Source organism: Sphingomonas faeni, assembly GCF_030817315.1.
GTDB lineage: Bacteria > Pseudomonadota > Alphaproteobacteria > Sphingomonadales > Sphingomonadaceae > Sphingomonas > Sphingomonas faeni_C.
In genome coordinates this window covers 1-115,343 of record NZ_JAUSZF010000004.1, presented here as the reverse complement: position 1 = coordinate 115,343, position 115,343 = coordinate 1, and the positions used below count along the sequence as shown (strand labels likewise).

The 115,343-nt window shown below is 62.3% G+C and carries 92 protein-coding genes, 13 pseudogenes and 1 other annotated feature (1 of these 106 running past the window's edge); of the genes and pseudogenes, 66 read left to right on the top strand and 39 right to left on the bottom strand.

The annotated features are described in order from the left end of the window. From QFZ54_RS18610 to QFZ54_RS18565, 11 genes and pseudogenes are all read left to right on the top strand, one after another. On the top strand, positions 1 to 90 hold the 3' end of the coding sequence (locus QFZ54_RS18610) for a glycosyltransferase family 4 protein (RefSeq protein ID WP_307089965.1). 1,155 nt of this gene lie to the left of the window's left edge; the window shows 90 of its 1,245 coding nt (coding positions 1,156-1,245); its start codon lies beyond the left edge, outside the window; its stop codon occupies positions 88 to 90. A gap of 5 nt (positions 91 to 95) precedes the next feature. Next, positions 96 to 1,106, top strand: a complete 1,011-nt coding sequence (locus QFZ54_RS18605) for a lysylphosphatidylglycerol synthase domain-containing protein (RefSeq protein WP_307089963.1) — start codon at positions 96 to 98, stop codon at positions 1,104 to 1,106. Between the two features lie 54 nt (positions 1,107 to 1,160). Continuing rightward, positions 1,161 to 1,916 carry a hypothetical protein gene (locus QFZ54_RS18600; RefSeq protein WP_307089961.1) on the top strand — a complete coding sequence of 252 codons (756 nt, stop codon included), beginning with the start codon at positions 1,161 to 1,163 and terminating at the stop codon, positions 1,914 to 1,916. A gap of 98 nt (positions 1,917 to 2,014) precedes the next feature. Next, positions 2,015 to 2,719: a hypothetical protein gene (locus tag QFZ54_RS18595; RefSeq protein ID WP_307089960.1), complete on the top strand. Its 705-nt coding sequence runs from the start codon at positions 2,015 to 2,017 to the stop codon at positions 2,717 to 2,719. A gap of 112 nt (positions 2,720 to 2,831) precedes the next feature. Beyond that, positions 2,832 to 3,646: pseudogene (locus tag QFZ54_RS18590) on the top strand (IS5 family transposase). Between the two features lie 287 nt (positions 3,647 to 3,933). Continuing rightward, a pseudogene (locus QFZ54_RS20565) lies at positions 3,934 to 4,041 on the top strand (integrase catalytic subunit); the annotation flags it as partial. A 96-nt stretch (positions 4,042 to 4,137) separates the two neighbouring features. After that, positions 4,138 to 5,229: an endonuclease/exonuclease/phosphatase family protein gene (locus QFZ54_RS18585; RefSeq protein WP_307089959.1), complete on the top strand. Its 1,092-nt coding sequence runs from the start codon at positions 4,138 to 4,140 to the stop codon at positions 5,227 to 5,229. 75 nt (positions 5,230 to 5,304) lie between these two features. After that, positions 5,305 to 5,829 (top strand): sigma-70 family RNA polymerase sigma factor, encoded by a 525-nt coding sequence (locus QFZ54_RS18580; protein WP_307089958.1) that lies wholly within the window; start codon positions 5,305 to 5,307, stop codon positions 5,827 to 5,829. Positions 5,830 to 5,837: 8 nt separating this feature from the next. Beyond that, on the top strand, positions 5,838 to 6,590 hold the full coding sequence (locus tag QFZ54_RS18575; protein ID WP_307089956.1) for an anti-sigma factor family protein: 753 nt from the start codon (positions 5,838 to 5,840) through the stop codon (positions 6,588 to 6,590). After that, on the top strand, positions 6,590 to 8,242 hold the full coding sequence (locus QFZ54_RS18570; RefSeq protein ID WP_307089954.1) for an FAD-dependent oxidoreductase: 1,653 nt from the start codon (positions 6,590 to 6,592) through the stop codon (positions 8,240 to 8,242). The genes QFZ54_RS18575 and QFZ54_RS18570 overlap by 1 nt, the downstream gene beginning before the upstream one ends. 7 nt (positions 8,243 to 8,249) lie before the next feature. After that, the gene (locus QFZ54_RS18565) at positions 8,250 to 8,987 is read left to right on the top strand and encodes a phosphocholine cytidylyltransferase family protein (RefSeq protein ID WP_307090503.1); all 738 of its coding nucleotides are present in this window, start codon (positions 8,250 to 8,252) and stop codon (positions 8,985 to 8,987) included. Here the strand turns inward: QFZ54_RS18565 and QFZ54_RS18560 are convergent, their stop codons facing one another. Both QFZ54_RS18560 and QFZ54_RS18555 read right to left on the bottom strand, forming a co-directional pair. After that, complete coding sequence (locus QFZ54_RS18560) at positions 8,988 to 9,422, bottom strand: HIT family protein (RefSeq protein ID WP_307089952.1); 435 nt, start codon at positions 9,420 to 9,422, stop codon at positions 8,988 to 8,990. After that, entirely contained in the window at positions 9,419 to 10,735 is a 1,317-nt protein-coding gene (locus QFZ54_RS18555) for a lipopolysaccharide biosynthesis protein (RefSeq protein WP_307089950.1), read from the bottom strand. Before QFZ54_RS18555 ends, QFZ54_RS18560 begins: the two co-directional genes overlap by 4 nt. A 114-nt stretch (positions 10,736 to 10,849) precedes the next feature. Between QFZ54_RS18555 and QFZ54_RS18550 the strand changes: the two genes are divergently transcribed. Then, positions 10,850 to 12,015 (top strand): IS3 family transposase gene (locus QFZ54_RS18550; protein WP_373458637.1). Its coding sequence is split into 2 segments (ribosomal slippage): positions 10,850 to 11,102 and positions 11,102 to 12,015, totalling 1,167 coding nucleotides; the frame shifts between segments, so codons are not numbered across the junction. A 629-nt stretch (positions 12,016 to 12,644) separates the two neighbouring features. Here QFZ54_RS18550 and QFZ54_RS18545 read toward each other — a convergent pair. Together QFZ54_RS18545 and QFZ54_RS18540 are read right to left on the bottom strand one after the other, a co-directional pair. Beyond that, complete coding sequence (locus QFZ54_RS18545) at positions 12,645 to 13,130, bottom strand: hypothetical protein (RefSeq protein ID WP_307089948.1); 486 nt, start codon at positions 13,128 to 13,130, stop codon at positions 12,645 to 12,647. 570 nt (positions 13,131 to 13,700) lie between these two features. Then, a complete protein-coding gene (locus tag QFZ54_RS18540) occupies positions 13,701 to 14,729 on the bottom strand; it encodes an IS110 family transposase (protein ID WP_307089946.1) in 1,029 nt (342 codons plus the stop codon). Positions 14,730 to 14,797: 68 nt separating this feature from the next. On the opposite strand from QFZ54_RS18540, the gene QFZ54_RS18535 reads away from it, so the two are divergent. The 4 genes from QFZ54_RS18535 to QFZ54_RS18520 all read left to right on the top strand — a co-directional run bounded on the left by QFZ54_RS18535 (position 14,798) and on the right by QFZ54_RS18520 (position 18,344). After that, a complete protein-coding gene (locus tag QFZ54_RS18535; RefSeq protein WP_307089944.1) occupies positions 14,798 to 15,487 on the top strand; it encodes an SOS response-associated peptidase family protein in 690 nt (229 codons plus the stop codon). Positions 15,488 to 15,651: 164 nt separating this feature from the next. Then, the gene (locus tag QFZ54_RS18530) at positions 15,652 to 16,824 is read left to right on the top strand and encodes a Fic family protein (protein ID WP_307089942.1); all 1,173 of its coding nucleotides are present in this window, start codon (positions 15,652 to 15,654) and stop codon (positions 16,822 to 16,824) included. Then, positions 16,821 to 17,468, top strand: a complete 648-nt coding sequence (locus tag QFZ54_RS18525) for a hypothetical protein (protein ID WP_307089939.1) — start codon at positions 16,821 to 16,823, stop codon at positions 17,466 to 17,468. Before QFZ54_RS18530 ends, QFZ54_RS18525 begins: the two co-directional genes overlap by 4 nt. A 33-nt stretch (positions 17,469 to 17,501) precedes the next feature. Further along, positions 17,502 to 18,344, top strand: a complete 843-nt coding sequence (locus tag QFZ54_RS18520; protein ID WP_373458636.1) for an IS5 family transposase — start codon at positions 17,502 to 17,504, stop codon at positions 18,342 to 18,344. Here the strand turns inward: QFZ54_RS18520 and QFZ54_RS18515 are convergent. Beyond that, positions 18,305 to 19,433: pseudogene (locus QFZ54_RS18515) on the bottom strand (IS3 family transposase). The gene QFZ54_RS18520 and the pseudogene QFZ54_RS18515 sit on opposite strands and share 40 nt — an antisense overlap. 85 nt (positions 19,434 to 19,518) lie before the next feature. On the opposite strand from QFZ54_RS18515, the gene QFZ54_RS18510 reads away from it, so the two are divergent. Continuing rightward, complete coding sequence (locus tag QFZ54_RS18510) at positions 19,519 to 20,412, top strand: hypothetical protein (protein WP_307089938.1); 894 nt, start codon at positions 19,519 to 19,521, stop codon at positions 20,410 to 20,412. 515 nt (positions 20,413 to 20,927) lie between these two features. On the opposite strand, the gene QFZ54_RS18505 is transcribed toward QFZ54_RS18510, so the two are convergent. Beyond that, positions 20,928 to 22,064 (bottom strand): endo-1,4-beta-xylanase, encoded by a 1,137-nt coding sequence (locus tag QFZ54_RS18505; protein WP_307089937.1) that lies wholly within the window; start codon positions 22,062 to 22,064, stop codon positions 20,928 to 20,930. Between the two features lie 25 nt (positions 22,065 to 22,089). Then, positions 22,090 to 23,997 carry a sialate O-acetylesterase gene (locus tag QFZ54_RS18500; protein WP_307089935.1) on the bottom strand — a complete coding sequence of 636 codons (1,908 nt, stop codon included), beginning with the start codon at positions 23,995 to 23,997 and terminating at the stop codon, positions 22,090 to 22,092. 542 nt (positions 23,998 to 24,539) lie between these two features. Between QFZ54_RS18500 and QFZ54_RS18495 the strand changes: the two genes are divergently transcribed. Beyond that, positions 24,540 to 27,467 (top strand): TonB-dependent receptor domain-containing protein, encoded by a 2,928-nt coding sequence (locus QFZ54_RS18495; protein ID WP_307089933.1) that lies wholly within the window; start codon positions 24,540 to 24,542, stop codon positions 27,465 to 27,467. A gap of 142 nt (positions 27,468 to 27,609) precedes the next feature. Next, positions 27,610 to 28,541: pseudogene (locus QFZ54_RS18490) on the top strand (IS5 family transposase). Positions 28,542 to 28,624: 83 nt separating this feature from the next. Here QFZ54_RS18490 and QFZ54_RS18485 read toward each other — a convergent pair. Beyond that, the gene (locus QFZ54_RS18485; protein ID WP_307089931.1) at positions 28,625 to 30,187 is read right to left on the bottom strand and encodes a DUF5060 domain-containing protein; all 1,563 of its coding nucleotides are present in this window, start codon (positions 30,185 to 30,187) and stop codon (positions 28,625 to 28,627) included. A 125-nt stretch (positions 30,188 to 30,312) separates the two neighbouring features. Between QFZ54_RS18485 and QFZ54_RS18480 the strand changes: the two genes are divergently transcribed. Next, on the top strand, positions 30,313 to 31,632 hold the full coding sequence (locus QFZ54_RS18480; RefSeq protein ID WP_307089929.1) for an MFS transporter: 1,320 nt from the start codon (positions 30,313 to 30,315) through the stop codon (positions 31,630 to 31,632). Here QFZ54_RS18480 and QFZ54_RS18475 read toward each other — a convergent pair. The 3 genes from QFZ54_RS18475 to QFZ54_RS18465 are packed head-to-tail and all read right to left on the bottom strand — an operon-like array spanning position 31,629 to position 34,926. Continuing rightward, positions 31,629 to 33,110 (bottom strand): FGGY-family carbohydrate kinase, encoded by a 1,482-nt coding sequence (locus QFZ54_RS18475; RefSeq protein ID WP_307089927.1) that lies wholly within the window; start codon positions 33,108 to 33,110, stop codon positions 31,629 to 31,631. The two genes, QFZ54_RS18480 and QFZ54_RS18475, sit on opposite strands and share 4 nt — an antisense overlap. Next, the gene (locus QFZ54_RS18470; RefSeq protein ID WP_307089925.1) at positions 33,107 to 34,066 is read right to left on the bottom strand and encodes a transketolase family protein; all 960 of its coding nucleotides are present in this window, start codon (positions 34,064 to 34,066) and stop codon (positions 33,107 to 33,109) included. Before QFZ54_RS18470 ends, QFZ54_RS18475 begins: the two co-directional genes overlap by 4 nt. Continuing rightward, positions 34,063 to 34,926 carry a transketolase gene (locus tag QFZ54_RS18465; protein ID WP_307089924.1) on the bottom strand — a complete coding sequence of 288 codons (864 nt, stop codon included), beginning with the start codon at positions 34,924 to 34,926 and terminating at the stop codon, positions 34,063 to 34,065. Before QFZ54_RS18465 ends, QFZ54_RS18470 begins: the two co-directional genes overlap by 4 nt. 82 nt (positions 34,927 to 35,008) lie before the next feature. Between QFZ54_RS18465 and QFZ54_RS18460 the strand changes: the two genes are divergently transcribed. The 11 genes from QFZ54_RS18460 (at position 35,009) to QFZ54_RS18410 (ending at position 48,329) form a co-directional block, all read left to right on the top strand. Continuing rightward, entirely contained in the window at positions 35,009 to 35,989 is a 981-nt protein-coding gene (locus QFZ54_RS18460; RefSeq protein ID WP_307089923.1) for a sugar phosphate isomerase/epimerase family protein, read from the top strand. Positions 35,990 to 36,005: 16 nt separating this feature from the next. Next, on the top strand, positions 36,006 to 37,178 hold the full coding sequence (gene lldD, locus QFZ54_RS18455) for an FMN-dependent L-lactate dehydrogenase LldD (protein ID WP_307089920.1): 1,173 nt from the start codon (positions 36,006 to 36,008) through the stop codon (positions 37,176 to 37,178). Next, positions 37,175 to 40,324 carry an alpha-L-rhamnosidase gene (locus tag QFZ54_RS18450; protein WP_307089918.1) on the top strand — a complete coding sequence of 1,050 codons (3,150 nt, stop codon included), beginning with the start codon at positions 37,175 to 37,177 and terminating at the stop codon, positions 40,322 to 40,324. The genes lldD (QFZ54_RS18455) and QFZ54_RS18450 overlap by 4 nt, the downstream gene beginning before the upstream one ends. Before the next feature lie 62 nt (positions 40,325 to 40,386). Continuing rightward, positions 40,387 to 41,568, top strand: a complete 1,182-nt coding sequence (locus tag QFZ54_RS18445; protein ID WP_307089915.1) for an aldose 1-epimerase family protein — start codon at positions 40,387 to 40,389, stop codon at positions 41,566 to 41,568. Further along, complete coding sequence (locus QFZ54_RS18440; RefSeq protein WP_307089912.1) at positions 41,565 to 42,311, top strand: SDR family NAD(P)-dependent oxidoreductase; 747 nt, start codon at positions 41,565 to 41,567, stop codon at positions 42,309 to 42,311. Before QFZ54_RS18445 ends, QFZ54_RS18440 begins: the two co-directional genes overlap by 4 nt. A 10-nt stretch (positions 42,312 to 42,321) precedes the next feature. Then, the gene (locus QFZ54_RS18435) at positions 42,322 to 43,512 is read left to right on the top strand and encodes a CaiB/BaiF CoA transferase family protein (RefSeq protein WP_307089911.1); all 1,191 of its coding nucleotides are present in this window, start codon (positions 42,322 to 42,324) and stop codon (positions 43,510 to 43,512) included. Next, entirely contained in the window at positions 43,509 to 44,636 is a 1,128-nt protein-coding gene (locus tag QFZ54_RS18430) for an extracellular solute-binding protein (RefSeq protein WP_307089909.1), read from the top strand. Before QFZ54_RS18435 ends, QFZ54_RS18430 begins: the two co-directional genes overlap by 4 nt. Further along, positions 44,633 to 45,403 (top strand): enoyl-CoA hydratase/isomerase family protein, encoded by a 771-nt coding sequence (locus tag QFZ54_RS18425; protein WP_307089907.1) that lies wholly within the window; start codon positions 44,633 to 44,635, stop codon positions 45,401 to 45,403. Before QFZ54_RS18430 ends, QFZ54_RS18425 begins: the two co-directional genes overlap by 4 nt. 2 nt (positions 45,404 to 45,405) lie before the next feature. Next, the gene (locus tag QFZ54_RS18420; protein ID WP_307089905.1) at positions 45,406 to 46,572 is read left to right on the top strand and encodes a fumarylacetoacetate hydrolase family protein; all 1,167 of its coding nucleotides are present in this window, start codon (positions 45,406 to 45,408) and stop codon (positions 46,570 to 46,572) included. Between the two features lies 1 nt (position 46,573). Further along, positions 46,574 to 47,539: a 2-hydroxyacid dehydrogenase gene (locus QFZ54_RS18415; protein WP_307089903.1), complete on the top strand. Its 966-nt coding sequence runs from the start codon at positions 46,574 to 46,576 to the stop codon at positions 47,537 to 47,539. Further along, complete coding sequence (locus QFZ54_RS18410; RefSeq protein ID WP_307089901.1) at positions 47,523 to 48,329, top strand: kinase; 807 nt, start codon at positions 47,523 to 47,525, stop codon at positions 48,327 to 48,329. The genes QFZ54_RS18415 and QFZ54_RS18410 overlap by 17 nt, the downstream gene beginning before the upstream one ends. A 78-nt stretch (positions 48,330 to 48,407) precedes the next feature. Here QFZ54_RS18410 and QFZ54_RS18405 read toward each other — a convergent pair whose 3' ends face one another. Then, entirely contained in the window at positions 48,408 to 50,372 is a 1,965-nt protein-coding gene (locus QFZ54_RS18405; protein ID WP_307089900.1) for a right-handed parallel beta-helix repeat-containing protein, read from the bottom strand. A 159-nt stretch (positions 50,373 to 50,531) separates the two neighbouring features. Between QFZ54_RS18405 and QFZ54_RS18400 the strand changes: the two genes are divergently transcribed. Then, positions 50,532 to 52,148, top strand: a complete 1,617-nt coding sequence (locus QFZ54_RS18400) for a rhamnogalacturonidase (RefSeq protein WP_307089898.1) — start codon at positions 50,532 to 50,534, stop codon at positions 52,146 to 52,148. Between the two features lie 76 nt (positions 52,149 to 52,224). Here QFZ54_RS18400 and QFZ54_RS18395 read toward each other — a convergent pair whose 3' ends face one another. Beyond that, positions 52,225 to 54,987, bottom strand: coding sequence for a TonB-dependent receptor (locus QFZ54_RS18395; RefSeq protein ID WP_307089896.1), 2,763 nt, complete (start codon positions 54,985 to 54,987; stop codon positions 52,225 to 52,227). A gap of 78 nt (positions 54,988 to 55,065) precedes the next feature. After that, positions 55,066 to 57,477, bottom strand: a complete 2,412-nt coding sequence (locus QFZ54_RS18390) for an MFS transporter (protein WP_307089894.1) — start codon at positions 57,475 to 57,477, stop codon at positions 55,066 to 55,068. A gap of 149 nt (positions 57,478 to 57,626) precedes the next feature. Between QFZ54_RS18390 and QFZ54_RS18385 the strand changes: the two genes are divergently transcribed. From QFZ54_RS18385 to QFZ54_RS18365, 5 genes are read left to right on the top strand one after another with little or no spacing between them, the layout of a single operon-like run. Next, positions 57,627 to 58,364, top strand: coding sequence for a FadR/GntR family transcriptional regulator (locus QFZ54_RS18385; RefSeq protein WP_307089892.1), 738 nt, complete (start codon positions 57,627 to 57,629; stop codon positions 58,362 to 58,364). Positions 58,365 to 58,380: 16 nt separating this feature from the next. Further along, positions 58,381 to 59,208 (top strand): amidohydrolase family protein, encoded by an 828-nt coding sequence (locus tag QFZ54_RS18380; protein WP_307089891.1) that lies wholly within the window; start codon positions 58,381 to 58,383, stop codon positions 59,206 to 59,208. A 31-nt stretch (positions 59,209 to 59,239) separates the two neighbouring features. Beyond that, positions 59,240 to 60,268, top strand: a complete 1,029-nt coding sequence (locus QFZ54_RS18375) for an aldo/keto reductase (protein WP_307089889.1) — start codon at positions 59,240 to 59,242, stop codon at positions 60,266 to 60,268. A gap of 13 nt (positions 60,269 to 60,281) precedes the next feature. Next, the gene (locus QFZ54_RS18370) at positions 60,282 to 61,010 is read left to right on the top strand and encodes an SDR family oxidoreductase (protein ID WP_307089886.1); all 729 of its coding nucleotides are present in this window, start codon (positions 60,282 to 60,284) and stop codon (positions 61,008 to 61,010) included. Further along, positions 61,007 to 61,363 (top strand): L-rhamnose mutarotase, encoded by a 357-nt coding sequence (locus QFZ54_RS18365; RefSeq protein WP_307089884.1) that lies wholly within the window; start codon positions 61,007 to 61,009, stop codon positions 61,361 to 61,363. Before QFZ54_RS18370 ends, QFZ54_RS18365 begins: the two co-directional genes overlap by 4 nt. Positions 61,364 to 61,399: 36 nt before the next feature. Here the strand turns inward: QFZ54_RS18365 and QFZ54_RS18360 are convergent, their stop codons facing one another. Then, a complete protein-coding gene (locus QFZ54_RS18360) occupies positions 61,400 to 64,087 on the bottom strand; it encodes a glycoside hydrolase family 2 TIM barrel-domain containing protein (RefSeq protein WP_307089882.1) in 2,688 nt (895 codons plus the stop codon). Further along, positions 64,084 to 65,445 (bottom strand): glycoside hydrolase family 28 protein, encoded by a 1,362-nt coding sequence (locus QFZ54_RS18355; protein ID WP_307089880.1) that lies wholly within the window; start codon positions 65,443 to 65,445, stop codon positions 64,084 to 64,086. Before QFZ54_RS18355 ends, QFZ54_RS18360 begins: the two co-directional genes overlap by 4 nt. A 295-nt stretch (positions 65,446 to 65,740) precedes the next feature. Here QFZ54_RS18355 and QFZ54_RS18350 point away from each other — a divergent pair, with 295 nt between their 5' ends. The 6 genes and pseudogenes from QFZ54_RS18350 (at position 65,741) to QFZ54_RS18330 (ending at position 68,620) form a co-directional block, all read left to right on the top strand. Then, entirely contained in the window at positions 65,741 to 66,598 is an 858-nt protein-coding gene (locus QFZ54_RS18350) for a fumarylacetoacetate hydrolase family protein (protein ID WP_307089877.1), read from the top strand. A gap of 364 nt (positions 66,599 to 66,962) precedes the next feature. Next, positions 66,963 to 67,022: pseudogene (locus QFZ54_RS20560) on the top strand (hypothetical protein); the annotation flags it as partial. Beyond that, positions 67,022 to 67,630, top strand: a complete 609-nt coding sequence (locus QFZ54_RS18345; RefSeq protein ID WP_373458635.1) for an IS5 family transposase — start codon at positions 67,022 to 67,024, stop codon at positions 67,628 to 67,630. The pseudogene QFZ54_RS20560 and the gene QFZ54_RS18345, both read left to right, overlap by 1 nt. Before the next feature lie 112 nt (positions 67,631 to 67,742). Further along, positions 67,743 to 67,916 (top strand): annotated as a pseudogene (gene rpsU, locus QFZ54_RS18340) (30S ribosomal protein S21); the annotation flags it as partial. A 27-nt stretch (positions 67,917 to 67,943) separates the two neighbouring features. Next, a pseudogene (locus QFZ54_RS18335) lies at positions 67,944 to 68,066 on the top strand (DUF5818 domain-containing protein); the annotation flags it as partial. A gap of 104 nt (positions 68,067 to 68,170) precedes the next feature. Further along, a complete protein-coding gene (locus QFZ54_RS18330) occupies positions 68,171 to 68,620 on the top strand; it encodes a hypothetical protein (protein ID WP_307089875.1) in 450 nt (149 codons plus the stop codon). A gap of 19 nt (positions 68,621 to 68,639) precedes the next feature. Here QFZ54_RS18330 and QFZ54_RS18325 read toward each other — a convergent pair whose 3' ends face one another. From QFZ54_RS18325 to QFZ54_RS18315, 3 genes are all read right to left on the bottom strand, one after another. Further along, positions 68,640 to 69,245, bottom strand: a complete 606-nt coding sequence (locus tag QFZ54_RS18325) for a recombinase family protein (RefSeq protein ID WP_444965526.1) — start codon at positions 69,243 to 69,245, stop codon at positions 68,640 to 68,642. A 614-nt stretch (positions 69,246 to 69,859) separates the two neighbouring features. After that, complete coding sequence (locus tag QFZ54_RS18320; protein WP_307089873.1) at positions 69,860 to 70,900, bottom strand: LacI family DNA-binding transcriptional regulator; 1,041 nt, start codon at positions 70,898 to 70,900, stop codon at positions 69,860 to 69,862. A gap of 155 nt (positions 70,901 to 71,055) precedes the next feature. After that, positions 71,056 to 74,283 (bottom strand): TonB-dependent receptor domain-containing protein, encoded by a 3,228-nt coding sequence (locus QFZ54_RS18315; protein ID WP_307089870.1) that lies wholly within the window; start codon positions 74,281 to 74,283, stop codon positions 71,056 to 71,058. A 169-nt stretch (positions 74,284 to 74,452) separates the two neighbouring features. Here QFZ54_RS18315 and QFZ54_RS18310 point away from each other — a divergent pair, with 169 nt between their 5' ends. Continuing rightward, a complete protein-coding gene (locus QFZ54_RS18310) occupies positions 74,453 to 75,763 on the top strand; it encodes a glycoside hydrolase family 28 protein (RefSeq protein ID WP_307089868.1) in 1,311 nt (436 codons plus the stop codon). Here QFZ54_RS18310 and QFZ54_RS18305 read toward each other — a convergent pair. The 7 genes from QFZ54_RS18305 to QFZ54_RS18275 all read right to left on the bottom strand — a co-directional run bounded on the left by QFZ54_RS18305 (position 75,760) and on the right by QFZ54_RS18275 (position 86,613). Next, on the bottom strand, positions 75,760 to 76,899 hold the full coding sequence (locus tag QFZ54_RS18305) for an endo-1,4-beta-xylanase (RefSeq protein ID WP_307089865.1): 1,140 nt from the start codon (positions 76,897 to 76,899) through the stop codon (positions 75,760 to 75,762). The two genes, QFZ54_RS18310 and QFZ54_RS18305, sit on opposite strands and share 4 nt — an antisense overlap. Continuing rightward, positions 76,896 to 78,356: a glucuronate isomerase gene (gene uxaC / locus QFZ54_RS18300; RefSeq protein ID WP_307089863.1), complete on the bottom strand. Its 1,461-nt coding sequence runs from the start codon at positions 78,354 to 78,356 to the stop codon at positions 76,896 to 76,898. The genes QFZ54_RS18305 and uxaC overlap by 4 nt, the downstream gene beginning before the upstream one ends. A gap of 374 nt (positions 78,357 to 78,730) precedes the next feature. Beyond that, a complete protein-coding gene (locus tag QFZ54_RS18295) occupies positions 78,731 to 79,999 on the bottom strand; it encodes an MFS transporter (RefSeq protein WP_307089862.1) in 1,269 nt (422 codons plus the stop codon). 14 nt (positions 80,000 to 80,013) lie between these two features. Continuing rightward, positions 80,014 to 81,468: a mannitol dehydrogenase family protein gene (locus QFZ54_RS18290; protein ID WP_307089860.1), complete on the bottom strand. Its 1,455-nt coding sequence runs from the start codon at positions 81,466 to 81,468 to the stop codon at positions 80,014 to 80,016. Then, entirely contained in the window at positions 81,465 to 82,886 is a 1,422-nt protein-coding gene (locus QFZ54_RS18285) for a UxaA family hydrolase (RefSeq protein ID WP_373458652.1), read from the bottom strand. Before QFZ54_RS18285 ends, QFZ54_RS18290 begins: the two co-directional genes overlap by 4 nt. Positions 82,887 to 83,440: 554 nt before the next feature. Next, positions 83,441 to 85,006 (bottom strand): MGH1-like glycoside hydrolase domain-containing protein, encoded by a 1,566-nt coding sequence (locus QFZ54_RS18280; RefSeq protein WP_307089856.1) that lies wholly within the window; start codon positions 85,004 to 85,006, stop codon positions 83,441 to 83,443. Beyond that, positions 85,006 to 86,613 carry a glycoside hydrolase family 43 protein gene (locus tag QFZ54_RS18275; RefSeq protein WP_307089854.1) on the bottom strand — a complete coding sequence of 536 codons (1,608 nt, stop codon included), beginning with the start codon at positions 86,611 to 86,613 and terminating at the stop codon, positions 85,006 to 85,008. Before QFZ54_RS18275 ends, QFZ54_RS18280 begins: the two co-directional genes overlap by 1 nt. Positions 86,614 to 86,942: 329 nt before the next feature. Here QFZ54_RS18275 and QFZ54_RS18270 point away from each other — a divergent pair, with 329 nt between their 5' ends. From QFZ54_RS18270 to QFZ54_RS18260, 3 genes are read left to right on the top strand one after another with little or no spacing between them, the layout of a single operon-like run. Further along, a complete protein-coding gene (locus tag QFZ54_RS18270; RefSeq protein ID WP_307089852.1) occupies positions 86,943 to 87,194 on the top strand; it encodes a hypothetical protein in 252 nt (83 codons plus the stop codon). 16 nt (positions 87,195 to 87,210) lie between these two features. Next, positions 87,211 to 88,791 (top strand): rhamnogalacturonidase, encoded by a 1,581-nt coding sequence (locus QFZ54_RS18265; protein ID WP_307089850.1) that lies wholly within the window; start codon positions 87,211 to 87,213, stop codon positions 88,789 to 88,791. Between the two features lie 47 nt (positions 88,792 to 88,838). Continuing rightward, positions 88,839 to 89,333 carry an endo-1,4-beta-xylanase gene (locus tag QFZ54_RS18260; RefSeq protein WP_307089847.1) on the top strand — a complete coding sequence of 165 codons (495 nt, stop codon included), beginning with the start codon at positions 88,839 to 88,841 and terminating at the stop codon, positions 89,331 to 89,333. A gap of 92 nt (positions 89,334 to 89,425) precedes the next feature. On the opposite strand, the gene lldD (QFZ54_RS18255) is transcribed toward QFZ54_RS18260, so the two are convergent. From lldD (QFZ54_RS18255) to QFZ54_RS18245, 3 genes are read right to left on the bottom strand one after another with little or no spacing between them, the layout of a single operon-like run. Continuing rightward, positions 89,426 to 90,595: an FMN-dependent L-lactate dehydrogenase LldD gene (lldD, locus tag QFZ54_RS18255; protein ID WP_307089846.1), complete on the bottom strand. Its 1,170-nt coding sequence runs from the start codon at positions 90,593 to 90,595 to the stop codon at positions 89,426 to 89,428. Next, entirely contained in the window at positions 90,592 to 91,353 is a 762-nt protein-coding gene (locus QFZ54_RS18250) for an SDR family NAD(P)-dependent oxidoreductase (protein ID WP_307089844.1), read from the bottom strand. The genes lldD (QFZ54_RS18255) and QFZ54_RS18250 overlap by 4 nt, the downstream gene beginning before the upstream one ends. A 14-nt stretch (positions 91,354 to 91,367) precedes the next feature. Next, positions 91,368 to 92,093 (bottom strand): IclR family transcriptional regulator, encoded by a 726-nt coding sequence (locus QFZ54_RS18245; protein ID WP_373458634.1) that lies wholly within the window; start codon positions 92,091 to 92,093, stop codon positions 91,368 to 91,370. A gap of 159 nt (positions 92,094 to 92,252) precedes the next feature. On the opposite strand from QFZ54_RS18245, the pseudogene rhmD reads away from it, so the two are divergent. The 6 genes and pseudogenes from rhmD (at position 92,253) to rhaT (ending at position 97,474) form a co-directional block, all read left to right on the top strand. Next, a pseudogene (gene rhmD / locus QFZ54_RS18240) lies at positions 92,253 to 93,438 on the top strand (L-rhamnonate dehydratase). 9 nt (positions 93,439 to 93,447) lie between these two features. Continuing rightward, positions 93,448 to 94,311 (top strand): fumarylacetoacetate hydrolase family protein, encoded by an 864-nt coding sequence (locus QFZ54_RS18235; RefSeq protein WP_307089838.1) that lies wholly within the window; start codon positions 93,448 to 93,450, stop codon positions 94,309 to 94,311. Next, complete coding sequence (locus QFZ54_RS18230) at positions 94,308 to 95,057, top strand: SDR family NAD(P)-dependent oxidoreductase (RefSeq protein WP_307089836.1); 750 nt, start codon at positions 94,308 to 94,310, stop codon at positions 95,055 to 95,057. The genes QFZ54_RS18235 and QFZ54_RS18230 overlap by 4 nt, the downstream gene beginning before the upstream one ends. A 63-nt stretch (positions 95,058 to 95,120) precedes the next feature. Then, a complete protein-coding gene (locus QFZ54_RS18225) occupies positions 95,121 to 96,029 on the top strand; it encodes an amidohydrolase family protein (protein WP_307089834.1) in 909 nt (302 codons plus the stop codon). A 4-nt stretch (positions 96,030 to 96,033) separates the two neighbouring features. Further along, positions 96,034 to 96,348 (top strand): L-rhamnose mutarotase, encoded by a 315-nt coding sequence (locus tag QFZ54_RS18220; RefSeq protein WP_307089832.1) that lies wholly within the window; start codon positions 96,034 to 96,036, stop codon positions 96,346 to 96,348. Between the two features lie 37 nt (positions 96,349 to 96,385). Beyond that, positions 96,386 to 97,474: an L-rhamnose/proton symporter RhaT gene (gene rhaT, locus QFZ54_RS18215; RefSeq protein WP_307089830.1), complete on the top strand. Its 1,089-nt coding sequence runs from the start codon at positions 96,386 to 96,388 to the stop codon at positions 97,472 to 97,474. 307 nt (positions 97,475 to 97,781) lie between these two features. On the opposite strand, the gene QFZ54_RS18210 is transcribed toward rhaT, so the two are convergent. Further along, entirely contained in the window at positions 97,782 to 98,507 is a 726-nt protein-coding gene (locus QFZ54_RS18210; RefSeq protein ID WP_444965523.1) for a recombinase family protein, read from the bottom strand. 231 nt (positions 98,508 to 98,738) lie between these two features. Here QFZ54_RS18210 and QFZ54_RS20555 point away from each other — a divergent pair, with 231 nt between their 5' ends. From QFZ54_RS20555 to QFZ54_RS18185, 5 genes and pseudogenes are all read left to right on the top strand, one after another. Beyond that, positions 98,739 to 99,041, top strand: a complete 303-nt coding sequence (locus QFZ54_RS20555) for a PAS domain-containing protein (protein ID WP_373458633.1) — start codon at positions 98,739 to 98,741, stop codon at positions 99,039 to 99,041. Between the two features lie 120 nt (positions 99,042 to 99,161). Then, positions 99,162 to 99,317, top strand: a pseudogene (locus QFZ54_RS18205) (IS3 family transposase); the annotation flags it as partial. A gap of 103 nt (positions 99,318 to 99,420) precedes the next feature. Next, positions 99,421 to 99,777: a hypothetical protein gene (locus tag QFZ54_RS18200; RefSeq protein WP_307089828.1), complete on the top strand. Its 357-nt coding sequence runs from the start codon at positions 99,421 to 99,423 to the stop codon at positions 99,775 to 99,777. Between the two features lie 403 nt (positions 99,778 to 100,180). Beyond that, complete coding sequence (locus QFZ54_RS18190) at positions 100,181 to 100,660, top strand: DUF2243 domain-containing protein (protein ID WP_307089827.1); 480 nt, start codon at positions 100,181 to 100,183, stop codon at positions 100,658 to 100,660. 48 nt (positions 100,661 to 100,708) lie between these two features. Beyond that, positions 100,709 to 101,446, top strand: a complete 738-nt coding sequence (locus tag QFZ54_RS18185) for a cytochrome c oxidase assembly protein (protein ID WP_307089824.1) — start codon at positions 100,709 to 100,711, stop codon at positions 101,444 to 101,446. A gap of 210 nt (positions 101,447 to 101,656) precedes the next feature. On the opposite strand, the gene QFZ54_RS18180 is transcribed toward QFZ54_RS18185, so the two are convergent. Further along, positions 101,657 to 102,790 carry a family 1 glycosylhydrolase gene (locus QFZ54_RS18180; protein WP_307090499.1) on the bottom strand — a complete coding sequence of 378 codons (1,134 nt, stop codon included), beginning with the start codon at positions 102,788 to 102,790 and terminating at the stop codon, positions 101,657 to 101,659. Positions 102,791 to 102,850: 60 nt separating this feature from the next. Between QFZ54_RS18180 and QFZ54_RS18175 the strand changes: the two genes are divergently transcribed. Next, positions 102,851 to 103,555, top strand: a complete 705-nt coding sequence (locus tag QFZ54_RS18175; protein WP_307089822.1) for an integrase core domain-containing protein — start codon at positions 102,851 to 102,853, stop codon at positions 103,553 to 103,555. On the opposite strand, the gene QFZ54_RS18170 is transcribed toward QFZ54_RS18175, so the two are convergent. Together QFZ54_RS18170 and QFZ54_RS18165 are read right to left on the bottom strand one after the other, a co-directional pair. Continuing rightward, complete coding sequence (locus tag QFZ54_RS18170) at positions 103,552 to 104,022, bottom strand: GAF domain-containing protein (protein WP_307089820.1); 471 nt, start codon at positions 104,020 to 104,022, stop codon at positions 103,552 to 103,554. The genes QFZ54_RS18175 and QFZ54_RS18170 overlap by 4 nt on opposite strands. 108 nt (positions 104,023 to 104,130) lie before the next feature. Next, on the bottom strand, positions 104,131 to 104,310 hold the full coding sequence (locus QFZ54_RS18165; protein WP_307089818.1) for a hypothetical protein: 180 nt from the start codon (positions 104,308 to 104,310) through the stop codon (positions 104,131 to 104,133). Between the two features lie 160 nt (positions 104,311 to 104,470). On the opposite strand from QFZ54_RS18165, the gene QFZ54_RS18160 reads away from it, so the two are divergent. The 4 genes from QFZ54_RS18160 (at position 104,471) to QFZ54_RS18145 (ending at position 107,240) form a co-directional block, all read left to right on the top strand. After that, positions 104,471 to 105,699 (top strand): IS3 family transposase gene (locus QFZ54_RS18160; protein WP_307089697.1). Its coding sequence is split into 2 segments (ribosomal slippage): positions 104,471 to 104,759 and positions 104,759 to 105,699, totalling 1,230 coding nucleotides; the frame shifts between segments, so codons are not numbered across the junction. Next, positions 104,752 to 104,868 (top strand) — a sequence feature (AL1L pseudoknot). (Overlaps the previous gene by 117 nt.) 170 nt (positions 105,700 to 105,869) lie before the next feature. After that, a complete protein-coding gene (locus tag QFZ54_RS18155) occupies positions 105,870 to 106,274 on the top strand; it encodes a hypothetical protein (protein WP_307089816.1) in 405 nt (134 codons plus the stop codon). Between the two features lie 173 nt (positions 106,275 to 106,447). Beyond that, positions 106,448 to 106,888, top strand: coding sequence for an HIRAN domain-containing protein (locus QFZ54_RS18150; protein WP_307089814.1), 441 nt, complete (start codon positions 106,448 to 106,450; stop codon positions 106,886 to 106,888). Positions 106,889 to 106,991: 103 nt separating this feature from the next. Beyond that, positions 106,992 to 107,240: a hypothetical protein gene (locus QFZ54_RS18145; protein WP_307089812.1), complete on the top strand. Its 249-nt coding sequence runs from the start codon at positions 106,992 to 106,994 to the stop codon at positions 107,238 to 107,240. Between the two features lie 46 nt (positions 107,241 to 107,286). On the opposite strand, the gene QFZ54_RS18140 is transcribed toward QFZ54_RS18145, so the two are convergent. From QFZ54_RS18140 to QFZ54_RS18120, 5 genes and pseudogenes are all read right to left on the bottom strand, one after another. Then, positions 107,287 to 107,454, bottom strand: coding sequence for a hypothetical protein (locus QFZ54_RS18140; protein WP_307089810.1), 168 nt, complete (start codon positions 107,452 to 107,454; stop codon positions 107,287 to 107,289). Positions 107,455 to 108,141: 687 nt separating this feature from the next. Then, positions 108,142 to 108,276, bottom strand: a pseudogene (locus QFZ54_RS18135) (IS3 family transposase); the annotation flags it as partial. Positions 108,277 to 108,348: 72 nt separating this feature from the next. Then, positions 108,349 to 108,498: pseudogene (locus QFZ54_RS18130) on the bottom strand (IS3 family transposase); the annotation flags it as partial. A 219-nt stretch (positions 108,499 to 108,717) separates the two neighbouring features. Further along, positions 108,718 to 110,649, bottom strand: a complete 1,932-nt coding sequence (locus QFZ54_RS18125) for a M61 family metallopeptidase (RefSeq protein WP_307089808.1) — start codon at positions 110,647 to 110,649, stop codon at positions 108,718 to 108,720. 584 nt (positions 110,650 to 111,233) lie between these two features. Further along, positions 111,234 to 111,506 (bottom strand): hypothetical protein, encoded by a 273-nt coding sequence (locus QFZ54_RS18120; RefSeq protein ID WP_307089806.1) that lies wholly within the window; start codon positions 111,504 to 111,506, stop codon positions 111,234 to 111,236. Between the two features lie 716 nt (positions 111,507 to 112,222). Here QFZ54_RS18120 and QFZ54_RS18115 point away from each other — a divergent pair. Together QFZ54_RS18115 and QFZ54_RS18110 are read left to right on the top strand one after the other, a co-directional pair. Beyond that, complete coding sequence (locus QFZ54_RS18115; protein WP_307089804.1) at positions 112,223 to 113,158, top strand: methyltransferase; 936 nt, start codon at positions 112,223 to 112,225, stop codon at positions 113,156 to 113,158. Between the two features lie 13 nt (positions 113,159 to 113,171). Further along, entirely contained in the window at positions 113,172 to 114,389 is a 1,218-nt protein-coding gene (locus tag QFZ54_RS18110; RefSeq protein ID WP_307089802.1) for a dicarboxylate/amino acid:cation symporter, read from the top strand. A gap of 315 nt (positions 114,390 to 114,704) precedes the next feature. Here QFZ54_RS18110 and QFZ54_RS18105 read toward each other — a convergent pair. Further along, positions 114,705 to 114,866 (bottom strand): annotated as a pseudogene (locus tag QFZ54_RS18105) (IS110 family transposase); the annotation flags it as partial. 125 nt (positions 114,867 to 114,991) lie between these two features. On the opposite strand from QFZ54_RS18105, the pseudogene QFZ54_RS18100 reads away from it, so the two are divergent. Next, positions 114,992 to 115,343 (top strand): annotated as a pseudogene (locus QFZ54_RS18100) (transposase); the annotation flags it as partial.

The window sequence follows — 115,343 nt, the reverse complement described above, 5'->3', positions numbered from 1 at the left end:
GTCACGGACGCGTATCACGCGCTCCTTAGCAATGACGATGCGCGGACCGGCGAGACCATCGGGTCGCTAAACCGATCGGTCTCGGGCTGATCGCCGTGATCAAACAGCGGCTCGGCTCGGCATGCTTAGGGCTGCGTCGCGCGAGATCCTTACCGTCGGTTCGCACCGGCGTTGCTGCGGTGGCGATGATCGCGATCGTCGGCATTGCCGTCTCGGCGCTGTCGCACCTGTTGGACGGCGTCGATTGGATCGACATCCGCGTGGCCTTGTCGCGGATCGGCTGGCCACGCCTGTTCGCCGCAGCCTCCGTGACCGCACTCAGCTACGGCGTACTGACGGGATATGATGTTATCGCGCTACGGATCGTCGGGAAGCACGTCGACTACCGACGCGCTGCGCTCGCATCGTTCACCAGCTATGTCTTCAGCCATAATTTCGGATTCGCGCTGCTGACCGGCGGAACCGCGCGATTGCGGATCTACCAGCCAGCAGGCCTGACGATCGGTGAAGTGGCGCATATCATGGTCCTGACCGGAGTGACCTTCTGGTCGGGCGTCCTGCTGTTGCTGGGGTTCGGACTGATCGCCCAGCCGGGGACGGTGACGGTCGCTGGCATGGCGCTGTCCTATCCGGTCCATGCTGCGATCGGCGCCTCGAGTTTTGCCATTCTTGCCGCGGTGCTCGTTGGCCTGAACCGTCGTGCCGGACGGAGGCTCGTCCTGTTCGGCCGCTCTATACCGCTGCCGAGTGTGTCGCAGGCGCTCGTCCAGATTATGCTAGCCAGCATCGATATCGTCCTGGCGGCCAGCGCGTTGTTCGTGCTGCTGCCGAGTGCGGGAGCGGCGATCTTTCCCGTGCTGCTGCTCGGGTATCTCGTCGCGATCGTCACCGGCCTCATCACCCACGCGCCTGGTGGTGTCGGCGTGTTCGAGGCGGTCATGCTCGTCAGCCTGCCCGAAGTCGACCGCGCGAGCCTGTTCGCTGCATTGCTAGCCTACCGCGTGATCTATTACCTGATCCCGCTGGCCATCGGCATGCTGCTGTTCGGCGTCCATGAACTGCGCGGTACCACCGACCTGCGCGCTGCACGTGTAAGGTCGGCGTAAGCCGGGCGCGCGATGAGGGGGCGTCCATCCGCTCGGTTTATCGGAATCCTCAGCATGTCCATTCGCTTTCTGTTCGACATATCGCTCGTCGTCTTCGGCGCAGCCGTCGCTACCGGTGCGAACGCGCAATCGGCGATCCCCACCTCGATTCCTGGTGCGACGTCTGCTACGATCCCTGCCATTCCGGAACCGATGATCTTCGACATGGTGCGCCCGCTCGGCGCGCGTCGCGGCGAACTCGAGGTTAACGCACTTGCACAGGTCAATCTCAGCGGTCCTGGCCGGCATGTCGAATGGGCGCCGGAAGTGGAATACGCCGTCGCCGACGGCTTCGCAGTCGAGATCGAACTGCCGTTCACAAACGGCCGCCTGACGGATTATAAGATCGGATTGCAAGGCACGTTCGGTACGTTCCGCGGGGGCCGAAGCATCCACGGCGTCCAGTATCTTGGCCTCCACAACCGCCGCGATGGCGGCTGGTCGAGTAGTCTGCTGTATCTGCTCGGAAATCGTTTCGGCGAGAGACTGAGCACGATGACGATGATTGGCGCGGGCGACGTGACGCTCAAGAGCACGAAGGGCACGGGGCTGATCGTCAACCACACGACGTTCTGGGACGTCGATCCGGAAACGGTGCTTGGCTTCGAAGTGAACCGCCAGACGGGGGCAAGCCAGTATTGGCTGCTCATGCCCCAGCTTCACCGCGCGATCGGGCAGAAGGTGTCAGCGCAGATCGGCGCGGGGGCCGAACGCGGGCATGTAGGCCCTTTCCGTCCCAGGGTCGGGCTCAGGATAATTCGGGAGTTCTAAGACGCCTCGCTGCTTCGGCCGGAATCATATCGCCGATGAGCGGTCATGCGGCCGATTACGACCAGATGTTAAACGCACCAATTCAAGGTCCTGATTAGATGATACGTTCTCGTTTTATATCGGCTATTGCGTTAATAGTAGCGGCACTTGCTGCGCCACCGGCCGGTGCGCAATTCTTTCTTAAATCACCGGACTTCCGTGGAGAAAAGGTGCAGGGTGACGAGCCCGGCATTGGTCAGGCATTGCCCGGAGCGACTGAGAGCGAGCGGCGGGCCGCGCTAATCTGGAATATGCGTGCGGCTCTCAACGTCGCTGCGCTACAGTGCCAGTTCGAGCCTACCTTGTTATCCGTGACCAACTACAACGCAGTGATCAACGATCATTCCGTAGAGTTGAAGATGGCGTTTGACACCGTAGAACGCTACTTCATGCGTGTCGCAAAGACGCCTAAAGCTGGACAAGCTGCTATCGACCAGTTTGGCACAAGAACATATGCTCAGTTCGCCACAGTCGCGGCACAATATGGGTTTTGCCAAACTGCCAGCGCGGTAGGCCGTGATGCCGTCTTTGTAGGACAAGGTCATCTTGTTGACATTGTGCTTCAGCGCACCCGTGAGTTACGGAACAGCCTGATCCCAATGGGCGAGCAACAGTTCCAACGCTATTTGGGGTGGGACCAAGCGTCTACCCCGCGGCTAGAACCTATATGCTGGGATAAAAAGGGTAGATGGGTGGCAAGAAAATGTGGAATGTTCGTCTGGCCGGCTATTTCCACCAACGCAATATCAGTCAAGCGCGATTAATCGAACTGAGTCGTACCAACTTGCCATTGCCAATTACCCACAATATGACGTTTGTCTGTACGTTCAGGGTCGACTAGGCCACGTGGACAAATGTTGACGCGCGTCTGATCGGTTGATTCAAGGCTGTCTTTTGGAGGCGGCGTTGGGCGAGCGGATTGGGGTTTCGGATGATGAGTGGGCTCTGATCGGGCCCCTGCTGCCGTCGGAGCGAGGACGTGGCTGCCGACCCGCGGGAGACAACCGGCCCTATTTCGAAGGCATGGTGTGGATGGCGCGGACAGGCGCGCAATGGCGGCATTTGCCGGATGAATATGGCAAGTGGAACAGTGTGTTCCGGCGGTATCGTCGCTGGGTCGTGACGGGCGTGTTCGAAGCCATGCTGGAGACCCTGGCCGCTGTCGTCGAGCGGGATGTCAGCGCCGACATGATCGACAGCACCGTAGTCCGGGCGCACCACTGCGCCGTCGGGCTAAAAAAAGGGATCAAGAATTCGAAGGGCTCGGCCGTTCGCGAGGCGGCTTCACAACCAAGCTGCACGCCCGCTGTGATGGTCAGGGGCGACCGCTATGTTTCGTCCTGACGCCGGGCCAGGCCCACGACGTGAAGGGCTTCGGGCCCTTGTTCGGGATGCTGGCTGACCGGATCGAGGCCCTGCTTGCCGATAAGGGCTATGACGCCGATGCCATCCGCCAGGAACTCGCCAAGGCGGATGTCAAGGCGGTCATTCCAACCAAAAGCAACCGCCGCATACCGATCCCGCATGATCGCGAGAAATACCGTTGGCGCAATCTCGTCGAGCGCTTGTTCAGCAAGCTTAAGAACTGGCGCCGTGTCGCAACGCGTTATGACAAAACAGCAGAGTCATATCTCGGCTTCGTCGCGCTCGCATCAGTTACGCTGTGGCTGCCCTTTGTCCACGTGGCCTAGTTAAACATGTTCAGCGGCGAATGGACCCTGATTGAACAGCCAGCAACCAAAGTGTCATTTGCGGTATACCTTGATCGACAGTCTGCGTGACCAGCATGGCCCCTTTGTCCCGCAGCGTTCTTGAGCTCGGCGGCACATTCTTAATCTGCCGAGGTGCAAAATGCCTTCACGCCGCGGCAGCTGCAACGGGCGCGGTACGCCAGGTGTTCGCGCCAATAATCATGCCCGGCTTATCCTTGAGCCCAAGACCTTCAAACACCGCCAAGTCGCTTAAACGCGCAGCGAAGGGCTACCCCCCACCGGCACCAGAAGCGGCGATACCGCCATAGTCGGCCTCCGGTTCCGCTTCGCTCCACCTCCGCCCGACAATGGCAGCAGAGACGACAATGCACTAACTATCTACCCAGACCACCCGGTGGGGGCTGCTCAGCTTGCCGTCGCCGCTGCTACTTTCCTTGCCTGATACGCCTTCATCGTTATGGCCCGGGGATATGCATCGTTCAGTAATTTCTATCATTGCCGTGATCGCGCTCGGAGGCTGCGTCTCGCTTCCCGCTCCTTTGCTATCGGAATGTAGCCAAGGCGGAGTGCCGCCAATAGAAGTCTCCAGCGACGGGCGAACCGCAAGCACAACGTTCGATGTGTTAAGCTACAACATCGAGGGATTGGCGTGGCCGGCGCGCGGCAAGCGAGGCGGGTCACTACGCGAGATTGCACTCAGACTTGCCGACCTGCGGCGTAGCGGCAAAGCTCCCGACGTCGTCATGGTCCAGGAAATGTTCAGCCGAACGGCTGTCCGCTCCATGACAAATATCGGGTACGCCAATGTCGTAACTGGGCCGGCGCGAACGCAACAAAAAAGACTTCCCGCCTTGCAGCCGATGCCACGCCCCTACAATTTGAGTAGGGGAGAAGTGGGCTTTCATGCTGTAAACTCCGGTCTGGCGATCTTCAGTCGCTTTCCAATAATCTATACGCTGTCAGAGCCTTATGGCGTTCATCGATGCGCGGGCTTCGATTGCCTCAGCAACAAGGGAATGTTGTTTGCGCGTATCGCAATACCAAATGTTCCAGTCGCGATTGATCTGATCAATACGCATCTTAATTCGCAAGACGCATCGCGAGTCTCGCCCACCCGGCATCTGCAAGCGCACGGGCTTCAAACTGTGGAACTGGATGCCTTCGTTAGGAGGAACGGCAGCCCTAAGGCAGCGATGGTTCTCGGGGGAGACTTCAATATGAAAGACTCTCCGGAGCGCTTCCGCCAGTTCGAAAACGTCTCCAATCAGATGACGATGGTCCACGAGTGGTGTTCGCGCCAACGGCTGTTCTGCGATGTCCAAATGTCGTGGGATGGCGATGCTCCCTGGATGGATACCCAGGATCTCCAGCTGTTTCGTTCACCCCCCGATACCATGCTTGTTCCGATCCGTGTTCAAGCGATGTTCGACGGCTCGAAGGGCAATCCCAAGCTGTCCGATCATGACGGCTTACTCGTGACCTACAGGCTCACGTGGAACGTAAACTCCTCGAAAATTCTAGCCTTGAATGAACCACAAGCGAACGTTTGCCTCGCGCGCTGATGCTGCGGTGGGGAAGAAATTCGAATTTTATACGGACCGGTAGGAATAATATCTGAACTGACACGTATGTGTCACATGAAGCCATCTGATCCCGACGTCCTTAAATTGCTTCCTACACTGCTGCGTTACGCACGTTCGCTGACCCACGACGAGGCCGCAGCAGAGGATCTCGTTCATGAGACGCTGCTTATCGCACTTGCAGAAAACGGCAGTTACCAAGCGGCGCATCCGCTACGCCAATGGCTGTTTGCGATCCTGCATAATCGCTTCATCAGCGACCTTCGTCGGCGAAAAACGCGCGAGCGTCATGCACAAGAAGTTGCTGATGCAACCGACCCCGTCGTGGCGCCAGGACAGGAGCTGTCTCTTGCACTTAAGCAGACGGAAGCCGGCGTGCGAGCGCTCCCCGAGGACCAAAGGGCAGCGCTTCATCTGGTCGTGGTCGAAGGCCTGAGCTACGCGGAAGCCGCCAGCGCGCTCGACATACCGATCGGAACACTGATGTCGCGAATTTCACTCGCTCGCGCCCGCTTGCGCAATCCGCAAAGTGCTGGCCTATCTCAGGGCACTGTCCCCTCGCTCCGCGTCGTAAAGCGGTAGTTGAGCCTATGTCCGAGATCACCGAGACCGAACTCCAGGCCTATGTCGACAATCAGCTCGATGCCGCCTGCAGGGTAGAAGTGTGTGACTATCTGCTCACCAATCCGGATGCGGCAGAACGTGTTTTGCTCGATCTTCGGCACCGCGACGCCATGCTTGCAGTCGCATCAGTTTGGCGTGGCGAACCTGCGGCACGGCTGAACGATGCAGCGGTTTCCCTCCACCGCGCTATGAGCGCGCCACGCCGGAGACGTTTGCTCAAACCGGCCGCGGCGTTGATAGCCATGCTATTGGTATTCGAAGTTGTTGGCCCTCCAATGCGGCAGTCCGGACGTGCCGAGGCTGCGGTGCCCGCTTTCGTCGAAGAAGCGATCGAGGCCAGGCAGACGTCGATACTAAGAGCTGAAATGGCATCGCAGATTGAAGCGCCGGCGTTCGATCCGAAGGACGTCCGGGCGGCGACAAGGATCAGCATACCCATGCTTCCACCGACCTGGAGCCTGCGCGACGTCCAGCTATTTCCTTCGGATTATGGTCCGAGCTTGCAGGTTGTCGCCGAAATCCCTGGGAATCGACGAATGGCGCTCTTTGCCGCACGCGCACGGGCCGCTGATATTGCAGTTTCTGGCCAAACAAAGGTTGGCGATCAAGATGCCATTTATTGGTCTCGCGATGGTAACATCTATGTCCTGACAGGCGACGTCAGCCCGATAGACCTCCGTACGTACGCGCAAGCACTTGCGAACAACCGGAACGCATGATGCGGACCGATATGAACGCAATTGCCGCCGGTGAGCGGACGACCGAAATTTGCGTCGTCGGCGCAGGCGCGGCCGGCATCATCATGGCGCGTCAGCTTCTCGACCGCGGCCACGAGGTGATGCTGTTGGAAAGTGGTGGGTCAGACTACGAAGCCGAAACCGCTGCGCTCAATGCTGGGACGAATGTCGGTCGTGACTATTATCCGTTGAGCGAGGCGCGGCTTAGGTTCTTTGGAGGTACGACAGCGATCTGGGGCGGGCGCTGCGCCGAACTCGATCCTATCGACCTGGAAAAGCGCAATTGGGTACCGGGGTCGGGGTGGCCGATCGATTGGGCGGATCTTCAGAGCTACTACCGGTCGGCCAGGCCCTTGTTCGGGCTTCCATCGGACACACCTACGATCGATGTTCTGGGAAAGGCAGGCGTCGACGTTCCACAGTTTGATCCAAACGTGCTTCAGACGCCGCTTTGGACGTTCGATGCGCGCTTCAATCGCTTCACGATGACATCGTGTGACGATCTTGTCCGACACCCCCGTTGCACGATCATAACGCATGCGACGGTAACAGAGATCGTCGCGCATCCCGATGGGAAACATGTCGAATTCGTTTTAGTTCGCGCACCTAGCGGCAAAACCCTCACGGTACGCCCGCGTCACCTGGTCCTGGCTGCCGGTGGCATCGAGAACGCGCGTCTCCTCCTCGCGTCGCGCTCAGCGATGCCGAGCGGTCTGGGCAACGGGCGCGATCTGGTCGGCCGGTATTTCATGGAGCACCCCCATGCGCGCGGCGGGAAAATACTGTCGAAAAACGCATGGTCGTTACTGAAGCTGTTCGGGCGACGGCACCGGATTAACGGTTGCGATATCGCTGCCCTTATCACTCCCTCCGCCCAGTTGCAGCGCGACAGGGAGATCCTGAACACGTCCCTGACGATCGTTGCCCGGCAACCGGCAGATGCCTCCCAGGCGCTTGGTATGCGCGTCTATGGCGGTTTGAAGCACGATATGGCGCCGACACGCCTTGGTCGCGCGGTATGGATGGGGACTAAAACTGTCGCGAGCTGGACGCAGCGCCATATTGACCCCTTGCGACCCTGGCTTCTTCATAAAGCCCGACGCGCTGAACTGACGCTTTTGGTCCGGGCGGAGCAGGCACCCAATCGCGATAGTCGGGTCACGCTGACACAAGAGACCGATGCGCTGGGTATGCCTAGGGTCGCGCTCGATTGGCAGTTGTCGGCGATCGACAAACGCAGCGTAGGCGTTCTGGTGGACACGCTTGGCGCAGAGCTTCGCCGGCTCGGGCTAGGTGATGTCCAGGCTTCGGATTGGCTCGGTGATCCCGGGCAGATGTGGCGAAGCGATCCACTCGTCTCCGCACATCCGATCGGTGGATATCATCATATCGGTACGACACGCATGGCGGACGATCCGCGGCAAGGTGTGACTGATGGCTATGGCCGCGTTCATGGCATCGACAACTTGCACATTGTCGGGTCTTCGACTTTTCCGACGTCGAGCTGGGCAAACCCCACGTTGACGATTGCCGCACTGGCGCTGCGCACCGCGGGGCAGATCTCCCGCCTCAGCCAAGCGGCCTCCCGATTCCCTGTTCCTCAAAAGGAGGCTGACCTTGCTCTCCAATCCTGACGTCCCGATGCGTGCAATCATTCTCAGCGCTGGTCGCGGTTCCCGACTGGGTGACATCACGCGCGATCGCCCGAAATGCCTGCTGGAGTTTGCCGGGCGCACGCTGCTCGATTGGCAGATCGATGCCTTGAACGCTGCAGGAATCGAAGACATTGTCGTGATTGTCGGCTTTGGTGCCAAGCGCGTCATTCGAGCGATCGAGGCACGTTCCTCGGTGCGCGTGATGTATAACCCGTTCTTTCAGGTTGCAGACAATCTTGCGTCGCTATGGCTGGCACGTGAAGAGATGGACCGCGACTTTCTGATCCTGAACGGTGACACGCTCGTCTCGCCCGACATCGTCGCAACCGCGATCCGTGAAGGCCGGGCACCGGTCAACGTCACGATCACGCACAAGACATCGTATGATGCGGACGACATGAAGGTCACGCTCGATGGCGACATCGTGACCGCCGTTGGCAAGCGTCTCGCCGTTGATCGCACGCATGCGGAATCCATTGGCTTGCTCACCTTCCGCGGCTGCGGCCCTACAATGTTCCGACAAGCCGTCGAGCTGGCGCTTGCCGATCCGTCGGGTGTCGAGAACTGGTACCTCAGCGTCGTGGATGCACTGGCACGTCAGATCGAGGTCGGCACCGTCGTTGTCGACGGCATGCCGTCAGCCGAGGTCGATTACCCGGCCGACCTTCCGATTGCGGAGGCGCTCGCCGCCAGTTGGCGTGCTGTCCTGGCGAAGAGCGCCTGACTATTGCTCCTCGAGCGCGGCTTTCATAACCATCACCAGTGTGGCGGCTTCAGCATCGGTCAACTGAGTAGCCTGACCGAGCAACGGTACGCCGGGCCAACCCTCATCGCTTAGGATCAGGTTCCCGAGGGTTCGTTCGCCGTCATACCTCGGGATGACGTGGAAATGGACGTGCGGATCGACCATCATCAGCATGAGGTAGTTTAGCTTGTCATAGCTGACGACACGGGCAAGCGCGGCCTCCAGCGATTTGGTGATGACCGTCAGTTCGACATGGGCGGCGGGCGGCAGATCGCCGAACGCCATCGCGTCACTCTTTGCCGCGAGGACGAGGCTGCCCAATGTCGGCTGTGCAAGACGGATAAGTGCGACCCAGTGCGACCATTCGTGGATCAGCGTACCCGGATATCCGAACCGTTCGATCGTCGCGTTCATGTCTTGCTCCTGATGTGAATGGCGCGCTGGGCAGCGATCGTAGACAGCACCGCGCCGGCCGCGCTCATGCCGAGAAAAGCCCATCCTGCGCCAGCGAGCCCGTCGATATGCAGCCGCCAGATTAGAATGGCGACGAAGAGCAGACTGGTAAATGCCGTGATCGCAAAGGGTGTGTCCGGCCGCCCCAGTGCATACATGATCGGATCGGCAGCGAAGGCTATGACGCGCAGAGACGTTGCTGCCGCGATAGCGATGAGAACCGGGGTAGCCGCTTTGAAATCAGGCCCAAAAATAACGGCGATTATTGATGGTCCGGCTATCCATGTGAGCAGGGTAAGGCCAGCGCCGACAAGGCCCGCCAGTCCACCGGCCCGGACCGCCGTATGCCGTAACTCACGCCAATTTCCGCCCGCGATCAAACGAGCCATGTCGGGGTAGATCGCTTGATTGACGAGGTCGACGGGCTTCAACAGCCCGGTTCCGATCTCGCGTGCAACCCGGAAAAGGCCAGCGGCACTTTCGCCAAGTATGCCTGCAACCATGACGATCGCCAATTGCCCTGGGATGAGTGCTAGCGACGAGTTGAGGTTGGAGAACAGCGAGAACCGCCACAGGCCCGGATTGTCGATTGAAAGGCCACGCATGCGCGTGTCGATCAACGCGAGCAGTCGAAGCCGATAGGCTTCACGCCACGCCAGGAATACAGCTACGAACGCGCCAACGATGCCGGCAACGACCCATGCTGCCACATACCATCCAAGGGACATCCCCAGCAGCCCAAGCACCCCGATCAGCGCCAATCGGACAAGCGGTGTAACCACGACGTGCCCGCTCAAAAGATCGAAACGGTTGAAGAGCCGGAGCATTCCTTTGGGTGTACCGATCGCGTTCGCCAGCGGCAGCGGTGCCATGGCTTGCGCGAACCTGGTTAGATCCGCCGTCCAGCCGAGCCAATGCCCCAGCAGTGGAGCGGTGAGAATAATCGCGATTGCCGCGACTAAAGCCGCGCCGATGTCGAGGACCGTTCCCGCCTTGAACAGCGCCTGAATCGCGCGATGATCGCCGTGTTCGAGATGTGGCACGCCGTAGCGAATAATAGCCTGGTTCGACTCGAAGGTAGCAAGACCGGTGAATACCATGGCTTGGGCGGTAACGACAGAGAAGACACCGAATTCGGCTTTCCCAAGACCACGGGCAGCCAGCGCGAAGCTCGCGAGCTGCATAACGCCAGCGGCAGTTTTTCCACCTAGCAGTTTGCCCGCATTGGCAAGCGCACGCTGCAGGATACCGTGCTTGCTCGCTTCGATCATCATGTGGGCGGGTATAAGCCGTAGGCGCAGTGTGCAAGTCCAGACTGCCCGTGACGTGACCCCCGTTTTTTCCTCCAGTTGGAGCTAGAGTCCGACCCCGGAAGAAGGGACGGACAGATGAAGCGGAAGCAGTTTTCGGAAGAGCAGATCATCGGCATCCTGAAAGAGGCCGAGGCTGGCGCGGTGGTGACGGATCTGTGCCGACGGCACGGGATGTCGAGCGCGACCTACTACGCCTGGAAGGCTAAGTTTGGCGGCCTGGAGGTGTCCGATGCGAAGCGGCTCCGGGCGCTTGAGGAGGAGAACGGTCGGCTCAAGCGGCTGTTGGCGGACACGATGCTCGACAACGCAGGTCTGAAGGACCTGCTGTCAAAAAAATGGTGACGCCCGCCGCGAAGCGGGAAGCGGTCGCGCATCTCCAGACGGCGCTGGGGATGAGCGAGCGGCGGGCGTGTGCTGTCGTCGGGGCGGATCGCAAAAGCATGCGGTATCGCTCGTGCCAATCAGATGATGGCGACCTGCGGTCGCGATTGCGCGAGCTGGCGCAGCAGCGCCGGCGGTTCGGCTATCGGCGGTTACACATCCTGCTGCGCCGGGACGGCATCACGATCAACCGCAAGAAGACCCAGCGGCTCTACCGCGAGGAAGGGCTGACGGTGCGTCGCCGGAAGGGACGAAAGCGCGCCGTTGGCGCGCGGGCACCCGCACCGGTGCTGGCGCTGCCCAACCAGCGCTGGAGCCTGGACTTCGTGCACGATCAGATGGCAACCGGTCGGCGGTTCCGCATCCTCAACATCGTCGACGACGTGACGCGCGAGTGTTTGCGAGCGGTGCTCGACACGTCGATCTCGGGCAAGCGGGTGGTGCGCGAACTTGCCGATCTGATCGCCGAGCGCGGCGCGCCCAAAATGATCGTCAGCGACAACGGAACCGAGCTCACCTCGAACGCGGTGCTCGCGTGGTCGGGAGATGTCGGCGTCGAGTGGCACTATATCGCGCCGGGCAAGCCGACGCAGAACGGGTTCGTCGAAAGCTTCAACGGTCGCATGCGCGACGAGCTGCTCAACGAGACGCTGTTCTTCACGGTCCGCCAGGCGCGGGCGATTCTCGCGCGCTGGGTCGACGACTACAACACCGAGCGGCCGCACTCCTCGCTTGGCTACGCCACACCGGCGGCCTTTGCCACCGAGCTCGAAAAGCAACGGGCGGGTTTAAACCCGCCCGTTGCTTCGCCCACGCTCCTGCGCGACAATAACGGCCGGTCTCTGGTTGCCGCTGGATGAAAGACGGGGGTCACGTCAGTGCCCGAATGGCTATACCGTTCGGCAGCTAGGCTTTGAACACGTTCAGCGCGCTGAGCCATTTCTTCCCATCGCTCTGCCGATCGAAGTGCCCTGGTGCGAACGTTAGGTAGCGTGGAAATCTCAGCCTCTGCACGCTCGGCGTCCGCACGCTCTCGGTACAATTTTGGATCGTCGCTCATACCAGTCGTTTATATCTTTCGGCATCGGCCCGCTAGCGATGCTCGCTGCGAAAACTGAAACTCGACCTAGGCCCATCCTACGGATCGGCGTCGATGCAAAACCGGTGGAGGCTGTTGAAAAACTCGTCCCGGCTTGGAGGCGGCGCTCAAGTCAGCAACATTCTTCCAATGTCCTCTCGGCTGCCACAACTCCTTGTGCGCAACCGGTGTCCTGCTAGCGATCATATCAGGCGTCAGGTGACCACATTGACTGCTTCCCGAGTTTTTCAACAGTCTCGGTGCTTTCTGCATCGCAGAGACGGAGAGGTGTTGTGCTCTCGCTTGGTGACGACTTGCCACGGCACGAAACGGACTGGCGACGCGCCGGACAAACACAGAAAGGGCCGACCGATCGCTCGGCCAGCCCCTCGGAAAGTCGTTAGAACTATATCAGTTCGGCGTCGTGCTGCCGCTGGTGGTCGAGCCAGTCGTTCCCGAGCCACCCACTGTGCCGCCAGTCATGGAGCCACCCGTTCCGGTGCCCATCGAACCCGTAGTCGACGTGCCGCCCATGCTGCCGCCCGTGCTATCGGTACCCATGCTGCCGGTGTCGCTCGAGCTGCTGCCGGCGCCCGACGTGCCGCGCGTACGGCTGGTCGACGACTTGCCGCGCGACGAACGGGTCGTGCTCTTGCCGGTCGTGCTGGAACCGCTTGCCGAAGTGCCCGATTGTCCCGTCGAACCAGATGTTCCCATCTGGTCGCCACCCATGCTGCCGCCCGTGGTGGAGCCGCCCATGCCGCCGCCGGCGGTGGAACCACCCATGCTGCCGCCAGATGTCGTGCCACCGGCACCACCGGACGTACCACCTGTCTGGGCCAGGGCAACACTTGGGATGATCAGCGAAATAGCGGCGATCGAAGTCAGAATGCGCATTTCTTTTCTCCTAACAATATACTGAGGATAGAAGTGCTTGAGTCTGGATTGGTTCCGATGGGGATAGCTAACGTACGTTAGCATGGCCCCAACATAACTGGCTTTCTGCCGGTCAGCTGTCCTCTAGGTTTTGATGCAAAGAATTGATTTTTGCATCAGCCGTGGATGGTGGCGATCCAACTCGGCCAATTCCGAAATGGCGTGCTATCGGGACAGCGAGCCGCGAGGCGAAGGCCTTTCAACAGCCCCAGGTGTTTTGCGTCCCCTGAGCGGTCCGTGCCGATCGTTAGCGGATAACTGGCTCCGTCGTCTAATCGCGGTGGGGTCAAGGATATTTCATCGGGCACATTTCCTACCTGTTAAAAGCATCATCTGATGACTGCTTCTGCCGGTACATGGTCGTCTACGCGGTCGCCATTTGGCGCCGCAGGATGGGTTTTCGTAAAAGCGGATCTTCCAATGTTCTATGCGCATTCAGGCAGTGTCGCCTTTCGCAACGGACATAGCGGAATGATCCGGCCTACGCCCCGGCAGGGGCATCCTCAGGCTGGCATTTCGGTCAAGCTGTTGTCAGCTGACGGCAGCGCCAGCGGTCCGGTCGAAAAGCTCTCCGGTATGCAGCATACGGTGCATGATGACGGCATGTTTGCGAGCGACCGCCACGGCTGCTCTCTTGAAGCCGAGACGTTCCCTCAATCCGACACCCCACTGTTTCAAAGTGCTTTCGCCCGTCGAACGCGTCAAGATCACGACAGCGGCCTCGTAAACCAGGCCGCGGAGGCGCGGATCTCCCCGACGGGATATGTGGCCGCCGTAATCGACTTCGCCGGACTGGTAGCGCCTGGTCGTCAAACCAAGCCAAGCGCCTACCGCACGAGATGATTTGAAATTGCCAGGTTCTTCCACGGCTGCAACGAACGAAGACGCCGTGACCGGACCGATGCCAGGAATGGACATGAGTAGAGCGCATCGTTGATCCAACCGCGAGGCGGCACGAAGTTGCCCATCAAGTTTAGCAGCCTGCATACGCAACCCTCGCCAGGCATCGAGCATCGGCAAGACGATCCGTTCAAGCTGGGCATTATCCGCCAGTAATCGACGGACATGGCCTTCAAAAGCACCGCCAGCGCTTTTCGGCACGACTAGGCCAAAGGTCTTCATCAGTCCTCGAATCTGGTTCGACATCTGAACGATCACTTTGAGAAGCTGATCTCGCGCCGCGACCAGCGTACGCATCAGCATGCTCTCGAACCCCTTTACCCGAACTTCTCGATAGAAGCCGACTTCTGCAATATGCGCCAGACCATCCGCGTCGTTAGCGTCTGTCTTATTCGCGGCCATATCCAGCGCAGCTTTCGCGTGCCGCGCATCAACGCAGATGGGAGGAACACCATCGGCCTTGAGCGCATGGTAGAACCACGTCGACAATTGACCGGTTTCGAATACGACCCGCTCGGCGTCCGGCGCGCGTGCGCGGATCAAATCAGCTAAAACCTTCGGATCTGACGCACATTTCCCACGCCAGATGCGTTTGCCGCCCCGTCGCACCGATACCGCTGTCTCTTTCAACGAAACGTCCAAACCGACATACGCGCTCATGGTCGTCCTCCGTCATAGGCAGGATCAGGGTTACTTCCCCAACCAGCGCTTCATCTTGGCGCCGAACTTTGCTGGCACCGATATCGCCCGTCAAAGTCGTAAAAGGGTTCAGTACGATCCGCGATTACCCCATGTTCTATGGCCAGGTCGTCGTTCAGGACGGGGCCGATCGGAAGATCGAGCGGATGGAATGGGGCGTGCCTACCCAGGTGCCGCGCAAGCTCGATCCGGCGGTCAAACTTACCAAGTACGTGACCAACGTGCGCAATCTCAGTTCCAGCTTCTGGCGGTCAATGCTGACGACGCCCGCACGCCGCTGCCTGGTCCCGGTGACGGCATTTTCCGAGTTCGGGATCGCGCCTGGCGAGGACGGAAAAAAGCCGCTGCACTGGTTCGACGTACCTAGTTGCCCGATCTTCGCCTTTGCCGGTATCCGGCGGCCGACGGAGCGCGGCAATGCGTACGGATTCCTCACAACAGAGCCGAACGCGATCGTGGCGCCGATCCACCCTAAAGCGATGCCTGTCGTTCTTCATGACGACGACTATGATCGGTGGCTATCGGCACCGTGGGACGACCTGAAGGACGTCGTGGCTCCCTACCCTTCTCAGCTGATGCGGGGTCGGACACTGCAGGTAGAAAGTCAGCACATCGTCATCCAGAGGCCGAGGTCGCGACCGCGGTACGACGATGGTCCGAAAGGTAAGGTTTGCTGCCGGTGTACCGCCCTTCCTACTCATCAATCCCAATTCCTTTGAGCTGACGATCACATCGGGTTGACTGGTTCTACAAATGAAGCGGCATACGAACCGGCAAACCAACCGGCATAATTGTAGGCGGTAAGAGCTCATTTGGTGAGGATATGGGCCCTATACAACCGGTCCGTGAACCGGCATAAATCGTCCACATGGATGTTGCATCAATGGAGCCGATGGTCCCTGAGGAAGCCGCAGGGGCGCTCGACGACGAGGTTCTCGCCTTAGTCGGTGAAGCTAAGCATCTGGCCGCGAGGATCCATCCAATCCTGCGAGAGTCTATCGGCGACCTCGTCCGGTCAATGAACTGCTATTATTCAAACCTAATCGAAGGCCATGACACGCATCCGCGCGATATCGATCGGGCGCTCACAAATGAATTTTCTGCCGAGCCTAAGCGGCGTGAGCTCCAGCAGGAAGCCGTCGCCCACATCCACGTTCAGCGGCTAATTGACGAAGGGCGCGATCCGGATGTCTGGCCCGCCTCAGCTGCCTATGCCGCCTGGTTGCACGAGGAGTTCTGCTCGCTGCTCCCCCCCGAGATGCTCTGGATAACGAATCCCAAGACCGGCGAAAAGCTGCCTATCGTTCCCGGAGAGTGGCGGACGCGCGACGTTGAAGTGGGGCGGCACCTCCCCCCCGAACATGACGATCTATCGCGGTTCATGATGCGGTTCGAGAAGGCATATGCCTCGCCCCCGCTCACCCGTCTGCGTCAGTTGATGACGGTCGGCGCTGTCCATCACCGCTTTTTGTGGATTCATCCGTTCCTCGACGGAAATGGCCGCGTCGCCCGGTTGATGTCGCATGCGCTGTTAAAGCGGCTGGATATCGGCACCAGTCTTTGGTCGGTCGCGCGGGGGCTGGCACGTGAGGAGCAGCAGTACAAAAGGCTGCTCCAGCAAGCCGATCGGCCTCGCGAAGGTGATCGCGACGGCCGCGGTAATCTCACGCAACGCGGACTGGTTGCCTTCTGCAAGTTCTTCCTCAGCCGATCAATCGATCAGATCCGTTTCATGAGTGGACTGCTCGAGCCGGACATGCTGCTCACCCGTATCGAGATCCATGTTGAGGAAGAAATCCGCATGAAGCGGCTGATGCGCGGAAGCTATGCTGTGTTGCGGGAAGCGGTACTTGCGGGTGAGGTCGAGCGCTCGAAAATACCGTCCCTCACCGGCTATGAGGAGCGCGGAGCGCGCAACGTTACCGCTGCGCTGGTCGAGCGCGGCATGCTGACCTCCTCGTCGCATCGCGCCCCGTTACGGCTCGCCTTTCCCGCCGACGTGGCGGAGCGTTGGTTTCCGAACCTTTACCCTGCCAACGCTGGGACGAGAACATGAGAGAAGTAATCGTTCAGCTCCTACGGCGCTTCACTCCGGCCGATCCGCCCTTCGGCGACTGGGCATTTCTAAGCAGCGCATACGGGGGCAAAGCCCAGCGCTGGCACGAGATGGAAAGCGGCTACCGTGTCCTGATCCTAGCCGAACCTGGGGCGGGCAAGACGTTCGAGGCGCGCGATCGTGCGCGTCGCATCCATGAGCGTGGCAAAAGAGCGTTCTTCATCCGCATCGAAAAGGTAAACGCGTATTTCGCAGATGCCTTTGAAGTCGGGACCGGGGCCGAATTCGATGCTTGGCTGACCTCGAACGAAGAAGCCTGGTTTTTCCTCGACTCGGTCGATGAAGCGCAGCTCGAGACCCCACGAGCGCTCGAGGATGCCGTGCGAATCTTCGCCGGCCGTATTCACGATGCACGCGAGCGTGCCCATATTTTCATCACCAGCCGCGAGGACGCTTGGCAGGCGCTTTCCGACCATAGCCTGATCGACCAATATCTACCGTACGGCGCGCCACCAGCGGATGATGAAGGGTCTGCTGCGTCAAACCTGGACGCAGCGAAACCAGGGTCGGTACTCAAGGTCTTCCGCCTTGCGGGTCTTAGAGCCCGACCGAAAATTGAGTTGAGCGATTTCAGTAGCTTGTGATTCACCGGGGGTTGCGAAGACCACGAGGATCACATGGGCTGGACTGAAACCGCTCGGCGCGAGCATGACAGAAGCGGGCTGCGCTATGCAAGCGACTGCACCGATGAGGAATGGGCTGTCATCCGGCCGCTATTGAGGCGAACCTCCAGGGTGGGACGCCCGCGCAAGCACAAGGCGCGGATCCTTTGGGACGCGATCCAGTATATCGCCACGACAGGGTGCCAATGGGCGCAACTGCCGAAGGACTTCCCGCCCTTCACGACGGTGCAGTATCATTTCTACCGGATGCGCGACAACGGCCTGCTCGATGTCATCAACGCGGTGCTGGTAGCATGGGTGCGAGTTTCGGAAGGTCGCACACCAGCGCCGAGCGCAGGCGTCATCGATAGCCAGTCGGTGAAGACCACCGAGGCGGGTGGGCCTCGCGGATACGACGCCGGCAAGAAGATAAAGGGGCGCAAGCGCCACGTCGTGACCGACACACTCGGCAACATGCTCGAAGGCGTGGTGCACGGCGCCGATGTTCAGGACCGCGACGGAGCGCCCGACCTGATCGAACGATCCTGCGACGCGTATCCCACGCTCATCAGACTGTATGCCGATGGCGGCTATGCCGGCCAGAAACTTGAAGCAGCGGTCGCACACATTGATCGGCTGACAATCGAAATCATCAGACGTTCCGACCTGACGGGCTTTGTCATTCTGCCCCGGCGCTGGGTCGTCGAACGCACCCTGGCGTGGCTCAGCCGATGCCGGCGTCTCGCCAAGGACTGGAGAGGTGGCCCCGGTTGTCTGAACAGGCTCGCGGTTTGGATAAGTGGATCGCCGCTGGTTGATCATGCCGCTGCGAGAAGCGGCTGGCCGAAGTATACCTGATCCGGTGTTCTGGCACCAAGGCTGAATGTGGCCGGACGCTGTTATAAAACGCAAAATATCGGCCGATGCCAGCGCGGGCTTCGGGAACCGAGGCGTAGGCGTTGAGGTACACCTCCTCGTATTTCACCGAGCGCCAGAGGCGCTCAACGAACACGTTGTCGCGCCAGCAACCCTTTCCATCCATGCTGATGGCGATCTCTTCGCGGTGCAGGACAGCGGTGAAGGCGGAACTCGTAAATTGTGAGCCTTGGTCGCTGTTGAAGATCGCGGGCTTGCCATAACGGGCGAGCGCTTCCTCCAGTGCCTCGATACAGAACGCGACGTCCATTGAGATTGACACCCGCCAGGCCAGCACCCGCCGGGTGAACCAATCGACGATGGCGACCAGATAGACGAAGCCGCGAGCCATTGGGATGTACGTGATGTCGGTCGCCCAAACCTGGTTCGGCCGGGTCACCGCCAGCTTGCGCAGTAGATAGGGATGAATCTTGTGCCCCGTCGCCGGTTTTGACGTGTTCGGACGGCGGTAGATCGCCTCGAGCCCCATCCGCTTCATCAGGGTCGCGACATGACGTCGCCCGATGGCCACGCCTTCCTGCCGGAGCAGATCGCGCAGCATCCGGCTGCCGGCGAACGGATAAAGCAGGTGAAGTTCGTCGATGCGCCGCATGATCAACAGGTCGGCCGGCGAGACCGAGCTCGGTAGATAGTAGATGCTGCCACGGCTGATATCGAGCTGCTGCGCCTGGCGGGCCAGCGGCAGCGCATGGTCTCGGTCGATCATCGCTTTGCGCTCGGCAACAGACCGGCTTTCCCGAGCGCACCGGCCAAAAAATCGTTCGCCAGCGTCAGCTCGCCAATCTTGGCGTGCAGCACGGTTATATCGACCGCGGGTTCGCTCGCTGCCGGCCCTGCGCCGAACACGTCTGCCGCCCCCTCCAGCAGCTGCGCCCGCCACTGGTTGATAAGGTTGGGATGTACGTCAAACTGCTGCGCCAGCTCGGCTAGCGTCTTCTCGCCCTTCACAGCAGCCAGTGCCACCTTCGCCTTGAATGCCGGGCTGTGATTCCGGCGGGGTCGCTTGCTCATCTTGCCTCCTCTTCGCGGCCAGCATGGCCGCTGTCAGATCGGCAATCCACTTATCCCCGCTGTTCAGATTCCTAGAACCACCTCTGTGTCCGACTTTCCCGCTAATTTGACAAGCGACGAGGCGCAGCATGCACTCCGGTATTTCCCCTGGGAGCTGAACGGTTTCCCAACCTGGCTCGAACCGCTGTTTCTCACTTTCCCGGAACTAGGACTCGCAGCCGTGAGAGCCGAATTAGTGTGGGAGCTCGAGAACAGCGTGGCCGATGAGCCGATGCATTATGTTCTGCACGACATTCTCTATCACGCCCCTTGGCTGCACGTCGATGTCGCGCCTGTGCTTCTCGACTGGTTGACCCATCACGAAATGTCCAACCCGGACAGTGTGCGGTACAGCACCAACATTCTGGCGAGCGGCGGAACCGCTCCCGAAACGCTCGCAGCGCTGGCGCAGGTGAAAGCCCAAGCTGGTGGAGCTGATCCGCAGCGTCCGCGATGGTTCGCTCTATGGGTCGACAGCGATCCGAGCCCGGCCATTCCAGCACTCGCGGCCGCGCTGGAGGCGCTTGATGCAGATGCGGCCTCGCCATTTGCGTCGCTATTCATCGTAAGTCTGCTCGGCGACCGGCACGGCGCGGGTAGCCGCGTGGATGCGTTTCGGACCGCGGCTCATCTCAAAGGGCTGTATGTGCTCATGCACCGGTATATCCGGGTCGGCGAGGACATCGATCGGAACAGCAAGGGCGTGTACTCTCCAACGCTTCGCGACAATGCCCAAGAAGCGCGCAACAGCCTTTTCAACATACTCGCCGACATTCCCGGGGCGGAAGCCTATGCCGCAATCAAGGCGCTCGAAGACGAGCATCCGGAATCGAGCTACCGGCGCTGGATGGGGATTCGGGCGCGCGAGCGGGCGATCACGGACGCCGACGAGCCGCTCTGGACGCCCGACCAGGTTCACCGCTTCGCGACGGATATCTAAAGGCCGGACGCCGCATGCCGCTTCAAATCTTCTATTCGCGACAAGAGAATATAGCGATCGCTACGGCGAGTACTATATAGGCCAGGCGCTCAGAATAACATCCGATACTCAATGCAGAAGCTAATGCCGAGGATGTCGACCTCGACGACAAAGGTGTCTCCGTGCTCGACTAGCACATGGCAGGTGTGCTGGATTCACGGATGACCTAGTCTAGGGGTTGTCTGCTCGTGACGCGCACTAGCTATGACGGATATCTTTTGTCTAAAAAATTGTCTATCGATGCCGTTTCCAAGCAGAAAAGGTGTTCTCAGTGCCCACGGTAAGTTAGTTTTTCCAGCCGCCGCTATACTAGCAACAGTTCGAGGATCTGGCGACCGGGCTACTGGGTGAGGTCTACAACATTCCGGATGCGCAGCAGTTCGGGCGGCCTGAACAGGCGCAGGACGGTGTCGATGCTTTCGGCCGCTCCAGGCATCGTACGGTCCGCCTACGGCAGATACTAAAACGGCTATTGACTACGCTGCGGTTTGCGCCCGCGGAACGGCGGCGGCCAAGGCCCCCGCGATTGCATCGCGCATTGGCTTCGGCGCGAACGCGTCGTCATAGGGCAACGGGCGTTTGGTTAGGCCGTCGGGACGCGGCCGCAGCGGCTGCAACCAACTGTACCGGTCGCTCAAGCCCCAGCACATGATCGTTTTGCACTGCGGGTAGGATAGCATCAGATCGAGATAGGCACGAGTATGTGCGGCCACCTCGCGATCGCGCGGACCGATCTCGCTGGGCAGCGGGTTGTCGTGAACGTCGAGTTCCGTGACAAGCAGATCGAGTCCCATGCCCGTCACCGTGTCGAGGAATTGGCGCCACGCCGTCTCGTCGAGCGCACCCAGTCCGGTCGGCGCTTCGCTGTATTTGCTGCCGAGATGGCTCTGGATACCGAGCGCCGTGACGGGCGTCCCGCGCTTCTTGAGCCTCTCCAGCAGCCGGAGGACTGCGTCGCGGTGGCGTGCGTCGTCCGACCGCCAGCTCATAAAGTCATTGTAGACGAGTTCCGCCTGCGAGGCCGCGCGCCGCGCGCTGCGGAACGCCATGTCGATCAGGTTCTCGGCACCGACCGGCTTCGACAGCACCGTCTCCCGAAGAAGGCCGGTATCAGGATCGATGCCCTCATTGACCACGTCGAAGCTGTCGATGCTGCTGGCATAGCGTCGCGCGACGGTATCGACATGCTCGTCGAGCAACCGCGCGGCTTCGGTAGCCGGCTTCGCACCGTAATCGTGCGTCCGCGTCCATTCGGGCATCCATCGTTCAAAATGCCACAGCAGCGTATGGCCGCGTATGCCGAGGCGTTCCTGCCGCGCCCACGCCACGATCGCGTCCGCAGCGCGGAAATCGAACCGGCGCGCGTCCGGTCGCAGCGCAACCCACTTCATCTCGGTCTCGGGAACGATCAGCCCGCATTGCGCGGCGTTCAGCCGGCGATAGGCCGGGTCCGCGAAGTTCGTATGGCCGATCGTACTCCCGAACCGGATCCCTTTCGCGCTCGCAAGCCGCGCCAACGAGTCGGAGCCGGTCGCGGCACCGAGGTTCTGGCCTAACGAGCAGGCAAGCGTGGCGGCACCCGCCGCGAGCAAATTGCGCCGGTTCATTGTCATGTCGTGATCTCCAATAGCTCTTCAGTCATTGCGACGCAGTCGCGGGACGGCGCGCCGGTGTCAGCGAAAGCTCGAACGGGCTTACCGGTCCGGCCGCGTCGCGCACGTCGCACGATGGGCTGTCACCCCAGCAATATCGGACGCGTGTCGCGCCGGGATAGAAGGGCAGGTCGACCGACCGCGCGCCAACACTGGCAGGCACGCGGCGGCACGATAGCTGGGTCGCGCCGCACAGCTCGAACGATGGCGGTGCGGTCGACGCCGATAGCCGACCAGTGACGTCGCCGAACTGGATGGTGACGCGTCCGTTCCGTTCGTGGGCGGTTACCGGTTGCGGGCCGGCGCGGGGCCCGTGCCGGCCATAGACGACCGACAAGGCGGAGCGCGCCAGCCGTTCGCCAACGGTTCGCTTGTCGGTCGGATGGATATCCGCAGGATCGCCGACATCGATCGTGACGGCCAGGCCTGACCGCGCGTCAGTCAGCACGTGTCGGCGCTGCGCCTCGCGCACAGCCGCCCAATCGCTGTCGACGGGTCGGTCGGCCTTGGGACCGAAATTCGCGAGTTGTACGATCAGTATCGGCAGCGTCGTGCCGAACGTCGCGCGCCGATCGTGATACAGCGCAGTCAGCCGGTCGCCATAGGCGAGACGATCGGCGGTGTTCGACTCCCCCTGGTACCACGCCATGGCCCGCAGGCCGTAGGCGCCAAGCGGTGCGATCATCCCGTTGTAGAGGGTTCCCTGACCCGAGGCGGGATGCCACGGCGCGCGGGGTGGCCGCGGTCGCGCGTGGTCGACCTTTCGGTAGAACCAGGGTCCGGACAACGGAATGCGCCGACCGTCGGCAAGCGTGAGCGCGCGCCGCTCTGCGGGCCCGTAAAACCCGCCGGTATCCCAAGTATCCAATATGTTGACCGTAATGACGTTCTCGCCCGCCTTCAGCGTTCCGGCCGGCACCGGATAGCGTCGCGGTTCGTCACCCGCTCCGGTGCCGACCGCACGCCCGTTCACCCAGCTCTGATCGATCTCGTCCACTCCCCCGACATCCAGGGTCGCCGCCTGCGCGGCCTCCTGCGGGGTGAGCGTAATGCGCGTCCGATACCAGACCATGCCGTTGAAATCGGCAAGAACCGGTGCAGGCCATTTCTCCCACAAGTCGAGCAGCGGCACGCGTGCCCAGCCGGTCGTTACGGTCTGCGTCCAGGGTTCGTCAGTTGGCGATATCTCGGCGTGCCACCATTGCCGCCACCGCTGCCCCCAGGTCAGGTTCGCGGCTGCAGGGTCGCGATTGTACGCCGCAAGAAGATCGATCATGTCGCGGTCGCCCCCCCCCTCGTCGAGCGCCGCGGGGCTGAGCCACGCCTGAAGCGTCGATCCGCCCCAAGAGGCGTCGATCAACCCGATCGGCACCCGAACGGTTCGCCGGAGAGCGCGTGCCGTGTACCAGCACACCGCGGAAAAATCGGCAACGGATGCCGGCGATGCCGGTCGCCAGTCCAGCGGTTGCGCGAGATGCCGCACCGGCAATGCCGAGGAAACCGCCGGCATCGTCGCGAGCCTCAGATCGGAATCGTCGGCGCTCGCGATCTCGTCCGCGCCACCACGACTCTTCGACAGCGGGAATTCCATGTTCGATTGGCCCGAACACAAAAATACGTCGCCGAGCGCTATATCCGCCAGCGACTGGCTGCCACCCGATCCACGGTGCGCGTCGAGCCTGTACGGGCCACCCGCACGCAACGCCGGCAGAACGACCGACCATCGGCCATCTGCGCCGGCACGGGCGGTGCGGTGGCGGCCCTGCAGCGTGATGTCGACCCTTTCTTGCGGCGCAACCTTGCCCCACAGCCGAATTGGCCGATCCCGCTGCAATACGGCATGGTCCGCGAAGACCGGGTCTAGGATCTGCGCAGCCAAAGCGGTTGGGCTCATTAAGCCCGTTAAGATGAACAGCTTTGCGTACTGCATACGAAACATCCTCTTCTGCCACGCGTCCGCATTGCCGAGGATCGCGTTCATCTCAGTACCGAATCTTGACTTCCGCCTAACGTCGGACAGGCAAGTCTCGCAATATGGGACCGATGGTCACCGCTTGACATATGGTACCGCTACCGTCAAACCACTTTCAGACGACATCGCCATTCATCGAAAATGTTGGCGCAGCGTCAGGAAATAACGCGACCGGGAAATCCGGCGCGCCGCCGTGGAAAGCACACGCTAGGATGGATCGATCGATGATCTCGTCCGCTGCGACATGAGGGGATGAAGGTATGAAGCGCAAAGTCAATAAGCACCGTGTACAGTTTCTATGCGGATCGGCGATTTTACTGGCAGCATCCCCTCTGGGCTTTGCGTCACTTCATGCACAAACCGCCCCGGCCCCCGGCGTGACAGGTGATCCGTCTGAAACTACTGTGCCGGTCTCGCCATCCATTGGCGCCGAAGGGCAGCAAGCAGAAGCTCCCGACATCGTCGTGACCGGCTCGCGCATCGCCCGCAACGGCTTCAACGCCTCGACGCCAGTCAATATCCTGGGCGAATCCGACCTGAAATTGTCCGGCACAGTCAATGTCGAGAACCTTCTGGAAGCATCGCCCCAGTTCGTCGCCTCCCAAGAGGGTGGGTCGACATCCAATACGCTGAACGGCACCGCCAGCGTCAACCTGCGCGGGTTCGGACCAAGCCGCAATCTCGTGCTCGTGAACGGCCGCCGCTTTGCTATTTACGGCCCTGATCAGGTCACCGATCTGAACACCATCCCCGCGGCGCTTATCGCGCGGACGGAGATCGTCACCGGCGGCTCGTCGGCAGTCTATGGATCGGATGCGATCACCGGCGTGGTCAACTTCATTATGCGGAACGATTTCAATGGCGTCGAAGGGCGCTCGCAGTTGAACATGGATCGCCCGACCGGAACACCGGTCTACAATTTTGATCTGACGGTCGGCAGCAATTTCGCCGACGGGCGCGGCAATGTCGTGGTCTCTGGCAACTACCAGAAGCGCAATTCGATCACGCGCGGGGAACGGGGCAGCTTCGCGTACGACTCGCTGCAGGATGGCTGCGTCGTGCCTGGGACCGGCAGCTCGCGCGGTGCCGGAACGCCGTTCTCCATCCCCGCTGGCCAGACGTGCCAGTCCGGCGGCGGCGAACTCGGCTTCGTGCGTGGCGGCAGCGGCGATATTCCCAATGGCCGCTTCTCCGGTATCCCATCGGCCGGCGGCAGCAATGCCGCGCTCAACGCGGCCTATGCCGCTGCCGGCCTAGGCGGGCTCGGGTCTCGCGGCTTCACATTCAATGATGCCGGAACAGCTGCGCGGCCGCAGATCACGCCGCAGGACGATTTCAATCTCGCGCCCGACAACTATCTGATCCAGCCGCTGGAACGACGGATGGTGAACAGCTTCAGCCATTTCGATTTCGCCAAGGCTCTGACCGGGTATATGGAGCTGCATTACTCCGACGTGCGCAGCAACGCGCAGCTCGCGCCCACAAACGTCGGTGCGCCGACCCTCTTCAACGTCAACAACCCTTATCTGACGCCGCAGCTTCAGGGCGTGTTGCAGCAACTGGATCTCGCCGAAACCGGCCCGCAGACCATCGTCAGCGGCACGACACGCCAGACCACCACACGCGGTGACGGACTGGCTGTGCTGACCGCAGGCCGTCGCTATCTCGAAGTCGGACCGCGGCAGAGCGATTCGAAGCGCAAGGTCTTCCGCGGCGCCTGGGGACTTCGCGGCGATATCGGCGACGTATCCCAAGGCTTCCTGACCGATCTCAAATACGATGCCTATTACAGCTACGCCAAGAGCGACGAGACAGTGGAACTGCGCAACGCCGTCTCGCGAAGCCGTCTGCAGGCTTCGCTTCTCTCGGCCGGCGGTGCGGCACCGGTCTGCAATATCTTCGGGCAGAACATTTCGGCGGCATGTTCGGACGCGATCTCGATCAGCGCGACCAACATCACCAAGACCACGCTGCAGGTCGCGGCCGGCAATATCACGGGCAAGCTGTTCTCGCTTCCCGCAGGGCCGCTCGGCTTCTCGTTCGGCGGCGAATGGCGCAAGACCAGTGCGACGTTCAACCCGGACTCCTTCCTGGCGTCGGGCGACGTCGCCGGCTTCAATCCGGGGTTGCCGACGAGCGGCAGCATCTCGGTCAAGGACGTGTTCGGCGAGATTCGCGTCCCGCTCATCCACAACACGCCGTTCGTCGAGGATCTGACCGCGAACGCGGCATTTCGTCGGTCCGACTACAATCTCGGTGGCATCGGCAGCGTCTGGACCTATCTTGGCGGACTCGACTGGCGGGTCAGTCGCGATCTCGCGTTTCGTGGACAGTATCAAAGGGCAATCCGCGCGCCGAACGTCGCCGAGGTGTTCGGTGGCCTCAACCGGGTTGTCGGCGCTGCGACCGATCCCTGCGGCGACCGTGGGCCGGCATCAGGGCGCACCGACGCGGTACGCGCGGTCTGCATCGCAAACGGCGTGCCAGCAGCAGCCGTCTTCACGGCAGGGGTCCAGCCCAATAACATCATTCCCGCCGATTTCGGCGGCAACCCTGATGTCGGTGCGGAAAAGTCGGATACGTTTACGGTCGGCGCGGTTATTACGCCGAGTTTCGCGCCGCGCCTGTTCATCAGCATCGACTATTTCAACATCACGCTCGATGGCGCGATCTCCGCGCTGGGTGGCGGTCTGCAGAACACGATGAACCTGTGTTTCAACGTCCTGCAGGATGCGAACAGCGAATACTGCCGCGCGATAAGCCGCGATCCCAATTCCGGGGCAATCAACGATCCGTATGTGGCGCAGATCCGCAACGCGAACACCGGATCGCTGAAGACTTCGGGTGTCGACTTCGCCGTGCAGTATCGGCTCAATCTGGGCTTCGGTCTGCCGCTGTTCGGCGAGACGAGCACGATTGATTTCGGGACGAACTACACCTGGCTAGCCGAGTTCACATCGACGCCGGTGGCGGCGTTCGACCAGATCAAGAATTACTGCGCCGGGTCGCACGGTGCGACCTGCGGCCAGCCGCTGCCCCGCTGGCGCGGCACGTCGCGGATCACCTGGAACATCGGCGATCTCAGCCTGAGCGCGCGTCATCGGTATATCGGTGCCGTCACCACGGACCGCTTCGTCGTACCCATCCGGTCGGGCGCGGCCACCGCGCCGACACTGTCGAGCATCGCCTATCCCGTGCTCGACGATCAGAATTACATCGATCTGTCGTTTTCGTTGAAGGCGGCCAAGTCGCTCGAACTGTACGGCGGCGCCAACAACATCTTCAACAACAACCCGCCGATCACGACACAGGGCCCGAACTCGAATACCTGGTCCGCAACCTATGACGTCATGGGGACCGAGTTCTTTATCGGCGCGACCGTCAAGTTTTGACGGTCGCGAATGCGATCTGTGACCGTCGTTAGACTCTATAAGGATTAAGCAGGGGCGTCATAATGGCTTCGATGGCCGGTTTCGGGACCATAAATTTTCCAATTTACTGTCGAACGTGGCTTTGTTGCAAAACCGACGCTTGATGCCCAAACCTGCCGCACCTCAATATCGCACGATGAACTGGCCGGAATATAATGCAGCGCTGAAGCGGCGCGGATCGCTGGAAATATGGTTTGATCCGCAGATGCACTGGCTGTCGAAGCCGTGTGGTCGTCCTAATCAGCCGATGCGATTTTCTGAGAGCGCGATTGAGCTCTGCCTGACGCTGAAATCGCTGTTCAATCTGCCTTTGCGGCAAGTGACAGGGTTGGTGGCGAGCCTGATCAAGCTTGCCGGGTGGACTGGCCGGTGCCGGATTATACGACACTGTGCCGACGGCAGAAGACGTTGATGGTCGAACTTGGCGGGCGGCCCAGTTCAGGCGGCCTGCGCCTTCTGGTCGACAGCACAGGGATCAAGATGACCGGTGAAGGCGAGTGGAAGACGCGCAAACATGGCGTTTCCTACCAGCGCCAGTGGCGCAAGGTACATCTGGGGATCGACGCGGCAGCGCTGGATATCCGGGCCATCGAAGTCACGACGAATGCCATCGGCGATGCGCCGACGTTGCCCAATCTACTGGCGCAGATCCCGCAGGACGAGCAGATACTCAGCGTCGGCGGAGATGGCGCTTACGATACCAGGGCGTGCCATGCTGCCATTGCCGAACGCGGTGCCGATGCGGTCATTCCGGTCCGTCGCAACGGCCAACCATGGACGAAGGGCGGCCCCGGCGTAGATGGTCGCAATGAAGCGCTACGCGCTACAAAGCGCCTTGGCCGCGCTATCTGGAAGAAGTGGAGCGGCTATCATCGTCGCAGTCTCGTCGAGACCAAAATGCACTGCTCTAAGCTCCTGAGCCAACGCGTTGTCGCCCGTACCTTCGATCGTCAGATCACCGAGCTCAAAATCCGTGCTGCAATCCTCAATCGCTTCTCCAAAATAGGAGCGCCGGTCACCGTCCGCATCGCATAATATCTTCAAGCAAAACCGCGCTCATGCTCTCGAGGCGTTATGCAACAAAGCCCCCTTCGACAGTTCAGGTCTGACAAAGCCCTTCAGACTGCAATCAAGCGAACCGCCATGTATGGTTTACCTGGTAGGTCGATGACCGGACGTTTTAGATCGATAATTTCATATTCGTCCCGTTGGTGCATGCGAAAGACGCCGTCGATCGGTGCGATCGTCATGTTCCATGTATCGATCACATCGATCCGGTAGTCCGGATGGGGTTCAGTCGCGCGCGTGGGTAGAACAACGTCCCATCGCGTCGGCGTAGTGCCGCCGAAATAGCGCAGATACCAAGTGAACTCGTGGCCGCCGAGATGATAGTCCCAGAACTGCTGGATCGGATCAATGCCGGGTTGCGGCGCGCTTTCTATTATCCGTTTCAGAAAGGCCAGCCGGGGTGGACTGGTCCCACGCAGACGCCCGCCCTGGCCCAACCATGATCGATCGGGATCGCCATTGTCGGTTATGACCTCGCCGTGTCCGACATACGCACCGCCAACGGTGCCCCACCAGAAGCGCTCGACGAGCTGTTCTCCGGTGAGCTTGGCCCATCGCTTGTCCGAATTACCCTCATATATGACTTCGTCGAAGATCACGGCCTTCTGTGCGAAGTTGCGATGCGGATGGACACGGCCGTCGTCCAGAACAGCGGCACCATGCTGAATGCTGGCATGGGTGATCCAGGGCTTGCGATTGTCGTAGTAGACGTGGAGCTGGTGGATCGAGCGTAGCCGGTCGTGCGGATCCGCCGCGATTAGAATCTGGAACAGCGCATCCCAATCGGCGACGGTCTTGCCCTCGACGATGTCATATTCGTTGGCCATCGCCCACCACACGTTACGGAACGCGCCGAACCGGGCGGCGACATAACGGACATACCGCGCATCGTCGGCAGGCCGCATGCCCGAATAGCCGCGTGTCTTGTCGTAAGGATGGAACAGGATGACGTCGGCCTCGATACCAAGCTCGCCCAAGCGCCGGATGCGATCCTCGAACCGGCGGAAATAGGCAGGATCGAAGCGGGTCGCGTCCCAATCTTTCGGGCCACCGCCGGTGCGGACGAACGGATCCGTCGCAACCGACGGCACGTTGGGGAAAACGCACATGCGGATCTTGTTGAAGGGCGCGGCCTTCAGTGTCGTTAGCGTCTCGGCGCAGCGTGATTCGGATTGCAGCGCCCAGGAATAGGCGGTGGTCCCGACCGGGCGATAGGGCGTCCCGTCGGCATGGACGAAGTGATAGCCGTCTCGCGTCATCCTGACGGGGCCATGATTGCCCGCGCGCGGCACGATGCTCTCAACGCTGCCCGTGCGCCCGTCGAGCGCAGCGACGTTGCTGGTCGTCCGCCACGTCCAGCGACCGAGTTCGCCAGGGCTAAACCGGATACGGTAGATGCCGTCGCCATCGTAGAAGCCAGGAATCTCCAAGCGCTTTCCGGACGATTCGAAGGTCGCGACGACCCGAACATCGTCGAACGGATTGCCGCTCGACGGACCGTCCAATGCGATCTCGTACAGGCCCCACCGCTCAACGCGGCGGGGCAGCGCAGCGACGGCAGTGGCGGCGGGCACGAGCGCGGCCGCTCCCGTTACCAACGTTGAACCCAGCATCGTGCGTCGTGAGAATTCCACCTGCCGTCTCCTATTTTCCGTGCGAACCGCACCCACAAACATGCTGGATCAGACATTCATAGTATCATATGACGTCATAAGAAAAGAATGTCGGAAGGGATGGCATGGCGGGCGATACGATTGAGGCGATCGACGCCTCTGGATCCGAGCGGAACGACTGGAAGAACACGATCCTGGCGGGGCTCGCCAACTATATCGATGCGGGGTCGATCGTCGCCGGGTCCGCTGCGTTGGCGTTGTGGATGGAGGCGTACAAACTCAGCCCCTCCTTCGTCGGTTTGATCGGCGCGCTTGGGCCTAACGCGATCTCGGCCGGCATCGGTGCGTTCGTCGGTGGCAGGCTGTGCGATCTGTTCGGCCGCAAGACGATCTACCAGTACGACATGCTGTTCTACGCGTTCGGCATGCTCTGGCTTATCTTCGCGATGAATGCGTGGACGATCCTAATCGGCTTTTTCCTGGTCGGCTTGGCGGTGGGCGCCGATATTCCGGCATCCTGGTCGCTAATCGCCGAGTCCGCGCCAAAGGGTGCGCGCGGCAAGCACAGCGGTGTGGCACAGGTGCTGTGGTATCTCGGCCCCGTCGTTGTCCTGTTCATGTTCCTCGCGCTGGAGCCACTCGGCCTGCTAGGTGCCCGGATCGTCTTCGCGCATCTGGCGATCCTCGCGGTCGCGCTCACCTTCCTGCGGTCGCGGATGGGAGAATCGCAACGCTGGCTAGATGCCAAGGCAGACGTCGCTCTGATCGACGGTTCCCCACCCCAGCCCGTCCGCCTGCGCGATCTCATGAAGGCGAAGTGGATCGGGCCGATGGCGTTCCTCATCGGCATGTACGGCATGTGGAACCTGTGGGCTGGCACCAACGGCTTCTTCTTCCCCTATATCCTGCGAACCGTCGGCAATCAGAGCCAGTCGATGTCGGTCGCGGTCCAGTCGCTTAGCTTCTTCATTGGCATGCTTTCGATCTGGCTGATCTTCATGCAACTCGCGGACAAGGTGAACCAACGACTGTTGTTCCTCGTTTCCGCGACCATTCAGGTGATCGGTATGGCGCTGCTTGCCATCTTTCCGCTTACTCTGCCGATGGCGCTGCTGCACGTCTTCCTGATGAGCGTCGGGCAGGGTTTTGGCGCACAGTCGTTCTTCCAGTTGTGGAGCGCGGAAATGTTTCCGACGCTGCTGCGCAGCACCGCGCAGGGGCTGATGTTCGGAGTAGTCCGGATCACGCTTGGCGTATTCAGCTTCTTCGTGCCGCTGCTCACCTCGACCGGGTTCCAGACGCTGGCCTGGATCCTCACCGGGTTCCTGTTCCTGAGCGGATTGATCGGTTTCCTCGGGGCGCCCCGCAACGAAGGCAAGTCGCTCGACGAATTGGAGGCGGAGATGGACGTGGCACCGATCGATCGGCATCCGGCAGGCGTCTAACGCACGGCGCGATCGATCGCCGCGATCCAGCCGGTTCGGATCGCGGCGCGCTCGGCATCGGCAATGATCGGCACGAACGCATCGTGCGGCATAAGGCGCATCCCGTCGGCGACATGGCCCAGCGCTTCGGCCGCCATGCGCGCGACACCAAGCGCGCTGGCCTCCGCAGCCTTCGGTCGGGCAACGTTTCGCCCCGTCAGGTCGGCTAGGATCTGTGCGAGCAGGCCATTCTTCGCGGCACCGCCGTCGATCGAGATCGAAGTGCAGCGAGATCCAAGATCGGCCTCCATCGCTTCGATCACATCGGCGATCTGAAGCGCGATCGCATCGAGCGTCGCCCGTGCGACATGCGCAGGGCGGGTCGAATGCGTCATTTCGCTGATCGTGCCGCGCGCGTGCGGGCACCAATGGGGGGCGCCGAGCCCGGCAAGCGCGGGTACGAACAGGACGCCATTGGCATTCGGCACCGATGCCGCGAGCGTCGTCAGCGCGGCTTCGTCGGCAAGGCCCAACAACGTGGTAGCGAAGGCTGCCGCTTGGCCTGATACGGAGATATTGCCTTCAAGCGCATGGCGCACCGTTCCGCCGCGACTCCAGGCGATGGTGCTCGACAGGCCGTGCGTCGAGCGTACGCGGACCGCAGTCGGCGTCATCAGCGAACTGCCCGTGCCGATCGTCGCCTTTATGCCGCTGCCCGGTGTTTCGATGCCGTGCGCGAACAGCGCGGCGTGGCTGTCGCCCATCATAGCGTGGATGGGCGTGTCAGGCGGCAATGCGGTCAGCTCCGGTGCGACGGTGCCGAAGCGGCTGTCAGACGCCATGACACGCGGCAGCATCGCGATAGGTACGCCAAAGATCGTCGCCAGGTCCTCGTCCCAGTCAAGCGTATCGAGGTTAAACAATTGCGTGCGCGAGGCATTGCCGTGATCGGTCGCGTGGACCGTGCCGCCGGTCAGGTTCCACAGCAGCCAGCTGTCGATCGTCCCGCACCGCACGTCGCCCCGCGCCGCCCGCTCGGGGCCGCCAGGGATCATCTTGAGCAGGTCGGCGATCTTGGCGGCGGGAAACAAAGGGTCGAGCCCCAGTCCGGTGCGCTCGACGATCATCGGCTCCAGCCCCTGCGCGCGCAGTTCGGTGCAGCGGCCGGCAGAACGCTGGCACTGCCACAGCACCGCCGGCGTCAGCGCACGCCCGGTCTGAGCATCCCATATCACCACCGTCTCGCGCTGGTTGGCGATGCCGATGCCCATTATGTGCAGGTCGGGTCCCGACGTCCGCTGGTCCGTGACGAGTTCCGCGATGAGCGCTGCCACCCCGGCCCATATGTCGGACGCCGATTGCTCGGCCCACCCGGCGCGGGGATAGGCGACTCGCATCGCCCGAGAGCGCGACGCCATCACCGTGCCGTCGGTCGCGACCAGCAGCGCCTTGGTATTCGTCGTCCCCTGATCGATCGTGAGGATGACGGGCATGGTCATCGCACGCGCCGCTGTTCCAGCACGTCGCGCGCCGCGGCCACGATCCCGTCGGCGGTGAGCCCGTATCGTTCCATCAGCCATTCGGCCGAGCCGGTCGGCAGGAAGCCTGGGAACCCGAGCATCCGCATCGGCACTGGTGCATTCCGCGCGCACCATTCGGCAACCGCACCGCCAAGGCCGCCATAAGCCAACCCCTCCTCCGCGGTCACGATCGCTCCGGTCGCGGCTGCCGCGGCAAGCGCCGCCGTATCGATCGGCGAGACGGTAGACATGTTCACGACCCGCGCCGCGATCCCCTCGTCTGCCAGCACCTCGGCAGCCGCCAGCGCGCGGTGGACCAGCGTACCGTTGGCGACGATCGTCACGTCCGTGCCGTCCCGCAGCGTTTCGGCACGACCGATCATGAACGCCGCATCGCCGCGGTCGAGCGCCGGAACGGGCATGCGGCTGATTCGAACGAAGACCGGCCCGTCATGCGCCGCTGCAGCCTTGATCGCCTCGCCCGTCTCCCACGGATCGGCCGGCACGATGACGGTCAACTTGTCGATCGCGCGCAACCATGCGACGTCCTCGATGCTGTGATGCGTCGCGCCGAGTTCGCCGTAGGCAACGCCGCTCGAAATCCCGCACAGCTTCACATTGGCTTGGCTGTAGCCGCAATCGACCTTGATCTGCTCCATCGCGCGTGCGGTGAGGAAGCAAGCGGCACCGCTGACGAACGGGACCTTGCCGCCGTTCGCCAGCCCGGCGCCGACGCTGACCATGTTCTGCTCGGCGATGCCGACGTTGACGAGCCGTGTCGGGAACCGGTCGCGGAATTTGCTTAGCTTCGACGAGCCGACCGAATCATTGACGACGGCGACGATCCGGTCGTCTGCCACGGCCAGCGCCTCCAGCGTCGCGACATATGCGTCGCGACAGTCGAACAGACCTTGCGGAGCGATAGTCGCGCTCATGATTCCATCTCCGCTTCGATCTCGCCGATCGCCTGTGCATATTGTGCCGCGCTGGGCACTCCGTGATGCCAGCCGGCCTGGTCCTGCATGAAGCTGACGCCGCGTCCCTTTACCGTGTTTGCAATGATGCACAGCGGCTTCTCGCGGGGCTCCGCCGCCGCGTCGAACGCGCGCAGGATGGCGCCGTGATCATGGCCGTCGATCCCGACTACATCCCAGCCGAACGCGCGCCATTTGTCCGCGAGCGGTTCCAGCGTGTTGGTGTCCTCGGTGCGTGCGCCCTGCTGCAAACCGTTGCGGTCCACCACGACGGTCAACCGCCCGAGCTTACGATGGCCAGCCAGCATCGCCGCCTCCCATATGCTTCCTTCCTGCAACTCGCCGTCACCGGTCAGCGCGAACACGCGGTAGTCGGCGCTGTCGATCTGGCCCGCGATCGCAATGCCTACCGCCACCGGGAAGCCGTGTCCCAGGGGACCGGTATTGGTCTCGACCCCGGGAAGATACACGCGGTTGGGATGACCGTTCAGCCGCGACTCCGGCGCTAGATAGGTGTCGAGCTCCTCTTCCGGAAAGAAACCGCGACCGGCCAGCGCGGAATACAGAGCGCCGGTGCAATGCCCCTTGCTCATCACGAAACGATCGCGGCCCGGCGCCCTCGGATGGGCCGGATCAATCCGCAGCACATCGAAGTACAGCGCTGCCAGCACGTCCGTCGCCGACAGGTCGCCACCGGGATGCCCCTGCCCCGCCTTGACAATCATCGCCAGCAGCCGCCGCCGCATCCAGTTGGCGCGGGCGGCAACGTCGCGGACACGCGTGTCGAAATCGCCATTGCTCATAAAAATAGATATGGTCATATGACGTCTTATAAATATCGATCGGTCCTCAGGCAACGGGGATCGTCGGACAGGACCGTAAAAACAGGACGAGGATCGAACGATGGGCAAGCAACGCTACGGTGCCGGCATCTGGCATTTCGCGACGTACGTGGATCGCTATGCGACCGACGGCTATGGCGAGGCGCGATCGCTGATCGAGATGATCGACCTTGCCGGTCAGGTCGACGATCTGTCGGTGGTCGACATCAACTATCCGTTCGTCGACCCCAGCCTGTCGATCGCCACCATAGACGCGGCGCTGGAGCGCAACGGCCTGTCGGTGATCGGCATCACGCCGGAAATCTACACGCGCCAGTTCGCCAAGGGCGCCTTCACCAATCCCGATCCCGGCATCCGCCGCCTCGCCAACGCGATGTGCAACGAAGCCGCCGGTATCGTCCGCCATTTCGGCGCCGACTATGTGAAGCTGTGGCCCGGACAGGATGGCTGGGACTATCCGTTCCAGGTCGATCACCGCGCATTGTGGCAGGCCAGCATCGACGGCGTCGCCGAACTCGCAGGCCAGAATCCCGACCTGAAGTTCGTCATCGAGTACAAGCCGCGCGAACCGCGCGTGCACATGAGCTACGACAGCGTCGCGCGCACGCTGCTCGGGATAGAAAAGATGGGCCTGCCCAATGTCGGCATCCTGCTCGATTTCGGCCATTCGCTCTATGGCGGGGAAACCCCGGCGGACGCGGCCCAGCTCGCGATCGATCACGACCGCCTGTTCGGCATGGACGTGAACGACAATCTGCGCAGTTGGGACGACGACCTGATCGCTGGATCGGTCCATCCGATCGAGCTGTTCGAATTCTTCTACACGTTGCGCAAGAACGGCTGGGAAGGCGTGTGGCAGCTCGATCAATTCCCGTTCCGCGAGGACAGCGTCGCTGCCGCCAACTCGGCGATCGGCTTCCTCAAGGCGATCGAGCGCGCGCTCGACAAGCTCGACTTCGCAGCGATGCAGGACGCGCAGGATCGCCAGGACGCTGTGACCGCGCTCAATCTCGCGCGCCAGGCTCTGTTCTCTTCCTACTGATGCAGGCCCCGAACGCATGATCATCTCGTCGACCGGCGATTTCCGCGAAGCCGCCCGCCGCCGCCTGCCGCGCTTCCTGTTCGATTATGCGGACGGCGGCGCCAATGCCGAGGAGACGCTGCGGAGGAACGTGAGCGACCTGTCCAGCGTCGCGCTGCGGCAGCGCGTCCTGCGCGACGTGGCGACGATCGACCTGAAGACCACGCTGTTCGGACGCGAGATCGCGCTGCCGGTGGCGCTCGGCCCGGTAGGGATCAGCGGCATGTACGCCCGCCGCGGCGAAGTACAAGCGGCACGCGCGGCGGCAGCCGCCGGCATTCCCACCTGCCTGTCGACGGTGTCGATCTGCTCGATCGAGGAGGTGGCGCGCGCGGCCGAGCCGTTCTGGTTCCAGCTCTACGTCATCCGGGATCGCGCGTTCATGCGCGACCTGATCACGCGCGCGAAGATCGCCGGCGCGGAGGCACTCGTCTTCACCGTCGACATGCCGGTGCCGGGCGCGCGCTACCGTGACGCACATTCGGGCATGTCAGGTCCGCGCGGGCCTCTCCGCCGCGCGGTGCAGGCGATGGGCAAGCCGGGCTGGGCATGGGACGTCGGCGTGCGCGGGCGTCCGCACATGCTGGGCAACCTCCTGCCGGTGCTGGGCGCGAACAGTGGCCTGAACGATTATATGGGCTGGCTTGGCGCAAATTTCGATCCGACCATCCAGTGGCGCGACCTGGACTGGATCCGCGCCGCCTGGGATGGCCCACTGATCATCAAGGGCATCCTCGATCCGGAGGATGCGCGCGAGGCGGCACGGATCGGCGCGGACGGCATCGTCGTGTCGAACCATGGCGGGCGACAGCTCGACGGCGTTCTTTCCACCACGCGCGCGCTGCCCGATATCGCCGAAGCGGTCGGCGACACGATGACGGTTCTCGCCGATGGCGGAATACGGAGCGGACTGGACGTCGTGCGGATGCTTGCGCTGGGGGCGCAGGGCGTGTTGCTGGGTCGGGCCTGGGTGTACGCGCTCGCCGCACAAGGCGAGGCAGGCGTGACCAAGCTGCTAGACCTGATCGCGCGCGAGATGACGGTCGCGATGACGTTGACCGGGGTCAACCGGATCGTGGCGATCGACCGCTCAATCCTGGCCGACGCCGGTCGTCGGTACGACGCCACGAACGGATCGGACTGGGTATGATGGACGCGGTATCGGACGTGCGGGTCGTCGACCTGCGCGCGGAACACACGACCGACCTGCTGGGCACGGACGTTCGTCATCCCCGGCTGTCGTGGCGGATCGAGGCACGCGCGCGCGGCGTCGTGCAGCACCGCTACCGCATTCGCTCTGCCCGCGCTCCCGGCGCGCTCGCTGCGGGGGACCTGGTATGGGACAGCGGCGACGTAGCGTCGGATACGACGTTCGACATCCGCTACGGCGGCCCGCCGCTCGTCTCGATGCAACGGATCTGGTGGTCGGTCGAGATCGTCACTGCGGGCGGGCAGCGTGCCTGTTCCGATCCAGCATGGTTCGAGGCGGGATTGCTGGACGCAGGCGACTGGCAGGGCGACTGGCTCGAAGCAGAGGATGCGTTCGCTGCCGCCGATCGCGCAACCGGTCTCGCCTGGATATGGAGCACCACGGCGCTCGATCCGCGGTCGCACGCATTCCGTCTCGATTTCGACATACCCGCCGATATCGTCCGATCGGACATTCTGGTTTCCGGCAAGGATCATCTCCGCGGCGTCTGGATCGACGGCGTCGCGACGACGCTCGCTGGCGCCAACGGCTATGATAGCCCGCTACCGTTCTGGGGATCGCTGAGCCTGGTCGAGACCACGCTGCGTCCGGGCCGCGCGACGATCTGCGTGCTGGTCGAGGCGGATACCGAGGGGTTCTTCCCCGTCGACGGTGGCGCCTTTGCCGCGCTTGTCCGGCTGTACCGCGCGAACGGCTCGGTCGAACGGATCGTCAGCGGTCCGCGCTGGCACGTCCTTCCCGATCCACCCGAAGACTGGCAGGCACCCGGTTTCGACGCGCGCGACTGGCCCTCAGCGGAGCCGAGCGGCGCGAACGTGCATAACGATCCGCGTCCGCCCGAACCGGTGATGATGCTCCAGACCGGCTTCATGGCACGCAACGAGGTCGCCTCGGCGCGGCTCTACGCGACGGCGCTCGGCGCCTACGCCGCGACGATCAACGGCGTGGCGGTATCCGATGCGATCCTGTCGCCGGAGATCAGCGTGGCGTCCGACCATGTCTTCTACCAGACCTGTGACGTGACTGCCCTGATCGCACCGGGTGACAACGTCATCGGCGCGCTGGTCGCGGACGGATGGTATGCCAGCCCGTTCGGATGGCGGATCGAGCGCTACGGCTTCGGCCCCGCCCCCCGCAGGTTCCTGGCGCAGTTGCGCATCGACTATGCGGATGGCAGTCACGACTGGATCGTGACCGGCCCGGAGTGGCGCACCGCGCCGTCGGCGATCCTCATGTCCGAGATCTACGACGGCGAGACGGTCGACGCCCGCCGCGCATCACCCGGCTGGGACCGCCCCGGCTTCGACGCATCCGCATGGACGCCCGCGCGTGTCGGCACGCCACCCGACACCCGTCTCATCCCCCTCACCTCGCCGCCTGTCCGAGCGACCGGAGAACGCCGCGCGATTACCGTTACCGAACCCGTACCCGGCCGGTTCGTCTTCGACTTCGGCCAGAACTTCTCCGGCTGGGCGAGGATCACCGCCTCGGGCGCGTCCGGCACGACGATCACCGCGCGCTTCGCCGAACTGCTCGCCTCCGACTGCACCGTCGACATGGCGAATCTCCGCCTCGCCCGCGCGACCGATCGTTTCACTCTTGCTGGAACCGGCACGCCCGAAACGCTCGAGCCACGCTTCACCTATCACGGCTTTCGCTATATCGAGGTCGAAGGATATCCGGGCATCCCGACGCTCGACGACGTCATCGGCATCGTCGGCCACAGCGACTGCCGACTGACCGGCGACATGACCCTGCCCGACGCACCGTTGCTCCAGACGATCTGGCGCAACGCGCTGTGGAGCCAACGGTCGAATTTCTTCGCGGTGCCGACCGACTGCCCGCAACGCGACGAGCGGATGGGCTGGATGGGCGATATCCAGGTGTTTCTCGACGCGGCGGCGTTCAACATGGAGGTCGATCCGTTCATTCGCCGCTTCCTGGTCGAGGCACGCGCGGCGCAAAGGTCCGATGGCGGCTATCCGATCGTCGTCCCGCAACCGCAGTCCTTCCCCGACGTCGTCACCGCGGGCTGGAGCGAGGCCGGGATCATACTGTCGTGGCAGCTGTGGCAACGCTACGGCGATACCGCGGTGATCGACGAGAACTGGGCCGCGATGGAGGCCTGGATGGCGCACATCGCGCGTACCAACCCCGATCATGTCTGGCGCAACGATCGCGGGCTCGATCTCGGCGACTGGCTATCGGTCGACGCGGTCAAACCCGACGACGAAACGACCCCCCGCGGGCTCTGCGCGACCGCCTATTGGGCCTGGTCCGCCGCAATGATGGCGGACATGGCCGGCGCAACGGGACGAGGCTTGAATGCGGAACGGTACGCCACACTGCGCAGGGCCATCGGGCAGGCGTTCGTATCAGAGTATGTCGCTGCGGACGGCATCGTCGGCAACGGCAGCCAGACCGGCCAGGTACTCGCGCTCCACATGGGTCTCGTTCCAACCGACCTGAGCGCCGCCACCGCACGCGTCCTCGCCGACGACATCCGCCGACGTGGCATGACTTTGTCGACCGGTTTCCTCGGCACGCCCTATATTCTGGATGTGCTGGCCGACGCCGGATGCATGGACGTGGTGACTGGCCTGCTCCTCCAGACCGCCTATCCCAGCTGGGGCTATATGGTCGCGCAGGGTGCCACCAGCATGTGGGAGCGCTGGAACGGCGATATCGGCGACGTCGCGATGAACAGCTATAATCATTATGCGTTCGGCGCGGTCGTCGGCTTCTTCTACCGTCGCCTCGCGGGCATCGCCTCCGTCGCGCCCGGTTTCCGGCGGATCGCGGTGCGTCCTTTATGGCTGCCCGAGATCGGTCGCGTCGCCGCTTCCTACGAGTCCTGCATAGGCCGGATCGCCACAGCGACCGAAGGTGACGCGACCGGCCTCACGCAGCTGTCGCTGACTGTCCCCGCCAACGCCGTCGCCGATGTCCAGTTGCCCGCGCGCGCGTGGACGGAAAGCGGCCGCATGCTCGCCGATCACCCGGACATCCGCGCAATCGATACGCAAGACAGCGTGCTGCGCTTCAGCGTCGGATCGGGCGAGTATCGCTTCGCCTTACGCGATTGACACGATAGAAGCCCACCGCTAAACATCATACGTCTTACGAAATAAATCTGGAGAGAGGTCTGGTGGTCGCGCTGTTCGGCGAGACGATGACGCGGCGGACGCTGGCGACACGAACGGGAAGCCTCTCGCAATTCGCGGGCGTACGCCTGTCGACGCTTGGCGACGGGATCGAGCGCGGCCTGCGCCAGCTCGAATTCCGCACCGGCACGGGCCTTCGCTTCACAATACTGGTGGACCGCGCGATGGACATCGCCGAATGCGATCATGCCGGGCGCGCGATCGGCTGGCATTCCCCGTCAGGCTTCCGCCATCCCGGTCTGCATGAGTATGAGGGTGAAGGCGGGCTGAGCTGGTTCCGCTCGATGTCCGGCCTCAATATCACCTGCGGGCTGGACCACACGCTGTTCATGCACGACGATCCCGCCGGCCATTATCACTATAGCCCGCGCGAAAAGACGTCGTCGTCCCTCCACGGCCGGGTCGGTACGATCCCCGCGCGTCTGACCGGCTATGGCGAGCGCTGGGACGGCGACGAGTGCATCCTGTGGGCCGAGGGCATCGTCCAGCAATCGACCGTGTTCGGTGAGGACCTCCATCTGATCCGCCGGATCGAGGCGACCGTCGGCGGTGACGAGATCCGCATGCACGACCGCGTCGTCAACCACGGCTTCTACCGCACGCCGCACATGTATTGTTACCATATCAACGTCGGCTACCCGGTGCTGGCCGAAGGATCGCGCTACGTCGCACCGATCCGCGACGTGCTGTGGGCGGCGCATGCCGACGACTACGCCGCCCAGGGCGTCGGATACCGCACCGCCCCCGCCCCCATCGCCAATTTCCACGAACAGGTGTGGCAGCACGACATGGCCGCCGACGCCGAAGGCCGGGTCAACGTCGCGCTCGTCAACGAGGCACTCGGGTTCGGCTTCGAGGTCCAGACGCTCAAGAGTCAGTTCCCTGCCATGTACCAGTGGCAGAATTTCCACGCGGGCCATTATGCGATGGGGATCGAGCCCTCAACCAATCACGTGTTCGGCAAGGATTTCGCGCGCGATCGCGACGAGCTGATCTGGCTCGAGCATGGCGACGAGCGCCGCTACGACACGGTGCTGCGCATCCTGTCCGATACCACCGCCGTCGCCGATGCGGTCGCCAGGATCGAGCGCGTCGCGCACCAGCCTACCGAGGACTATCCGCAGCCGAGCGGCAACTTCCCCTCGATCGACGGTCGGTCCGCATGAAGGGCCGCACGATCCTTTACACCGGTGCCGCCGGCGGGCTCGGGCTCGCGACGACATTGCTGCTGATGCGGCGCGGCGCGACCGTGGTCGCGGTGGACAATGATCCCGCCAAGATCGCGGCGCTCACCGAGGCCGCTGCCGGGATCGATACGGGACGCCTTGTCGTTTCTACCGCCGACCTGTCTGACCTCGCCGGCTTCCGCACCGAACTGGACCGGCTGGTCGCAGATCTTGGCGGGTTCGACGTCGTCATCAACAACGCCGCGATCTACCCCTCGAAACCGTTCGAAGAGTATTCGATCGAAGAGCATCAGTTCGTTCAGCGGATCAACGTCGATGCAGGGATCGTTGCCGTGCAGGCTGCGCTGCCCGGCATGCGCGCGCGCGGCTTCGGGCGGATCATCAACATCTCGAGCATCACCATCTCGGGCGGCTGGGCGAACCTGTCCCCCTATGTCGCGTCCAAGGGCGCGCTGCTCGGCCTGACGCGGGCGTGGGCACGCGAATTCGGCGTACACGGCATCACCGTCAACGCGATCGCGCCCGGCGCCTTCCCGACCGACGCCGAGAAAATCCATACCGACCCCGCCGGCTATGAACGCATGGTGCTCGACGCACAGGCGATCAAGCGCCGCGGATCGGCGGAGGACATCGCCGCCGCGATCGCCTTTTTCGCCGCCGACGAGGCGGGCTTCGTTACCGGCCAGACGCTGCACGTGAACGGCGGCTGGGTCATGGCCTGAAGGATCACAGATGACTATTCTCAAAGGTATCCGCGTGCTCGACTGCTCGATCGCGATGGCGGGTCCGTTCGCCGCGCAGCGACTGGGCGACATGGGCGCGGACGTGGTGAAGGTCGAACCGACCTCGGGCGAATGGCAGCGCCATGCCTCGGCGGGCGGTGCAACGGGCAACAAGATCAACGTCTCGTTCCTGTCGCTCAACCGCAACAAGCGCTCGCTCGCGGTCGACCTCAAGGCACCGGAAGGCAAGGTGCTGCTGCTCGATCTGGTTAAGACCGCCGACATCTTCCTCCAGAACTACCGCCCCGGCGTCGCGGAGCGGCTGGGCGTCGATTACGCGACGCTGTCGGCGATCAACCCGCGCCTGATCTACGTGTCGATGTCCGGCTATGGCGAGGATGGTCCGTATCGCAGTTATCCGGGTCAGGACCTGCTGCTCCAGGGCATGTCCGGCGCGATGCTGTCGGCAGGTGCCGAGGGTCAGCCGCCGTCGGCCGCGGGCCAGTATCTGGTCGATGCGGTGACCGCCTATTCGGCGTTCGAGGGCGCGCTGGCAGCCTTGTTCCATCGCGAGCGCACCGGCGAGGGGCAACTCGTCCAAGTCAACATGCTGGACGCGATCGCGACGATCCAGATGCAGGAATTGTCGGTGTTCACGGTCGGCAGTATACCACAGAAGCGATCGGCCGAGGCACACGCGCATAGCTATATCCGCGCGCCGTACGGCGTGTTCCAGACGAGCGACGGATACATCACGCTGGCGATGGCGCCGCTCGCCAAGCTGGCCGCGTTGCTCGACGATCCGTTCTTCGCGACGCTCGACGAGGAGCGTGACGGCTGGACCCAGCGCGACGCGATCTTCGCGCGGGTCAAGGATCGGCTGCGCACGCGCACCAGCGCGGACTGGCTCGAACGCTTCCGTGCCGAGGATATCTGGGCAGGGCCGGTCTATGGTTATGCCGACCTGGTCGACGACCCCCAGATCAAGCACAACGGCACCTTCGTCGAATACGACCATCCGACGGAAGGACACGTAAAGACGCCCGGCTTCCCGATCCGCTTTTCCAAGACCCCGTCGCGGATCGATCGCGGTGCCCCGCTGGTCGGCGAGCACAGCCGCGACATCCTGTCGGAAATGGGGATGGACGACGACGCCATCGCACGGCTCGTCGAGTCCGGCGTCGTGCGCCAGCACGCATGACACCCGACTATCGCGGCCTTACCTGGGATCACCCGCGCGGCCACAACGCGCTCGCCGAGGCTGCACGTCTAACGGGTGCGGCGGGTACCGGTTCGATCGCGTGGGACACGCATTCGCTCGAAGGGTTCGAATCGCGACCGATCGCGGAGCAATGCGCGCTCTACGATCTGGTCGTCCTCGATCATCCGCATGTCGGGGAAGCGGTCGCCTCCGATTGCATCGTCCCGCTCGAAGAATTGTTCGCAGCCGACGAGATTGCTGCGCTGGAGGCAGACACGGTCGGTCCGTCGCTCGCCAGCTATCGCTTTGCAGGTCGCCACTGGGCGCTTCCGCTCGACGCCGCGACGCAGGTGATGGCGTATCGGAGTGACTGGAACGAAGCGCCACCGACGTCATGGGACGCCGTGATCGCACTATCGGAGCGCGCGCCGGTCGCGCTCTCGCTTGCGGGGCCACATGCGGCGCTCAGCTTCCAATCGGTATGCGGCGCGCTGGGTGCCGATCCCGCATCGCCGCGCGACGCCTTCATCGATCGCGATATCGCTCGCGCGGCGTATGCCATCCTCGCGCGGCTGACCAAGGATGCCACGCGCAAGGCGGCAACGCTGAACCCGATCGCGATGCTGGAGGCGATAGCGTCGGGCACCGGTCCCGTGTTGTGTCCGCTGATCTACGGCTATGTGAATTACTCGACACAGGGCGTGATCGCCTATGCCGATGCGCCGTCCGGGCCGGGTGGACGGATCGGATCGACGCTAGGCGGCACCGGCATCGCCGTATCGCGGCGCGCGCAGGTTACGGCACCGCTGCTCGATCATCTCCGCTGGCTGATGTCGGACGCCGCGCAACGTACCTTCATTCCGCGGCATGACGGTCAGCCCTCGCTGCGGTCCGCATGGACGGACCCGCAAGTCGATGCCGCCGCCAATGGTTTCTATTCGGCTACCCGCGCGACGATCGAAGCGGCGCTGGTCCGGCCCCGCCATGATCATGCGATCGCCTTCCAGACCGAGGCCTCAGCGCTGTTGCGTGCAGGCCTGCTCGACGGATCGTCCGCCGACCGGGTCCTCGACGCGGTCGATCTCGCCTATTCCCGCCATCATTCGCACGGAGCGGAAACATGACCGAAAATCTGCGGTTCACGATCGAAGACCATGTCGCGACGATCCTGATCGATCGCGCGGCCAAGCTCAACGCGATGACGCCGGCGATGGCCGACGCGCTGGTCGCCGCCGTCGCCGAGTGCAACCGGTCGGACGCGGTGCGCGTGGTCGTCGTCACCGGCGCCGGCGAAAAGGCGTTCAGCGCCGGATCGGACATCACCACGCTGGATGGCTATGCGACCCCGTGGGACTTTCGCAACCGCGCCGATTATTGTGACGCCCTGCGCGCCTGTCGCAAACCAGTGATCGCCGCGATCAACGGCTACGCGCTGGGCGGCGGGCTGGAGACCGCGATGGCGTGCGACATCCGCATAGCCTCGACCAACGCACGGTTCGCAGCGCCGGAGATCAAGCTCGGCTGGATCGGTGGCGGCGGGATGGCGGCGGGGCTTGCCTATTCGATCGGTACTTCGAATGCGGCGATGATGCTGCTGACCGGCGACATGATCGACGCCGAACAGGCGCGCGACTGGGGGCTGGTGAGCGAAGTCGTCGCGCCGGACGCGTTGTTCGACCGCGCGCAGGCAATCGCCCGGACAATCGCCACGCGTGCGCCGATCGCGGCCGAGACTGCGAAACTCAATCTGCGTGCCGCCTTCAAGATGCCGTGGGACAAGGCTATCGAGTATGAGCGTGATCTGCAGACGATCTGCTTCGCGACCGAGGATGCGAACGAGGGTCGCGCTGCGTTCGCCGACAAGCGGCCACCGGTATTCAAAAGGCGTTGACGATGATCCCGACCCCCGCCGACATCCTCCCCGCCGATCCCCACGCCGCGCTGGTCGGCCGGGTTTGGCGCCCCGACGTGAACGGCCCCTCCCCGGTCCGCGTCGAGGCCGGGCGGCTGATCGACATAAGCGCCCGGTTCGCCAGCGTGCGGGATCTGTGCGAAACGGACGATCCGTCGGCCGCGCTGCGCGATGCAGCCGGCGAGGATATCGGCAGTCTCGCCGACATTCTCTCCAATACCGATCCGCGGAGCCGTAGGGATGATCGTCCCTGGCTGTTGTCACCGATCGATCTTCACGCAGTGAAGGCCGCGGGCGTGACCTTCGCCACTTCGATGCTGGAACGCGTGATCGAGGAGCGCGCGCGCGGCGATGCCGACGCGGCGGACGGTATCCGTGCACAGGTCCGCGCGCTCGTAGGCGACGACCTGCGCAGCCTGCGGCCGGGCTCTCCCGAGGCCATGGCGCTCAAGGACGCGCTGATCGCGGCCAACGCGTGGAGCCAGTATCTCGAAGTCGACATCGGCCCCGACGCCGAGATCTTCACCAAGGCGCAGCCGCTGTCGACGGTTGGCAGCGGTGTCGAGATCGGCGTCCATCCGGCATCCAGCTGGAACAATCCTGAGCCCGAGATCGTCCTCGTGGTCGCATCGACCGGGCGGATCGTCGGCGCCACCCTTGGCAACGACGTCAACCTGCGCGATGTCGAGGGGCGGTCGGCGCTGCTGCTGGGTAAGGCCAAGGACAATAACGGTGCGGCGGCGGTCGGCCCGTTCGTGCGCCTGTTCGACGACCGCTTCGGAATCGCCGACGTGGAGGCGGCAGAGGTCGCGCTGACCGTCACGGGCGAAGACGGCTTCCGGATGGACGGTCGCTCGGCGATGCGATCTATCAGCCGCGCACCGGCCGACCTGGTCGCGCAGGCGATCAACGAACATCATCGCTATCCCGATGGCCTCGTGCTGTATCTCGGCACGATGTTCGCCCCGACCGAGGATCGCGACGCACCCGGCAAGGGGTTCACGCACCATGCGGGCGATATAGTAAGGATCGCCGCCGCCCCGCTCGGCGCGCTCGTCAACCGCGTGACGGCGACCGACCTGTGCGCGTCGTGGAGTTTCGGCGTGAGCGATCTGATGCGAAATCTCGCTGCTCGCGGGCTTCTGTAGAGTGTCCGATACGACCCGGCCCAGGATCCTGCTCACCCGTCGCTGGCCACAGGCGGTCGAAGACCGGCTTGCCGCGCGCTATGAGGTGACGACCAATGCCGACGACGTGCCGATGGACGCGGCATCGCTCACCACGGCGATGTGCGAGCATGACGCGATCTGCCCGACCGTGACCGACCGGCTGACGGCGGAAATCCTGGAATGTCCCGGCCTGCGAGCGCGGATCGTTGCGAACTACGGCGCCGGGTTCGAGCATATCGATCTGGACGCGGCGCGCCGTGTGGGGCTGGTCGTGACCAACACGCCCGACGTGCTGACCGACGCCACCGCCGACATTGCGATGATGCTGATCCTGATGACCTTGCGCCGCGCGTCGGAAGGCGAGCGCGAGCTGCGCGACGGGCGCTGGACCGGCTGGCGACCGACCCATCTGCTGGGCGGCGGCCTCACCGGCAAGACGCTGGGGCTGATTGGGTACGGGCGGATCGCGCGTGCCACCGCCGCGCGTGCCGCCGGGTTCGGGATGCAAATTATCTATCACAGTCGAAACCGTGCGCGCGACATGCCCGACGATGCCTATCGCGCCACGCCAGCTGCGCTGGCGGCCGATGCGGATGTCGTATCGCTCCACGCGCCGGGCGGACAGGCGACGCGCCATATGGTCGATGCGGCGTTTCTCGCCGGGATGCGTTCCGATGCGGTTCTGGTGAACACCGCGCGCGGATCGCTGGTCGACGAAGCCGCGCTCGCCGCCGCGCTGTCCGCCGGAACGATCGCCGCGGCGGGTCTCGATGTGTATGCCGACGAACCACGGGTAAATCCCGCCCTGCGTGCGTGTACAAACGCGGTCCTGCTGCCACATCTCGGCAGCGCCACGCGCGAGACGCGCACTGCGATGGGGATGCGCCTTGCCGACAATCTGGATGCGGTCTTCGCTGGCTGCGAACCCCATGACCGCGTCGCTTGACCACGTCGAGGCGGCCGTCCGCGGCTGGTTGCAAGGTGCGTCCGATCCGCTGATCCTGGGCCTGTGCGGTGCGCAAGGGTCGGGCAAGTCGACCCTCGCCGACGCACTGCGCGAGCGCCTCGAAGCCGATGGCATCCGAACTGCGATCCTCTCGCTTGACGACCTGTATCTTTCCGGCGCGGCACGTGCGGTGCTGGCACGAGAAATCCATCCGCTGCTGCGCACTCGCGGCGTTCCCCTCACGCACGACGTCGCGCGCGGGATCGCGCTGCTGGACGTCGTGCGTGACGGGAACGCCGTCCGCCTGCCCCGCTTCGACAAGGCGCGTGACGAGCCGGAACCGGCGTCCGCGTGGCAGTCGGTCCCCGCCAATTTGGACGTGCTGATCTTCGAAGGATGGTGCGTTGGTGCCCGCCCGCAGGCCGATGCAGCGATCGTGACAGCGGTCAACGCGCTCGAACGCAACGAGGATAGCGATGGATCGTGGCGGCGTGCGGTCAACGCGGCACTGGCCGCGGATTACGCCGCGCTGTTCGACCGCCTCGATCGCCTCGTCCTGCTCGCGGCACCCGGCTTCGACGTCGTGGCGGGCTGGCGACTGGAGCAGGAACGCGCACTGGCACACCGATTGGCCGCCGACGGTCGCAGCACCGCAGGGCTGATGGACGCGCCGCAGATCGCGCGTTTCATTCAGTTCTACGAGCGGCTGACACGCTGGATTCTGGACGAGATGCCGACGCGCGCCGACCTGACCCTGCGCCTCGACAACTACCGCGCACCGACGACCTGAAAAAAGGCTGCCGCGCAGGGAATGCGCGCGGCAGCCAAAGCAACCGGGGGGAAACCGGTATCCCTTATTCGCGCACAATCACCGCCGCACGCCCGCCCGCGCGATCACGCCCTCGGCCTCGGCGGGCCAGTCGCGGTCGGCCACCAGCATATTGTCGCGTGAGACATTACCGATCTCCGCCAGCCAGCGCCCGCCGGTGGTGTCCGAGCTATGCCAGTTGCCGGTCGCGAGATTGTCGGTCGAGACGCGGCGGCGGTACATCTTGCCCGCCGTGTTGATGTTCAGCCATTTGCCCCGCGTCTCGATGACGTTGCCGGTGACGCGGAAATGCTTGCTGCCTTCGTCGAGGTAGATGGCGATCTTGTCGTCGATATCGAAGATGTGATTGCCACGGATAACCGCACCCGGATTGGCCGACAGATTGTAGATCGCGCCGCCGTCCATGAACCACATCTTCACGCCGTGGATGCGGTTATTCTCGATCACCGTGTCACGCAGCGTGGTGGGCGTGGTGTAGCGCGTGTTGTAACGGTAGCCCTTCTGGTTCTCGTCATAGTTCGGGTTGCCGCCGGCGTCGTTATAGCCCCACCCCCAGCCGACCGCGATCGCGTCGTAGGGTGCATCGGTGATGTCGTTGTGCGCGATCCGGGCACCAGTGATATACGTCGTCAGGATCGCGGCATTGTCCTTATAGTCCTGGCTAACGGTTGCGACGCTGTTGTCCACGATTACGAGGTCGCGATTGATCAAGCTCGCCTGTTTCGGGTGATGCGCCTCTTCGCGCACGCCCCCGGCCATGATCGCGCTGCCCGACAATACCGCGAAATGATTGCGCGCGACGCGGATGCGGGCGGTGGCGAGTCCCACGCCGCTGAGGTTGGCGTTCGCATCGTTGCCGATGCCGAGCGCGATCTGCCCGAGTTGCGTGAAGCGATTGCCCTCGAACGTCACGTTTCGCGCGGCCGCGACCTGGACGGCGGCTGGCATCTGGTTCCAATGCTGTCGCATCGATTCGAATTCTGGGCAGCCCCAGCCACAGCTTTCCACCGCATTGGCAGGCCGGATCGGCGAGGTTTCCGCCAGGAACGCGCCGCTCTGCTGGTTCGCATAGCCGGTCGCGCGCGATGGCCCGAGCCATGAACTGTACGAGAAACGCAGCCCCTTGAACGTCAGCCGCTCGACCGGCGAGGCAGGCGTGCCAGCGATCGACACGAGCGTCTCTAGCCGCGGCAACACGACCTTCAGCCGCGCGATATCGTCGTCCTGCGCGATACGCAGGTAAAGCTTGCCCGCCTGCGGATCGAGGAACCATTGATAGGGCTTGGCATGCCAGTCGTTGACCTTGCCAACGAACTCCAGCGCGTTGACCAGGAACAGCCGCGAATCCTCCGGAAAGATCGGCTTGCTGATCGTGTCATAACCCCAGCTGTTATTGTCCCAAGCTGGCTTCTGCATAGTCACCGTGCGGCCGGCGATCGATTTAACGGGAGAATAGCGATCCGTGAAATATCCGGTCGCCTCGACCTCGAGCCGGTCGGGTCTGGCGATCGCCGAGAGATAGGCCAGGTCCGGGTTGACGATGTCGAACCCGGTGTTCGTGAAGGCAACGTCCCTTGCCTTGATCTCAATCCACGGACGTTCGGCCAGGGCATCGTTGACCCACAGCTGCCGGGCGTCGATGCCCTTCGGCACGTCGGCGACCCAGATCCGGCGCGCTTCGTCGTGCAAGCGAAATCCGGTGACCGGTATGCCGCCCGATACAAGCGGATGCGCGCCATCGGCCGCGCGCCACTCGACGTTGTAGCCGTTCCGGCCGCCATCGACCGCCTTGAACATGAGCGGCCGTTCGAGCGCATAGGTGCCATCCGCCACGATCACCGTCACGTCCGCCCGCCCGTTCGCGGCCCGCACCCGCGCCTGTGCGGCCTCCAGCGAGCGGAGCGGCCTGGTTTCCGATCCCGATGCGCGATCGTCTCCTGTAGGGGCAACATGGATCATGGTCTGCGCGTAGGCCGACGAGGCGAGCAGCAGCCCGATCGCCATGCCGGCCCGCCCACCGTTTCGGCACAATGATCGCATCGTCGATGTGGCCAAGTATCCTGCTCCCGTGTTCTGCCGGCCCCACGTCGCGGATCCCGTACTTTAAAACATATGATGTCTTATGTATCAGTTGCGTGCAAGCTAGTTTTGGCGGGAGAGTATATGGACCTCGGTTTTGTCGATCGACGCACGATCTTGGCGGCAGGTGCAGTCCTGTTTGCGGCGGGGATGGCCGACCGGGCGATGGCCGCCGTGGCCGGCAGTTTCGAGGATGTCCGCCGTCACGGTGCGCGCGGAGACGGGATCGCGATCGACAGCCCGGCGATCAACCGTGCGATCGCCGCCGCGGCCCGGCACGGCGGGGGGACGGTCATCGTGCCGGCTGGACGCTATCTTTGCTTCTCGATCCGGTTGCGCGACAACATTGCGCTGGTGCTGTCGGCGGGTGCGGTCATCGTCGCCGCCGATCCCGATACGCACGGTGCACACTATGATCCGCCCGAAAACTACAGGGAGGAGCAGTTCCAGGATTTCGGCATCACGCACGTCCATAACAGCCTGATCCATGGCGACGGCGTAACCAACGTCGCGATCCTGGGTCCGGGGATGCTGCACGGCCTCGGGCTCGACCGCGAGGGTCCGGGCGACCGCTGGCACAAGCGACCGAACTGGCAGTCGGCAGCGGCGCTGGGCATCACGCCGAAGGAACTGGCGCTGCGCGACCCCGCAGAACGCGCGCAGGTCGGCCGCGCGAACAAGACGATCGGACTGTTCGCGTGTCGCAACGTGCGCCTGTCGGGATTCACAATCCTGCAAGGCGGTCATTTCGGCGTGATCGCACATGGCTGTACGAACATGGAAGTATCCGGGCTGATGATCGATACCGATCGCGACGGCATCGATATCGACGCCTGCCGCGACGTCCGGATCGTGAACTGCATCGTGAACGCACCCAAGGACGATGCGATCGTGCTGAAGAGCAGCTACGCGCTTGGTCGTGCGGCGCCGTGCGAGGACATCCTGATCTCCGGCTGCAAGACCAGCGGCTTCGCGATGGGATCGGTCCTCGACGGCAGCTACCGCGCGTCGGACTATCGCTCGCCCGATACGCTCGGCCCGCTCGGCCGGATCAAGCTGGGCACCGAGACGATCGGCGGCTTTCGCAACGTGCGGATCAGCGACTGCACCTGCACGAACAGCCGCGGTATCCTCATCGGCATCGTCGACGGCGGGACGCTGGAGGACGTGTCCGTGTCGGGGATCATCCTGCGCGATCCGGTCAACCATCCCCTCTTCGTCCATCACGCGGCCCGCATGCGAGCGCCGCGCGATACGCCGGTCGGACGCGTCCGTCGCATCCGGTTCGACGATATTAGCGTCGCCAACGCCGATCCCCGCTTCCCCTGCGGCATCGAAGGGATTGCGGACGCCCCCGTCGAGGACGTGACCTTCCGCAACATCGATATCGAGGCGGCCGGCGGTGGCACCACGGTCGATGCGGCGCGCGTGCCCGTCTATCGACGCGAAACCAGCCTGGAGGTCAGCTATCTTGGTACCTTACCAGCCAGCGGTTTCTACGCCCGCCATGCGCGGCGCCTGACGATCCGCGACGTCAGCGTACGGATACGCGCCCCAGACGCACGCCCCGTCGTCGCGCTACGCAACGTGGCCGGTGCTACGATCGATGGTGTTGTGTCTTCGGCAGTACGCGGAGCCGTACTCAACGAGCAGCATAGTCGCGACGTGGCGCTCGGCCGGGTGACTACATTTTTAGACTAAATGGAAAACACCCCAGACGCCTTGAAGCATCCAGGGTGTGGAGGGGTTCGGATCGGCGCAGACCGCGCCGATCCGGTCAGAAGCGGAAGCGCACGCCCGCCGACACGCGACGACCGGTCCGACGAAACTCCTTCGTGCGGTCTTCGCTCACCGAATAGATGAATTCGTTGGCGTCGTTAAGGTTCACTGCATCGGCAAAGACTGTAAAGCGCTTAGTAAGGTCATAGGAAACGCTCACGTCGAGCTGACCATAGGCGTCAAAATATTCGGGCTCACCGTTCCGGCCAGACGCAACCTGAAGGAAATTGTCCCGGTAAGTGTAGGCCGCACGGGCGGTAATGCCGTACTTTTCGTAGAATCCGACTACGCTGTACGAATATTTCGACAACCCCTCCAGCCCGAACGACACGTTAGCCACCGCATTGCTGTAGTTCGCATTCGACTCCGTATAATTGAAGCTTGTCTGCACGCCGAAGCCATCGAACGGGGCGGGCAGCCATGATCCGAACGACTGTCGATAACCGACTTCGAACCCCTTGACGGTCGCGCCCTTGCCGTTGCCCGGGACGGTCACCTGGAACGACACCTGATCGACAAGTTGCGGCGTCGTTATCAGCGTCACGAACGAATCGATATCCTTGTAAAATACCGCGACGTTCAACAGCGAATCCCGCGTGAAATACCATTCCGCGCCCAGTTCCGCCTGTTTCGCACGGAACGGCTGGAGGTCGGGGTTGCCGCGCCGGATAGTCTCGTTGCCGGGGTTGGTCTGGATCGTTTGGCGCGGGGACAGGTCCGACAGCGTGGGACGGGTGATCACCTTCGATGCGGCGAAGCGAAGTAGCAGGTCGTTCGTGATCGAAAGGCGTGCGTTCACCGACGGAAGCCAATCGTCATATTTCCCTCGGAAACTGACCGGGACGACAGGCGACACGACGATGATGTTCTGCCCCGCACCATTCGACACCGCGCTGAGCACGGTGCGAGAAGCTCCCGACGAGGTGTAATCGGTATTCTCGTAGCGCAGCCCAAAATTCACGGCGAGCGGCAGCCCACCGACCTGCGTGTCAAGCGAGCCCATTGCCCAACCGATACGAACCTTCTCGTTCACCACCGACGAGGCCGCGGGCGAAAAGACCGCCGGGTTGAAGGTACGACCGTCGGCTTGGGCGAACCCGGCAATGGTCTGGATCAGGTCCTGTGGGCTGTAGATCAGCCAATCGCGAATGATATCACCGCCACCGCCGCCGCCAAAGAAGTTGCGATTGGTCGGCTGAAACAACGATGCCGGCAGCGCCCGGTTCGAATCGCAATAAGTGCATTGCTCACCGAACGAGGTTTCATCCGCGGTGATCGTCTTGATTCGGCTCTGCGCCAGCACGCCGGCGGAAAGGGTCAGAGGACCGCCGCCCGGCTTCCATTCGACGTCGCCGCGATATTCCTCGATTTCGTCATCGATGTCCGAGCCGCCACCCCAAATGTAATAATGGGCGGTGAGCCCTTGCGCGTTAGTCGGGGCGTTCGCGTAATTGGGGCTTGTGAGGCCGTAGTCGTAAATCGGGCTACCGCTGCGACGATCGTAAAACAGGTCCACGTTCTTGCGGCGGATCGTCGTGAACAAATTGTTCTCCTGGCCACGGCGACGCGCATCGGAGACAGAGCCGTCCAGACGGACGCGCAAGGTGTCGGTCGGCTTCCAGTCGACGTTGATACCGAGCTGGTCGGTCGTCACGTTGCGATCGTCATACTGGATGATCTGGTCGACGAAGCCGCCCAGATAGCGTTGGCGCACCGCCTCGCCATTTTCAACGACCTGCTCGACCAGTCGACCGCCAGCAAAGTCATAGGCCAGTCCGGTCTGCTGTTCGACGAAGCGCGCACGGGAATACAGACCATCGATGCTGACCGTGAGCGTGTCGCTAGGGCGCATCTGGACTGAGGCGTTGACGCCATACCGGGTCAGTTCGCGCTCGAAGAAGAACGGCGAAAGGTTCGATGGCATCGACACGCGCGAGAAAGGAGCGACGTTCGGACCGATCCGGCCGCCTGGCACGCCGGCGACATTGTAATAGGAGTCGGTGCTGGAACGGCGGACGTGACCCGCGCCGATTGTGAACTCATCGATCCGGTTCTCCTGCTTCGAGTATACGCCGGCAAGCGCCACGCCGAAGGTGCCCGCCTCGTTCTTCCAGCTCCCGACCGCGGAGAATTCAGGATTGTACGTGTCAGCCAGCTCTGACCACATTCCCGCCGCCGACCCGGCGAACTTGAAACCCTTTTTCTGGTCGAGCGGCCGCAACGTCCGCACATCAACGGTAGCGCCGATCGAAGCGCCGTTGATATTGGCCTGCGGAGATTTGTAGACGTCCGCCCCCGAGATGATCTCCGAAGGCAGCACGTCGAACGAGAATTCGCGACCATTATTGTCGGTAGCGAGCGTTCGTCCGTTGACGGTGACTGCGTTGAATTTAGGTCCGAACCCGCGAACGGTAACGAAGCGCCCTTCGCCACGGTTGCGCTCAATCGTCACGCCAGGAATGCGTTGAAGCGATTCCGCAACGTTGCCGTCCGGCAACTTTCCGAGGTCCTCAGCAACAATCGAGTCGACCACATTGACCGAATTGCGCTTGATGTCGATCGCAGCACGTTCCGCGGCGCGAATGCCGGTGACGACGATATCGCCCGTCTCGTCCTTCACCGGCTCCCCTACTGGCGCCGGATCCACTGTTCCGGGCGGCGCCGATGTCGTCTGCGCGACCGCGCCGGTTCCCATGAGTATCGCGCCGAGCGCTGACGTCGCGAAAAGCGCTACGCGTACGCGTGGATGCCGAAATGCCATAAAACCCCTCCAGTTTTTATTTTTTTCAAAGCACCACAAAAGCGGTCGTATGTCAAATGATGATCATACGTAGTATGTTTAGCGTACGGACTTTATTGGAAGCACGCACAGCGCGGAGCCAAAAACGAAGACAATCGCCGCCACGAATATCGTCCGGTAATCGCCACCCGTGACAGCGAGCAAAGCCGCCGCCATCACCGGACTGATGATCTGCGGGATGTTGACCGCCGTGGTCAGGACTCCGAGGTCGCGCCCCTCGTCCCCCAGCGCGGTCTTAGGCAACACCTGAGTCATCAGGGCGATGTCGATTGACATGAACATCCCGTAGCCGACGCCGATCACCGCCGCATATATCCACATGCCCGACATGCTCGGCAGCGCGAGCGGTGCAACCATCGCACAGCCCATGATCAGGCTGCCTGCGACCACGAACGGCTTGCGCCGTTGGATACGGTCCGACCACCAGCCGGAAATTAGCGACGAGGCCACGAGGCATACCAACGTGATGATCGCCATGTTCGCGATCGCAATGTTGGAATCGCCGTCGCTCAACCGGATGTAATCGCGCAGGATGTACAACAGATACGCCGCAACGCCTTGATACCCCATGTAGATGGTGAAACGGCTGAGGAACGCCCAAGCAAAATCAGGATGCTGGCGGGGTGAGATCCAGAAGCCACGCAGGAATTCACCCCATATGATCGGCCGGTGCGGGGTCTCCGCGCTCGACGGTTCGCGGTTGAGCAACACGAACGCCAAGCAGGACATCGCGATCGCAGCGGCGAACAGGCCGTACGCCAGTACGGTTTCCCCGGCCAAATACCCTGCGACGACAGTGCCGGCCGTGAGTCCGGCAGTCATGCCCGCGCCGATAACACCCGAAACGCTGCCACGCACCTCGGGCGCGAAACGGTCGGCGATCAACGTGGTCATCGCCGGCTGCATCGAATTATAGGCGATCGCGGCCATCACCCATAACACCATCAGCGACCAAAAACTCGTCATCAGAGACACGCCGAACAGCGCGAGCGACCCGACCAGCGAACCGATCGCGATCCAGGGTGTGCGGCGTCCCCAGCGGCCCCGCGTGCGATCCGAAAGCGCGCCCGCGATCGGCGTCGCCAGCGTGGAGAAAATCGAGGTGATCGCGAACAGCAACGCAAGATTGTTCGCCTTGTTGCCGGGATCCAGCGCCGCGATCTGATTTGGCAGCAGGACACCCAGGACGCCGCTGTACAGCGCCATCAGCAGGAAGAAATTGACCATCAACGACAGTTGTAGGCGGGTACGCTCGCGGCCGCTGACATAGACCGGCGCGATCATACGCGCGCTCCATGCGCCAGCGATCCATCGTCGCGGCACGAGCCGCAGCCCGGCCTCGCGCGGACGGCGATGCGGGCCGCCACTCGTGCCCCATGTGCCCTCGGCACGATCGCGTGCGATCCGTGCCTCATCGACGACGATCCCCAATCCGGGTCGGTCGCCGAGCACGATCCCGCCATCGGCGATCTCCTGATCCACATCGAGTCCGACGGGCCATGCCATGTCCTGCACCTCAATGCCGATCATGTTGGGCATCGCCGCGGCGGCATGCGCTATGGGATTGCAGTCATACCCCACTGGCGACACCGGCAGGTTGCGCACATGCGCCGCGATCGCCACGCGCTGAAAATGCGTGATACCCCACACGCTGCCCGCCTGCACGACATCGACCGCCCCTGCATCGAGCAGCGGCGCGAACTGTTCGAGCCCGGTCAGGTTCTCGCCAGTCGCGACGGCACAGCGCGCTGCGCGCGAGATGGCGGCCAGACCAGCGGAGTCCCATCGACGCACGGGCTCCTCGATCCACGTAAGGTCGATCCCCGCCGCCTCGATCTCGGCAAGATGGCGGATCGCCTGCTTGCAGTTCCAGCTCTCGTTCACATCCAGCATCAGCGCTGGCACCGCACTGTTAACCGACAAGGCCGTGCGCGCGAGCTTAAGGCGGCGGATGTCGCGCGCCAGATCCTGACCGCCCTTGATCTTGGCAGAGGCGAAGCCGCGTTCGGCCCAGGCGGCATAATGCGCCACGAAGGCATCGTCATCAAGCCCGAAGCACAACCCCGAGGCATAGCCCCGCACGAACCTGTCTGCGGCCCCCAATGTGCGCCACAACGGTTCGTCCGCCATCTTCGCCTTGAGGTCCCACAACGCCATGTCGATCGCCGCGATCGCACCATAGGTCAGCCCGGCGTGACCACTCTTGAAGACATGCGACAGCATGCTGTCGTACAAGGCCGGAACCGCACGCGGATCCTGTCCCTCGACGGCTGCGAATACGCGGCCGATATCGGCATGCTGGCCCAGGCCTATTCCTTCCAGTCCCGAATCGGTTTCCAGGATTAAGATCGGAACTTCGGTGATGCCGGACTCCACGACACCATTGGCATCCCCGACCGGTCGCCCCCAGTCATGCGAAGTGACGAGGCTTCTATAGCCAGTGACTTTCATTTTCGCCTCCCCCGATCGCACTCCGCAAACGGCACCTAATAGGTATTATGTATTATCTTTGATATTGGCAAGGCGTTGACGAAGTCCGCGCCTGCGGCGCAACGTGACCGTCAACCCCGATCATTTACGATAAACGAGACTTTTTAACGATGACCGATGCACCTGCCGCGCCCTTGCGCATTCGGCGCCGTCCCCGACTCGCGGAAGCGGTCGTCGAGGATCTGGTTAAGGCGATCGTCACTGAAACCTATCCAGCGGGCACCGCGCTGCCGCCAGAGGGCATGTTGGGTGACATGTACGGCGTCAGCCGCACGGTAATCCGCGAAGCGACGATGGCGCTGACGGAAAAGGGCTTGCTCGTATCGCAGCAGGGGCGCGGCACCATCGTTCGCGAGGCGAGTACATGGGACATGCTCGATCCTCTGGTTCTCGCGTCGTTGTTCCAGCGCGAGGACGGCCTCGCCTATCTCGACAATCTCTGCACGATCCGATCGCTCCTCGAAGGCGCGATGGCCTCAAAGGCCGCCAAACTGCGGACATCCGAAACGATCGCCGAACTCGGGTGCCAGATGGAAAAGCTGAAGAAGCTCATCCCGCACCCCGCCGCCTACGTTCATGAGGACGTCGCCTTTCACGACATCATCATGCGCATGTCGGGCGACAAGCTCAGCAAGGCCGTGATCGACGGCCTCCAGTCCGAAGCGCTCCGAAACCACGGCTATAGTGGCAAGCTGAACGTTGACCATGTCCGTGCCACGCATGCCGCACACGAACGCATCCATGTCGCCATCATTGAAGGCGATGCCGAGGCCGCGGGCAACGCCATGCGCGACCATATCGAGACGTCTTGGGCGCGCCGCCGCGCCGCCCGCAAACCACAACGCTGATACGAGCGCGGATCCGATGCGTATTCTCGATTCGCACGTCCATTTCTGGCAGATCGACCGCCCCGGCCACCGTTGGCCCGGCGAGGATTGGCCGCGATTATACCGCAACTTTCTGCCGGATGATCTACGCCGCGAAACGACGGCGCTCGATTTCGCTGGCGCAATACTGGTTCAGTCGCAGCCGGACGACCGCGACACCGACTGGTTGTGCGAACTCGATGATCCGCTGGTCCGTGCGGTCGTCGGCTGGGTCGATCTAACCGACTCCGGTGCCCCGTGCCGCATCGTCGAACTGGCGGGTCATCCGAAGCTGAAAGGGCTTCGACCCATGCTACAGGGCATCGTCGATACCGAATGGATCCTGCGACCCGCCGTCTCCGCCGCGATCGAAGCGATGCTGGATCACGGCCTGCGCTTCGACGCGCTGGTCGAGCCGCGCCACCTGCCGACACTGGACACGTTCGCGACCCGCTGGCCCGACCTCCAGATCGTCATCGATCATGCCGCAAAACCGCACGCGTCGCACAACGAACTGGACCCGTGGCGCGATCAGATCGCCGCACTCGCCGAACGTCCCAATCTTTGGTGCAAACTCTCCGGCCTACGGACCGAACAGGCCGTCGGTCAGGCTATCGGAGACCTGCGACCCTATGTCGCGCATCTCGTGGATAGTTTTGGCGAGCGACTGATGTGGGGCAGCGACTGGCCGGTCATCTGCCATGTCGGCGATAGCTACGTGGATTGGGTCGTAGCGACGCTCGATCTGATCGGTGACTCCGGTCGAAGCGACCAGGACCGCCTTTTCCACGATGCCGCTGCGAGCTTCTACACCATTGACGTATGACGTATGATGAGTCTAGGTGCCCTGACGATAGGTGAAGGGCACGCCGGGCATGGATCTTGTAAATCTTGGGCGATTGGGGTTCGGTGCGGCATCGATCGGCAACCTGTACCGGGCGATTTCCGACGAAACAGCCGCGCAGGCAGTGCGCACCGCCTGGGACTCCGGAATACGCTATTTCGACACCGCGCCGCATTACGGCTTCGGTCTAAGCGAAAAACGTTTGGGTCGCGCACTTGCAGATCTTGATCCGAGACAGACCGCTATCATCTCGACAAAAGTTGGACGGCGGCTAGATTCCGTCCCAGCCGACACCGATTTCGATCGGCCGCGTCAGGCGTTCGTCACACCCGAGCCTTTTCAAAGCGTCTTCGACTATAGCTACGACGCCGTCATGCGCTCGTATGAGGCAAGCCTTGCCAGGCTGGCGCGCGACCGGATCGACATTCTCTATGCCCACGACATCGGTCGCATGGCGCATGGCGGGGATCATCCCCGCAGGTTCGCCGAATTTATGGACGGCGGCTATCGGGCCATGCGCGAACTGCGCGACGGTGGCGCAGTCGGTGCGATCGGCTTGGGCGTCAACGAGTATCAGGTTTGCGAGGAGGTCATGGCACACGCCGAGATCGACGTCGTCTTGCTCGCCGGCCGCTACACTCTGCTCGAGCAGGATGCTCTCATCAGCTTCCTACCGCTCTGCGGGGCGCGCGACGTCAAGATCGTCCTTGGAGGCCCTTACAATTCGGGTATTCTGGCCAAGGGGGTGCGCGGCGCGGGCGACGTGCATTACGATTATCAACCGGCTTCGTCCGCGATCGTCGCCAAGGTCCGCGGTATCGAGGATTTGTGTGAGGATCACGGCGTTCCGCTCGCCGCCGCCGCATTGCAATTTCCGCTCGGCCATCCCCAGGTTGTCTCGGTCATTCCGGGCATGAACAGCCCCCGTCAGGTCATTCAGGCGATCGAACAGATGGGGATGCCGATACCCGCCGACCTTTGGCGCGATCTCAAGGATCGCGCGCTGATCCGCGCCGATGCACCAACTCCCACGACACTTTAGGAAAGATCAGCCGATGCGCCTTCAGGGCAAGACCGCCATCGTCACCGCCGCCGCACAGGGCATCGGCCGCGCCAGCGCCGAATTGTTCGCAGCCGAAGGCGCACGCGTCATTGCGGTCGACATCAATGCCGACGCGTTGGCCACGCTGACTGGATGCAAGACGCATACGCTCGATCTGCTCGACGCTGCGGCGATCGCCGCGTTCGGCGAGACGGTGGGCCCCGTCGACATCCTGTTCAACTGCGCAGGCTTCGTCCACGCGGGCACGATCCTGACGACCGACGAACGCGATTTCGATTTCTCCTTCGAACTGAACGTAAAGTCCGCCTACCGCATGATCCGCGCGATCCTGCCCGGCATGATCACGCGGGGCGGTGGATCGATCGTCAACATGTCGTCCGTCGCCGGATCGGTGATCGCAGTGCAGAACCGCTTTGTCTACGGTGCATCAAAGGCGGCGGTGATCGGCCTGACCAAGTCGGTCGCACAGGATTTCGTGCGCGACGGCATCCGATGCAACGCGATCTGCCCCGGCACCGTCCAATCGCCCTCGCTGGACGAACGCCTTGCGGCTACCGGCGATATGGACAAGGCGCGATCGGACTTCGTCGGACGCCAGCCGATGGGCCGGATTGGGTCCGCCAACGAGATCGCCGAACTGGCGCTCTACCTCGCTAGCGACCTCTCATCCTACACCACCGGCACCATCAACGTGATCGACGGTGGCTGGAGCAACGCATGAGCCGGCGCATCTGCCTGGCACTCGATCTGGTCGATGACGCCGATCTGATCGCCGAATATGATCATTGGCACCGGGTCGGCAACACCGACCCGGCCGTCATCCGGTCGATCCGCGACGCCGGGATCAGCGACATGCAGATCTACCGCGCGCACGATCGGCTGTTCATGATCATCGAGGCCAGCGATGCCTATTCGGACGACGCCAAGGCGGCGGCAGATGCCGCCAATCCCCCGGTGGTCGCATGGGTCGCCAAGATGACGCGCTTCCAGCAACCGATCCCCGCAGCTGGCCCCGACGGAACATGGTATCCGATGGACCGCATCTTCCGCCTGACCGACCACCAGATACCCTGACTCTCCCGCCTATCCGGGCGCAGGACCGGTCGGGAACTAACGCGGCACTACGTCGATCGCCGAGACGATCGCCTCGCCTACCTCGCCCTTGAAGTCGAGCGTCAGCACGCCGCGCTTTGCCGCCGCCGACAGTTCGACCGTCACCGCCCGCATGCCGCCGCCGGCACGCGCCACCGGATCGACCCGCACCGGCGTGCCTCCGCCGGGCGTAACGGTGAACACCCGCTTGCCCGGCGACGTCTCGACCGGATCGAACATGTGCAGCGTCACCCGGTAGCGGCCATCCGGCAACGGCACCGCGTACCGGAATGCCGTGCCGGCCCGCCAGCTGGCATAAAGCTGCGGCTCACGCGCGCCGACCACGATCCTTGGTGGCTTGCGCTGCTCGTTGCTCGCGTAGAGTTCACGCTGATACGGGTTGAGTGTGAACCCAAGCCCGCCCTCGAAGAAATTGTCCGATCCATAGCGCGGGCCGCGCGCCAGCATCATACCGTCGAGCGAGCCGGTACGTATATGTCGTGCCCGCTTCGGTCCGGTGTACGACAACGTGATCCGATCGGTCTGCCCGCCGCCTGTCGCGACCAGCGCGTTGGTACCGTGCTGCAAGGTGACGGCTCGCCAGACGCAGACCGCATCAGGACATGCTGCCATGCCGATGTCACGCCCGTTGAGCGACAGTCGTGCTTGCGGCGCGTTGGAATAGGCGTGCACGTCGATCACCGGGTAGGCGCGGTCGACATAACGGCGCCCCGTCAGATGCAGCACGGGCACCTTGCTCCACGCAGCCTTGTAGAACCAGAATGCGTCCTTGCGAGTGACCCTGTCGAACGTGACGAGTCCCTTAGTATTGATATCGGTACTGTCGCCTTCCTCGCGCAGATCGCTGGTCGCGTCGAACATCTGCCAGACCCATGCACCCCACATGAAGTCTAGAGGCTTCAGACTTTTCCACGACAGTTCGTGGACGACCGCCTGAACCTCCTCGGCCTGCGGGCGGTAGATACTCTCGATCTTGCCGCCGTCGACATTGTCGGTGTGCTGGCTGATCGCGCCGCCGGCGCCGTATTCGCCGACCCCTATCGGCAGCATCGGCTTTTCGCGATGATAGCCCTCCATCACTGCCCCCAGCTTCGCGGCGTCGGCCACGCGCCCGGTGCCGTACCAGCCATAATAGAGATTGTACGCGGCGGTATCCGCAGTGCCCGTCGTCCGGTCGCGTCCATCGTCGGGATCCCCCGGCAGCACTTCGCAGCATACCGCGATCGTCGTCGGGCGATCAGGGTCCTCGCGCTTGGCGACCGCGTTCAATGCGTTCAGCAGCGGTCGAGCGTTGGACGGGGTCAGCCCCTTCGACGACCAGTTGTTGATCTCGTTGCCGATCGACCAGACGGCAACGGAGGGATGGTTGTAGTTCTGGCGAATGAGCTCGACGAGCTGCGCCTCCGCGCTCGCCTTCATCTGTGGCGGGGTGTCCGCACGGCCGGGGATCGATGCCAGATTGACCAGTCCAAGCTCCGCCCAGAGGACCATTCCAGTGCGGTCGGCGAGGTCGTAAAAGGGTTCGGCTTGGTTATAGTGAGAGAGGCGCACCGAATTTGCGCCCAGTTCGCGGATGAGAGCCATGTCCTGCTGATGGTCGGCAAGGCTCAGCGCCCAGCCTTTGTCCTGCCGATCCTGATGTCGATTGACTCCGCGCAACAGCATCGTCCTCCCGTTGAGCACGAACCCCTTGTTGGGATCGACCGCGACTGTGCGCAGGCCGAGCGGCTGATCGACGCGGTCGAGAACCATGCCGTCGCGACCTATGAGTTCGACCGTCAGGCTATAGAGATACGGATCGTCCAGACCATTCCAGCGCCGTGGCTTGTCAATCGCCAGCGTCGTTCCATGGTCGACATTGCCTCCTTTGGGCAAGCGCAGGCGTTGTTCGCTACCCGCCACGCGTTGGCCCTGCGCGTCGGTCACGCCAGTCCGGAGTGTATAGGCCCCCGGCATCCCGCGATTGCGCAACCGTACTAGCACCGCGACTGTCGCTAATCGGTCATCCAGCGCGGTCACGTGGGCATAGACACCGGGGCCGCCGTGATCGAGCAGATCGATATGGGCCTGTTCGGTCACGATGAGCGATACCGGCCGATAGAGGCCGCCATACATGAAGAAGTCGCCCGAGATGGGCACGATGAATTCGGTACTGCTGCCGGGTGCAGGCTTCGAATTGTCGACGCGAACGGCAAGGACGTTGGCGCCCGTCCGAACCGCGTCGGTCGCATCCAAACGGAAGCGGGTGAAGGCGCCTTCATGATGCCCGAGCTTGCGTCCGTTGAGCCACACATCGGCGATGATGCTCGCCGCGTCGAACTGAAGATACACGCGTTTGCCGGTCGCGTTCCCAGGCAAAGTGAATCGCAGGCGGTACCAGCCGATGCCGCGCGTCGTGTTCGCATCGGACCGGCGGGTGACGGCGTAATTGCCGAGCTTGTTCCAGCTATGCGGTACGGCAACCTGCTGCCAGCTCGCATCGTCGAACCCGTCGCTGGTCACATCGGCGAGCGTCGCATCGCCAGCCACCGCTCCGAGGTGGAAACGCCATCCATCCGCCAGCGTGGTCTCAGTCCGCCCCGCGGCCATGGCGGACGTGCCCAGCAGCGCGAAGATCAGCACCGTGAGCGCGACGATCCGTTTCAGCATCGGCATATTCCCCTGCGTATTTGCATCGTGCGTCATGCCTCGACCCGGCCGGGCTTGCCGTTCACGCGCACATTCTCCATGCGGACGTTCGGCACGCCGCGCGCAATTAGCGCGGTCCGCATCGGATCGGTAAGCCGCACGTCGATGTCGCGCAGCGTAAAATCGCTGACCTTGGTGCTGGCGTTTCCTGAAATGGTGCCGAAGCCCCGCGTCGTGCCACGGACATCCTCGATCACCACGTCATGGATGATCGCACCCGGCGGCTTGGCTGCGACTTTCGTTCCGTGCGTCAGTCGCGCGTTCACGATCAGACCGATCGCGGGATCGCTCGTACTGAAATTGGGGATGTCAGTTCCGTAGAAGACTTCGCCATTGTGCCAGCGATCGATCGGGGTCGGCGCTTCCGCCAACCGAAGCCCTTTCACGTGAAGCCTTTCATACACCTGCCCCGGCGTGTCGGGGCGTACCTTGAAGCGGATGGTGGGCATGTCGCCCAGATTGGTGATCCGCTCGACCCGGATGTCGCGCACGATCGTCGCGTTGCTGCCATAGGTGACGCAGCCAAGACCATGTTCGAAGACGCAGTCGTGGATATGAATACGCTCAACTGGTGGGGCTTCGGCATAGGCGGCGGCGCCCGGCCCCTGCGTTCCCTTAAGTGCGATGCAATCGTCGTCTACGGAAAAGCGACACCGCCGGACTACCACGTCCTGACAACTGTCGAGGTCGATGCCGTCGCTGCTCGGTGCCCGAATGACGTGTGGCACCTCGAAACGGCAATCCTCCACCACCGCACGGCGACACCGGTACAGATGCAGATTCCAGAATGCGGGATCCTTGAACGTGACGCCGCTGACCAGCACATCGTTGCAATCCTCGATCGAGCAAAGCTGCGGCCAGCGATAGACGACCTTGTTTCCGCCGACGCGCTCGTCGGGGCGATTGAAGAAACCGCGCCAGAACGGATCGCCATCCCCGTCAAGCGTGCCCGGCCCGACGATCCGCAACCCGTGATTGCCGACGGCATTCACGAGCGCGAGCCGCAGCGGCTCAAGATACGCTTCCGCGAACCGGCGCATCACCAGCGGATAGTCGGCAAAATCGGACGATCCTTTCAGCACGCCACCCTTGCGCAGTTCCAGCCCAACACCGGGCTTCAGATGGATCGATCCACTGACGAATATCCCGGCCGGCACTGCGATCATGCCGCCGCCCACCGCCGCGCACGCATCGATCGCCTGCTGGATCGCGCGCGTGTTGACCGTCCGACCATCGCCAACCGCGCCGTGATCCCGGATGTCTATCGTGCGCCGCCGCTGTCCCAGCAAGGAAGTCGGCAATCCGGCGATCAGGGCAACCGGTGCACTTCTGAGGATCGAGCGGCGCGTCGTCATCGGAGATCGCCGGCTAGGTGACCGCCGGCGAGTGGCGTATCGGACGCTGGAAAGGTTCTTAATGTCGCTACCCCATCGCAGGCCGCAGGCATGATCGACCTTCGTTCCGTTATGAACTTCATGGACTCACCTCTCGACGTCACCTTATCAATTTGACGTATGACGTATTATGACCTACGTTTTAACTTGTCGCGATGAGAGAGTAAAGTCGGGTATGTCCGAGGGCAGGATTCCGCCGTGGTACAACCGTTGACGTTCGCTAGACCTCATCCCCGCATCCAGGAAGGAACCGCGTATGAAGCTTTGCCGCTATGGTACCCGAGGCGCAGAAAAGCCGGGGCTGATCGATGCGGAGGGCCGCGTCCGCGACTTGTCCGCGCATGTCGCCGACCTGACACCGGACACGCTGTCGCAATCCTCGCTGGAAAAATTGGCGGTTATAGATCCCGCAAGCCTGCCGCTCGCTGACGGAGACCTGCGCTACGGTCCGCCCGTTGCCGGCACCGGTAAGTTCGTTGCGATCGGGCTGAACTACGCCGATCACGCTGCGGAATCGAACCTGCCGATCCCGTCCGAACCCGTTGTGTTCAACAAATGGGTGAACTGCATCCAGGGCCCGGACGACCCTGTAGTCATTCCGAAAAACTCCGAGAAGACCGATTGGGAAGTTGAACTCGGCGTCGTGATCGGCACGCGTGCCAGCCATGTTGATGAGGCCGATGCCCTCGCGCATGTCGCGGGATATTGCGTCGTCAACGACGTGTCGGAACGCCATTGGCAGACGGAACGCGGACCCACTTGGGACAAGGGCAAAGGCTTTCCGACGTTCGGCCCCGTGGGACCGTGGCTGGTAACATCAGACGAAGTTGGCGATCCCCAAGCACTATCGATGTGGCTGTCTGTCAATGGCAAGCGTGTACAGGATGGCACGACGAGAACGATGATCTTCTCCGTTGCGAAGATCGTCGCCTATTGCTCGCAGTTCATGACGCTGGAGCCCGGCGACATCATCACTACGGGCACGCCACCAGGTGTCGGGTTGGGCCAGAAGCCAGCACCCTGGTATCTCAAGGCAGGCGACATCGTGGAACTAGGTATCGAAAAACTGGGCGAGCAGCGCCAGGAATTCGTTGCGTGGGCACCCAAAAGATGAACGACCTTCCGTAGCTTCATTCGTTGACGATCTGATGATGAGTAGAGCACCGCCAGTCGGGAACACCGCTTCAACGATGCCGTCCGCGAGCGGAAGCGCGTTGGCCATTTACGGACAGCGTGCCGGACAACTGAATTGGCGCGATCGCCACTCGGCAGCTAGCGAAAAACCGTATTCGGCTAGGCCACGTGGACAAAGGTTGACGCGCGTCGGATCGGTTGATTCAAGGCTGTCTTTTGGAGGCGGCGTTGGGCGAACGGATTGGGGTTTCTGATGATGAGTGGGCGCTGATTGGTCCACTGCTGCCGTCAGAGCGAGGACGTGGCTGCCGACCCGCGGGCGACAACGGCCCTATTTCGAAGGCATGGTGTGGATGGCGCGGACGGGCGCCCAGTGGCGGCATTTGCCGGCTGAATATGGCAAGTGGAACAGCGTATTCCGGCGGTATCGCCGCTGGGTCGTGACGGGCGTGTTCGAAGCCATGCTGGAAACCTTCGCCGCTGCCGTCGAGCGGGATACCAGCGCCGACATGATCGACAGCACCGTAGTCCGGGCGCATCACTGCGCCGTCGGACTAAAAAAAGGGATCAGGAGTTCGAGGGGCTCGGCCGTTCGCGAGGCGGCTTCACGACCAAGCTGCACGCACGCTGCGATGGCCAGGGTCGGCCGCTATGTTTCGTCCTGACACCGGGCCAAGCCCACGACGTGAAGGGCTTCGCGCCCTTGTTCGGGATGCTGGCTGACCGGATCGAGGCGCTGCTTGCCGATAAGGGCTACGACGCCGATGCCATCCGACAGGAACTCGCCAAGGCGGATGTCGAGGCGGTCATTCCGACCAAGAGCAACCGCCGCATACCGATCCCGCATGATCGCGAAAAATACCGTTGGCGCAATCTCGTCGAGCGCTTGTTCAACAGGCTCAAGAACTGGCGCCGGGTCGCGACGCGTTATGACAAGACCGCAGAGTCCTACCTCGGCTTCGTCGCGCTCGCCTCAGTTACGCTGTGGCTACCCTTTGTCCACGTGGCCTAGCATCCTCCCGCCTCGAAAGTTCGTGACACAACCAGATGCTGACGCTGAGCCCGTTCTCGGTCATAGATCGCTCGATATTCGACCCAGTCACACCCGCCACGAGCCAGCCACCATGCAGATCATCGTCCGCGACAACAATGTCGACCAAGGCCTCCGCGCCCTGAAGAAGAAGCTGCAGCGTGAAGGCGTGTACCGTGAGATGAAGCTGCGCAGGCACTATGAGAAACCGTCCGAAAAGCGGGCGCGCGAACATGCCGCGGCCGTCAGCCGCGCCCGGAAGGCGGATGGTGCCTTCTACCGACGGCGGGACCTCGGCGGTCGCTACGAACTGGAATTGCATCGCACGCCAGTCGATTTGTTAGTAAAGCCGGTGCGACTGGTCGGCACGCTGGTCGGCCCGGCCCTTGTCAATGCCGAAGGCGTAACACCCGCCTGACAGGTTGAAGTCGGCAGACGCCGCACGCCAACGGCTCAACGCATTCCCGATTCGACCTGACTCATACCGGTTGCCTAGAAGCGACCGTCGATCATCATCGCGGCATGGGACAGATAATCACGCACGCCTGTGGGCATGAGCAGATCCACTATCTCTCCGGCTTTGCCAGCCAGCAGGAGCGAAAGGCCCGTTGGCTGGAGACGACCAAGTGCCGCGCCTGTTTCGTCGTGACCAAGCAGGCCGAACAGGCGGAAGCAGCGGCTCATGACAGTGCGGCCATTGCCCACCTCAACCTGCCCCTGCTCACAGGCAGTGATCGTCAGGTCGCATGGGCAACGTCACTCCGAGCCAGCCGCCTTTGCGCGTTCGTTGCCCGTCCGGTTATAGAAGGAACAGGCCACCAAGTCTGCACCCTTATAACCGATGCGAAGTGGTGGATCGATCACCGTGGCCTCACGGACACTGAGTTGCTCGCCGAAGCCGAACGCTACGCACTCGCGATCGACACGGTGGTCAGTGAAAACCCTAATGCCGGCCTATCGCAGGCTGCCTGACCGACGGCTCACTCCGCTGTCATCGATAGCACGAGCTCTGAGGGGATTTCGTCTTCCGACACCATCTCCTGAATTGATGGCGCGCCTGTCTCGCGCGGTGCAAGGCCGTCACGCGCTTGACCTGTGCAATGCTGCACTCGGCCGTTCTTGCAATGCTCATGCCCGCGTCAAGAAGGCCGACGATGCGGCGGTGGTGCGCAAGGTCAGGTTTGCGGCCCGTGCACCGCCCTTCCCGCCTGGCAATCTCGATCCCTTCGCGCTGGCGCTCACGCCGGGTTTCGTAATCATCGCGTGCGGTCTGAGGCGCTAGCCGTAGCAGTATCTCCTGCACCGCTTCCAGCACGATCCGGGCAACGCCAGAGCTATCGGCGACGAGATCGGTAAGGTCGACGATCCCCGGCACCGCAAGCCGAGCTTCCTTCCCCCTGATCGTTGCTACCAACAACTCTGCCTCAGCCAGTGGCAGACGACTGATCCGGTCGATCTTCTCCGCGACGACCACTTCACCCGGCTGAAGGTCGGCAACCAAGCGAAGCAGTTCCGGCCGGTCTGGCCGAGCGCCAGATGCCCTTTCCCAATAAACCGCCGCGACATAGAAGCCGGCCGCACGCGCGCCTGCGACGATCGCTTCCTGGCGAGCAAGATCCTGCTCTTCGGTACTTACCCTCAGATTACCCGCGCGGCTTGGATCGTGATCACTTTTCCTGTTCGCTCATCTCTTCCCGGCTTTCTTGAGTATACTCATCAGAGTCGCTAGCTAATCCGACAGCATCGGAGCTTTATTAGCCGAGAAAACGACTATCGTTGGCGGTCTTGGAATCTGAACCGGACCCCGTTTCGTTCATAAAGTACATCCGCTGCGGAAGGATGGCGCGCAAAATCGAAATGCCGAAAGTCGAGCTCAGCCGCGGCTAGCAATTCAACTCACCGCCGCGGATTTAGCCTCCGCACGAATCCATGCTGCGGTGTCCACACCCTGACTGATCCGCCATTTCGCTTCCCGGCCTAATAGACGATGTGTCTTCGCCGGAAACAAAAAGGAATTCTACTTCATAGTGCGGCCAAGTATTGGCCCTGAAAATTGATCCTAGTATCTTCGGCGTATGATATCTTTATCATGAGCATGAAAGCAGGCGCGGACGAAGACTTTCCTCGGAAAATAGGAACCTTCGGCACCTAAACTGCTCGTCTCTCGCCTGCGGCAAGACTCATTCACATCGTGTGCAACCCGGCAACCGCCTAATTGCCCAACGGCGCTGTTGATTGCCTCACGATGAGGCTCAGTGCGATATGATGGTCGGGCAGGCTATGCGCATCGCCCTCTACTAGTGTGATCGCCCGCCGGGTGGCCTCGCGCGCGATCTCGATCAGCGGGCGTCGAATCGTCGTGATCGCGGGCGAAAGCATCGACGCGATGTCGCTGTCGTCGAACCCTGCAATCGAGAGCTTGTCCGGGACATCGATCTTTAGGTCACGTGCGACCTTCAGCACAGCAGCAGCCATGATATCGTTGCCTGCGAAGATCGCGGTGGGCCGATCGGGCAGCGACAACAGACCGATCGCCGCAGCAAGGCCGGACTCGAAACTATAATTTCCTTCACGCACATAAGATGGCGGCAGCAGGATGTCGGCGCGTTCCAGCGCGATCCGGAAGCCTTGCTCACGCTCGCTCGCCGAATAAAACTTCATTGGTCCGGTGACCATCGCGATGCGGCGGTGCCCCAAGCTGACGAAGTGATCCGCCACCATGCTTGCAGCATCGCGTTCAGCGGTGACGAGCATCGCCGGATACGCCGGGTCGCGTACGGCGGCGATGCCGACCGAGGGGACGCTCAGCCGCGCGAGCAACCGTGGAATGGCCGCGATCTCCGAGACGGGTGGCAACACCACCAGCGCATCGACATGCGTGCGTCGGACGAAATCCCTCAGATTGTCCGCGAGGCGGGGATCTTGGACCGAGACTGGATGGACCAGCAGTTCGTATCCCGCCCCGGAACAGACTTCCACGATGCCGTGCTGCAGTACGCCGACGACGTGCGCATTCTGATAGCCCTGTACGACGCCGAGCAAAAACGATCGCCGTGCCGCGAGGCCGCGCGCACGGAGGCTGGGCTGAAATCCGAGATTGGCGATCACGCCCTCGATCGTACGGCGGGTTTCCTCACCCACCTTCGGGGACTTATTGAGCACGCGCGAAACGGTACGCACTGATACCCCCGCAGCCCGCGCCACGTCGGTAATGGTGGCATAATGCGGCAGTATGGCGAGTCGTCCGTTCATACGGCGAACCTGAGCAGAAAAACAGCACTCCGGGCAAGGCATCCGCAGGCACATTCGTTGGAAAGGCGACAGCCGTACGTTACGCTTTACATCTTCGAACATCAGGTCGTTGGCCCAACGTGCGGCGTTCCCTCGCCGCCGCACGTTGAGACGATTTAAAACTTGGCGGTGGCACCGATGAAGAACGTTCGCCCCTGAACGTCGTACGTTGCGGCAAAGGTATTGTTCGACGGCGCCGCCGATCCAACGATCGGAGGATCCCGGTCGGCGATGTTGGTCACGCCGGCATTGAACTGGAACCGCTTTGCCACATCAATCGAGGTCGAGAGATCGAAATAATGCTGGGTAGGAATAGTCGGATTGGTGAGCGAGTTCAGCGCCGGGGTCGTTCCACCCGAACGTCGTGGAAGGACGTAGGTGTCTACGGTGACGGCGCCGATGAAGCGATGCCGCAGGCTGAGCACGAATGGTCCCGACTTCCAAGTGGCGCGGGTTACCCCCTTCCAAGAAGGGATTGGCTGCCCGCAGGTCTGGCCGTACGATCCAACGCACTCGTTCTGTGTTGACAATGCCGCGACCGGAACGCTGGTGAAGCTGCGCGTCCAGCTCACGTTGGTGCCGATCTCAAACCGGCTTCCGTCGCTGTCCAGGCCCCACGCGGTTCGGAAGTTGTAGCTTCCGACGAAATCCACGCCGGAGGTCTTCAGCGCCCCCGTGTTGGCGTTGGTAGCGGTGAGGAAACCGGGCGCCGCGATCTGACCGGTCAGCGGATCCCGTGTAATCGCTTGGCAGAACGGGCTGCTCGCCTGCTGAATAACATTGTAGCAAAGATTGAGTACATTAGCGCCGTTGCCACCAACAGGTGCGATCGCTCCCTTTAAGTCGATGTTGAAATAGTCGGCGCTGACCGCTAACCCGCGCAGAAAACTGGGTGTGAACACCAAGCCGGCGGTCTTGGTGTCGGAGGTTTCGGCCCCGACGTTCGGATTGCCGCCGCCGATCACGTTGATGAACTGGTTGGGCTGCACCTCCGAGGTGAAGACGAGCGCCGCGGGCACCCCGGTAGCTGCGCAAACGGCGCGAACTGCGGCCGTTTGTCCTGCAACGGGCTGGCGGCTCGAGCAGGGATCGGTCAATGTCTGACCTTGAGTTGAGTTGCCGCCAAACAGCTCTCCTACGTTAGGCGCACGGATAGAACGTTGGTATTGGCCGCGGAAAGTGATCGACGTAACCGGCGCATATTCAGCACCGCCCGAATACGTCCAGACGCTGCCGACGCCCGACAGGTCGTAATTGGAATGGCGAAAAGCACCATTGACGGTCAGTCGCTCGGCAAAGCGGGTATGTGCGAGCAGAGGCACGCGGACTTCCCCGAATTGCTCGAAGGCGGTCTCTGAACCCGAAGTAGGTTGCGACGCGTTGAAACCCGACAGATCGCCTGTGGCGAGCCGCGCATCGGGCGAAAAAGTCGCTGCAGCGCGACGCCATTCCACGCCCGCGCTGAAGTCGACCGGGCCAGCTGGCATCTGGAACAGCTCACCGTTGATGCTGCCAACTGCAACCTGTTGCGTGGCGCGGGTGACGTTGCGCGTCGGGACCGTAATAGCCGATACACCCGCCGACGAGATGTTGGAGCCGAAGATGTTGAGGAGCGGCGCCGCGCCGTTGATCGACAACAACCCATTTTGGAAGCCGCTTAGCGAAATCGCACCGTTGGCCGTGTCGGTTTGTACCGTGCGCGCATAGCTGTAGTAGGCGTCATACGACAGGTTTTTCAGAAAATGGGTTGATACGTCACCGATCTTGCCGCGCACGCCGGCCGCGCCGCGGTACGTGTCGATGTCGCTCAGGTTGGTGCGGAAACCCTCCTCATTGATGCGCCGATTGATGTTCAGAACCGCAAGGCCATCGCCCGGCGTTGTGCTCATCCGGCTCGTTCCATTCGTGACGGTGGTCGTTCCCGCCTCGCGCAAGTCCAACTGCCGCAGCACGTTCTGCAGCGGCCCAGACAGGTAAGGATTGTTAGTATTTACAAGAAAGTTGCCGCTGACGCCGGTCGCGGGCAACTGGGCACGGACCTTGTTGTTGCCGATCGTTCCTTCGCCATAGAGCGTCAGCGCGTCTGAGAAGTCGTAATGCGCGAAGACATTGCCGAGGAATCGCTCCTGCGGGACGATGATGTACGAGTCGGGGCCGAGGTCGTAGTCGTCGCCGGGCGTAAGCGCGGGGCGGGCGGCGGTTCCCGCGTTGTCGAAGGTAAATCCGCGTGAGCCGATGCTGCCCAAGCCGACGGCGATCAGGGCTGCGTTTAGACCGGGAGTCGAATTGGCTGCGCCAACCGCCGGTATGTTCGCAAACCGACCATTCGGCAGCGTACCGCTGCCGCTATAGATCAAGCCCGGACGCCCGCCCGCACTTAAGCACGTTTGCCCGGACGGCACCGCCATTGGCGTACCCGGACGCGTGTTACTGAACGAACCGCTGGTGACGCAACCGTCCGCCAGCGACGGCGTCGCCCACCCGCCACGATCCGCGCGCGTATAGCCACCGCGGTTAAGGTAGTTGAACGAAGCGGTGATGTTGCCGCGCCCGTCGGAGAAATTGGTGCCGGCGGTCACGTCCACGTTGCTGGTAGACGTGCTGGCATGCTCGGTGACGGTGTTCTGGACGTTAAGCTCGACGCCCTGAAAATCGTCTCGCAGGATGAAGTTCACCACGCCCGAAATCGCGTCCGAACCATAAACTGCGGAGGAGCCACCGGTCACCACCTCAGTCCGCTTGATAAGCGCGGCGGGAACGGCGTTAACGTCGGTCGTCTGAGCAGGCCCAGAGATCGCAAAGCGGCGTCCGTTGACAAGCACCAGATTGCGCTGGTCTCCGAAGCCGCGCAGATTTAGCGTAGCCGCCCCTGCGGGGACCGTGTTTGCGGTCGGACCAGACAGTTGCGAGCCGACGAACTGCGGCGAGTTGCCGAGCAGCGTCTCAATATTCTGTGTACCCGACAGCTTCACGTCCTGCTGGTCGAGCACAGTAACCGGCGTCGGCGCTTGATACCCGCGCGAAGCCAATCGCGAGCCCGTGACGACGATCTCACCACTCGTCGAAGCCCCTCCATCGGTCTGCTGCGCGGGCGGAAGCTGAGCCGCTTCTCCGCCCGCAAGCGACGCCCCGCTTGGTGAGTCGGACGCGGTTGGTACCTGTCCGCCCTGAGGCTGAGTTGCCGGACTAGCAGGCTCGCTGGCTCCGGACTGCACCTGCTGCGGCGTCGCCTCTGCGCCGCCGGGCGCGATCTGAGCCACCGCGGAAGCAGACAGTGCACAGCTAGAGGCTAGCGCCAGCGTGGCGACCCCGGCGTTTAAACCAGCAACACGGCGCAGCTTCATATTCCCTCTCCAAACAAACGCCATGTCTAACGCTGGCACTACAAATTATTGGTACTTGCACATTTCACGATCTGCAACGACAAATCACGAGATGAGACAAATTCCGAGTTTGCATCGACCAACCCGTCGCGAGACGCTCGCCATATTGACCGGCTGTTTGGCCGCGCCTGTGGCCGGCATCCATCCATCCGCTTCCGTATTGACCTTGCCAGCATTGCCGGCGCGTCGGCATCGCGAGGTGAACATCGTGCAGCACGGCGCGCGCCCCGGCGACACGCTCGCCACATCCGCGATCGCCGCAGCAATCGAGTCGTGCGCACGAAAAGGCGGCGGGCGCGTGATCGTGCCAAGTGGCCGGTTCCGAACCGGTGCCATCCAGCTGCGATCCGGTGTTGAACTCCACTTGAGGCGCGGTGCCGTCCTGTCCTTCAGTACTGATCCCGCTGACTATCCGCTGGTGGCGACACGGTGGGAGGGGGTGGAACTCATGAACTTCGCTCCCCTGATTGGCGCATGGGATGCGCACGACGTGGCAATCACGGGGGAGGGCACTCTCGATGGGAGCGCCAGCCCACAAACGTGGTGGTCATGGAGCGGCGGATCGCAATTTGGCTGGCACCCGGGTCTTCCGAACCAGCGCCGCGATCGTGCGACCCTTTTCGAAATGGCTGCCGCGGGCGTGGTGCGCGAACGGCGTGTTTTTGGACCGGGCCATTTCCTTCGCCCGATGTTTGTTCAGTTCCAGCGCTGCTCCCGCGTCTTGATCGAAGGCGTGACGATTCGCAATTCCCCATGTTGGGCGATCCACCCGGTGCTCAGCCGTGACGTGACCGTACGCGGGGTCACGGTCGTTGGCCACGGACCCAACACTGATGGCTGCAATCCGGAGTCGGTCGAACGGATGCTCATCGATCGCTGCACCTTTGACACCGGTGACGATTGCATCGCGATCAAATCAGGGCGCGATACGGATGGTCGCCGAATTGGCGTGCCCACGCGCGGGGTGGTAATTCGCGACTGTACGATGCGTGCCGGCCATGGCGGGGTGACCATCGGCAGCGAGATATCGGGTGGCGTTTCTGACATTCTGGTCGAGCGCTGTACAATGAGTTCGCCCGACCTCTGGTATGCCCTCCGGATTAAGACCAACCCGCGCCGCGGTGGTCGCATTAGCGGCATCCACCTGCGCGACATCACCGTTGGCCGCGTGGCGCGCGCGGCCATCGGCTGTGACTTCACCTACGAAGGACCGGAAGGCCCCTATCCACCCCAAGTTTGCGACGTCGTCATCGATCGGCTCCGCGCCGGCGACGTCGAGCGCGTCCTCGAACTGCATGGTCTGCCCGGTGCGCCGGTAGCTGGCCTGTCGCTACGTGACTGTCGGTTTGACCGGGTGCGCGCACCGAGTATCCTGGACATGGCCGCTCCCTTGACGCTGGAACGCGTGCGGGTGCGCGGCCGCCTGACGAGCCAACTCTAGCCGGCGCGCACTGGCATTGCACGAAGGGCGCCAGCGACGGCGTCGCGAAGCGGCTTAGCACGCATCACCGTGTCATAGGGCAGCGGGCGCTTGGGAAGGCCGTCCGGGCGGGGCGACGTGCCTTGCAGCCAACTGTACCGGTCCGAAAGGCCCCAGCACATAAGCGTGTCAATGCTTGTCTCGGCGAGTGTCAGATCGAGATAGGCGCGCGCCAAGTCGGCAACCGCGCGATCGCGCGTGGGAATCGCCGCGGGCAGCGCCTTGTCGTTGACGTCAAACTCCGTGACAAGCATTTTAAGCCCCATACCGCGCACGTCGCCCAGGAACCGCCGCCATTCCTCGGGCTGACGGCCCAACGTGGTGGCGACGCCTAGGCCATTGCTGCCGATATGCCCTTGAATCCCGAGCGCATCGACGGGCACGTTGAGTTGCTTCAACTCGGCCAGCAGCTTCAGCACAGCCGCGCGATGCGTCGCGCTGGTCGCGTCCCAGCTCATGTAATCGTTATAGACGAGTTGTGCGTGCGGCGCCGCCTCGCGGGCCACGTGGAACGCCAGCGCGATCGTTTCAATTGTGCCGCCGATCGCGCGCGACAGGCTCGTCTCGCGCAGGGTACCGGTCTTCTCGTCAATTGCTTCGTTGACCACGTCGAAGCTGTGCACCATCCCTGCATACCGTCCTACCACCTTGGCGACGTGCTCGGTCAATATCCGCTCGCCGGCAAGCCGCGGCTGGCTGCCGAAATCGTGCGCAGTCAGCCAGGCTGGCGTCCAGCGCGGATGCTGCCACAACAAGTTGTGGCCTCGAACCCCAAGGCCTTGCGCCTTGGCCCAAGCAACGATGCGATCGGCCGGACCGAATTCAAAGCGGTCAGCCGATGGGCGCATGATGCCCCATTTCATCTCGTTTTCGGGTACGATTAATCCACACTGTGAGGCGATCAGCGCGCGGTGTGCCGGATCCGCAAAGCCGCCCTCCGGCGTCTTCGGCTTGCCCATGCCCAATGCACTGCCAAAGCGCATTCCCTTGCGCCGAGCAAGAGCGTCAAGCGAAGGTTCCAAGGGCGCTGCGGACACGATGCCTGGCAGCGCTATGCCCGCAGTAGCAGCGGCAAGGAAGTGGCGCCGATCGATCATGCGGCGACTGCCTTAGCCGGGACGACGGGTCGCGTTGGCGCCTCGTCCAGCCTATATGCTTTGCGCACTAGATTATAGGACAGGTCGATTATTAGCTCCTCCGCCTCCCAGTCTTTCATCCGCCCCTCGGCGACGAGCTGCCCGAGGAAGGCGCAATCGACGCGCCGCGCGACGTCGTGTCGCGCGGGTATAGACAGAAACGCACGGGTGTCGTCGTTGAAGCCGACGGTGTTGTAGAAGCCTGCGGTCTCCGTGGTCATCTTGCGGAACCGGCGCATACCCTCTGGGCTGTCGTGGAACCACCAAGCGGGGCCGAGTTTCAGGCACGGGTAGTGGCCGGCCAGCGGCGCCAATTCTCGAGCGTAGCTCGTTTCGTCGAGCGTAAAAAGGATAATCGACAAGTCGCGCTCGTTGCCAAATGCATCAAGAAGCGGCTTGAGCGCATGGACGTAGTCGGTGCGTCCCGGAATGTCCGCACCCTTGTCGCGGCCATAAGCACCGTGTAACCAGCGATTGTGATTGCGCACCGAGCCTGGATGGATCTGCATCACCAGCCGATCATCCAAACTCATTCGCGCCATCTCGGTCAGCATTTGCGCGCGGAACAACTCGGCATCTGCGGACGTCCAGGTGCCGTGCATAACCTTGGCGAACAGCGCCTCGGCCTGGGAGGCGGACAAGTTGGCGGTGGCGGCGGTGGGGTGGCCATGGTCGCTGGACGTCGCGCCCATTGCGATGAACGCTTCGCGCCTCTTAAGATGTGCTGCGAGATAGCCGCGCCAGCTACCAACATCCTCTCCAGTGAGTTCGGCAAAACGGGCTAACGCAGGGCGGAAATCTTCGTGCTCGGGGTCGATCACTGCGTCGGGGCGATAGGCAGTGACTACCCGTCCCATCCAGCCCGAAGCGCGGATCGCCTCGTGATGTTCGAGCGTGTCGTGCGCGCCCTCGGTGGTCGCAATCAGTTCGATCCTGAACTGTTCGTACAGCGCCCGTGGCCGGAAACGGGGGGTGGTCAGAAGGTCGCCGATGCGGTCATAGTACAGGTCAGCCGTGTCGGGGCCGAGCGCCACATCAAAGCCGAACACTTCAGCAAAAACGTGATCCAGCCACAGCCGGGAAGGCGTTCCCCGGAACAAATGTTGATTGTCGGCAAACAGCCGCCATGCCGCGCGCGGGTCTGCACGGCCCGGCCGGTTGTGCGCCGGGATGCCTAACGCTTCCAGCGAGATTCCTTGCGAATAGAGCATCCGAAAAAGGTAGTGATCGGGCTGGAGCAGGAGTTCGGCGGCGTTGTCCCATGGCTGGTCGTAGGCGAACCAGCGCGGATCCGTATGCCCGTGCGGACTGACAATCGGAAGCGTCGCCACGCTCCCGTACAGCGTGCGCGCGATCTCGCGGGTGCGCGCCTCCGCAGGGAACAGGCGATCGGGATCGAGGCGAAGCGGTGAGGTCACGAAGCTTGTTCCTCTTGAACAGTTACTGTGCCAACGGTGGCACACCCGTCGCCTGCAATGCAAGCATGACAAGAATCTATCGTCGATTGACGGTGGTGACTTGGCAGCGAGTACGACACATCGTTGCAGCGGCTTGGCGACGCTCGCGGTCACGGCGGTTGTAGCCGCCGCGCGGCAGATCGACTTCACGCGCTGGTGAAGCTTCACGCCTTCGCCATTTATCGCGATCGCTCCCCGCGCCTGTGATGCTTGTCAACGAGGGCATGTCGGCGACCTTTCGTACAACGCGCAGGCGATGTCGCGGGCCGTCAAGTCGAACGGGAACCGGCGATCTGGGTCCGGGATAAGTGGGCGGGACACGGCGAGACTCGGTTTCAGGCGCGCACGGCGTTGACACGCGCGAAGCGCGGCGTGAGCAGATGGATGACGAGGATGGCGAGGAGATAGGTGCTGCCAGCGACGGCGAAAATCGGCGCGTAGCTCCCGGTTGAATCCAGGATGTAGCCGGTGAACTTCGCCATCATCATGCCGCCGATCGCGCCAACGGTACCGCCAATGCCAATTACCGACGCAACCGCACTGCGCGGAAACACGTCGGACGGCAACGTGTAGAGATTGGCCGAGAACGCCTGGTGCGCCGCCGTTGCCACCCCAAGCACAGCGACCGCAAGCCATAGATTGCTAATATACTGGGCAGAGACGATCGGCATCACCAGGATCGCGCAGGTGAGCATGGTCAGCTTGCGCGCCTTGTTCGCACTCATTCCGTGCTTCATCAATCGCGACGATGCCCAGCCGCCCGCGACGCTGCCGATGTCGGAGATCAGGTAGATCGCTACCAGCGGAGGCCCAAAGTTCTTTAGATCGAGGTGATACGTCTTGCCGAGGAAGTCTGGCGTCCAGAACAGAAAGAGCCACCAGATCGGATCGATCAGAAACCGCCCCAACGCATAGGCCCAGGTTTCGCGGTAGCTGAGCAATTTCAGCCAACCGATCTGCGGCCCCGCGTCGGCAGGGTCGCTCTCGATATAGGCGAGTTCGGCGGCCGATACCTTCCTGGACTCGCTCGGGCGGCGATAGAGGGCTATCCAGGCGACCAGCCAAACTAGGCTCGCCGCCCCCGTGACGATGAACGCCATCCGCCAGCCGAAAGCGAGCGTGATCGCCGGCACCACGAGCGGCGTGATGATTGCACCTAGGTTCGATCCCGCGTTGAAGATGCCCGTGGCCAGCGCCCGTTCGCGCGCCGGAAACCATTCGGTAACCGCCTTGATCCCTGAAGGAAAATTGCCGCTCTCGCCGATGCCGAGCACGAAGCGCGCGATCGAGAACTGGAAGGCCGAAGAGACAAAGCCGCACAAAGTATGGCCAAGGGTCCAAATCACAAAGGCGACCGAATAGCCCACGCGCGCACCGACTATGTCGACGATGCGGCCGAAGCTCAGGTAGCCAATCGCATAAGCCATCTGAAACCAGAAGATGACGTCGGCATACGTCGTCTCGTTCCAGCCGAGCTCGGCAGAGATGGTAGGTTTGAGCACCCCAATCATCTGCCGGTCGACATAGTTGATGGATGTGGCCGCGAATAACAGCCCGCAGATCACCCAGCGATAACGGCCGACATCGGGCGTACCTGTGTCCATTCGGGCGTTGTTCGTCACTGTGACTGCGCTCCCCGCGAGAGCACGTCGCCCCATCGACCGTCGAACGCCGCGCTTGCCGCCTTCCGCAGCGCGCCGAGAAGGGCGACATCAGCTGCGATTGAGGCTGACAGGCCCAGGTTCAATTGCACCAAGCGATCTACAACCGTCGTGGCGTCGCCTTCGGCCGCGGCAGCAAACAGCCGCGCGCCGGCCGGATCGATGATGGGGACGCCCTCTCGCGAGCAATGCATCAGGAACGCGACCCAGCAGCCGAGCGCTGCAACCACATGGGCCGGCAGGCGACCGGCGCGCCTGTTGGCGTCAAGCGTGTCGCCCAGGCGATAGGGCAGCTTCTGCGAACCGTCCTGCGCGATCTGGTCAAGCCGGTGGACAATCATCGGATTGGCGAAGCGCGCCAGCACCGCCTGGCGATAGGCGTCGACGTCAAATCCCGCCACGGCGGGTAGCATCGGTACAATGTCGGTGCTGATCATTGCATCGACGAACTGCGCGAGATCGGCATCTGCCATCGCGGCCGACACGCTGACATGACCACGCAACAGTCCCGCATAGGCGAGCGTTGAATGCGCACCGTTGAGGATGCGAAGTTTGGCCTTTTCATAACCGGCGACGTCGTACGTCACGGTCGCGCCAGCGGCAGCAAGGTCGGGGCCGAACGGGCGGCCGACATCCTCGATCACCCATTGCGTGAACGCTTCACGCTGTACCGGTGCGTGGTCCTCGAAGCCGAGGGCAGCGGTGACGTCGGCGAGCAACAGGTCGTCGGAGGCTGGTGTGATCGAGTCGACCATCGTCGAGGGCACCCGCACCTCGCCCGCGATCCAGTCCGCGAGATCTGCGTCGCGGACACGGGCGAAGGCGACCAAAGCGGCGTGTAGCTTCGCGCCGTTGCTGGCGAGATTGTCGCACGGCATCGGCATGAACGGTGCCAGGCGAGCCGCGCGACGAGCGGCGAGTCCGGACACCATCCAGCCGACCACACTCGCCGGCACATCGGCGCCGGAGAGATCGTGCACGATGTCAGGGTGAGACGCATCGAGCGTGCCGTCGGCAGCCAAGCAATAGCCCTTCTCGGTCACAGTCGTCGTGACCAGGCCGATGCGCGGATCGGCGAGCAACGCCTGCGTCTCCGCAGCGGCGTCTGGCCCCAGGAAACGGCAGTGCGCGCCGATCACTCGCAGCGACGGTCGGGAATCGCGAACCGCCAGCGTGTAGAGCCCGTCCTGTGCCGCGAGCGCCGCGACCGTGCCGCGACTGCGCATCGACACCGCAGCGATGCCCCAACGCGGATCCTCGCGCAGCACAGTATCGATATATGCGGCCTGATGCGCGCGGTGGAACGCGCCGGGGCCGAAATGAACGATGCCGACGCCGATGTCGTCGCGTCGGCTCGGACGCTCGATTTCTTGCGGCAAGGTTTCGAGTGCGGATAGGGTCAACAGGGTCACAGCGTCACGCCTCGCTTCCAGATCGCAATCTCGCGCTCGCCATTGCGTTCAGCGGCGGTGGTGGCACCCGACGCGATCGCGACAATGCGGTCGAGCAGCGCACGCTCCGCCGCCTCAAAGCCCTCGGCGAGCACCTGCCCAGCATCAAAGTCGATCCATCCTGGTTTGCGCTGGGCCAGCACGGTGTTCGACGCAATCTTGATCGTTGGCACTGGGAAGCCGAGCGGCGTACCGCGTCCTGTTGTGAACAGGATCACCGTCGCACCTGCCGCTGCCAGCGCGGTCGAGGACACCGCATCGTTGCCCGGTGCCTCCAGAATCGTCAGTCCGTCGATTGAAACACGATCGCCGTAGCCGATCACGTCGGTTACGGTCGCATGCCCGGCTTTCTGCACCGCGCCTAGCGACTTTTCCTCCAGCGTAGTGATGCCGCCGGCGACATTGCCCGGCGACGGATTGTCGGAAACGGGCTCGCCGTGATCGAGGAAATATCGCTTGAAGCCGTTCACCAGCTCGACGATCTTATCGAACACACCCGCATCGGCCGCGCGGTTCATCAGCATCTGTTCCGCACCGAACACCTCGGGGATTTCGGTCAGCAGCACGCGGCCTCCCACTTCGCTCACCCGGTCGCTCATCCGGCCGACCAGCGGATTTGCGGTCAGGCCCGACAGCCCATCCGACCCGCCGCACTTCACTCCCAGCACGAGCCGGTCGATCCCGACGCTTTGCCGCGGCGTCACCGCCGCTGCAGCGAGCTCGCGCACCAGCGCAATGCCCTCTTCGACTTCGTCGACGCTGAATTGCGCGGTCAGCGTGCGGATCGCGCCGTGCCGCCACGCGGGGATCGTCGCCAGTAGCGAAGCAATCTGGTTCTCCTCGCAGCCCAGTCCTACGATCAGCACGCCGCCGGCATTGGGGTGGCAGGCGAGGCTTGCGAGGATCGCGCGCGCGCCGTCGAGATCGTGGCCCAGTTGCGAACAGCCATGCGGATGTGTGAAGGCGTGGACGCCGTCGACCTCATTGCCGAGCAGCATCGCGGCCTTGGTGGCGATCCGTTCGGCGGTGCGTGCGACGCAGCCAACGGTAGGCAGGATCCAGATCTCGTTGCGCGTGCCGACGCTGCCGTCCGGGCGGACATAGCCTTCGAACGTCTGCCGCGAGGCCAACATCGGCCGTGCAGCTGCGACGGGCGTGTAGGCATAGGACTGCGTGCCCGCAAGGCTGGTCTCCAGATTGTCGCTATGGACATGCTCGCCGGCCCCGATCGCCCGCGTCGCAAGGCCGATCGGGAAGCCGAACTTGACGATCGCCGCGTCGGCCGGGATGTCTACGAGGGCGACCTTGTGCCCACGCCCGACATCCTGGCGCAGCACGATGCCTTCCACGCTTTCGCCCGCCCGCGCATCCTCGATCATCGTCGCAACACTGTCTGTGGCGTCGATCTTCAAAGCCTTCACTGTGCTGGTCCCTCAAGCTGGTAGTGGAATGCGTCTACAGCGTGCCGTTGGCCGCGCAGGAGCGCGTCCGTCACCAGCTGGAGCGGGGCCACGTCAACATCCCTTGCGTGCGACCGGCCGCAGGTGCGATCGATCGGCAGCAGCAGGCGATCCGCCGCCATCTTACTCCCGATATCCATCCTCGTGCTCGTCCCCCGGGACGCCACCGGAGCGCAAACGTCGGTCCCGTCGGCGATCGTCCTCCTGGCAAGCGCGCGAACGCTGTTGACGCTGGTTAAGAGTTCCGAATGGCCAGTGGTTGTGGCGCTCACCGATCGCATTTGGTCGGCGTCAAGGTGGTGCAACAGGGGCAAAGTTATTACTCCATTTCCTAAAGTAAGGACGCGTCTTTCACGAATCGGCCCCAATTTTTGCAGGTATAAAGGGCCAATCCGACAGCGCTTCGCGGGTAGCCGGCCTAAACCGGACAGCGGACTCTACCAATTCGCCTAGAGGGAACGCGGAAGGGGTTTTCAGACCAAAAGCTGCCGGTTTGGTTGCAACGTGAACGATCGACTTGGTCTTCCTGCCTGCAACAGTGTGATGTGCTGCGGTGCCGGATCGACGCCAATCAGCTTCTTCGCCGCCCCAAAAACGTCAGTGACCAAACGCCCGCTACCGCCGCCCCTGACACTCGCGATCAGGCTTCCGTCCAGCGTGAGGTCTGTCCGGCGAGGGAAATACTGAATTTTAGCTTCTCGGCCGCCGTCGGTACGCATCGTCAGGATCGCGCCGGCCGCGGCCGAGTGCGTCGGGCGGAACGTCCAGTGCAGTTCGTCCGGCTCCTCGCGGACGCCGATCAGGCGCCACGTGTAGTCGACCATGACAAGCGCGCAAGGCGAGTAGTTCGGTGCGTCGGCACCCGCGGTGAAGACGCCGGTGTCGGGATCGATCTGCTGGCGAAAGCTCATGTCTGCCTGGATCGCCTCGCACCATTGGTTCATCATCATGGTGAATTCGGCAGCGCGGCCATAATGGTCGAACCAGCGACCGGCGCGCAAAGCCGTCAGCGCCTGCGCAGGACCGCCCCAACTGTTGGCGACGATGGGCCGGACGAAGCTGTCGTCGTCCGCGGCGATCGAGGGCAGCGGGAAGCGCGTCCAGAACGCCTTGGGATTGCCGAGCTGGCGCTTCCATAACTGGTCGAACATCGCCTGGTCGGGGACATGCTCGCCGCACATCCGCGTGAGGATGTCTGAGCGGATCGCAACGAACCGATCCTGGGCGTCGCGGTCGTAGAAGGCAGCATCGTTCGCGGACCAGAGCCGTGCCAAGATCGCGTTTCGCAGCGTGGCGGCCTGCTCGGTCCAGCGATCAGCCTCGTCACGCCGCCCCAGCGCGAGCGCCATCGCCGCAAGTGCTTTCCGGCCGCCATACACCGTTGCCGACAGGTCGGGGCACAGCCGCGGAAGCGACGCGATCGGTGCGTGCGCCTTGGCATTCTTGTTCGGGCATTGATTGGGAACGCCGCGCCAGCGCGGGCTGTTGTCGTGGCCCGAGTCGTAGGTGCAGAACCCCTCGACCAGCCCGGTCCCGCGCGTGTTGCGATAGCGCGTCAGCCACGCATCCCACGCAGCGCAGCTGCGATAGGCGGCGCGTAGCAGCGCGTCGTCGCCGGTTGCACGCGCGAGTTCCCATGCGGTGGCGGCGATCGGCACGACCATCTGGATTTGACCGAAGCCGGTTTCGGTCTCCTTGTTGTTGGCGGGCAGTTGCCCGTCGGCACGCTGCAAGTCGAAGAAAGTCATGTGACTGTCGCGCGCGACGTCGGGACGGAATTTGCGGTACACCAGCGCCTCATGGGGCCCACATTCCTGCCAGATGCCGCGATACACAGACCCCTCAATGAGCACGGGCCGGTCGACATAGGGCATGACCTGAACGTTGCCGGCGAGAACCGCTAGCGCTTTATCGTACGCCGCCTGCCACCGCGCATTGCCCGTGATGAAGCGAGGGGCATCGCTCGACGCGGCGCGAGCGGGGAGCGCCAGCGAAGCGGCGCCGGCAGCGCTTGCGGCGAGAAAGAAGCGACGGTCCATCATTGATCCTCGGCGCGTGGGTGATCGACATGGACCCAGTCTATATCGATCGATCCGCCTGGTTCGCCCCGCGTAAAGCTGAACAATGCGGGTCGCGATCCCTTCCACCACGAGAAGCGCGCAAGCGGGATGGCCTCGCCGATCACCCGGAACGATGCGCCCCCGTCAAGGCTGTAGCTGTATTGCACGGCCTGTTCAGGACCGACCTCCGCCCGCAGGTCGACGGTGCGGGTGTCGAGCGCTGGGCCAGGGGTTTCCGCACCCTTGATCGCGAGCGTCACGCGCAATCGCCCGGCGTCGCGTACCAGGCCGATCCAGCTAGGGCCGACGCCAAACAGCGAGAGACCGGCTCGCTGGCCGTCGCGCATCCGCGTCGCATCGAGCCTTGTGGTGATGCGCGCGCGCGGACCCTGAAGGACTTGCGTCAGCGTGTTGCGCGCAGTGACGAGATGGTCGGCTCGACTGGCGATGAGACGCAGGAAGCCGGCCCGCGCGGTCAGGCTCCAGCGTCTATCATCGGGATTGTGGTTCCACTCCCATTGCTGGCCGAGCTTGGGTATCGAGAACGCGTCCGATTCCTGGAGGGTGTCGCGGGTAGGCGAATGACCGGTATCCGGCATCAAGAACGTTGCGACCGGCTGGCCGCCGGTTTCGCCCGGGATCGGCGCGCCAATCAGCGGCCAGTCGTCCCGCCACACGAGCGGTTCGAGATAGGCTATGCGCCCAAAGGCGCCCGTACTGTTGAAATGAACGAACCAGCCTTGTCCCGACGGCGTTTCGACCCAGCCGCCCTGGTGCGGGCCTTCGAGCTTGGTCGTGCCCTGGCTCAGCACGACACGCTGCTCATAGGGGCCGGCGATCGATCGCGAGCGCAGCGCGACCTGGGCGCCTTTCTCGACGCCACCGAAGGGCGCAAGGATGTAATAATAGCCGTTACGCTTGTAGAGTTTCGGGCCTTCGAGGATCGGCAGCCGCGCCTTGTCCTCGACGATCACCGTTCCCGCGTCGAGCACGCGACGTCCGTCGGGGGACATGCGGTGCAAAATCAGCGGCCCCGCGCCATGGCGGGAATGGACGAGCCATGCGGTACCGTCATCGTCCCAGAACGGGCACGGATCCTCTAGCTTGGGCTGGTCGATCACCTTGACGGGCGCGTCCCACGGCCCGTCCGCGCGCGCGGCGCTCGCCATGAAGATGCCCTCGTCCGGGGTCGCGAAATAGACGAAGAAACGACCGGCATGGAAGCGGATCGACGGGGCCCAGACGCCGCCGGCGTAGCGCGTGCCGCCGATCGGCTTCGAAATCGCATCCGTCAGCGTGTGCGGGCCGGGCATGTCGTATTCGGCCGCGAACGGCAGGCGCGGCAGGACATGACCGATGATCGTCCAGTGGACGAGATCGCGCGATCGCAGGATCGGGATGCCCGGCGAAAAGTGGAAGCTGGACGCGACCATGTAGTAATCGCGGCCAACCCGGATGATGTCGGGATCCGAATAGTCCGCGTAGAGAATAGGGTTGGCGTGGGTGTCTTTCCGCGGGGCCGCGCCCGAGGCGGTACAGACCGCGAGCGCCGCAGCGGTCGCTAAGTTCCAGCGGCGCTTAACCATGCTTCTCTCCCGTTGCGCCGGCTCAGACCGGTCGAGCTGTTGCGATAGCGGTATCATGAGACGCTTGCCACGCGGTCTCTAAATACGTCCGAAAAGCTCGAGTCACGCGCCCTGCCATTCATTCCGGCGCACCGAGTTGCGCAACCGCGTCCGACCGAATCTTACGTTAATCAAGCTCCTGCTTGACACGCAAACCTGATCATATAGAAGCTGCTCCCACATAATGGCATTACCTGTCAAGTCCTAGCATGTAGTGGGCCGAGGGGAGCCTCGTGTGAACAGGGACAACTGCCGGTGCGCAAACGCTCGCCGTTGAAAGGGAGGGTCGGATGAGCGCTATGGTCCAACGCCACTGCAAGCGCATTTTTGCGCGGAACGATGCTTGCAACACTGGAGCGGGTTTGTTCGGGGGCGCCACCAACGTCTTCAATAAGAACCCGCCAATCACGACGCAGGGCCCGAGTGCATACACGTTCGCCGCTACCTATGACGTACTCGGCACCGAGTTCTGCCTCGGTGCCGCGCTGAAAATTTTGATTCTCCTGGGCGGGGCAGCATGGCCGCCGTATTTTTATCAATGACCGGGAGCTGGATACGATGACGATGGACCGCCGTTCGATCATTATGGGTGGGGCGGGGCTCGCCGCCCTTTCCGGGGCCGCGACCGGGCACTCGCAGCCTGTTGCGTCCAGCGCACCGGGTGCACCCGGTTGCTGGGTGGACGTTCGCCAGCACGGCGCAACCGGTGACGGAGCCACGATCGACTCGCCCGCTTTCAACCGTGCGATTGATGCGGTGGCAGCGCGTGGCGGCGGTACCGTCCATGTCCCCGCCGGCATCTATGCCTGCTACACGATCCGGCTGAAGAGCCACATCACGCTGCATCTCGACAATGGTGCGACGATCCTCGCCGCTGCTCCCAACGGAACGGTTGGTTATGACATCGCCGAAGCCAATGCGTTCGATGCGTTCCAAGATTTCGGCCACAGTCACTGGAAGAACAGCCTTATCTGGGGCGAAGGCCTGCACGACGTGGCGATCGTCGGTGCGGGGCTTATCTGGGGCAAGGGCCTAGGCCGGGGCGACGGTAAGGACGATTGGCTGAAGGACCCGAACGGCCCTGGCACCGGCAACAAGGCGATTGCCTTGAAAAACTGCCGGAACGTGCTGCTGCGCGACTTCAAGATCCTTGAGGGTGGCTGGTTCGCGCTGCTTGCAACGGGTGTCGATAATCTGACGATCGACAACCTGCTTGTCGATACCAACCGCGATGGATTCGACATCGACTGCTGTCGCAACGTTCGGATCAGCAACTGCACGGTCAACGCGCCCTATGACGACGCGATCTGCCCTAAGAGCAGCTATGCGCTTGGCGAACCACGGATCACCGAGAACCTGACAATCGCGAACTGCTTCGTAACCGGCAACTACAAGATCGGCTCGGTGATCGACGGCAGCTGGCAGAAGATGCCCGCATCGTTCGCCAAGACGATACATGGCCGGATCAAGTTCGGAACGGAGACAAATGGCGGGTTTCGCAACATCGCGGTGACCAACTGCATATTCGAGGACAGCCGCGGGCTCGCATTCGAAACGGTGGACGGTGCGATGATCGAGGATGTCGTGGTCAGTAACATCACCATGCGCGGGATCATCGATGCGCCGCTGTTCCTCCGGCTCGGCCGGCGGATGCGCGGGCCGAAGGGGCGGCCGATCGGCACGTTGCGGCGCATTCTGATCCAGAATATCGTCAGCTCGAACGCGACCTTGCTTCCCTCCGTGATTGCCGGACTTGCGGGACACCCGATCGAGGACGTCCGCATCAGCGACGTTTTCCTGCACCAGGTCGGGGGTGCGCCGGCAGCGATGGCGCGCGTGCAGCCGCCGGAAGAGGAACTCGGCTACCCCGAGGCCACGATGTTCGGCGATCTGCCCGCAACCGGGCTGTTCGTGCGGCACGCGCGCAATCTGGAACTCAGCAACATCGAGATCGCGGTCGCGACGGCTGATCCACGCCCGGCATTCCGGCTGGAGGACGTCGTCGATGCGGATGCGTTCCGGGTGAAGGTGCCGGCCGGAGTAGGATTCGCGCTGAAGGACGTCACCGGCTTTCGCAGCTTCGGCAGCCGAACCGTTCTCGATCGTACGATCGCCGGCCCGTTCACCGGCGTGGTTTAAGAACATGGACAATCAGTAGGTGCGCGCTGCTCGTCTACAGTGTTTAGATGGGCTGGCGGGGCGATGAGGCGGTCCACCGGACTGCCGTGCTCAAATTGCTCGAAGACGTTAAGAAGCGGGGTACGGCGGTAGATGCGCTGGGCGTCGAGAGCCATCTCAGCAGTAAATACAGCGACAGCCCGACAGGGTTGGGCGCCGTCGACGAGCGCGCATGGCGCGACTTACTAGAAACGGTGACAGGGATGGGATTGGACCTGCTGGTCATCGAGTTGGATGTACACGGCAATCCGCTGCGGACTTCGATCGATCGGCGCGATGCGGAAGTCGCGGCGCATTCACGCGCCTATCAGTACCTGATGCTGTCCTACCCGCAAACTAGCATCGTCATGTGCTGGGGTCTGAGCGAACGCTATAGCTGGCTTAGCGGCTTCCGCCCCCGTGCTGATGGCCTGCCAAAGTGGCCTTGTCCCTTCGACGCCGAGTTCCGTCTCAAGCCAATGCGCGACCCGATCACTGCCGCATTCGCCTCCGCGCGCGCGTGACCGACTTTTACTTTGACGATGACACGTCAGCGCAGGTGATTCCTATTCGGTCATCCTCGACAACGGCGCAAACCATTACCGATGCGTTTTTTTCACCAAGAAGCGGGTCGTGTCTGAACTTCCACAAGCGCGTGACGGTCGATCGCCTCAATGCTTTTGCAACCCGTTAAGGCCATCGCGACGCGTATTTCGGCTTCCACCAGTTTGAGGACATGGCTGACGCCCGCTTCTCCACCCGCTGCAAGTGCGTAGACCCACGCCCGTCCAAGCAGCACGCCCTTCGCACCCAGCGCCAGCATCCGCACCACGTCGAGGCCCGAACGAATACCGCCGTCTGCCAGGACGGTCAGCCTGTCACCGACCGCGTCCGCGATCGGCGGCAAAGCGCGCGCCGTGGATGGCACGCCGTCAAGCTGGCGGCCCCCATGATTGGACACCACGATCCCGTCAGCACCGACAGCCGCAGCGGTTTTCGCATCTTCGGCATCGAGGATGCCCTTGATGATGAGAGGTCCGTCCCATTCGGCGCGGATGAAGTCCAAGTCTTTCCAACTGACTGTCGGATCAAAGTTATTGCGCATCCAAGCGAAGAAGTCCTCCAGACCGGTGTTCTTTCCGAGCACTGGGGCGACGTTGCCGAGCTGGTGCGGACGGCCATGCACGCCGACGTCCCAAGCCCAAGCTGGCTTTGTCAGCGCCTGCCACATGCGGCGCAGCGCCCCTATCCGGCCGGCCGCCCCCGCCAGACCCGAATGATAGTCTCGGTAGCGGGACCCTGGCACCGGCATGTCGACGGTAAACACCAGCGCCGAACACCGCGCTACCTTCGCCTGTGCCAGCAAATCCTTCATGAAGCCGCGGTCTCGGATCATGTAGAGCTGGAACCAGAAAGGCGCGTTTGTGCCGCGCGCAACCTCGTCGATCGGGCACGCAGACACGGTGGACAGGCAGAACGGAATGCCCGCGCCCTCCGCGGCGCGGGCCGCTTGAACCTCGCCGCGGCGGGCATTCATTCCGGCCAACCCGATCGGTGCCAGCGCGACCGGCAGCGCTACCTTGTGTCCGAACAGCTCGGTCGTGAGGTCGAGCGAGGACACGTCGTTCAGCACTCGCTGGCGTAGCGCGATATCCTCGAGATCGGCGATGTTGCGCCGCAGAGTTACCTCCGCATAGGATCCGCCTTCGATATATTCGAACAGAAAATGCGGCAGCCGCCGCCGGGCAAGCTCGCGATAGTCGAGCGCGGAGGCCGCCCTTCTCATTGCAAATTTACGAACATGCCGCCGTCGACCAACAGCGCCGCACCCGTCACATAAGCGGCAAGGTCCGACGCGAGGAATATGATCGGGCCAGCCAGATCGTCGGGTGCGCCGAGCCGCCCGAGCGGAATGCGCTTTTCCATGTAGTTGCGCTTGCCCTCGTCGGCGAGGTCGTCCTTGTTGATGTCGGTCAAGATCGTGCCGGGGAGCACCGAATTGCAGCGAATGCCGTGTTTGCCAAGTGCGATCGCCGCGGATTGCATTAGTGAATGCACGCCGGCTTTCGTCGGCGTGTAATGGGTCTGGAACTCGCCGCCCACGAGCGCAGAAATCGACGACACCGCGACGATCGCTCCCCCCTGCCCTTGCTTCACCATCTGGTTGGCCGCGGCCTGAACCATGTAATAGGCGCCGTGAAGGTTTACGCGAAAGGTGCGCTCCAGAGTCTCGACCGGCATATCGAGGAAGGCATGAAACGGGCAAATCCCGGCGTTGTTGACGAAAACGTCGACTCGGCCAAGCGCCTCCGTTGCGCGCGCGACGAAATCCTTCGCAGTATCGGGATCGGCGACGTCTCCCTTGATCGCCACACCCTTCCGGCCAAGGCTTTCGATCTCTGCGATGCAGGAGGCCGCGCTGGCATCATCCGAGTGAAAGTTGATCGCGACATCGGCACCATGCCTGGCCGCGCCGATCGCCGTTGCGCGGCCAATGCCGGCGGAAGCGCCGGTGACGAGTAGGGTCTTTCCTTCGAGCAACACGGCAAAACTCCTGATTATGGTTTCGGCACCCAGCCGAGATCGTGGCTGATCGCGCGCGCCACGCCTAAAACTTTGGCGGCGAGCTCCTCCATGCGAGTGTCGCCCATATATTGCGCCGCGCTCGAGACGCTGATCGCGCCGACCACCTTGCCCGCAACATCGCGGATCGGCGCGGCGACGCAGCGGATTTGATCCTCGTTTTCTTCGAGATCATAAGCCCGTCCAGCCGCGACATAGCCACGCATCCTCTCGTGCCACAGGGCACGATCCGCCGTCGGCACGCCGTCGGCATGATCCGCTGCGAAACGCTCGCTCCAAAAGCTTTCCGGATGATCGAGCATCAGCGCCTTGCCGAGGCCCGTGGAGGTCAGCGGATGGCGATCCCCAACGCGGCTAGAGATGTTGACCCGCCGACGCCCCGGCAGTTTGTCTAGGTATAGCGCGCGATCGGCATCAAGCACGCCGAGATGAACTGTATCCTCTGTGTCAGCCGCGAGTGCCTCGATATGCGGCCGCGCCACCTGAATTAGATCGGCCTGCTGGTGCGCCAGATGCCCCAGTTCCAGCAATTTCGAGCCGAGCCGGTAGCCAGAGCGCGGCGTGAAGATCAGGTATCCTCGGTCGACAAGCGCGCTCGCCAGACGGTGCGTCGTGCTCTTGGTGAGCTCCAGGCGGTCAGCGAGTTCGCCCAAGGTCAGCATATCGTGCGCAACGGCCTCGATCACATCGAGGCCGCGCATCAGCGTCTGACTACCTGCACCGACAGCAGGACCGTCAGTAGGGTCAGAGGTCGTTCGGGGTACGATTGACGCCATCATTTTCATCCTTTAGATCAGCCTACCACAATGTGGCAAGCCCGGGCCCCCTGTCCTGTCGGGCTCAGAAGGGTGAGATGCGGCATGGCGTTATCCAAGATCAAGCATGTACGCGCTTTCGTGGCAAAAGGCGGCGGCGCGGATTATCACGACCAAGTCGGCCAGCACTGGATCGACGACCATATCGCTACGCCGATGAGCCGTTATCCCGAATATCGCCAAAGCCGCCGCAGCTTCGGCATCAACGTGCTTGGGACGCTGGTCGTCGAGATAGAAGCGGAGGACGGCACGATCGGCGTCGCCGTAACTACCGGGGGGGAGCCGGCGGCCTATATCGTCGAAAAGCATCTTGCCCGTTTTCTCGAAGGCCGCGCGCCGACCGAGTATGAGAAGATTTGGGATCAGATGTACTTCTCGACCCAATTTTACGGCCGTAAGGGGCTAGTGATCAACGCGATCTCGGGCGTCGACCTGGCGCTCTGGGATCTGCTCGGCAAATTGCGCAAGGAGCCCGTTTATCATCTGCTCGGCGGGGCGGTACGTGACGAACTTCAATTTTATGCGACGGGTGCACGCCCCGATCTGGCCAAGGAGATGGGCTTTATCGGCGGCAAGATGGCGTTGCACCACGGGCCTGCCGAGGGCATCGAGGGGCTGCACAAGAACATCGCTACCGCTCGCCGACATGCGCGAGAAGGTCGGCCCGGATTTCTGGCTGATGCTCGATTGCTGGATGGCGCTCGACGTCGAATATGCCACCCGCCTGGCGATCGCCTGCCACGAGCATGGCCTGAAGTGGATCGAGGAAGCGCTGAGCCCCGACGATTATTGGGGTTATGCCGAACTCAAACGCAACGTGCCTAGGGGTATGCTGGTCACTACCGGCGAGCATGAAGCGACCCGCTGGGGCTTCCGCATGCTGCTCGAAATGGAATGCTGCGACATCATCCAACCCGACGTCGGCTGGTGCGGCGGAGTCACCGAGTTGCTCAAAATTTCGGCGCTTGCCGACGCGCATGGCAAGATGGTCGTGCCGCACGGGTCGAGCGTGTACAGCTATCATTTCGTCATCACGCGTCATAATTCGCCCTTCGCCGAATTCCTGATGATGCATCCCGAACCATCGGAGGTGGTGCCGATGTTTGCACCGCAGCTGCTCGGCGAGCCTGTGCCTGTCAACGGCCGGATGCGCGCGAGCGCGCTCGACAAGCCGGGCTTCGGCGTCGAGCTCAACGCCGACGTGCCCCTTCACCGCCCTTACACTCATTAAGGATATGTCATGAAGCTCTTGCGCTACGGCCCCATGGGCCAGGAAAAGCCCGGGCTGCTCGATGCAGACGGCAACATCCGCGACCTGTCCGGCGTGATCGCTGACCTGACGCCGACCACGGTCACGCTGGCTGAGATCGAGAAACTGAAGGCGATCGATCCGGCGTCGTTGCCGCTGGTCGAAGGGAGCGCACGCTACGGGGTGCCGGTAAACGGCATTGGCAAGTTCATCGCGGTCGGGCTGAACTATGCCGATCATGCTGCCGAAGCGAACCTGCCCGTGCCGCCTGAGCCGATCTTCTTCACCAAGGCGATTTCGTGTCTCACCGGCCCCAATGATCCGGTAATGATCCCCAAGGACTCGCTCAAGACCGATTGGGAGGTCGAGCTCGGCATCATCATCGGCAAGACCTGCCGCTACGTCGAGCAGGCTGACGCACTCGAACATGTCGCTGGCTACGTCTTGGTCAACGACGTCTCCGAGCGCGCCTTCCAGAAGGAGCTCGGCAGCCAGTGGGACAAGGGCAAGGGCTGCGACACGTTCGGCCCGACCGGCCCTTGGCTCGTCACCCCCGACGAGGTCGGTGATGTTCAGGCGCTCGACATGTTTCTAGACGTCAACGGCACGCGACGGCAGACCGGCAACACCCGAACGATGATCTTCCCGGTTGCAGAATGCATTGCTTATGTCAGCCGCTTCATCACGCTGCACCCGGGCGACCTGCTGATCACCGGCACGCCGCCGGGCGTCGGCGAAGGCCAGAAGCCGAGCGCGATTTTCCTCAAGGCTGGCGACACCATGCACCTCGGCGTCACCAAGCTTGGCGAGCAGCGCCAGAACGTCGTGGCATTTGCGTTGGAGCATAGCGTATGAGCGGTTTCGCGGGACGTTTTGCCGGGCGGACTGCCATCGTCACCGGCGGCGCTTCGGGCCTGGGCAGGACAACCGCCAAGCGGCTGGTGGCCGAGGGCGCAAACGTGGTGTTGTGGGACGTGAATGAGGAAGCGCTCGAGGCAACAAAGGCCGAAATCGGAGCAACCGGCGTGTTCGCGCTCGACGTGTCGGACCAGTCCGCGGTCGCCAGCACCGCCGCGGCCTCGCACGCCGTGCTCGGCAAGATCGACATCCTCGTTGCGTCCGCCGGGATCACTGGCGCGACCGCGCCGGTTGACGAATATCCGATCGAGAGCTGGCTGCGGGTGATGGACATCAACCTCAACGGCCTGTTCTACTGCTGCCGCGCGATCGTGCCGTTCATGATCGAAAACGGCTATGGCCGGATCGTCAACGTGGCCTCGGTCGCCGGCAAAGAGGGCAATCCCAACGCTTCGGCGTATTCAGCATCCAAGGCCGGCGTGATCGGACTTACCAAGTCGCTTGGCAAGGAACTCGCGACCAAGGGCGTGATCGTCAACGCGGTGACCCCGGCCACCTTCGAGAGCCCGATCCTTGCCCAACTCCCGCCTGCGCAGGTCGATTATATGCGCGGCAAGATCCCGATGGGTCGCTTGGGTGAGGTGGAGGAAACCGCGGCCATGGTGTGCTTCATGGCAAGCGAGGAGTGCAGTTTCACCACCGCTTCGACGTTCGACACCTCGGGTGGCCGCACCACCTTCTGAGCCATCCACGCTCGCCCGATGCTCTCCTGAAGAAGAGAGCAAGGCCGTCCGGAGAGGACTTTCATGGACATCATTCCGTTCGTCGATGCGCATGTCCACCTCTGGGACCTCGCGTCGATCCGCTATCCCTGGCTGACCCCTCCATTCGACGGCAGCGGGCCCAACGGCAGTACAGCATCGATCGCACACGACTATCTGATCGATGATTACTTGGCCGACGCACGGCGTTGGGACGTGCGCGGCATCGTCCACATAGATGCCGGCGCCGACCCGACCCAAGCGCTCGACGAGACGCGCTGGCTGGAGGAACTGGCAGTCACCCGCGGCCTGCCGAGCGCCATCGTCGCCTTCGCTCCACTCGACGATCCCAAGGTAGAAGCGTTGCTGGAGCGCCATGCCTCGCACCCCCATGTCCGGGGCATCCGTCAGATCGTCAATTGGCATGTCAATCCGATACGGACCTATTTGCCGGGCGACGTGACGCAGAACGATGGCTGGTGGGCCGGCTTCGGTGCACTTGCGCGCCACAACCTGTCCTACGATCTGCAATGCTATGCCGGCCAGATGGCGGGTCTCGCACCGCTGATCGCACGGCATTCCGATATCCCTGTCATAATCAATCACGTCGGCATGCCTATCCCCTCTGATCCCGAAGGACTGACCCGCTGGCGGCATGGGATGCGGGCTCTCGCGCAATATCCGCACGTAGCCACGAAGTTGTCGGGCGTCGGTTTCATCCACCGGCAGTGGACCGTGGAGCAGATCCGTCCCTACCTGCTGGAAGCGATCGACATCTTCGGCGTCGAGCGCTGCCTCTTCGCGAGCGACAGCCCGACCAACAAGCTGTTCGCGCCGTTCGACGCACATCTCGACGCCTATCACGCGATCGTCGCAGACTTTTCGCTCGATGAGCGCCGGGCGATGTTCGGCGGCAACGCGAACCGCGTGTACCGGCTCGGCCTGAAACTCTGACACGATGAAAAAAATTGCCTTTAAGATGCAGCTCAAGCCCGGCCATCTTCAGGTCTATCGCCAGCGTCACGACGAGATCTGGCCCGAGTTGGTCCAAACGCTGAAGGCCGCTGGGCCGCGGGACTATTCGATCCAACACGACGCCGAGACCGATGCGCTGTTCACCACGATGTGGTGCACCGACGATCAGGCGATGGAGGCGCTGCACACGCGCCCGGTGATGCGCCGTTGGTGGGAGTCGATGGCTTCGTTGTTGGAGACGAACGCCGATGGATCGCCGGTCAGCATCGCGCTCGATACCGTTTTTCACCTCGATTGAAGCGAGCCCGCGCTCGACGGGTGACTAGGAGATTATCATGGGTGCCAATCCTCTGCTCGGCGTACTGTTTCACTGGCTTGGAGGCTTGGCATCGGCGAGTTTCTACGTGCCCTATCGAAGCGTGAAGCGCTGGTCCTGGGAAATCTACTGGCTCACCGGCGGCATCGTTTCTTGGCTAGTCGCCCCATGGTTCTTCGCCTGGGTACGCACTGAGGACTTAGGCGGTGTCGTGGCCCAGGTCCCCGGATCGGTAGCCGGCATGTGCATTATATTCGGTATATTATGGGGGTTCGGTGGGCTCACCTATGGACTCACGATGCGCTATCTCGGGCTATCGCTGGGCATGGCAGTAGTATTGGGACTGTGCACGGTATTCGGCACGCTTATTCCGCCGATCGTTCAGGGCGATTTCCATGAGAAGTTGCTGGCAACGGCCTCGGGGCGAATTATCCTTCTCGGCTTGATCGTTACCCTGGCGGGCATCGTCGTGGTAGCCGTCGCGGGTGCCAAAAAGGACGGGTTGCTGTCGCTCGACCAGAAGCGCGAGGCGATCAGTGAGTTCGATTTTCGCAGGGGCATCGCTGTCGCCGTCTTCTCTGGCATCATGTCGTCCTGCTTTGCCTTTGGCTTGGCCGCGGGCGAGCCTATCAAAGCGCTGTCGGCCGCGGCGGGCACCGGTCCGCTTTGGACAGGCCTGCCCGTGCTGTGTTTCGTCATGTTCGGCGGGCTGCTGACGAACACGACTTGGTGCACGATACTAATCGTACGCAACGGCAGTGCCAGCCAATGGTTCGGCCGCGCCGCGCACGCGATCGAGGCGGTTCCCGCCTCTGCGCGGAAGATGCCCTTGGCGCGCAACTATCTGTTGTGCGCGGTGGGGGGTGCCGCCTGGTATTTTCAGTTCTTCTTCTACACGATGGGCGAAAGCCAAATGGGAAGATTCGGGTTTTCCAGTTGGACGCTCCACATGGCCTCGATCATCATATTCGGCACGCTGTGGGGCTTCGCTTTCCAGGAGTGGAAGAATGCGCCGCGGCAAATCCGCACACTCGTCTGGACCGGGATTGGGCTATTGGTCGTCGCGACCGTCATCATTGGCTATGGCAACAAACTTGGTGTTGAATAGTGGCCTTATCAATCTTATCAATTCGCGCAGCATGGTCCTAGCATGGAGATAGCCATACCCCGGGCTTTGATGCATGCTTGAAGGAGAGACTGGCACTAATACCCAAGTCATGCAGGGCAGATAATTACGGCGGTCTGTTGCGAGAAGATATCAAACGACTGATATCCACGAGCAATATAGTGCACCAGGCCTCCGTCAAACTCGTTATCGTCTTCGATAAAGATCCACCTTTCAGGGTTTGGAGCGTCCGGCAAACCCGGGGCGTTTATCATCAACACAGGGGTGAAGATGGAACGCTCGTGATCAGTCAGCGGAGGAAGACGGTATTGGAGATAGCACGAACTCTGGCGAAGCCACCTCTTCCAACACGGCCACATCCCCGCATGCTGATGCTGTCCTTGCCCGATGCAACGCGGTCACTCGCTTGACTTGCGCAATGCTGCATCCTGCCAACTCCGCCGTTCTCGTTATGCTCATCCCGCGTCACGAAGCCGACAATGCGGCGGTGATGGGCGACGTCGGGCTTGCGGCCGGTGTACCGCCCTTCCCGCCTGGCAATCTCAATCCCTTCGCGTTGGCGCTCGCGCCGTGTTACGTAATCATCGCGTGCTGTCTGGAGCGCTAATCGTAGTAGCATCTCCTGCACAGCCTCGAGCACGATCCGGGCAACGCCGGAACTCTCGGCGACGAGATCGGAGAGGTCGACAATCCCCGGCACCGCAAGCCGAGCCCCCTTCCCTCTGATCGTCGCCACCAATAATTCCGCTTCAGCCAGTGGCAGACGACTAATCCGGTCGATCTTCTCCGCGACGACCACCTCACCCGGCTGAAGGTCGGCAACCATGCGCAGCAGTTCCGGCCGGTCCGGCCGAGCGCCCGATGCCTTTTCCCAGTAAACCGCCGCCACATAGAAACCGGCCGCCCGCGCGCCGGCGACGATCGCTTCCTGGCGCGCGAGATCCTGCTCTTCCGTGCTGACCCTCAGATACACCCGCGCGGCCTGGATCGTGTTCCGCTTTTCTTGTTCGCTCATCTCGTCCAGGCTCTGATGGGTATACCCTTATTGGCCGTCTCTAGATAATCCGGCTACAATAGGTGAATAGCGATCCTCCGTAGCCTAGCCAAGCGATCCGGCTCTTTGTAGCTAGCCAGCTCAGGATGAGCGGCTGATTTTCCTATTGAGGTTTCGCTCTTCGTTAGCGTACCCAGTATTATAGTGACTCCCAACCCCGGTCCTGCGCAGGAGCGTGGCCTGCTCACACAGATGGTCGAGCAGGCGCCCAGCATTATGGCACTTGTCCGCGAGCCATGTCACAGAATTGTCCTGGCGAACGCGGCGTTCCGGCGTCTCTTCGGCGCAGACATCGTCAATAGAGTAGCGCAGGAGGTGCTCCCGCCGCAGATCGCTGGGGCCGCTATTGAAAAGCTGCATCAGGTATATCGATCAGCGACACCGATGGCCTTCTCCGCCGTCGAGATACCTGTCCTCCGCCATGATCAGAGAGGCACCGAGCTTAGGGTTCTGGACTGTGGATCGGCGCCGAAACTAGGACCCAGTCGATTTTAGCCAAGTTACTGAATTCGCTTTGAAGCTTCATACAACCAGGGGTCCCGATCGGCGCCGATCGAGACCCCTTTATAACCCATACTTTCCAAAAGATTATAGGTAGTTGCCTTGCTCAAAGCGGGGTCCCGCTTTCGGCGCCGATCCACAGTCGACGACGTAACCCGCGAGTGTTTGCGAGCGGTGCTCGACACGTCGATTTCGGGCCGGCGGGTGGTGCGTGAGCTGGCCGATCTGATCGCCGAGCGCGGCGCGCCCAGGATGATCGTCAGCGACAATCCTGAATTTCAGCAAATGCGCCCCTCGTTGAAGGAGGCGAAGTTTAACACCACGTTAGAAGGGGCGTCAAAGAGCGCCCTAAAAAAATCCATTGGACCCGTGCGTGAGCGATTTTCAGTACTTTCCCGGTAACGGCTACCGCGCATATTTCGAACTGCCCGGCGATGAGAACTTCGGGTTTAAAGAGAATGACAACGCCGTTTTCGATACCGCCTGGCAGGCAATGAAAGGGCCTTGCGTGGCGGTTCGCGTCTCCGGCGGGGTCGATACTGATCGTCTATTGCAAGCCGGAGCGCTGCTTATCCGGCAACGCAATTTTGACGTCCGGAAATTCGCGCGTCAAGAAATCGAGGTTATGCTGAAGAGGGTGCTTCACGAGCCACAAGAAGCGATGTTTCGCGACAACGCGACCGCGCAGATTGCGGCAATGAAGTTTGACGGGATTATTTTACGAGATTGAATTCTTCTGTCTGGTTCAGTCCATCTGACTCACGGGCGGCAGCGATCTACAATCGGAACTGACAGCCACCATAATGACCTTCCTTAATGACGAGTGAGGGCCCCCCGGCTTCGATCGGTTATGCCGTTCGCAGCGCACGATACCGGCGCGCGAGAGAATGCCGAGGTGCGCGGACATGGTGTTCTGCGGCACCTCGGGCTCCCGCAGTGGATCACGCCCCGTCGCTATCGCAGCGAGCGTTTTTCAACAGTCTCGATCGGTTCTGACATCAAAGCTTCCTGCGTCCGCTCTGGGCGCGGGCACAGCAAGCTGCCGTGGTGATCGATGGAATCATCTGAGTTATTCGTGAACATTCAATTATGGTGCCTGGCCCTTTACGAGCAGGATACAAGGAGCCCTCGAAATGCGAGCAGCAACCGACACACTTCCAATCAAGGCACCGGGTATCATCCTTGGAATCGGGCTCGGCGGCTTCTTCGACGGCATCTTCCTGCACCAGGTCTTCCAGCTGCATCATATGTTCAGCAGCAAGATCACGCCTGATACAGTGCCGGGTCTGCGCATGAACACGCTGGGGGACGGCCTCTTCCATACCGTGACCTGGCTCGCGGTGCTCGTCGGTCTCGGCCTGCTTTACTCGCGCGTGACCCACGCCCGCAGGAAGGTTTGGGGCTCGGCCGTGCTCTGGGGCTGGATGCTTAACGGCTGGGGCTGGTTCAACCTGGTCGAAGGTGTGATCGACCACCAGATCCTTGGCGTTCATCACGTGTACGCCGACGCGAACCAGCTTCTCTGGGACATGCTGTTCCTCGCCTCGGGCGTGATCTTCATCCTAGCGGGCTGGGCCATCGCGCGCCGCGCTAAACCCATCGCCATCGCATAAGGCGCAGCCCAAGCGATGCATGTGGAGGGGCATGGGCACTCGCCTTCGATGGCACTGCCACTCGTGCTCCTCGGGCTTTTGACCCTGCTGTACGTCGGCGGCGTCGTCTATCAGACGCGGGTCGCTCGTCGCGGCTGGAGTCGTTGGCGCACCGCCGCATGGGGGGCCGGGGCTGCGGTTCTGGCGCTCGGTTTGATGCCGCAGTACCTGCCGTTTCCAGCGGGCGACTTTCGTCAGCACATGCTCCAGCACATGCTGTTGGGCATGCTGGCGCCCCTCGGCCTGGTCATGGCGGCGCCGATCACTCTTACCCTCCGCACAGCGCCAGCGCCCTTCGGAAGGGCAATCGTTCGTGTGCTGCGCTGGCGACCGATCCGTCTTTGGGCGAATCCAGTAACGGCGCTCGTGTTGAACCTAGGCGGGATGGCCGGTCTGTATTTCACACCACTTTACATGGCGATGATGACGCACGCTGTCCTGCATTATCTCGTCCATTTTCACTTCGTGGCAGCCGGATGCCTCTATGTCTGGGTCATCGCGGGCCCTGATCCAGCCCCGCATCGCCTGTCGGTGCCTGCCCGACTGGTCGTACTAGGGGCCGCCGTCGTCATTCACGCGATCATGGCGCAGATGCTCTACGCTGGCTGGTTCGTCACCATTCCAGTCCCACCCCATCAGCTCCGCCGTGGCGCCGAGCTGATGTACTATGGAGGGGACATCACAGAAATGCTGCTGGCTCTCGCGATGGTCAGTAGCTGGCGGCCGAGGGGCAGAAGATTCAGTTGAAGCGTCGCGTTTTACGATACGGCAGCTCTTCAAAACAACGCTTGGCCGTTTGAACGGCAGAACTTCACCGCCTATTCGCCGTCATCGTGCCGGATGCTCCGAGAAGACAGCGCATCAGGTTACGCGGATCAAGACCGGTGCGAGCACTTGATCTCTCAATAAGGGCATGTCGCCGTGGTAGCCTGAGTACCGATAGCCGTTCGCAAGTCCCTAGTCACCGAGGCCTCCGACAATAGAAAATGGTCCGTGCGGCAGTACTGGCGTATCCGCCCACTGCGTAATGAGACGGCGATATGCCTCCCCGACAGATCGGATATTTCGGTTGAGATCGTAGAGGCCGAGCGCATTGACAGTCCCGTTCATTTCGCGAAGCGCGACATCCCAATCGATCTGGTCAGTGACGGAATACCAGGTCATCCCGCAGATCGGCACGCCCATTCGGCGCAGCATCTGGATATTGGCCCAGGTTTTCCAAAGCCATTTGGCAGCCTCGTCACCGCCCTGGTCAACGAGGTTGGTCTCTGTATGCATGATCGGTAGCCGATACCGTTCGTGATAGGCCAGCGCGACGGGAGCATACCCGAACACTTCGCCAGCGGCTCGCCGGATTTCAGGCGCGACGAGCAGGTGCTCGTTGGTGATGTAATAGTCGTGGCCAAGAATGAAGTGCTCCACGAGGTCAATGGAGCGAAATCGGGCGTATTCGGCTTCTGCCATGCCGTTCTCCCGTAGGTAAGCATACATGCCTGCGGAGATGCGCCTGCCACAAATGAGATCGAGTGTAAGAAAGCGGCGCTCGTTGAACATTTCCGCTTCCGGCGTCAGATCAGGATGATTGGCGTGAGTATGCTCGGAGGATTCCGCGTGAATAAACAGCGCATCGGGACGGACTTCAAGGATAGCAAGCATCGCCTCCAGGCTTGCTCGAGTAACATTTTTCAGAGCCCCGACAAAACCCTTGTGGCTCGCCAGCTGCTCGTTCCACCACCCGTAGTAGCCAGAGAATTCCGCCGTGATGTACATCTCGTTCACCGGTGTTAAGAGACGGATCCATGGATAGCGCTCTGAGAATGCTCGGGCATACTCCGCAAAGTAAAACGGCCATTCCGCGTTCTGAAAATCCCCGACCCAATCTGGAACGCCAAAGTGACATAGATCGAGAATGGGGGTGATTCCCATTTCTCGCATGGTCGGTAGCACCTCATCGGTAAACGACCAGTCGTAGCGGCCCGGCCCAAGGTGGGTTCGGTAATAGGGAGGCCCATATCGCAGGTGTTTGCAGCCGAGAGCTAAGGATATAGCGAAATCTTCGCGCCACCTGTCATAGTGCCCACATTCTGCCATTAGGTGTTTGATCCCACGGTTTGATGGTGCGATCCTTTCGTTAGAATGGAAGGAAGCCATATGGGACAGGTACGTCACGGGAGCGCCACGACCACGCACGCCGTCAGAGCAGCAATACAGCGATCGCAAGCTTCGCTCTCGACGCTGAGCCGGGAGCTTGGGATCAACCCCAAGACGGTGGCGAAATGGCGGAAGCGGGCGACGGTTGAGGATTTGAAGACCGGGCCGAAGGCCCCTCACTCCACGACCTTGACCCAAGCCGAGGAGGCAGCTGTCGTCGCATTCCGGCGCCACACACTCCTGCCGCTCGACGATTGTCTCTATGCGTTGCAGCCGTCAATCCCGCATCTGACACGGTCAGCGCTGCACCGCTGCCTGCAGCGGCACGGCATATCCCGTCTGCCGGATATCGAGGGCGACAAGCCAAAGCGACAGCGCTTCAAGCGCTACCCGATCGGCTTCTTCCACATGGATATCGCCGAGGTTCAGCACCGGCTCACGAAGCCGAACCACCCCTGGACCAACGGACAAGTCGAGCGGATGAACCGCACGATCAAGGAGGCGACCGTCACACGCTTCCACTACGAAAGCCACGAGCAGTTACGGGTGCACCTCGCCGACTTCATGGCGGCCTACAATTTCGCCCGTCGGCTCAAAACGCTCAGCGGCCTCACGCCTTACGAATACATCGCCAAAATCTGGACGGCAGAGCCGGATAGGTTCATCGTCGATCCGATCCACCAGATGCCGGGACTAAACACCTAGGGTACGCGCTCGGACAGTATAGCAGCGACACGACCGGCGAACCTTTTGAGCGCTGGTACCATGTCGGGGCCGGTCAGCTTTCGCGGATGCGGATCGATTGCGCACAGCGTCCCGTAGAACGAGCCATCGTCCAGGACGATCGGCAACGATACGTAGCTTTTGAACCCGTAGAGCGCGGGAGCCGGATGCGTTGACCACCGCGGATCAGCTGAGACGTCATTGATCACCACTGCGTTGCCGGACTCGCGTATGTCGTTGCAGATCGTCGTGGAGATACGCAGCTCGTCACCCGGCGACATACCGAAGTCGATCTGGTCCAGCACCTGACAAGCAATCCACCGCGTTTCGGTAACGCGGGCAACTGCGACGAAGCCCATACCGGTAAGAGCCGCTACCTCGTTGAGGATGCGCCGTATGCCATCATCGTTGCTGTCACAGGCGGTGCCTGTAGCAAGTTCGTCGAGCATCTATGTGTTCCCCCGCCGGAACGATAGCGTGGGAATCTGAGGTTAGCGAATCGACCCGAACAACAAGTGTGTCTAGCGGCGCCTAACCGGGGCGGCGCAAGCGACGCGTTACAGCCGGGGGTCTGGCGTAATCGCTTCGATCTTGTCGAGCTCCGCAATCAAATCGGCAAAGCCGTCGTCGTCATCCTCATCGGCATCGACCGAGAACAGACGATGAAAGCCCGTACCCAGCACATCCAGGTCCCGCTGGGTGAGCAAACCCACCGCAACAATACGTTCTTTCGTCAACACTCGTCTCCCAGCGTGGATAGGGGCAACGGGCGGGCGGTGATTAAGTGCCTGAGCAATCGAAATGGGTTGAGCTTTTAAGTCGACCTCACGACTAAACATGAAACTGAACCGCGCCGGGTTTGCCGGAGGCTCCAACTCCTGAGAAGGTGGAGCCTGTATGAGCAAGACGACGAACAAGTTTGCGCCGGAAGTTCGCGAACGCGCGGTACGGATGGTTTTCGACCACGAGCGGGATCACCCCTCGCGATGGGCAGCGGTGGTGTCGATCGCGGAGAAGATCGGCTGCGTTCCGCAGACACTGCATGAGTGGGTGAAGAAGGCTGAGGTCAACAGCGGCAAGCGTGCCGGTGTCCCGACCGAGGTTGCCGACAAGGTGAAGGCACTCGAGCGCGAGGTCCGTGAGCTGCGTCAGGCCAACGAGATTCTGCGCAAGGCGTCCGCATATTTTGCGCAGGCGGAGCTCGACCGCCCGTTCCGGCGATGATCGCGTTCATTGACGATCACCGCGATGCCTATGGGGTCGAGCCGATCTGCCGTGTCCTGCCGATCGCCCCATCGACCTATCACGAGCGCGTCGCGCAGCGACAGGACCCGACACGCCTGTCGGCGCGGGCACGGCAGGATGCGCTCCTAAAGGCTGAGATCGCGCGCGTGTTCGCCGAGAACTTCGCGGTCTACGGCGTGCGCAAGGTCTGGCGGCAGATGATACGAGAGGGCGTGCCCGTCGCCCGCTGTACGGTCGCGCGACTGATGCGCGAGATGGGCCTGGCAGGCGTAATCCGGGGTAAGCCAGTGCGCACCACGATCAGCAACAAGGCGGCGCCGTGCCCGCTCGATCACGTCAACCGCCAGTTCTACGCGCCAGCGCCGAACATGCTGTGGGTCTCAGACTTCACCTACGTCGCGACCTGGGCGGGGTTCGTCTACGTCGCCTTCGTCATCGATACCTATGCTCGCCGGATCGTCGGCTGGCGGGCCAGCAGGACGGCTCATGCCAGCTTCGTCCTCGATGCGTTGGAACAGGCGCTTCACGATCGTCGGCCGGCCCATCGGGGCGGCCTCATCCATCATAGCGACCGCGGGTCGCAATATGTGTCCATCAAGTACACCGAGCGCCTCGCCGAGGCCGGGATCGAGCCCTCGGTTGGCAGCGTCGGCGACAGCTACGACAACGCTTTAGCAGAGACGATCAACGGCCTCTACAAGGCCGAGGTCATCCATCGCCGTGGACCTTGGCGATCCTTCGAAGCGGTGGAATACGCGACCCTCGAATGGGTCGACTGGTTCAACCATCGACGGCTGCTGGAGCCAATCGGCAACATCCCGCCTGCCGAAGCCGAAGATCAATATTATGCTGCCGCAGACAACATCGATATGGCTGCGTGACTCACAACCCAACGCCTCCGGTAGACCCGGCGCGGTTCAAACCAACTGGCGTTGGTTGCACGCTGCGCCGAGGTCAGGGTCTGCGGAATCGTCGAAGTCAGCCATTACGGTAACCTACGCCTTCCGTTTCGCCCCGCGAGTTCATAGATCGCGCGCTGAGAGCATCGAGTATGGCGGCTATTACCGATCAGGCACTGCAGGGCGAATGGTTCTATCTTGAGGAAGAGCAGCCTTTCGACCGGACCAGCCCGTCCTTTTACATTTTAGGCGATGGCCGCGTCACCCCCAACGATCGGCCTGAAGACATCGGGTCCTACGTGATCAGGGACGGAAGGGCGGTCGTCCAGTTTCCAAAGTACGCACGTGCAGCGCTGACGATCGAGCTACTCTGCGACGAGGTTAAGTTTGACGAGAGCACAGACGTCCTCACAGCGAACGCGTCTTACGAGATGGCCGCAGTGGACGAGCCCTTGCATTACTACGGTACGTTTGTGCGTCGCCGCGCGGACTACCTCGCACCCCCCTTGAACATGGCGCCGGTTCTGAACAAGGGCGAACTCGCCACCCCATCGTAGGTCAGCCTCAATCGGGTCGCGTTCCAAAACGGTCCGTTATGATCATGCCGACTAAAACTACAGCGAAGCACAATATGGTGATCGTTAAGCTACTCATAAATCGAGTTAACAGCGCTTGGGCGGGCCGCGCAACGGGTTATTCCGATCGCCTAGCGGCTGAAGGAATATAGGTTATGGACGAGCTCACCACCTCTATTGTTGGCATAGACTTTCCGAACGAGGATAAGTCGAAGAGCAACAGGCGCATGGAGTGGATGCTCTGCGCCCCGGGTGACGTCGTCGAGCTACGCCTCGAGCCTAAGAACCCGTTCGACGCGAACGCCGTTGCCATCTTCAGCGACCGCGGCACGCAACTGGGCTACGTCAGCGCCGAGCGTGCGCCCCTGATCGGCAAGCGGATGAAGGAAGACGACGCGACCGCTGTCTTCCAGGCGATGCACGGGAACGGGGCTTATATCCGGATCCGGTTCGGAGGCGGGTTACCTACCCTACCCGACCCGGTCCCTGATGTTCCGAAGCCCGCCCCTCCCCGCCAGATGCGGCCGGCGCAGCGACCAGTGTACGATCCTCTCGCGTTCTATCCCGATCCCGAAGGTCCCGAATTTGGAGCCTGACCGACCGGTTTCTCGGCGCCTTACCGTTAAACAGTCTCCAGAATACCGTTGGGACTCGGGCCCCGAACTCAACCTTCCTAGCAACGACGCACCTGGTACCTGCTTGACGCAGGTCAATTTACTCTATCGTTTGAGCGTTTATTTAGGCAAAATGGCGAGAACACCAGTTGAGATCCGCGCGCAGGCGAAGGCGTACCGACAGTTACATGCATACCTACAGGGGCCGATCCTGACGCCAGCAATTGAGGATGTTGCCATCGCACTGGATAGGCTGGCCGTGTCGATCGAGCAGAAGGATGAAGCGATCCGACTCATTGACGGTGGCGCGATGGTTAGGTTGCTAACCACCTGATGTGGTTCAAGCAGGCAAGCGCCAACTCCTTCAACCGGGTCTCAATTCAACAGAATCGCAGCAGGTACCCGTGAAACTTACCATAAGCAGGTTCAAAGGCGATCGGCGCGAAGTCGGCGATGTTGTCTTTTTCGAAGGTCGAACGATCGCGGACGATCGTGTCACGGTTGAGGTTAGCCGCGAGGCGTGGGAACAGATCCTCGTCAACTGGCATCGCGATCCAGTGGCGAAGCTCGAGGAGATGTCTCGCGACCCTCGCGCCCATTGGGCGCGTTTCGCGACGGAAAAGGTTTGGCGTCTCTACCTCTGACCAGCCGGAAGCTCACTTTCCATGGTTCTATCCTCATGAGGAAGGGCCAGAATTCGGTGCCTGATCTGCTATGCCGAATTTCGCCTAATCTCTGCGGTTTTCCTCTGCCGCTTCGCGCCGTACGCGCCGAGCGGCGGAATCGCTTGCCTCCTTCTGCTTCCGCGACATCCGGTTGTGAGTGGTTGCCCAAAGCAACACGGCCCCCAAAATAATGGGCCCGCCAATTACAACAAACGCCCAGAGCGCTTCCATCTGCCGATCATCCCTAAGCAAGCATGCAGAGTTTCTTGCAACGGCGCACAGGAGATTTGGCTCCAAACGTTGCCTTGAATTAACGCGATTACATGCAAAACCAACTACGCTGAGGCGGGCACTAGCGCCCGTCTGGAGATCTTATGGGACAGGGAACGAGTAGCGACATCCATTTCTTGAGAAGTATGGGTTAGGGAGGGGTCGCGATCGGCGCCGATCTGGACCCCTCCTATTTAAAGCATTAACGCAGATTCAATAGCTAAGCAAAATTCTATCGGGGTCCCACTTCGGTGCCGATCCACACGGGAGAACCTTGGTAAGTCGGTGCTCGATGTCATTTACGGAACGCAAAAGGCAGTCGACGAACACGTTGTCGCGCCAGGCGCCGCGGCCGTCCATGCTGATCGCAACCTTCTAGCTGTGCAGGGCCGCAGTGCTGGTGAATCGGCTTCCCTGATCGGCGTTGAAGATTTCCGAAAATCTTGGCGTGCTACGGCTTCACGTCGATCGGCGGTTCGGCAGGCTCGCTATGGCTCTCCAATCCAAAACCCCAGCCGCCCCTTCGAGCAGCTGGCCGCGCAAGATCGTGATCTGGTTGGGGTGAACAACGAACTGCTGCGCCAGCTCGGCCAGCGCCTTCTCCCTCTTCACCGCAGCCAAGGCCACCTTCGCCTTGAAGGCCGAACTATGGTTCAGGCGTGTTCGAAGCCAAGCTGCGGCCGAGCCGGCGTTCGCGACCGATCCGGACGCGCCTGAATGGCTCGTGGAGCGTCTGACGATCGCAGGGGTTCCACCTGATACATCCTGTCCGGCGAGACTTATAACCGCTTCGATCTTCACAGGCGCACAACGAGGACGAGGCAAGGGGCCTCTTTAGGCTATGTCTGCCGATGTCCGTACTCGGCAGTTCTTTGGCTACCGTGCCGCGAAAATCTCATCCAGTCGCGCTCGCCTGCCTGTGATCGCTTCTAGGTGCGGGAAACGATGGCCGTCGTGATACTCGACCTGCACCTCGCGTGGGCGAGATTGCGATCGTGCCCTGACCGTCAAGAGCAGCGGCGCGACGCCATCCTTGGCGGCCTCGATTGCGTCCCCGATCACCTGTTCACTGTAATCATGACCGTTCACGCTCTGGATCTGCGACCCGGCGGTGAGGCCAGCGTCGAACGCCGCGCTCCCCCACATAACCTCCTGCACGGTGCCGGTGTTGCCGATGTTCAGGCCGACCGAGAAACGCATGTCGAATTGTTCCGCCTGCGCGTCGAAGCTCTGGCAGAAATCGGTGCGATGGTCGCGGTAGACGAGCCGATATCCACCAAGCTCCAGCCCTTCGAGGGGCGCGCCCTCTACGCGGCGGTGCAACTGTGTATCCAGGAAGTCGGTCCAGTCGTGCTCGACGACGTCGTTCAGCGTGCGCACGACCTCATCGAAGTCATAGGTCCGCGTCGCCATGCTGCCGTCGTCGATCCCGAAAAAGGCGCGCGCAAAATCGTCCAGCGACTGCTGGTCATCGGTCGCCGCGCGAATCCGCGTATCCACGGCGAGCCACATCAACTGTCCCTCCGAATAATAATCCTCGTTGCGCTGCCAACTCGGCCACGGCAGCGGCGCGCGGGCGTTGATGACCGGATCCTCGGTGGTGTCCGCCATCGTCCGCCACATTCCACCCGGGCGCACATCGTACGTCGCTGCGATCTTCGCGAGGGACTCGATCGACGCCTTCGTCGACCACAAGCCGGCGCGGGTCGTCAGCACATGACCCCAATATTGCGTCTGCCCTTCATAGACCCACATCAGACTGTTGCGGATGGGGAGTTCGAAGGTCGGCGTCCATGAATCCGCCCCGCGGCGGAACTTGCCGTTCCAGCTGTGCGTGAACTCATGCGCGAAAACATCCCGCTTGGTCCGGTTCGGCTCCCATTCCCTGTATAATGTGGGAGGGACGATGATCTCGGTCGATCTGTGATGCTCGACGCCGCCCCCGCCCAGTTCGTCGCTCAACGCAACCAGGAACCGATATTTGTCGAAGTGGCGCGCGCCGAACAGCGTTTCCGCCTGCTCCACAAGCGCGGCATGCAGCGCGGCTTGCTCAGGCCTAATCTCCAGGTCGATCGCTTGGTGGGCGAACAGGTTCATATGAACGGCACCATCGTTCGTGAGTGCCACCTCGCGGTGATGGCGTCCCGCCATCATCGGGGAGTCGACCAGCACGTCCAGGCTGACCGGCGCGAAATGCACCGTGTCGCCGTCCCGCGATTCGTCCTTAAGGACAGTCGCGTACTGCCAATCGATCGGCAGCGTCACGCTCGGCCGAATCTGGATACGGCGCGCGAAATAGCCGGCCGGATACAGCAAAACGCGGCCCCACTGCAGGTTCAGCATGTCTTCGGTGACGACGACATCGCCTTGGCTTGGCGCCGTAGGGGAGAGGAATTGGAAGCCGATGTCGAGTACGTCAGTGCCGTCCGGCACGTCGATATGGAACGCATACACCTCCACCGGATCGCGCTCCCAATCGAGCACCAGATCTCCGGCTTTGATCTCGAGACCGGCAAACAGTTCGATCGGGTTCTGCGGCGAATGGTAGCCCGGCATCCACTTCGGGTAGAGCAGCGTCATCGGCCCGCTTTGCGCCACCGGCACGATCAGCTTGCCCGAGACGATCCCCCGGAGCGTGTCGGTGACGTCGATCGCGAGGCTCAGATCGCGGGGATAATCTATGTCCTGCGGATCCGATCGCCATTCTGCCGGGCTCGTCGGTCGCCTACCCGCGGCCCTATCATCCTGCGTTGCAACGGGTTTTGAGACTGCCGGTTTTACACGTTCGGTTTCAAACTGCTGAACCATTTTTCACCTCGTCGACGGCAAGCGATCTTGTCCGGCGGGTACAATGACGATCTGGAGCAGGGAGGGTTCCATGTAAGTCGGTGGCAACCGGTCGACTTTCCTTTAATGCGGCAGCCGGCGCGGAAGTTCGCGCGTGAGGAAGCCCATCGGGCCACGCGTGGTCGCGACACGACGCCTACCTTGGCCGTGCATCCACGCGCCCCAACCGACGGCCGCGAGCGGCGATGGGCCAGGCGACAACAGGCCGCCAATCGCGCCGGCAAGGGCATCCGTGGACAGAGCACCACCACCCGATGCGCGACGATCATCACCTGCCGTCCGGCATAATGAAGCACGATCGTGTCCATCAGCGACCGTAACCGAAATAACGTCGCACCAGGGCGCCCCACGGACGGGCGGCGATAGAATTTGCCGAGGAGCCGACGAAGCTCGGCCTGGTCCGGATATACTGACGCGACGCCGCGGGTCGTCAACCGTTGAGAATGCCGAATTCCTTCTCGCGCAAGCGTTCGTCGACGCAAATCGGTTCATCACTATCGGCACCGCCATAACTCCGAATAAGCCGGGCAGCGCTCCAGGCCCGCCTAGGGTGAGGCGAGTAGCACGTCGGGCCGCTGGTCGAAATCGATCCGGGCGAACCATGCACCAAGCACTCGCGCTTGCTCCTCCCCGGTTTGCGATAGGCCGATATCCGCGTCGTTCGATGTCAGTTCAATGCGGTCCGCCCCACGTGTATGGGCTTTATCCCGCGCAACGTTGCGGCGTTTTCGCCGTAACGCACGATCCAGAGCGTGCTCAGCAAGTGCATTGCGTTCAAGACCGCCGCCTGAAACAGCGGTTTCGATCGAGTAGGTCATTCGTTCGGTTGCCGACGAGCATAATGTGCTCCTCCGACTAAGGAAAAGCGCGAACACCATGCCGCTCCTCATCGCCGCATGACCAAGCGGTCGATCAGCTATGTTCCGACGCGGCATCATCTTTATTGTCCTTGGACCCTTTTTTGGAAGTCGCGGATTTTCCCCGTCCGTTGTTGCCCCCGCCCCGGCCTGTTCCCGTACTCCCACCAGCGCCATCACCGCCCTTGGTAGTTATCGATCCGGGATTACCGCCAGCACCTTTGATAGCCATTTCAAACCTCCATTTCTGATTGTTCAACCCCGTGTCCACATTCAGGTTCCAGGATGTGGCTCTTTCGGTAGAGCGGCACGTAGATCCTTTATTGAAGCTTTTGAAATTTGCCTGCCAAATGGCAGTGGCATGCCGTTGCAGTGTCAATTCAAGCATTCTCGACAATAAATTGTCCAGATGTTACCGTGTCGCTGATTTGGCTTTGTCACGTCAATGGTCTCGCCAGCAAACCAATAGAATCATCAAGTGATACGGCAACGATATCAATCAATGACGTAGCTTGTACCGGGTTTCCAGACCGGCAATCCAAATTATAGCATTAACATGCATTGACTTCGCGGAACGTTCACGAATTGCGTAGGTTACCTGAGAACCTTGCTGTAATATCAGGTGGAACTTGACTTTAACGTACATTAACGACGAGCAGGTAGACTGCTCGACATCGATGAAATACCCGTCGCGTTCGGCATTCCTCGGCATTCTGACGACGCTCGAGACCGCAGGCTATGATTTCGTTCCGCCAACGCCGGCGACGCATGCTCGTGTAGTTGCCCGCCCCGACCGGCGAGAGGCGAAGGAAGTGCGGGATGTGCTGGGATGGAGCCTGCCCGTCGCTCCCGGCGTATTGCCGCGCTCCCTTGAAGCCGGACTGATCGACGCGGGCGTGCTCGTGCCCGGTGAAAATGACCGCCTGGTGCCGCAGTTGCGCGTGTCGCGCGTCCTAGGCACTTTGTTTTGGCACTCGCGCTACCCGACCACGGCGCACGATTCCGTTTTCCTGGGGCCCGACAGCTACCGCTTTGCACAGTTCATCCTCGCGCGCATGGATCCCGACGCGCGGTCGATCCTCGACTATGGGGCTGGCGCAGGGGTCGGCGGAATCATTGCGACTCGGCATGCCGAGGACGCGGTGCTGACGATCGCCGATATCAACCCGAAGGCGCTGTTCCTGGCGTCGATCAATGCCGAGCATGCCGGCGTTCGGCACCGCATCGTGGAAGTGTCACAACCGTCAGACGTGAGTGGTCATTTCGATCTGATGGTCACGCATCCGCCCTTCATGATCGACGCCGAACGCCGGACCTACCGCGATGGTGGTGAGCTTTATGGAGCTGCGCTGTCCCTCGACTGGGTGCTACAGGGGATCGACCTGCTGAGCGCTGACGGCCGGCTGATCATGCACACCGGCGTGTCGATCGTCGGTGGTTGCGATGTGCTGTTGGACGCGCTCCGTGATCGTCTGCCCGTGGTGGGCAACGACATGACGTACCTTGAACTCGATCCCGATATCTTCGGTGACGAGCTGGACCAGCCTGCTTATGCCGATGTGGATCGGATCGCCGCAGTAGGGATGATGGTGCGTCGCACCGCCGCGGCATGACGAGCGGTACGCGATGACGGGTTCGTCGGTTCGGATTTTCGCAGGCCTGATGCTTGGCTTGTTGGCTGGAGCTGCGCTTGCCGGCAGCGCCACGGGCGGAACACTTCTCACCGTTCTTCAACCGGTCGGGAAGCTCTGGCTCGACGCGCTCACCATGACGGTAGTGCCGTTGGTCTTCTCGCTTCTGGTCACAGGCATCGTGTCAGCGGCTGAGAGCGCTTCGGTTGGAAGGACAGCGCCCCGCGCCCTAATGTGGTTTGCGATACTGCTAATCGTCGTCTGTGTCGTAAGCGCGGCGCTGACGACGGTTGCGCTCGATCTATGGCCAGTCTCCGCCGAGGCCACATCGCTTCGGTCGCTTGGTGGCAAGCCTCCCGACATCGCGTCGACGGGCGACTGGCTGGCGAATATCATTCCGACCAATCCGCTGAAGGCTGCATCGGATACCGCGATGGTGCCGCTGGTGATCTTTGCTGTGCTGTTTGGTTTTGCGGTGGGCAGCATCGAGCCCGACCTGCGTGTCAGCATCCAGACCTTCTTCCGGGCGGTCGTTCAGGCGATGCTTGTGATCGTGCACTGGGTCCTGTGGATTGCTCCAATAGGTGTATTGGCCCTCGCCTTCTCTGTTGGAACCCGGACGGGAGTGAGCGCGGCCGGTGCGCTGCTGCAATATATCATGCTCGTCGTCGGCTCGTGCTTGGTGACGACGCTCCTCGCTTACTTCGTGGCGGCATTGCTCGGCCGCATGTCACCATTCGCCTTCGCCCAGGCGGCGCTTCCGGCGCAGGTCGTAGCGGCCAGTACCCAGTCCTCGTTGGCGGCGCTTCCCGCGATGATTGACGCGGCAGGCCCGCTCGGTGCCGGCAGGCAGGAAGCTGGTATTGTTCTTCCGCTTGCCGTTTCGCTCTTTCGAGCGGCAAGTGCGGCAGCCAATGTCACGGTGGCTGTCTATCTTGCACATCTATACGGCGTGGTGCCTGGTCCCGGTACGCTTTTGACCGGGGCGCTTGTCGCTGCCGCTGTAAGCGTGGCGGCGGTCGGCCTGCCCGCTCAAGTTTCGTTCTTCGCGATCATCGGCCCGGTGTGTCTCGCGATGGGCGTTCCGCTCAACCTGTTGCCTCTATTGCTCGCGATCGAGAGCATTCCCGATATCTTTCGCACCTTGGGCAATGTTACAGCCGATCTCGCTGTGACGCGTGTGGTGGGGCGACGTGATGCTGATCTCAGCTGACCTGCGTCTCTCGCCTAGCATTTCCGCGACTAGGGTCAGGACCTCTGTGATTGCCGTCCGTAATGCAAGAGGTTTCTGACCGTGTGGGTTCGTGATCGAGTGCGGTCTTCTGCAAGGCCTTTTGAGACGGCATTCAGAACCGCTGGTCGGTATGGTGATCCGCGGATCAGATTCAAATCTCGTTGGCACGCTATAGCGCTCTGAGTCGTGAACTGGTTTTTCAGATCCAGATCTTTTCGATCGTTTTGCCCATTCTGGTCGTCGCCTTCTCACACCCCCGTATATCCGGCCTCAGACAGAATTCGCGGCATGATGTTATGCCGCTCCTGCCTGTGCAGGAACTCGATAATCGTCATTTTTCGTCAGCATCGCCCACATCGTCCGCGGCATCTTGTTGGCTAAGGCGATCGCCACGAGCATCCGCGGCTTCCGCGATGTAACTCGTGCTAGCCTCGAGTCTTCTGGAATTGATTTGCGTCCTATCCAATTCAAACGCGACTGCGGATCGGCGTCGAAAGCGGGACCCCGACTATTGAAAGCATTAACGCAGATTCAATAGCTAAGCGAGACTCTACTGGGGTCCCACTTTCGGCGCCGATCCACACCTGAAGGCACACCGCACGGCATCGAGTCTGCGGGTAAAAAAAAGGGGATCTCGGCCGCCTGATCGGCCGCACGAAAGGCGGCATGAACACCAAACTGTACGCCGTCAGCGATGCGGATGGGCGGCCCTTGAGCTTCTTCATGACCGCCGGACAGTTCAGCGACTACACCGGCGCGGCAGCCTTGCTCGACGATCTGCCGAAAGCACAGTGGCTGCTGGGCGACCGTGGTTATCACGCCAATTGGTTCAGGCACGCCCTGGAAGCCAAGGGCATCCAACCCTGCATCCCGGGCCGCAGATCGCGGAACGAGCCGGTCAGATACGACAAGCGCCGCTACCGGCGTCGCAGC

Coding starts and splice junctions, on each gene's coding strand:
- QFZ54_RS18470 (WP_307089925.1), bottom strand. CDS start 34,066: ATGAGCGCGACTATCGCTCCGCAAGGTCTGTTCGACTGTCGCGACGCA.
- QFZ54_RS18175 (WP_307089822.1), top strand. CDS start 102,851: ATGGGACAGGTACGTCACGGGAGCGCCACGACCACGCACGCCGTCAGA.
- QFZ54_RS18500 (WP_307089935.1), bottom strand. CDS start 23,997: ATGAGCCCAACCGCTTTGGCTGCGCAGATCCTAGACCCGGTCTTCGCG.
- QFZ54_RS18355 (WP_307089880.1), bottom strand. CDS start 65,445: ATGACGACGCGCCGCTCGATCCTCAGAAGTGCACCGGTTGCCCTGATC.
- QFZ54_RS18440 (WP_307089912.1), top strand. CDS start 41,565: ATGAAGGGCCGCACGATCCTTTACACCGGTGCCGCCGGCGGGCTCGGG.
- QFZ54_RS18600 (WP_307089961.1), top strand. CDS start 1,161: ATGTCCATTCGCTTTCTGTTCGACATATCGCTCGTCGTCTTCGGCGCA.
- QFZ54_RS18180 (WP_307090499.1), bottom strand. CDS start 102,790: ATGGCAGAATGTGGGCACTATGACAGGTGGCGCGAAGATTTCGCTATA.
- QFZ54_RS18435 (WP_307089911.1), top strand. CDS start 42,322: ATGACTATTCTCAAAGGTATCCGCGTGCTCGACTGCTCGATCGCGATG.
- QFZ54_RS18115 (WP_307089804.1), top strand. CDS start 112,223: ATGAAATACCCGTCGCGTTCGGCATTCCTCGGCATTCTGACGACGCTC.
- QFZ54_RS18460 (WP_307089923.1), top strand. CDS start 35,009: ATGGGCAAGCAACGCTACGGTGCCGGCATCTGGCATTTCGCGACGTAC.
- QFZ54_RS18235 (WP_307089838.1), top strand. CDS start 93,448: ATGAAGCTCTTGCGCTACGGCCCCATGGGCCAGGAAAAGCCCGGGCTG.
- QFZ54_RS18275 (WP_307089854.1), bottom strand. CDS start 86,613: ATGGTTAAGCGCCGCTGGAACTTAGCGACCGCTGCGGCGCTCGCGGTC.
- QFZ54_RS18125 (WP_307089808.1), bottom strand. CDS start 110,649: ATGGTTCAGCAGTTTGAAACCGAACGTGTAAAACCGGCAGTCTCAAAA.
- QFZ54_RS18405 (WP_307089900.1), bottom strand. CDS start 50,372: ATGGCGATCGGGCTGCTGCTCGCCTCGTCGGCCTACGCGCAGACCATG.
- QFZ54_RS18425 (WP_307089907.1), top strand. CDS start 44,633: ATGACCGAAAATCTGCGGTTCACGATCGAAGACCATGTCGCGACGATC.
- QFZ54_RS18270 (WP_307089852.1), top strand. CDS start 86,943: ATGAGCGCTATGGTCCAACGCCACTGCAAGCGCATTTTTGCGCGGAAC.
- QFZ54_RS18525 (WP_307089939.1), top strand. CDS start 16,821: ATGAGAGAAGTAATCGTTCAGCTCCTACGGCGCTTCACTCCGGCCGAT.
- QFZ54_RS18475 (WP_307089927.1), bottom strand. CDS start 33,110: ATGACCATGCCCGTCATCCTCACGATCGATCAGGGGACGACGAATACC.
- QFZ54_RS18465 (WP_307089924.1), bottom strand. CDS start 34,926: ATGACCATATCTATTTTTATGAGCAATGGCGATTTCGACACGCGTGTC.
- QFZ54_RS18365 (WP_307089884.1), top strand. CDS start 61,007: ATGAGCCGGCGCATCTGCCTGGCACTCGATCTGGTCGATGACGCCGAT.
- QFZ54_RS18230 (WP_307089836.1), top strand. CDS start 94,308: ATGAGCGGTTTCGCGGGACGTTTTGCCGGGCGGACTGCCATCGTCACC.
- QFZ54_RS18320 (WP_307089873.1), bottom strand. CDS start 70,900: ATGAACGGACGACTCGCCATACTGCCGCATTATGCCACCATTACCGAC.
- QFZ54_RS18410 (WP_307089901.1), top strand. CDS start 47,523: ATGACCGCGTCGCTTGACCACGTCGAGGCGGCCGTCCGCGGCTGGTTG.
- QFZ54_RS18505 (WP_307089937.1), bottom strand. CDS start 22,064: ATGACAATGAACCGGCGCAATTTGCTCGCGGCGGGTGCCGCCACGCTT.
- QFZ54_RS18190 (WP_307089827.1), top strand. CDS start 100,181: ATGCGAGCAGCAACCGACACACTTCCAATCAAGGCACCGGGTATCATC.
- QFZ54_RS18150 (WP_307089814.1), top strand. CDS start 106,448: ATGGACGAGCTCACCACCTCTATTGTTGGCATAGACTTTCCGAACGAG.
- QFZ54_RS18330 (WP_307089875.1), top strand. CDS start 68,171: ATGGGACAGATAATCACGCACGCCTGTGGGCATGAGCAGATCCACTAT.
- QFZ54_RS18155 (WP_307089816.1), top strand. CDS start 105,870: ATGGCGGCTATTACCGATCAGGCACTGCAGGGCGAATGGTTCTATCTT.
- QFZ54_RS18360 (WP_307089882.1), bottom strand. CDS start 64,087: ATGACGCACGATGCAAATACGCAGGGGAATATGCCGATGCTGAAACGG.
- QFZ54_RS18545 (WP_307089948.1), bottom strand. CDS start 13,130: ATGCGCATTCTGACTTCGATCGCCGCTATTTCGCTGATCATCCCAAGT.
- QFZ54_RS18585 (WP_307089959.1), top strand. CDS start 4,138: ATGCATCGTTCAGTAATTTCTATCATTGCCGTGATCGCGCTCGGAGGC.
- lldD (WP_307089920.1), top strand. CDS start 36,006: ATGATCATCTCGTCGACCGGCGATTTCCGCGAAGCCGCCCGCCGCCGC.
- QFZ54_RS18580 (WP_307089958.1), top strand. CDS start 5,305: ATGAAGCCATCTGATCCCGACGTCCTTAAATTGCTTCCTACACTGCTG.
- QFZ54_RS20555 (WP_373458633.1), top strand. CDS start 98,739: ATGGTCGAGCAGGCGCCCAGCATTATGGCACTTGTCCGCGAGCCATGT.
- QFZ54_RS18285 (WP_373458652.1), bottom strand. CDS start 82,886: ATGATCGAGGATGCGCGGGCGGGCGAAAGCGTGGAAGGCATCGTGCTG.
- QFZ54_RS18420 (WP_307089905.1), top strand. CDS start 45,406: ATGATCCCGACCCCCGCCGACATCCTCCCCGCCGATCCCCACGCCGCG.
- QFZ54_RS18430 (WP_307089909.1), top strand. CDS start 43,509: ATGACACCCGACTATCGCGGCCTTACCTGGGATCACCCGCGCGGCCAC.
- QFZ54_RS18560 (WP_307089952.1), bottom strand. CDS start 9,422: ATGAACGCGACGATCGAACGGTTCGGATATCCGGGTACGCTGATCCAC.
- QFZ54_RS18120 (WP_307089806.1), bottom strand. CDS start 111,506: ATGACCTACTCGATCGAAACCGCTGTTTCAGGCGGCGGTCTTGAACGC.
- QFZ54_RS18450 (WP_307089918.1), top strand. CDS start 37,175: ATGATGGACGCGGTATCGGACGTGCGGGTCGTCGACCTGCGCGCGGAA.
- QFZ54_RS18245 (WP_373458634.1), bottom strand. CDS start 92,093: ATGCGCGGCCTCGATGTGATCGAGGCCGTTGCGCACGATATGCTGACC.
- QFZ54_RS18390 (WP_307089894.1), bottom strand. CDS start 57,477: ATGAAAGTCACTGGCTATAGAAGCCTCGTCACTTCGCATGACTGGGGG.
- rhaT (WP_307089830.1), top strand. CDS start 96,386: ATGGGTGCCAATCCTCTGCTCGGCGTACTGTTTCACTGGCTTGGAGGC.
- QFZ54_RS18565 (WP_307090503.1), top strand. CDS start 8,250: ATGCGTGCAATCATTCTCAGCGCTGGTCGCGGTTCCCGACTGGGTGAC.
- QFZ54_RS18265 (WP_307089850.1), top strand. CDS start 87,211: ATGACGATGGACCGCCGTTCGATCATTATGGGTGGGGCGGGGCTCGCC.
- QFZ54_RS18210 (WP_444965523.1), bottom strand. CDS start 98,507: ATGAGCGAACAAGAAAAGCGGAACACGATCCAGGCCGCGCGGGTGTAT.
- QFZ54_RS18110 (WP_307089802.1), top strand. CDS start 113,172: ATGACGGGTTCGTCGGTTCGGATTTTCGCAGGCCTGATGCTTGGCTTG.
- QFZ54_RS18140 (WP_307089810.1), bottom strand. CDS start 107,454: ATGCCAGTTGACGAGGATCTGTTCCCACGCCTCGCGGCTAACCTCAAC.
- QFZ54_RS18520 (WP_373458636.1), top strand. CDS start 17,502: ATGGGCTGGACTGAAACCGCTCGGCGCGAGCATGACAGAAGCGGGCTG.
- QFZ54_RS18555 (WP_307089950.1), bottom strand. CDS start 10,735: ATGATGATCGAAGCGAGCAAGCACGGTATCCTGCAGCGTGCGCTTGCC.
- QFZ54_RS18220 (WP_307089832.1), top strand. CDS start 96,034: ATGAAAAAAATTGCCTTTAAGATGCAGCTCAAGCCCGGCCATCTTCAG.
- QFZ54_RS18305 (WP_307089865.1), bottom strand. CDS start 76,899: ATGATCGATCGGCGCCACTTCCTTGCCGCTGCTACTGCGGGCATAGCG.
- QFZ54_RS18295 (WP_307089862.1), bottom strand. CDS start 79,999: ATGGACACAGGTACGCCCGATGTCGGCCGTTATCGCTGGGTGATCTGC.
- QFZ54_RS18575 (WP_307089956.1), top strand. CDS start 5,838: ATGTCCGAGATCACCGAGACCGAACTCCAGGCCTATGTCGACAATCAG.
- QFZ54_RS18380 (WP_307089891.1), top strand. CDS start 58,381: ATGCGTATTCTCGATTCGCACGTCCATTTCTGGCAGATCGACCGCCCC.
- QFZ54_RS18480 (WP_307089929.1), top strand. CDS start 30,313: ATGGCGGGCGATACGATTGAGGCGATCGACGCCTCTGGATCCGAGCGG.
- QFZ54_RS18350 (WP_307089877.1), top strand. CDS start 65,741: ATGAAGCTTTGCCGCTATGGTACCCGAGGCGCAGAAAAGCCGGGGCTG.
- QFZ54_RS18260 (WP_307089847.1), top strand. CDS start 88,839: ATGGGCTGGCGGGGCGATGAGGCGGTCCACCGGACTGCCGTGCTCAAA.
- QFZ54_RS18530 (WP_307089942.1), top strand. CDS start 15,652: ATGGAGCCGATGGTCCCTGAGGAAGCCGCAGGGGCGCTCGACGACGAG.
- QFZ54_RS18400 (WP_307089898.1), top strand. CDS start 50,532: ATGGACCTCGGTTTTGTCGATCGACGCACGATCTTGGCGGCAGGTGCA.
- QFZ54_RS18595 (WP_307089960.1), top strand. CDS start 2,015: ATGATACGTTCTCGTTTTATATCGGCTATTGCGTTAATAGTAGCGGCA.
- QFZ54_RS18185 (WP_307089824.1), top strand. CDS start 100,709: ATGGCACTGCCACTCGTGCTCCTCGGGCTTTTGACCCTGCTGTACGTC.
- QFZ54_RS18315 (WP_307089870.1), bottom strand. CDS start 74,283: ATGAAGCTGCGCCGTGTTGCTGGTTTAAACGCCGGGGTCGCCACGCTG.
- QFZ54_RS18370 (WP_307089886.1), top strand. CDS start 60,282: ATGCGCCTTCAGGGCAAGACCGCCATCGTCACCGCCGCCGCACAGGGC.
- QFZ54_RS18485 (WP_307089931.1), bottom strand. CDS start 30,187: ATGCTGGGTTCAACGTTGGTAACGGGAGCGGCCGCGCTCGTGCCCGCC.
- lldD (WP_307089846.1), bottom strand. CDS start 90,595: ATGAGAAGGGCGGCCTCCGCGCTCGACTATCGCGAGCTTGCCCGGCGG.
- QFZ54_RS18280 (WP_307089856.1), bottom strand. CDS start 85,006: ATGGACCGTCGCTTCTTTCTCGCCGCAAGCGCTGCCGGCGCCGCTTCG.
- QFZ54_RS18570 (WP_307089954.1), top strand. CDS start 6,590: ATGCGGACCGATATGAACGCAATTGCCGCCGGTGAGCGGACGACCGAA.
- QFZ54_RS18540 (WP_307089946.1), bottom strand. CDS start 14,729: ATGAGCGCGTATGTCGGTTTGGACGTTTCGTTGAAAGAGACAGCGGTA.
- QFZ54_RS18225 (WP_307089834.1), top strand. CDS start 95,121: ATGGACATCATTCCGTTCGTCGATGCGCATGTCCACCTCTGGGACCTC.
- QFZ54_RS18395 (WP_307089896.1), bottom strand. CDS start 54,987: ATGGCATTTCGGCATCCACGCGTACGCGTAGCGCTTTTCGCGACGTCA.
- QFZ54_RS18170 (WP_307089820.1), bottom strand. CDS start 104,022: ATGCTCGACGAACTTGCTACAGGCACCGCCTGTGACAGCAACGATGAT.
- QFZ54_RS18385 (WP_307089892.1), top strand. CDS start 57,627: ATGACCGATGCACCTGCCGCGCCCTTGCGCATTCGGCGCCGTCCCCGA.